The organism is Pseudidiomarina sp., from assembly GCF_048268165.1.
Lineage (GTDB): Bacteria > Pseudomonadota > Gammaproteobacteria > Enterobacterales > Alteromonadaceae > Pseudidiomarina.
This window is the reverse complement of record NZ_JBLWWA010000001.1, coordinates 1,031,961-1,147,303: the sequence shown is the minus strand read 5'-3', so window position 1 is coordinate 1,147,303 and position 115,343 is coordinate 1,031,961. Positions and strand designations below refer to the sequence as shown.

The 115,343-nt window shown below is 48.6% G+C and carries 96 protein-coding genes, 4 tRNA genes and 2 pseudogenes (2 of these 102 cut by a window edge); 68 read left to right on the top strand and 34 right to left on the bottom strand.

All coding sequences use genetic code 11. The features are described from left to right. The 4 genes in view from ACN0UY_RS05480 to ACN0UY_RS05465 are tightly spaced (at most 4 nt apart) and all read left to right on the top strand, a layout consistent with a single transcriptional unit that may run on beyond the window. Window positions 1-182, top strand: partial view of an acetyltransferase gene (locus tag ACN0UY_RS05480; protein WP_417665701.1) — the end only. Its footprint begins 457 nt before the window's first position; the window shows 182 of its 639 coding nt (coding positions 458-639); the start codon falls outside the window, past its left edge; it ends in the stop codon at window positions 180-182. Between the two features lie 4 nt (window positions 183-186). Next, a complete protein-coding gene (locus tag ACN0UY_RS05475) occupies window positions 187-1,239 on the top strand; it encodes a nucleotidyltransferase family protein (RefSeq protein ID WP_417665700.1) in 1,053 nt (350 codons plus the stop codon). After that, window positions 1,240-1,935: a cytidylyltransferase domain-containing protein gene (locus ACN0UY_RS05470; protein ID WP_417665699.1), complete on the top strand. Its 696-nt coding sequence runs from the start codon at window positions 1,240-1,242 to the stop codon at window positions 1,933-1,935. Further along, window positions 1,935-2,996, top strand: coding sequence for a hypothetical protein (locus tag ACN0UY_RS05465; protein ID WP_417665698.1), 1,062 nt, complete (start codon window positions 1,935-1,937; stop codon window positions 2,994-2,996). Before ACN0UY_RS05470 ends, ACN0UY_RS05465 begins: the two co-directional genes overlap by 1 nt. A 94-nt stretch (window positions 2,997-3,090) precedes the next feature. On the opposite strand, the gene ACN0UY_RS05460 is transcribed toward ACN0UY_RS05465, so the two are convergent. From ACN0UY_RS05460 to ACN0UY_RS05435, 6 genes are read right to left on the bottom strand one after another with little or no spacing between them, the layout of a single operon-like run. After that, window positions 3,091-4,800, bottom strand: a complete 1,710-nt coding sequence (locus ACN0UY_RS05460; protein ID WP_417665697.1) for a DUF6044 family protein — start codon at window positions 4,798-4,800, stop codon at window positions 3,091-3,093. 3 nt (window positions 4,801-4,803) lie between these two features. Next, window positions 4,804-5,184, bottom strand: a complete 381-nt coding sequence (locus ACN0UY_RS05455; RefSeq protein WP_417665696.1) for a GtrA family protein — start codon at window positions 5,182-5,184, stop codon at window positions 4,804-4,806. Further along, window positions 5,181-6,119 (bottom strand): aldo/keto reductase, encoded by a 939-nt coding sequence (locus tag ACN0UY_RS05450; protein ID WP_417665695.1) that lies wholly within the window; start codon window positions 6,117-6,119, stop codon window positions 5,181-5,183. The genes ACN0UY_RS05455 and ACN0UY_RS05450 overlap by 4 nt, the downstream gene beginning before the upstream one ends. After that, the gene (locus tag ACN0UY_RS05445; RefSeq protein WP_417665694.1) at window positions 6,109-6,855 is read right to left on the bottom strand and encodes a glycosyltransferase; all 747 of its coding nucleotides are present in this window, start codon (window positions 6,853-6,855) and stop codon (window positions 6,109-6,111) included. The genes ACN0UY_RS05450 and ACN0UY_RS05445 overlap by 11 nt, the downstream gene beginning before the upstream one ends. Window positions 6,856-6,860: 5 nt before the next feature. Further along, window positions 6,861-7,994, bottom strand: coding sequence for an FAD-dependent oxidoreductase (locus tag ACN0UY_RS05440; protein ID WP_417665693.1), 1,134 nt, complete (start codon window positions 7,992-7,994; stop codon window positions 6,861-6,863). Next, on the bottom strand, window positions 7,987-8,997 hold the full coding sequence (locus tag ACN0UY_RS05435; RefSeq protein ID WP_417665692.1) for a glycosyltransferase: 1,011 nt from the start codon (window positions 8,995-8,997) through the stop codon (window positions 7,987-7,989). The genes ACN0UY_RS05440 and ACN0UY_RS05435 overlap by 8 nt, the downstream gene beginning before the upstream one ends. 382 nt (window positions 8,998-9,379) lie before the next feature. On the opposite strand from ACN0UY_RS05435, the gene ACN0UY_RS05430 reads away from it, so the two are divergent. From ACN0UY_RS05430 to ACN0UY_RS05420, 3 genes are all read left to right on the top strand, one after another. Further along, a complete protein-coding gene (locus tag ACN0UY_RS05430) occupies window positions 9,380-10,120 on the top strand; it encodes a hypothetical protein (protein WP_417665691.1) in 741 nt (246 codons plus the stop codon). 178 nt (window positions 10,121-10,298) lie between these two features. Continuing rightward, the gene (locus ACN0UY_RS05425) at window positions 10,299-11,435 is read left to right on the top strand and encodes a helix-turn-helix domain-containing protein (protein ID WP_417665690.1); all 1,137 of its coding nucleotides are present in this window, start codon (window positions 10,299-10,301) and stop codon (window positions 11,433-11,435) included. Between the two features lie 19 nt (window positions 11,436-11,454). Continuing rightward, entirely contained in the window at window positions 11,455-11,961 is a 507-nt protein-coding gene (locus tag ACN0UY_RS05420) for a hypothetical protein (RefSeq protein WP_417665689.1), read from the top strand. Between the two features lie 153 nt (window positions 11,962-12,114). Here the strand turns inward: ACN0UY_RS05420 and cysN are convergent. Continuing rightward, a pseudogene (cysN, locus tag ACN0UY_RS05415) lies at window positions 12,115-13,443 on the bottom strand (sulfate adenylyltransferase subunit CysN); the annotation flags it as partial. A 2-nt stretch (window positions 13,444-13,445) separates the two neighbouring features. Further along, entirely contained in the window at window positions 13,446-14,348 is a 903-nt protein-coding gene (gene cysD, locus ACN0UY_RS05410; protein WP_417665688.1) for a sulfate adenylyltransferase subunit CysD, read from the bottom strand. Between the two features lie 159 nt (window positions 14,349-14,507). On the opposite strand from cysD, the gene ACN0UY_RS05405 reads away from it, so the two are divergent. Both ACN0UY_RS05405 and ACN0UY_RS05400 read left to right on the top strand, forming a co-directional pair. Further along, the gene (locus ACN0UY_RS05405) at window positions 14,508-15,005 is read left to right on the top strand and encodes a hypothetical protein (protein WP_417665687.1); all 498 of its coding nucleotides are present in this window, start codon (window positions 14,508-14,510) and stop codon (window positions 15,003-15,005) included. Continuing rightward, on the top strand, window positions 15,002-16,228 hold the full coding sequence (locus ACN0UY_RS05400) for a hypothetical protein (protein WP_417665686.1): 1,227 nt from the start codon (window positions 15,002-15,004) through the stop codon (window positions 16,226-16,228). Before ACN0UY_RS05405 ends, ACN0UY_RS05400 begins: the two co-directional genes overlap by 4 nt. A gap of 49 nt (window positions 16,229-16,277) precedes the next feature. Here ACN0UY_RS05400 and ACN0UY_RS05395 read toward each other — a convergent pair whose 3' ends face one another. The 6 genes and pseudogenes from ACN0UY_RS05395 to ACN0UY_RS05370 all read right to left on the bottom strand — a co-directional run. Next, window positions 16,278-16,676, bottom strand: a complete 399-nt coding sequence (locus ACN0UY_RS05395) for an SH3 domain-containing protein (protein WP_417665685.1) — start codon at window positions 16,674-16,676, stop codon at window positions 16,278-16,280. Beyond that, window positions 16,673-18,469, bottom strand: a complete 1,797-nt coding sequence (locus ACN0UY_RS05390) for a hypothetical protein (protein ID WP_417665684.1) — start codon at window positions 18,467-18,469, stop codon at window positions 16,673-16,675. The genes ACN0UY_RS05395 and ACN0UY_RS05390 overlap by 4 nt, the downstream gene beginning before the upstream one ends. A gap of 36 nt (window positions 18,470-18,505) precedes the next feature. Next, window positions 18,506-19,279: a 3'(2'),5'-bisphosphate nucleotidase CysQ gene (gene cysQ, locus ACN0UY_RS05385; RefSeq protein WP_417665683.1), complete on the bottom strand. Its 774-nt coding sequence runs from the start codon at window positions 19,277-19,279 to the stop codon at window positions 18,506-18,508. 11 nt (window positions 19,280-19,290) lie between these two features. Next, entirely contained in the window at window positions 19,291-19,914 is a 624-nt protein-coding gene (gene cysC / locus ACN0UY_RS05380) for an adenylyl-sulfate kinase (RefSeq protein WP_417665682.1), read from the bottom strand. Window positions 19,915-19,954: 40 nt separating this feature from the next. Beyond that, the gene (locus ACN0UY_RS05375; protein WP_417665681.1) at window positions 19,955-21,328 is read right to left on the bottom strand and encodes an MBL fold metallo-hydrolase RNA specificity domain-containing protein; all 1,374 of its coding nucleotides are present in this window, start codon (window positions 21,326-21,328) and stop codon (window positions 19,955-19,957) included. Between the two features lie 43 nt (window positions 21,329-21,371). Further along, window positions 21,372-21,440: pseudogene (locus ACN0UY_RS05370) on the bottom strand (hypothetical protein); the annotation flags it as partial. A gap of 81 nt (window positions 21,441-21,521) precedes the next feature. On the opposite strand from ACN0UY_RS05370, the gene ACN0UY_RS05365 reads away from it, so the two are divergent. The 4 genes from ACN0UY_RS05365 (at window position 21,522) to pgsW (ending at window position 27,292) form a co-directional block, all read left to right on the top strand. Continuing rightward, complete coding sequence (locus tag ACN0UY_RS05365) at window positions 21,522-24,218, top strand: EAL domain-containing protein (RefSeq protein WP_417665680.1); 2,697 nt, start codon at window positions 21,522-21,524, stop codon at window positions 24,216-24,218. A 117-nt stretch (window positions 24,219-24,335) separates the two neighbouring features. After that, window positions 24,336-25,541 carry a poly-gamma-glutamate synthase PgsB gene (gene pgsB, locus ACN0UY_RS05360; RefSeq protein WP_417665679.1) on the top strand — a complete coding sequence of 402 codons (1,206 nt, stop codon included), beginning with the start codon at window positions 24,336-24,338 and terminating at the stop codon, window positions 25,539-25,541. Further along, window positions 25,538-26,113, top strand: a complete 576-nt coding sequence (pgsC, locus tag ACN0UY_RS05355) for a poly-gamma-glutamate biosynthesis protein PgsC (RefSeq protein WP_417665678.1) — start codon at window positions 25,538-25,540, stop codon at window positions 26,111-26,113. Before pgsB ends, pgsC begins: the two co-directional genes overlap by 4 nt. Window positions 26,114-26,140: 27 nt before the next feature. Next, entirely contained in the window at window positions 26,141-27,292 is a 1,152-nt protein-coding gene (gene pgsW / locus ACN0UY_RS05350; RefSeq protein ID WP_417665677.1) for a poly-gamma-glutamate system protein, read from the top strand. A 105-nt stretch (window positions 27,293-27,397) separates the two neighbouring features. Here the strand turns inward: pgsW and ACN0UY_RS05345 are convergent, their stop codons facing one another. Then, complete coding sequence (locus ACN0UY_RS05345; RefSeq protein WP_417665676.1) at window positions 27,398-28,579, bottom strand: DcaP family trimeric outer membrane transporter; 1,182 nt, start codon at window positions 28,577-28,579, stop codon at window positions 27,398-27,400. Window positions 28,580-28,918: 339 nt separating this feature from the next. Here ACN0UY_RS05345 and acs point away from each other — a divergent pair, with 339 nt between their 5' ends. From acs to ACN0UY_RS05320, 5 genes are all read left to right on the top strand, one after another. Continuing rightward, window positions 28,919-30,862, top strand: a complete 1,944-nt coding sequence (acs, locus tag ACN0UY_RS05340) for an acetate--CoA ligase (RefSeq protein ID WP_417665675.1) — start codon at window positions 28,919-28,921, stop codon at window positions 30,860-30,862. Between the two features lie 3 nt (window positions 30,863-30,865). After that, window positions 30,866-31,513 carry a response regulator transcription factor gene (locus ACN0UY_RS05335; protein WP_128351253.1) on the top strand — a complete coding sequence of 216 codons (648 nt, stop codon included), beginning with the start codon at window positions 30,866-30,868 and terminating at the stop codon, window positions 31,511-31,513. Window positions 31,514-31,639: 126 nt separating this feature from the next. Next, the gene (locus ACN0UY_RS05330; RefSeq protein ID WP_417665674.1) at window positions 31,640-35,572 is read left to right on the top strand and encodes a S8 family serine peptidase; all 3,933 of its coding nucleotides are present in this window, start codon (window positions 31,640-31,642) and stop codon (window positions 35,570-35,572) included. Window positions 35,573-35,669: 97 nt separating this feature from the next. Next, window positions 35,670-39,665, top strand: a complete 3,996-nt coding sequence (locus ACN0UY_RS05325) for a S8 family serine peptidase (protein WP_417665673.1) — start codon at window positions 35,670-35,672, stop codon at window positions 39,663-39,665. 8 nt (window positions 39,666-39,673) lie between these two features. Beyond that, the gene (locus ACN0UY_RS05320) at window positions 39,674-40,135 is read left to right on the top strand and encodes a hypothetical protein (RefSeq protein WP_417665672.1); all 462 of its coding nucleotides are present in this window, start codon (window positions 39,674-39,676) and stop codon (window positions 40,133-40,135) included. A gap of 3 nt (window positions 40,136-40,138) precedes the next feature. Here ACN0UY_RS05320 and ACN0UY_RS05315 read toward each other — a convergent pair whose 3' ends face one another. Beyond that, window positions 40,139-43,585, bottom strand: a complete 3,447-nt coding sequence (locus ACN0UY_RS05315) for a PAS-domain containing protein (RefSeq protein WP_417665916.1) — start codon at window positions 43,583-43,585, stop codon at window positions 40,139-40,141. A gap of 299 nt (window positions 43,586-43,884) precedes the next feature. On the opposite strand from ACN0UY_RS05315, the gene ACN0UY_RS05310 reads away from it, so the two are divergent. The 10 genes from ACN0UY_RS05310 (at window position 43,885) to ACN0UY_RS05265 (ending at window position 62,570) form a co-directional block, all read left to right on the top strand. After that, on the top strand, window positions 43,885-46,857 hold the full coding sequence (locus ACN0UY_RS05310; RefSeq protein ID WP_417665671.1) for a TonB-dependent receptor: 2,973 nt from the start codon (window positions 43,885-43,887) through the stop codon (window positions 46,855-46,857). Between the two features lie 74 nt (window positions 46,858-46,931). Further along, window positions 46,932-48,386 carry a tetratricopeptide repeat-containing sulfotransferase family protein gene (locus ACN0UY_RS05305; RefSeq protein ID WP_417665670.1) on the top strand — a complete coding sequence of 485 codons (1,455 nt, stop codon included), beginning with the start codon at window positions 46,932-46,934 and terminating at the stop codon, window positions 48,384-48,386. Window positions 48,387-48,464: 78 nt separating this feature from the next. After that, on the top strand, window positions 48,465-48,731 hold the full coding sequence (locus ACN0UY_RS05300; protein ID WP_092856100.1) for a DUF4212 domain-containing protein: 267 nt from the start codon (window positions 48,465-48,467) through the stop codon (window positions 48,729-48,731). An 11-nt stretch (window positions 48,732-48,742) separates the two neighbouring features. Further along, window positions 48,743-50,455 carry a sodium:solute symporter family protein gene (locus ACN0UY_RS05295; RefSeq protein ID WP_417665669.1) on the top strand — a complete coding sequence of 571 codons (1,713 nt, stop codon included), beginning with the start codon at window positions 48,743-48,745 and terminating at the stop codon, window positions 50,453-50,455. Between the two features lie 135 nt (window positions 50,456-50,590). After that, window positions 50,591-52,573: a DUF294 nucleotidyltransferase-like domain-containing protein gene (locus ACN0UY_RS05290; protein WP_417665668.1), complete on the top strand. Its 1,983-nt coding sequence runs from the start codon at window positions 50,591-50,593 to the stop codon at window positions 52,571-52,573. A 3-nt stretch (window positions 52,574-52,576) separates the two neighbouring features. Next, entirely contained in the window at window positions 52,577-53,191 is a 615-nt protein-coding gene (locus ACN0UY_RS05285; RefSeq protein ID WP_417665667.1) for an exonuclease domain-containing protein, read from the top strand. A 213-nt stretch (window positions 53,192-53,404) separates the two neighbouring features. Then, window positions 53,405-56,326, top strand: coding sequence for a TonB-dependent receptor domain-containing protein (locus tag ACN0UY_RS05280; RefSeq protein ID WP_417665666.1), 2,922 nt, complete (start codon window positions 53,405-53,407; stop codon window positions 56,324-56,326). A gap of 259 nt (window positions 56,327-56,585) precedes the next feature. Then, complete coding sequence (locus ACN0UY_RS05275; protein ID WP_417665665.1) at window positions 56,586-59,411, top strand: TonB-dependent receptor domain-containing protein; 2,826 nt, start codon at window positions 56,586-56,588, stop codon at window positions 59,409-59,411. A gap of 94 nt (window positions 59,412-59,505) precedes the next feature. After that, window positions 59,506-61,074 carry a sulfotransferase gene (locus ACN0UY_RS05270; protein ID WP_417665664.1) on the top strand — a complete coding sequence of 523 codons (1,569 nt, stop codon included), beginning with the start codon at window positions 59,506-59,508 and terminating at the stop codon, window positions 61,072-61,074. Between the two features lie 17 nt (window positions 61,075-61,091). Then, on the top strand, window positions 61,092-62,570 hold the full coding sequence (locus ACN0UY_RS05265; RefSeq protein WP_417665663.1) for a sulfotransferase: 1,479 nt from the start codon (window positions 61,092-61,094) through the stop codon (window positions 62,568-62,570). A gap of 8 nt (window positions 62,571-62,578) precedes the next feature. On the opposite strand, the gene ACN0UY_RS05260 is transcribed toward ACN0UY_RS05265, so the two are convergent. From ACN0UY_RS05260 to rpsT, 3 genes are all read right to left on the bottom strand, one after another. Then, on the bottom strand, window positions 62,579-64,192 hold the full coding sequence (locus ACN0UY_RS05260) for a tetratricopeptide repeat protein (RefSeq protein ID WP_417665662.1): 1,614 nt from the start codon (window positions 64,190-64,192) through the stop codon (window positions 62,579-62,581). 91 nt (window positions 64,193-64,283) lie between these two features. After that, window positions 64,284-64,360: transfer RNA gene (locus ACN0UY_RS05255), tRNA-Arg, on the bottom strand. 81 nt (window positions 64,361-64,441) lie between these two features. Further along, a complete protein-coding gene (gene rpsT, locus ACN0UY_RS05250; protein ID WP_128351236.1) occupies window positions 64,442-64,702 on the bottom strand; it encodes a 30S ribosomal protein S20 in 261 nt (86 codons plus the stop codon). A gap of 152 nt (window positions 64,703-64,854) precedes the next feature. Between rpsT and ACN0UY_RS05245 the strand changes: the two genes are divergently transcribed. The 8 genes from ACN0UY_RS05245 to ispH all read left to right on the top strand — a co-directional run bounded on the left by ACN0UY_RS05245 (window position 64,855) and on the right by ispH (window position 74,114). Next, complete coding sequence (locus tag ACN0UY_RS05245; RefSeq protein WP_417665661.1) at window positions 64,855-65,214, top strand: four helix bundle protein; 360 nt, start codon at window positions 64,855-64,857, stop codon at window positions 65,212-65,214. A gap of 50 nt (window positions 65,215-65,264) precedes the next feature. Beyond that, window positions 65,265-66,806: a murein biosynthesis integral membrane protein MurJ gene (gene murJ / locus ACN0UY_RS05240; protein ID WP_417665660.1), complete on the top strand. Its 1,542-nt coding sequence runs from the start codon at window positions 65,265-65,267 to the stop codon at window positions 66,804-66,806. 89 nt (window positions 66,807-66,895) lie between these two features. Next, window positions 66,896-67,948, top strand: coding sequence for an alpha/beta fold hydrolase (locus ACN0UY_RS05235; RefSeq protein ID WP_417665659.1), 1,053 nt, complete (start codon window positions 66,896-66,898; stop codon window positions 67,946-67,948). A gap of 258 nt (window positions 67,949-68,206) precedes the next feature. Further along, window positions 68,207-69,139 (top strand): bifunctional riboflavin kinase/FAD synthetase, encoded by a 933-nt coding sequence (gene ribF, locus ACN0UY_RS05230; RefSeq protein ID WP_417665915.1) that lies wholly within the window; start codon window positions 68,207-68,209, stop codon window positions 69,137-69,139. A gap of 126 nt (window positions 69,140-69,265) precedes the next feature. Further along, window positions 69,266-72,118 carry an isoleucine--tRNA ligase gene (gene ileS / locus ACN0UY_RS05225; protein WP_417665658.1) on the top strand — a complete coding sequence of 951 codons (2,853 nt, stop codon included), beginning with the start codon at window positions 69,266-69,268 and terminating at the stop codon, window positions 72,116-72,118. 7 nt (window positions 72,119-72,125) lie between these two features. After that, on the top strand, window positions 72,126-72,623 hold the full coding sequence (gene lspA / locus ACN0UY_RS05220) for a signal peptidase II (protein WP_417665914.1): 498 nt from the start codon (window positions 72,126-72,128) through the stop codon (window positions 72,621-72,623). Then, window positions 72,620-73,060, top strand: a complete 441-nt coding sequence (gene fkpB, locus ACN0UY_RS05215; protein ID WP_128351229.1) for an FKBP-type peptidyl-prolyl cis-trans isomerase — start codon at window positions 72,620-72,622, stop codon at window positions 73,058-73,060. Before lspA ends, fkpB begins: the two co-directional genes overlap by 4 nt. A gap of 112 nt (window positions 73,061-73,172) precedes the next feature. After that, window positions 73,173-74,114: a 4-hydroxy-3-methylbut-2-enyl diphosphate reductase gene (gene ispH, locus ACN0UY_RS05210; RefSeq protein WP_417665657.1), complete on the top strand. Its 942-nt coding sequence runs from the start codon at window positions 73,173-73,175 to the stop codon at window positions 74,112-74,114. Window positions 74,115-74,119: 5 nt separating this feature from the next. Here ispH and ACN0UY_RS05205 read toward each other — a convergent pair whose 3' ends face one another. Further along, complete coding sequence (locus ACN0UY_RS05205) at window positions 74,120-74,503, bottom strand: type IV pilin protein (protein ID WP_417665656.1); 384 nt, start codon at window positions 74,501-74,503, stop codon at window positions 74,120-74,122. A gap of 68 nt (window positions 74,504-74,571) precedes the next feature. On the opposite strand from ACN0UY_RS05205, the gene ACN0UY_RS05200 reads away from it, so the two are divergent. The 16 genes from ACN0UY_RS05200 to galU all read left to right on the top strand — a co-directional run bounded on the left by ACN0UY_RS05200 (window position 74,572) and on the right by galU (window position 89,068). Further along, on the top strand, window positions 74,572-75,099 hold the full coding sequence (locus tag ACN0UY_RS05200) for a GspH/FimT family protein (RefSeq protein WP_417665655.1): 528 nt from the start codon (window positions 74,572-74,574) through the stop codon (window positions 75,097-75,099). Beyond that, entirely contained in the window at window positions 75,093-75,704 is a 612-nt protein-coding gene (locus ACN0UY_RS05195; RefSeq protein ID WP_417665654.1) for a prepilin-type N-terminal cleavage/methylation domain-containing protein, read from the top strand. Before ACN0UY_RS05200 ends, ACN0UY_RS05195 begins: the two co-directional genes overlap by 7 nt. After that, window positions 75,694-76,791: a hypothetical protein gene (locus tag ACN0UY_RS05190; protein WP_417665653.1), complete on the top strand. Its 1,098-nt coding sequence runs from the start codon at window positions 75,694-75,696 to the stop codon at window positions 76,789-76,791. Before ACN0UY_RS05195 ends, ACN0UY_RS05190 begins: the two co-directional genes overlap by 11 nt. Next, window positions 76,781-78,709 carry a type IV pilus modification PilV family protein gene (locus ACN0UY_RS05185; RefSeq protein ID WP_417665652.1) on the top strand — a complete coding sequence of 643 codons (1,929 nt, stop codon included), beginning with the start codon at window positions 76,781-76,783 and terminating at the stop codon, window positions 78,707-78,709. The genes ACN0UY_RS05190 and ACN0UY_RS05185 overlap by 11 nt, the downstream gene beginning before the upstream one ends. 80 nt (window positions 78,710-78,789) lie before the next feature. Beyond that, complete coding sequence (ccmA, locus tag ACN0UY_RS05180) at window positions 78,790-79,434, top strand: cytochrome c biogenesis heme-transporting ATPase CcmA (protein ID WP_417665651.1); 645 nt, start codon at window positions 78,790-78,792, stop codon at window positions 79,432-79,434. Beyond that, window positions 79,427-80,110 carry a heme exporter protein CcmB gene (gene ccmB, locus ACN0UY_RS05175; protein ID WP_128351221.1) on the top strand — a complete coding sequence of 228 codons (684 nt, stop codon included), beginning with the start codon at window positions 79,427-79,429 and terminating at the stop codon, window positions 80,108-80,110. The genes ccmA and ccmB overlap by 8 nt, the downstream gene beginning before the upstream one ends. Before the next feature lies 1 nt (window position 80,111). Further along, window positions 80,112-80,864, top strand: a complete 753-nt coding sequence (locus ACN0UY_RS05170) for a heme ABC transporter permease (protein ID WP_417665650.1) — start codon at window positions 80,112-80,114, stop codon at window positions 80,862-80,864. Next, window positions 80,854-81,087, top strand: a complete 234-nt coding sequence (ccmD, locus tag ACN0UY_RS05165; RefSeq protein ID WP_417665649.1) for a heme exporter protein CcmD — start codon at window positions 80,854-80,856, stop codon at window positions 81,085-81,087. Before ACN0UY_RS05170 ends, ccmD begins: the two co-directional genes overlap by 11 nt. After that, complete coding sequence (gene ccmE, locus ACN0UY_RS05160) at window positions 81,071-81,592, top strand: cytochrome c maturation protein CcmE (protein ID WP_417665648.1); 522 nt, start codon at window positions 81,071-81,073, stop codon at window positions 81,590-81,592. Before ccmD ends, ccmE begins: the two co-directional genes overlap by 17 nt. Next, complete coding sequence (locus tag ACN0UY_RS05155; RefSeq protein ID WP_417665647.1) at window positions 81,592-83,565, top strand: heme lyase CcmF/NrfE family subunit; 1,974 nt, start codon at window positions 81,592-81,594, stop codon at window positions 83,563-83,565. The genes ccmE and ACN0UY_RS05155 overlap by 1 nt, the downstream gene beginning before the upstream one ends. Next, window positions 83,552-84,127, top strand: coding sequence for a DsbE family thiol:disulfide interchange protein (locus tag ACN0UY_RS05150; protein ID WP_417665646.1), 576 nt, complete (start codon window positions 83,552-83,554; stop codon window positions 84,125-84,127). The genes ACN0UY_RS05155 and ACN0UY_RS05150 overlap by 14 nt, the downstream gene beginning before the upstream one ends. Further along, window positions 84,124-84,603 carry a cytochrome c-type biogenesis protein gene (locus ACN0UY_RS05145; protein ID WP_417665645.1) on the top strand — a complete coding sequence of 160 codons (480 nt, stop codon included), beginning with the start codon at window positions 84,124-84,126 and terminating at the stop codon, window positions 84,601-84,603. The genes ACN0UY_RS05150 and ACN0UY_RS05145 overlap by 4 nt, the downstream gene beginning before the upstream one ends. Further along, window positions 84,600-85,799, top strand: coding sequence for a c-type cytochrome biogenesis protein CcmI (ccmI, locus tag ACN0UY_RS05140; RefSeq protein ID WP_417665644.1), 1,200 nt, complete (start codon window positions 84,600-84,602; stop codon window positions 85,797-85,799). The genes ACN0UY_RS05145 and ccmI overlap by 4 nt, the downstream gene beginning before the upstream one ends. Before the next feature lie 45 nt (window positions 85,800-85,844). Then, window positions 85,845-86,576 (top strand): VacJ family lipoprotein, encoded by a 732-nt coding sequence (locus ACN0UY_RS05135; RefSeq protein ID WP_417665643.1) that lies wholly within the window; start codon window positions 85,845-85,847, stop codon window positions 86,574-86,576. Between the two features lie 96 nt (window positions 86,577-86,672). After that, window positions 86,673-88,169 (top strand): peptide MFS transporter, encoded by a 1,497-nt coding sequence (locus ACN0UY_RS05130; protein WP_417665642.1) that lies wholly within the window; start codon window positions 86,673-86,675, stop codon window positions 88,167-88,169. A gap of 11 nt (window positions 88,170-88,180) precedes the next feature. Then, a complete protein-coding gene (gene galU, locus ACN0UY_RS05125; RefSeq protein WP_417665641.1) occupies window positions 88,181-89,068 on the top strand; it encodes a UTP--glucose-1-phosphate uridylyltransferase GalU in 888 nt (295 codons plus the stop codon). On the opposite strand, the gene cmoB is transcribed toward galU, so the two are convergent. Together cmoB and cmoA are read right to left on the bottom strand one after the other, a co-directional pair. Further along, entirely contained in the window at window positions 89,065-90,045 is a 981-nt protein-coding gene (gene cmoB, locus ACN0UY_RS05120; RefSeq protein ID WP_417665640.1) for a tRNA 5-methoxyuridine(34)/uridine 5-oxyacetic acid(34) synthase CmoB, read from the bottom strand. The genes galU and cmoB overlap by 4 nt on opposite strands. Before the next feature lie 27 nt (window positions 90,046-90,072). Next, window positions 90,073-90,804, bottom strand: coding sequence for a carboxy-S-adenosyl-L-methionine synthase CmoA (cmoA, locus tag ACN0UY_RS05115; RefSeq protein ID WP_417665639.1), 732 nt, complete (start codon window positions 90,802-90,804; stop codon window positions 90,073-90,075). 174 nt (window positions 90,805-90,978) lie between these two features. Between cmoA and aspS the strand changes: the two genes are divergently transcribed. From aspS to nadA, 14 genes are all read left to right on the top strand, one after another. Further along, window positions 90,979-92,745 (top strand): aspartate--tRNA ligase, encoded by a 1,767-nt coding sequence (aspS, locus tag ACN0UY_RS05110; protein WP_417665638.1) that lies wholly within the window; start codon window positions 90,979-90,981, stop codon window positions 92,743-92,745. 25 nt (window positions 92,746-92,770) lie between these two features. Continuing rightward, window positions 92,771-93,298: a crossover junction endodeoxyribonuclease RuvC gene (gene ruvC / locus ACN0UY_RS05105; protein ID WP_128351207.1), complete on the top strand. Its 528-nt coding sequence runs from the start codon at window positions 92,771-92,773 to the stop codon at window positions 93,296-93,298. Continuing rightward, window positions 93,295-93,915: a Holliday junction branch migration protein RuvA gene (gene ruvA, locus ACN0UY_RS05100; protein ID WP_339880451.1), complete on the top strand. Its 621-nt coding sequence runs from the start codon at window positions 93,295-93,297 to the stop codon at window positions 93,913-93,915. Before ruvC ends, ruvA begins: the two co-directional genes overlap by 4 nt. Window positions 93,916-93,996: 81 nt before the next feature. Continuing rightward, on the top strand, window positions 93,997-94,998 hold the full coding sequence (gene ruvB, locus ACN0UY_RS05095; RefSeq protein ID WP_417659730.1) for a Holliday junction branch migration DNA helicase RuvB: 1,002 nt from the start codon (window positions 93,997-93,999) through the stop codon (window positions 94,996-94,998). 482 nt (window positions 94,999-95,480) lie between these two features. After that, the gene (ybgC, locus tag ACN0UY_RS05090) at window positions 95,481-95,903 is read left to right on the top strand and encodes a tol-pal system-associated acyl-CoA thioesterase (protein WP_417665637.1); all 423 of its coding nucleotides are present in this window, start codon (window positions 95,481-95,483) and stop codon (window positions 95,901-95,903) included. Further along, window positions 95,893-96,588: a protein TolQ gene (gene tolQ / locus ACN0UY_RS05085; RefSeq protein WP_417665636.1), complete on the top strand. Its 696-nt coding sequence runs from the start codon at window positions 95,893-95,895 to the stop codon at window positions 96,586-96,588. The genes ybgC and tolQ overlap by 11 nt, the downstream gene beginning before the upstream one ends. Then, on the top strand, window positions 96,585-97,019 hold the full coding sequence (gene tolR, locus ACN0UY_RS05080; RefSeq protein WP_417665635.1) for a protein TolR: 435 nt from the start codon (window positions 96,585-96,587) through the stop codon (window positions 97,017-97,019). Before tolQ ends, tolR begins: the two co-directional genes overlap by 4 nt. Beyond that, window positions 97,019-97,948 (top strand): cell envelope integrity protein TolA, encoded by a 930-nt coding sequence (gene tolA, locus ACN0UY_RS05075; protein WP_417665634.1) that lies wholly within the window; start codon window positions 97,019-97,021, stop codon window positions 97,946-97,948. The genes tolR and tolA overlap by 1 nt, the downstream gene beginning before the upstream one ends. 15 nt (window positions 97,949-97,963) lie before the next feature. Further along, window positions 97,964-99,316, top strand: coding sequence for a Tol-Pal system beta propeller repeat protein TolB (gene tolB, locus ACN0UY_RS05070; RefSeq protein WP_417665913.1), 1,353 nt, complete (start codon window positions 97,964-97,966; stop codon window positions 99,314-99,316). Between the two features lie 56 nt (window positions 99,317-99,372). Beyond that, entirely contained in the window at window positions 99,373-99,912 is a 540-nt protein-coding gene (pal, locus tag ACN0UY_RS05065) for a peptidoglycan-associated lipoprotein Pal (RefSeq protein WP_417665633.1), read from the top strand. 16 nt (window positions 99,913-99,928) lie between these two features. Beyond that, a complete protein-coding gene (ybgF, locus tag ACN0UY_RS05060; protein WP_417665632.1) occupies window positions 99,929-100,660 on the top strand; it encodes a tol-pal system protein YbgF in 732 nt (243 codons plus the stop codon). 139 nt (window positions 100,661-100,799) lie between these two features. Next, a tRNA-Lys gene (locus ACN0UY_RS05055) sits at window positions 100,800-100,875 on the top strand. 31 nt (window positions 100,876-100,906) lie between these two features. Continuing rightward, window positions 100,907-100,982, top strand: a tRNA-Lys gene (locus tag ACN0UY_RS05050). 66 nt (window positions 100,983-101,048) lie between these two features. Continuing rightward, window positions 101,049-102,095, top strand: a complete 1,047-nt coding sequence (gene nadA, locus ACN0UY_RS05045) for a quinolinate synthase NadA (RefSeq protein WP_417665631.1) — start codon at window positions 101,049-101,051, stop codon at window positions 102,093-102,095. 56 nt (window positions 102,096-102,151) lie between these two features. Here nadA and ACN0UY_RS05040 read toward each other — a convergent pair whose 3' ends face one another. The 4 genes from ACN0UY_RS05040 to ACN0UY_RS05025 all read right to left on the bottom strand — a co-directional run bounded on the left by ACN0UY_RS05040 (window position 102,152) and on the right by ACN0UY_RS05025 (window position 105,726). Continuing rightward, window positions 102,152-102,967 carry an SDR family oxidoreductase gene (locus ACN0UY_RS05040; protein ID WP_417665630.1) on the bottom strand — a complete coding sequence of 272 codons (816 nt, stop codon included), beginning with the start codon at window positions 102,965-102,967 and terminating at the stop codon, window positions 102,152-102,154. Continuing rightward, window positions 102,964-103,743, bottom strand: a complete 780-nt coding sequence (locus tag ACN0UY_RS05035) for a ZIP family metal transporter (RefSeq protein ID WP_417665629.1) — start codon at window positions 103,741-103,743, stop codon at window positions 102,964-102,966. The genes ACN0UY_RS05040 and ACN0UY_RS05035 overlap by 4 nt, the downstream gene beginning before the upstream one ends. Before the next feature lie 20 nt (window positions 103,744-103,763). After that, entirely contained in the window at window positions 103,764-105,488 is a 1,725-nt protein-coding gene (gene ggt, locus ACN0UY_RS05030; RefSeq protein WP_417665628.1) for a gamma-glutamyltransferase, read from the bottom strand. Between the two features lie 150 nt (window positions 105,489-105,638). Beyond that, window positions 105,639-105,726: transfer RNA gene (locus ACN0UY_RS05025), tRNA-Ser, on the bottom strand. 280 nt (window positions 105,727-106,006) lie between these two features. Between ACN0UY_RS05025 and ACN0UY_RS05020 the strand changes: the two genes are divergently transcribed. Further along, on the top strand, window positions 106,007-107,878 hold the full coding sequence (locus ACN0UY_RS05020) for a propionyl-CoA synthetase (RefSeq protein WP_417665627.1): 1,872 nt from the start codon (window positions 106,007-106,009) through the stop codon (window positions 107,876-107,878). A gap of 5 nt (window positions 107,879-107,883) precedes the next feature. On the opposite strand, the gene ACN0UY_RS05015 is transcribed toward ACN0UY_RS05020, so the two are convergent. From ACN0UY_RS05015 to ACN0UY_RS04990, 6 genes are all read right to left on the bottom strand, one after another. Further along, a complete protein-coding gene (locus ACN0UY_RS05015) occupies window positions 107,884-108,864 on the bottom strand; it encodes a mechanosensitive ion channel family protein (RefSeq protein WP_417665626.1) in 981 nt (326 codons plus the stop codon). Window positions 108,865-108,870: 6 nt separating this feature from the next. Further along, entirely contained in the window at window positions 108,871-109,344 is a 474-nt protein-coding gene (gene bfr / locus ACN0UY_RS05010; RefSeq protein WP_417665625.1) for a bacterioferritin, read from the bottom strand. 10 nt (window positions 109,345-109,354) lie between these two features. After that, entirely contained in the window at window positions 109,355-109,825 is a 471-nt protein-coding gene (gene bfr / locus ACN0UY_RS05005; protein WP_417665624.1) for a bacterioferritin, read from the bottom strand. 34 nt (window positions 109,826-109,859) lie between these two features. Next, on the bottom strand, window positions 109,860-110,081 hold the full coding sequence (locus ACN0UY_RS05000; RefSeq protein ID WP_417665623.1) for a bacterioferritin-associated ferredoxin: 222 nt from the start codon (window positions 110,079-110,081) through the stop codon (window positions 109,860-109,862). Between the two features lie 210 nt (window positions 110,082-110,291). Beyond that, window positions 110,292-110,738, bottom strand: a complete 447-nt coding sequence (locus ACN0UY_RS04995) for a DUF3429 domain-containing protein (RefSeq protein ID WP_417665622.1) — start codon at window positions 110,736-110,738, stop codon at window positions 110,292-110,294. After that, the gene (locus ACN0UY_RS04990; protein ID WP_417665621.1) at window positions 110,735-111,709 is read right to left on the bottom strand and encodes a calcium/sodium antiporter; all 975 of its coding nucleotides are present in this window, start codon (window positions 111,707-111,709) and stop codon (window positions 110,735-110,737) included. The genes ACN0UY_RS04995 and ACN0UY_RS04990 overlap by 4 nt, the downstream gene beginning before the upstream one ends. A 117-nt stretch (window positions 111,710-111,826) precedes the next feature. On the opposite strand from ACN0UY_RS04990, the gene ACN0UY_RS04985 reads away from it, so the two are divergent. Further along, complete coding sequence (locus ACN0UY_RS04985; RefSeq protein WP_417665620.1) at window positions 111,827-112,792, top strand: CorA family divalent cation transporter; 966 nt, start codon at window positions 111,827-111,829, stop codon at window positions 112,790-112,792. Here the strand turns inward: ACN0UY_RS04985 and ACN0UY_RS04980 are convergent. Further along, window positions 112,769-113,893 carry an ABC transporter ATP-binding protein gene (locus tag ACN0UY_RS04980; protein ID WP_417665619.1) on the bottom strand — a complete coding sequence of 375 codons (1,125 nt, stop codon included), beginning with the start codon at window positions 113,891-113,893 and terminating at the stop codon, window positions 112,769-112,771. The genes ACN0UY_RS04985 and ACN0UY_RS04980 overlap by 24 nt on opposite strands. Further along, window positions 113,874-115,343, bottom strand: partial view of an ABC transporter permease gene (locus ACN0UY_RS04975; RefSeq protein ID WP_417665618.1) — the 3' portion only. 201 nt of this gene lie beyond the right edge of the window; only the last 1,470 of its 1,671 coding nucleotides appear in the window; its start codon lies beyond the right edge, outside the window; its stop codon occupies window positions 113,874-113,876. Before ACN0UY_RS04975 ends, ACN0UY_RS04980 begins: the two co-directional genes overlap by 20 nt.

Genomic DNA, 115,343 nt, shown 5'->3' with positions numbered 1-115,343 from the left:
CAGTCATCTGCGGTGATGCATGCATTGGCAAAAACGTTCATATTGGAGCCGGTGCAACGGTTATCCAGGGTGTTAAGATAGCTGACAGCGCTATAATTGGAGCTGGCTCGGTTGTGACCAAAGACATTCCAGCAGGTGCAGTTCATTATCCAGCAAAATCATTTCTGAAAAAGGGAAGTTAAATTCATGAGTTATGATTGGCGTGATGTAGTTGTTTCCCCAACTGTTACAGTCAAACAAGCGTTGCAGAAATTGGATGAAGCTGCACTTCGGATTGTATTAGTGTGCGATGGAGCCATGCATTTACAGGGTGTAGTTACCGATGGCGATATACGCCGCGCTCTGCTTAAAGGTGTGGGACTGGAAACTGAAGTGCGGCATGTAATGAATAGCTCACCGACAGCTGTCTCTAGCAGTGTTTCTCGCAGCGATGCGATTGCAATAATGCAAAGCAAAAGCATTTTGGCGGTTCCAGTTGTGGATGCCGGGAAATTGGTCGGATTACAAACACTACAAAAGGTTAAAAGTACTCAGCAGTACGATAACCCTGTCTTTATTATGGCAGGGGGCTTTGGCACCCGGCTTCGTCCACTGACCGACAATACGCCAAAGCCTATGTTAAAAGTTGGCGAAAGGCCGATTTTAGAGACTCTTCTGCTTAACTTTATTAAGTCTGGATTTTCTAACTTCTATATTTCAACGCATTATTTGCCAGAAGTAATCAAAGACCACTTTGGGAATGGCAGTAAATGGAACGTCAATATCACCTACGTACATGAAGACAACCCGCTGGGCACTGGTGGGGCGCTCGGTTTGCTCCCGAATAGTACACCAGAGCTTCCGTTGATAATGGTAAATGGCGATGTTTTAACCGCGGTTGATTTTGAACGGGTACTTGATTTCCATGTTGGGAACCAGGCACTGGCAACAATGTGTGTGCGTGAATATGACTATCAAATTCCATACGGTGTGGTAGTTGGCGATGGTGAGCGAATCGTAAGTATGGAAGAGAAACCTATTCAGCGATTCTTCGTGAATGCTGGTATTTACGTTATAAACCCTGAGGTTTTTAAGAACGTTGAAAAAAATAATCGAATTGATATGCCAACCTTGCTGCAAGGTTACATTGATAACGAAGAAGATGTTTTGATGTTTCCAATTCACGAATACTGGCTTGATATCGGGCGCATGGATGATTTTAAACGTGCACAAATTGATATTAAAGGCCTTGGAATATAAATGGCGAACATAGCAATTATTCCGGCGCGCGGCGGCAGTAAACGTCTGCCAGGGAAGAATATTCGGAAGCTTGGCAATAAGCCATTAATTGCTTGGACTATTGAAGCGGCAATTGCAAGTGAATGCTTCGATATGGTTCTTGTGACAACTGACGATCAAGAAATAGCCTCAATTTCTCGGAGTTTTGGTGCATCGGTTCCGTTTTTGAGACCATCTACCTTGTCCGGAGACACTGCCACATCAGACGCCGTAGTTCAGCACGCTGTAGAATGGCTGGAAGAAAATACTAATATACAAATCGAAACCGTAACTTTACTGCAACCTACCTCACCATTTCGAGACGCGGAACATATAAGAGCCTGTTTTAAATTGCTTGAGGATAAGAATGCTGAAGGAATTGTCTCGGTTGTGGCGAGCGACACTAGATGTGAATTATGTAATACACTTCCGGTTGACCATAGCTTGGCTGGTTTTATTGATACTCGTGCCAAGCGCACGCAAGATATGCAACAAATCTATGAACTAAATGGCGCTATTTATTTATTTAGGCGTCCTTTCGTGGGAGCGCTAGGTGAGTTATATGCATCGAAAAGCAAAGCTTATGCATATGTTATGCCATCTGATGACTCCGTTGATATAGATACACCTCGCGATTTTCTTTGGGCTGAGTTTTGTTTGTCGCTGCGGGGACGCTAATGTACGTTAATATTTTTGTTGTTGAATCGCCATTGCAGTTACTCTCAGCTATTGAAGCTACTAATACATTTCAGGAACGTGAAAATAAGCGAACTAAGAATGTCTTAGTTATTCGGTTTGGGGAGCCGTCGCGTACTCAGAATAATGAACAAATGCTTTCGCTAAAGCGGCTATTTGAGTGGGATGAGGTAATTGATTTCTCAGATCCTGATACTTTCTCATTATTAATACATTTATGGCGACGATATAAAATGAAGCATATTAATCATAAATATCGAGGCCATAGAATAAAATTTTTTATGGGTGAGTTTCGATCTGAATGGATGCATTATTTACGCCATTATCTAAAACCGGATAGTACGTTTTTGTTAGATGACGGCGCGATTACAATACAGGTTCAAAAGGAATACATAGCGAAAGGCTACTTCTTTCCTAATTCTCCGTATCAAACAAAACTCAAAAAGATTTTAAAGAAAATAATTTACGCTAGAATATTGAACCCTAGAATATTGATTAGGCCATTAAACCTTTTTACTGTATTTACGTTAAAGCCAATTGGTCGTCAAAAAGTAATCACTCATAAATATAATTTTGTTTCTACACTAGTTAATACTGAAGAAATTAGCATATTGGATGAAGTCTGGTTTTTTGGCTCGAAGTACTCAGAGGCCAAAATTTTAACTGAGGAAACAGAATTAAAGTTTCTGAAACACGTTCAGTCACACTTTTTATCAACGAATAGTAACTATAAATTCAAGTATATTCCGCACCGTGATGAAAGCTGTGAGAAGCTCAGGAAAATACAAACTGATCTTGGTATAAGTGTATTTCCATTGGCAATGCCAGCTGAGTTATACATATTAAACAACAATGTGCGGCCATCGATTTGCGCTGGATATTACACTACCGTATTGCTAAACATGAAAGTACTTCAGCCCACATTATCTGTAGTGTCTTTTCGTTTACCAGCAAAAGACATTAATGTGAAGTTTGAAAATCCAATCTCAAACGTTTACGAATTCATTGGCGAGTCAGGAATTTCTATTACTGACTTAGAATAGAATTCAAAAAGCCAACGAAATATGGGCGAGAATCGATACGGAAGAAGTAAATTTAAATGTTCGAACGACTCACGCCTAGCTTCCATGGAAGGGTTCAAATTTTGTATACAAAAATTTTATAAAAACCCTCGGGTTGTGAATATGCTGCAATATATTTAACGTCTTTACTCTTTGAAGTATCAAATTCATAAAGTGAGAGGATATATCGGACACCAAGTTCACGGGCAGCCTGAGGATCAAATGGGATATCCACGATAATTTCTTTAATATTTTTCGACGGTTTGAAATCGGCTTGTTCAGAAAACAAATAAGCACGACCTCCCCAGTTGTCAAAATATTCGCGGTACTTATTGGAATCCTCGAGGGCCGGGGTGATTATAGTTCGGAACTTATTTTTGTAGGATTTACTATACGAATTGTGATAGCCATCCATGGTATAAAATCCGTTATAACTTAATACACTCGGATGTAAGCCGAACGCGAGTACTCCCTCTTTAGAATAGTTAATTTCACTCTTAATTTCCTCGAATAAACTACTACTGTAAAATTCCCTATAGCTCGGTTGAGAATTACAACTTGTTAAGTATCTGCACTTAATAGTGTTCGCAATATCGTTGCTGTATGTGGGGTAACAAAGTACAACAAAAAGTTGGAGCATGCTTGCCCCAACGATTATTGGTTTATGAATTCGCCGCGACAATATAAGTAATGCAGCAGCAAAAGCTAAGTACCATAGGGTAGGATTTAACCACATAAAGCGTGAGAAATTAAATCCAGCTAGCTGAGGAATAATGTCGCCGACTAGGCTCTTAAAGCTTGAAACACCGTAGAGTCCGTATATTAGAGAATGAATGGTGATTAATGCTAGGCAGATCAGCAATACTTTAGATTCGATCGATAATTTAGCTGAATTAATTCTACTTACTTCGTTTTTAATGAAGTATGAAGAAATTAGGAGTGTTGGAATTATGAGGAATAGATGTATCGACTGAGCATGATATTGCCCTAGCAGGAACGTTTTTAAACTTCCCTTAAAAAAGTCGTAACCCGGCGAAATCATAGTAGCTCTTATAGTTTCCTCGCCTGAGATTAGCATGGTGTGAAAAACACGATAGTCGGTAATCAGATAGCCAAAAATTAAGGCTGCTAAAAAAAGAAAAGATCGTTTGTAGCGTTGGTCACCCTGACTAACAAGGTATAAGGTGTAAATAAATATGATTCCGCATAGAAAAATTCCATACCTTGGAAATTCGGATAGAACTGGATATATAATCGGAGTCAGGATTAAAAATAAGCTATTGCTATTAATTGTTCGCAAATATAGATAGAAAATTAAAGGAACGGATGCTTGCGCAATGAAGAGGTTTTCATAACCTGGAAGCAACGCAAACGACAAAGCAACTATGGGCCCGAATATCTTAAACGAAGAATGAGCTCCGAAGATGTAACGGCCTAATAAGTAAAAAGAAGCAGTCCCGATGACTAGCTTAAGGAAGTAATTTATGTAGTGAGCGGTTAAAGGCTCCCAAAAGAAGTAAATAATATTCGCCAGTTGGAACTCAGAAGGTAGGTAGCCTCTGCTAATACCGCCAAGAAATGGAACAGATACATCATTTGGAGAAAAAAATAAGTTGTTCTGTGCCAAGATGCTCAACCAGACATGAACAGAATCTAGGTTGTCATGTACTTCAATAACCATTGAGTCGGCATGAAATAATGTGAATGCAAGTAAGGAAGAAAAAATTAGTAAAACAAATGACCAACTAAAGATATTGTTATAATGATTGTCTATTTTTAGTTTCATAACTTACCTACTAAACACAAAATATTTATTAAGAAGATAAAATATTAGCGTGTAGCTGGCCATAGCTAATATCTGCGCTATTTCCGGCGCTAATTGACTATATTCTATCATTAGCAGTAGAACAAATTGGTTTAATGCAAAGGATATTAGGAAAGCTACGATGAACTTTGTCACCATACCTTTTTGATAGGTGCTACGAAAAACAAATTGCTTTGAAAGTCCAAAAGCTACGATTAGAGCAGCAATATATCCGAACGCATTGGATATATAGGGCGTTAATTGAAAATAGGTGAATAAAATATAAAAAACGCCATAACCGATCAATGTGTTAAAGGCGCCAACCAATATAAAACGAACGAGCTCGTTCTCAATAACTCTCTTCATGAGAGCCTACTATCTGCGGTTAGAATCGCTTTAAGAGCTGAGTGGTCAAGCAAGTTTTTGCTTTTCTTAAGCGTATCCCAGAAGTCCAACATACTCTTTAATTGCGTTGCATTTTTTGGGCCAATAATAACTCCAGATAAGTGTGAGTTAACGTGCGCAAGGTAAAGAGATATATCATAAAAGTTGTTAGGGCTAGGTTTTATGTCGGCGTGGTGTAGTGCATTATCGAAAGCTTTAATCAACCATTCTGGATGTTCTATTCCGCGAAGGGTCTTTGTATCGCCAGAGGAATCTTGTCTTAAACCACCTAAATGAATCCCATAAGCTATATAATCGGCCTCTTTGATATACTTAGAATAGTTAATACGCGCCTGCGATGTCAGCATGTTCTCTTTTACTTGTATAACCGGTTTGACTGAATTTGTAGAAAAAAATTCAGAATATAGCTCTATATCCTGAATTCCTGAAATGCCAATTCGGCAGTTATTTGAACGTGATATTCTGAACAATGACTCTAATGTCGAAATAATTTCATCCGCATTTTCTATCGATGATCTATTATCCCAATGGATGGATACACATTTAACGCGGTCCCCTAATTTATCCTGAATCTTGCAATAGTCATCTTCAATTTTTTGCGGTGATAAATCACACTCTGGACCCCCTAAATTGTTTAGCGAACCAATTTTCACCAAAACTTCCAGTCCACTAGATGGGTTCATCGATAGCCACTCGGCAAGCCAATTCAGACCAATACCAAAGTCTTCCTTTACGCCATTAATTGGGTAGTTCGTAGCGTGATCGATCAAACATTCACCTCTCTCGACAAATTGGTCAAGAAGTGAAAATACATCGTGTTTGGTTACAGCCCACCCCCACATAGCAGAGCCTAAAAATATGCCTTTATTATCTTGGGATAGACTATTAATCGACATTTTTTTCCTTAAGTCTATTTAGGTTATGCTTAAGTTTTTTCATGGCTTTTAAATATTCTAAACTTAACTTTACAATTTTCACTTTTGAATTTGGATCATCGGTCCACTCAACTGGAACGTCTGCAGCACGATAGTTGAGAGCTTCACCGACGATAAGAATTTCTGTTGCGAAAAACCATCCATCACTCACAGCACCGGCTGAAATCAACGATTCGACAAGGCTTTGCTTAAGGAATTTAAATCCGCACATACCATCACTAAAGGAAACGCCAAATCGTATATCCAATATTTTATTTAAGGATTTACTGGTAATTGTTCTTATTGGCCCTCGACCAATAGCTTTTGACGTTTTTAGTAAGCGGGATCCTGTAACAATATCGGATTTGTCTTTTTTCAAAAGTTCTAAGACCGGCTCTAAATGCTTCAAATCTGTAGCCAAGTCTAAATCCATATAACCTACAATGTCAGCCGAAGAATTCTGCCAAGATGCTTTTAAGGCACGACCAACACCTCGTTCTTCTAGTCTTAGGTATTCAACGCGTTTTAAGTTCGCGGCTAAAGCTATAGCGATTTCTTGAGTTCGATCAGTTGACCCATTATCGACGATGATTAGTTTAGTGTTATCGCGAAGGTTGTTTGATGCGTTCAGAAATGCGTCGATTTTCTCGATTTGAGTTTTCAAAGTTTCTTCTTCATCAAGAACGGGAATTGTGATTTCTATTTTCATTTCATTCATTTAGTTTAGGTCCGTACTTCGTGATCTAGTTTTTCAAATATATCGAATATGTTGTCTATTTTTCCACCGAGAATGGTATAAACTCCCGGAAGATCCTTGTCTTTTTCGAACAGAATAGGGCGGCCATCATCAGTTTCATTTTTTAAAAGTATTGTTTTTATCTCCAAAAGCGACTCAACATACTCGCAATTTTCGAAGTCAGGAATATACCGTGAGATATCTCTTTTCATCCTGTCAAATCGCGATGAAAAGTTATAATTTTCTAGCTTTTCATAAGGGTCAATTAGCCTATCCTCTAACCACGAAAGATGAGGTGTATATCGAACATGTGACATGCTATGCAGATCTTTCGAAGGAAACGGCATTGCTGAGAAAAAGGGGCCATCCATCACTGTAATTCCCAAATTTTCGAAACTTGCAGGTGGTCGAATTAGCGCCATCTCAGTGAGCTCATGTTTGATTGATGACTTTATTCCGTTAAAGTCGCCTTTGATTTGCTGTACGCCACTATAGGTGCAATTAAAAATACGTTTTGTCCGAATTTGTTTTGAACTACTATTTTTTGAACGTGTGGCACATATATAGCTCTGATTAGTATCTCGGGTTATAGAAGTCAGCTGTGTATTTAGTAATACATCTACCCCAAGCCGTTTCAATTCTTTAACTGCAAAATCGCGCAATTTTCTAGCGTCGAAAGCTAGCTCTTCTACTTCAAAGATATCGTCGATAAGTTGAGGGTTAAAGAGTTTCCGTTCCGCGTTTTGAGCTGGGCTTATCGGTGCCCCGATTTCATTACAGAATCGCTCAAATTGCTTTGAGGTGACCTTCGAGTTTCTTTTAGCTATAGCATAGAGTTTTTTGAAATCCGACTTGACCGCAAACCCCCATTTTTGCACAAATTTTGGAAGGTTCACGCGACTTCGATAAGCCGTTGTAAAGCTTCTCGGGTAGTGATAGCCATTATGAACACGAGCTTGATTACAAAACGATGCCCGCTGAAGTAGGTCATTCTCTTTTTCAATTAAAACAACTTTGTGTAAACCGACCACCTCAACCAAGTAAGCTGCGATTGATGAGCCGTAAAAACCACCACCAACTACCACAGCATCAACTGTATCCTCATTCAAAGACTCAATCATTTTTTAGCGACTCTTGGGCACTATTCTGATGTGCTTCATCAATGTTTAGTTTCTCTCTACGGGTGACGCGTGCGCTTGTAAACTCTTGAGCTACATTATAAGCCGGTCCTTCGCTCGACAAACTTGCCATTTGTAGAATGTATTCACCAAGCACAAGAAGTACTAATGAAATCAAGAAGAACATGCCTGACTGCTGCAGAGATAGGCTAACCCAACCCGGCTCAACGTTTGTTTTCGTAAATGACACAAACAACACATAAATCGAATAGAGAAGGTTGGAAATTGCCCCAAATAGAGTTAACGCAGTTACCAGTCTCATTGGAACACGCGTAGTGGAGACTAAAATACGAATACCTTTATCAAAACTATCGCCTAGCTTTTTCTTTTTGTTGATTTGAGATTGATAGTTATATTGGACAGTTGAGCGCTTGAAACCACCTGTTACCGGAAGATGCCGGTACGTTAGGGCTGGCTGTGGATGTTGGAGGATAAAGTTTATTACCTTTTTACTTAAAACTCGGAATTGAGAAATTTCCTTGGTGAGATTAATGCCATTAAACGATTTGAAAAATACATTGAAAAAGCTTTCGCCCAATTTGTAGGCAAAAGTTTGCTTTGGCTTTGATGTATTTTTGCCAAACACGACGTCGGCGCCCGCAGTCGCTTTTTCTAAAAGTAGAGGAAGTTGATGTAAATCATCTTCCTCTAAATCAATGACTGCTACGAAGTCACCTAAGGAATTTTCTATACCAACCCAAGCTGCCGTATCGCGATCAACTGTTTTTGTAAGCGCATAAATCTGTAAATTAGGCAGGCCGTCTTCACTCGTTAACGTCGATAGTTTAAGGACAGACTCGTCCGTTGAAGCATTATCGATAACAATAACCTCAAAATCTTCAACTGTTTCATGAAGATAAGAAACTAATGTTGTAAGCTGTTTTGTAAGTTCATTTTGTTGATCTTTAATTACATAAACAACTGATAAAAAAATAGGCTGAACCACGTCCCTTGACTCCTAATTTGAAATTGCTCCACGCAAGAGCTTACTTTTGGGGAACCGAATAATAAGATAATTAAAACGAAATAATTCCACGATTGCTACCGAAATGTAACAGATTTATAGGTTAAAAACTTCTTTGTTTCAGTTTAACCGGAAGGTAAGCGACAAGCACTTCAAAAAGTCTCTTTAGCAATTAGTTGTGCGTATTTTGTGGTTCAAGACTTAATTATGTGAGGTTTAATCTCCCCCAGAGCAATTGGTGAGATCATCAGCTATCTATAAATCTCGAGACGCAAGCTCTACAGCGTGCTTTTTTATTTTGAGCACGTAAGCGATAATCTCTTTGATAAATGTATTACTACTAACTAACAATAAGGCGCCATCTTTGAAAATATCCCGCAAGCAATCACTCTACATTACTAGCGTGTTAATCGCGCTGGTGCTCGGCTTTGCGTTAGCCGTGTGGCTGTTCCAAACCAAAAGCCAAGTAGACATCACAGCCTTTACGGTGGCGGTACTCTCGGGTGTTATCTCGCTGGTAGCTTTGTTTATCGCACTGCAAACCTATATTTCAATTGATAGCGTGAACAACATCACCAAAATGGAAGGTAATATTCTCGATAACGAGTATTACGTGACCTCTATTCCCGAGTTTATTGAAACCTATCCGCATGCGACCGAGTCGTCGCTGCGTGAAGCTATATTGCGAGAGCTGAAACTCAAGCTGAAGTCGCATTCGCGCACAGCTGTTGATTTTGCCGATACGCTGCAAGCCATGATTGATATTTTAGTGTTGTTCCCAGCTATGGGGCTAAGCAAGAACGCCGAAGCAGCTGCCGCGATTAAGTCGCTTGTTGCGGATATGAAAAATAAAGCCGCTGATTTTCAAGCGATAAGCAAAGGTAATTCCATTCAGATACAACAAGCCGTTCGATTGTTTGAAGCGGTGTGTGAGTATCAAGGTTTAGCCTCAAGCGGCGATGGTGCACTGAACAAACGGGTGTCGCAAACCAACGGTTTGCTGAAGGTGCGGGGCCCGGTACTTCGTAATCCAGTGAGCGCCACGGTTTATCACAACTACTTAGGTTTGTATTACCGCAAGTGTCGGTTCACCCAAGGACTATGAGCAAGCGGTTGCAGAGTTTGTGGCACCGCTGAGCGACAATAACCGGGCGTTTTTGTTGCAGCTGCGCGGGTAGATAGTAACAACTGCACCCAAATCAGAAGGAGCCAATAGGCTCCTTTTTTCGTTTAAGGCGGTTGTTATATAAAAATCTTGCATATTTTATTATGCAAGATAGAATATGGTTAAATTCTACGCAGGCTTGAATCACATGGATAGTCAAACTGAACAACAGCATTTGATAGCGCAGCGTATTAGCTATTTCCGCAACCTGCGCAACATTAACCAACAAGACTTGAGTAATATGATGGCGTTTAATCAGCGTCAAACGTTGTCAGATATTGAGCGCGGTGAACGCCAAGTTCAGGCTGATGAATTGGTTCGTTTTGCTGAATTTTTAGAAATTCCGGCGATGGCACTGCTTGATGCCTATGAACCTGCGTTAGATGTTGAGTTTAGTTGGCGTACGGATAACGAAAGCGCTGCACTCGCTGATTTTGAAAAGCGTGGTAGTAACATCTTGAACTTGCTGATCACTTTACGCCGAAAGTTAAATATTGCACCGGTGGCGATATCATCTTTGCCTCTTGGAGAACGAAATTCCTACGACGATGCACAACTTGCAGCAGAGAAGTTTGTTGAGGAGTATGAACTTGGTGATCGCCCAGGCCCAGTACTTCATAAACTATACGAACAATTAAAAATTGACTGCATTTACCTCGATTTGCCGGATCATATTTCAGGCGCCGCAATGGCATCGGATGAAGCGCTTTTGGCAGTCGTCAATGCTAATCAAGTACGTGGACGTCGTAATTTTGATAAAGCGCATGAGCTTTTTCATTGCCTAACTTGGCGCACAATGAAGCCAAGCCACATCGATCGCGTGCAAGTCAACTTAGGCACAAAGCGCTCCCGTATTGAGCAACTTGCTGACGCATTTGCAGGTGCTTTGTTAATGCCGAAGGTGCCGCTCCTTCGCTCTTTGCCTGAAAGTTTAACTGCATCTGCTTTAATGCAGATTGCCAATGACTTTGAAGTGTCGTTTGATTCTATAGTTTGGCGACTCGTGAGTTTAGACAGAATCAGCAAAACTGAAGCAAAAGTGTTTCTTAAAGTTGAGCGTCCCCCAGGTAATGGTCATGCTGCGAACCTTGTGTCTCACAAATTGCTGAGTGAATCTTATCTCAAAGTGTTGTCGTCAGGAATAACGGCGGGTCTAATTTCCGTTCGGCGAGTGGCTGATATTATTGGGATCTCGATTGATGCTCTGGCGAGTACGTATCGACAGCATGACTTGGCTGTTCCGTTTGATTTGTAGTTGAAGGGAATTCGATGAAATGAACAGGGATGATGTCATTTTAGTTGATACCAATGTCATTATTGAGGCTCATCGGGTCTCAATATTGAATGAAATTCTTGGCAGCTTGAACTTAGCCACAGTTTGCAAATGTATTGAAGAAACTCAGACTGGTGCTCAAAACCGTGATCCTCGCTTCAACATCGATGAGTCATTATTGCGGGCGCGGATGCAAATTTTTTCGCCGACAGATGAAGAGATACTATTAGCTTCGATGCAACGACCCGGATTAGCTGATGTTGATGCAGGAGAACTTCATTTGTTGACTCAGGCTAATCAAATGAATGGTAATGTATGGTTTGTTTCGAGTCCTGACAGGCATCCTATGCGGTTGGCAATAGAGTATGGTTGGCGAGATCGTTTAGTCTCTCTTGAAGCGTTGTATCGTTTAGCTAACGCGAACCGAAGAGTTAGTTTGCGTGAAAATTTTACTGAGGCATGGCATCAACGAGTATGTGCAGAATTTTTGATGCAGGTTAGGCGTTGATATTCAAGAATTTTGAAAATAATACCCGCTCTTCTTTAATTTCCCCATGTTAAACAGTAGTTCTCGGTGGCGCTAACCCATGGATTAATATTGGCGGCGATAGAACCAATATCAACGCAATTGAATATACTGAATCGCACGCATTGTGCGCCCTTAAACCTCTTTCGCGCCCCAATGTGGAAAATGCTTCCGCACGTAGGCGTTGAGGTTTTTCTCGAATTCGCTGACTTCGCCGGGGGCGGCCGTTTGATCAGTCAATGGCTGATGCACCATACCGGCGCCAACGGTGGCGTTGGTGAGTTTGTCGATGAGAATGAAGGCGCCGGTGTTGCGGTTAATACGATACTTGTCGAACACTGCGCGCTCGTGCAGGTTTAAATCCACCAAGCCAATTTCATTCAGTACCAAGGTTTCCGCTTCGTTTTCTTCCAAGCTGTTCACATCAACCCGGTAACGAATTGATTCGACCGAGCCGATGGTCAATTTGGTTCCCATCTTCACGTAGTATTCCCGAAACGGCACAAGGCCGTCCTCATTTAACCACACCATTTTTGCGCGTAGCCGGCTGGACATATGCGGCATGGCGTTCTTATCAACAATCATATCTCCGCGGCTTACATCTATTTCATCGTTCAGCGTCAATGTCACCGCCTGTGGCGCATGGGCTTCTTGCAGATTGCCTTCGAAGGTATAAATGCTTTTGATGGTGGATACTTTGCCAGACGGAAGGGCCCGGATGGTATCGCCAACTTTCACGCTCCCTGAAGCAATAGTACCGCTAAACCCACGGAAGTCTTGGTGGGGGCGGTTCACGTATTGCACGGGGAAGCGGAAGTCACTGTGGTCGGCATCACGGTTGATTTCGAGTGTATCTAAGTATTCCATTAAGGTGCGGCCACGGAACCATGGCGTGTGTTCGCTGCGGTTCACCACATTGTCGCCGTCGAGCGCTGAGATAGGCACGAAGTGGATATCTGGAATATCCAGCTGCCCTGCAAGCTTTAGGTAGTCGTCTTGAATTTCTTTGTAGCGCGCTTGGCTAAAGCCAACTAAGTCCATCTTATTTACGGCGACAATGGCGTGTTTGATACCCAGTAAACTCACAATATAACTGTGGCGTTTGGTTTGGGTTTGTACGCCATAGCGGGCATCGATGAGTATTACGGCTAAATCGCTGGTGCTGGCGCCGGTGGCCATATTGCGGGTGTACTGCTCGTGCCCGGGCGTGTCCGCGATAATAAACTTCCGTTTGTCGGTGCTGAAATACCGGTAGGCCACGTCGATGGTGATGCCTTGCTCGCGTTCCGACTGCAAACCGTCAACGAGCAGTGCTAAATCAACGGTGTTATCGGTTCTTTTAGAGTCTTTGGTAATGGCGGCTAATTGGTCTTCATAGATCATTTTGCTGTCGTGCAGCAGGCGGCCAATAAGGGTGCTCTTGCCATCGTCAACGCTGCCGCAGGTGATAAACCGCAAAAAGTCCATTAGAAGTACCCTTCCATTTTCTTCTTTTCCATGGAGCCGCTGGCATCGTTATCGATCACCCGGCCTTGTCGCTCCGATGTGTTTGTGAGCAGCATTTCTTGGATGATTTCCGGCAAGGTGCTGGCGCTGGATTCGATAGCGCCGGTCAGCGGGTAGCAACCGAGTGTGCGGAAGCGCACGGTTTTGAGTTCTGGTGTTTCACCTGGCTGTAAAGGCATGCGCTCGTCATCGACCATGATGAGGGCTCCGTTACGTCTGACTACGGGGCGCGGCTTGGCGAAGTACAGCTCGGGAATTTCGATATTTTCAAGATAGATGTATTGCCAGATATCCAGTTCTGTCCAGTTGCTTAGCGGAAACACGCGAATGCTTTCTTGCGGGTGTACCTTGCCGTTGTAAATATTCCACAGCTCTGGGCGCTGGTTTTTGGGGTCCCAGCGGTGGTTTTTGTCGCGAAAGCTGTATATGCGCTCTTTTGCGCGCGACTTTTCTTCGTCGCGGCGCGCGCCACCAAAGGCAGCATCAAACTGGTACTTATTGAGCGCTTGTTTCAGTGCTTGGGTTTTCATCACGTCGGTATGCACGGCGCTGCCATGGGTAAATGGGCCAATTCCTTGTTCGATGCCATCTGGGTTGGTGTGTGTGATGAGTTTGAAGCCATGCTTTTCTGCCATGCGGTCACGAAATTCAATCATTTCTTTGAATTTCCAGGTGGTGTCGACGTGCATTAGTGGGAATGGAATTTTACCCGGCGCAAATGCCTTGCGCGCAAGGTGCAAAAGCACAGAGCTGTCTTTGCCGACAGAGTACAGCATGACTGGATTGCGGAGCTCGGCCACCACCTCACGCATAATGTGAATGGCTTCGGCTTCAAGCTGTTGTAAGTGGGTTATTTGGTGCATGAGCCGAGTTTATCTTAAGTGCTGGGTGGTTGGAAGTGGGGTGCAGTCCTAGCTCCGCACCCCGCTGGGGTTCGGTGCTAAAACTGCACCCTTAACATTGCAATATTTCGGTATTAGCGGTATGAAGAAAGTAGCTGCACGTTTTGTGAGGACTCACTTATGCAGGAATTTGCCCGCAAGCTTTGCCCGTTGTGTGGTACTCGCCAGCGCCTTGAACTGAACGCTGGCGTGCAAATCTTTTATTGTCCGCAGTGCCGCGCCAAGCAGTGCTGGGACTCAAACGTACTTACTTCACCTATTATGCTAATGCAAGAAGACGGCAGTACGGTCGTGCCGCCGGTTGAGCCTGCCGCTACTGCGAAGGCTGACCCTGTTGGTGTGCCTGCGCACGAGCAACCCATGAGTCGGCCGAAGAAAATTGCTTGGGCCATTTTCACATTAGTGCTGATGGCTGTGTTACTACCGAAAGAGCTGCTTCCTGAAAATTTGATTCCAAAAAATTTGCTGCCAGATATTAATGTTGCACGATTATTTGGTGGCGCCCCGACACCGGAGGAATACGGCTTTGAACCCTTGCCCGAGTCGCCCTTTACGGCAGCCGATCCGGCAACGGTGACGGTGGAGCAAATGGACCAGATGATGGAGGCATGGCAATGAAACGCTGGTTTTGGGTGTTAATCGTTATTGCGACAAATTATGTCGCATGTTGGTCATTTGTTGTTCACTCGGCGCCCGTGAAAACCAATGCTGAGTTCCGTGAAACTGTGTACGTGACTCGTGATCACTGGCTGCGTGGAATCGATACGGTGCCGGCGCATTTGTATAAAGGCATTCGCATGGGGGGGTATTACAACTTCGAGGGGCGTTTTACGGTGAGCCTCTTGCTCGGGGAGCCGGTAGTGAACTGTGTCACGCGCTTAAATTCAATTCGCGACGGCCAAACGCTACCGAGCGAAGGCTATCCGTTGTATATGGATGACGAAGACGTTGAGGTGTACAACCTGAACTTGGTGGCACAGGTGCGCGATCCGCAGGTGAATTATGGTACTAGAACGGTGTATGGCATTACGTTTTTTGCGGTGTTCTGTGATGCGGGCATTGTTGGGAACGGTCGGCGCGGTGGCTTTAATGTGGCGGGCAGCCCGAATTGGGATAATTTTATTTGCGGCTTGCCGACTTACTACAAAGCACCGTTTCGCGGCGCGGTACAAGCAGATGGTAAAGATAAATGCTTAGCGTTAGGCGGTAAATGGCTTGATGCGACAACGGCCAAAAAGTTAATTACCGACGGTTTGCAGTTTAACGAAGTGAGCATTTATGGCTTTCAGAACAACGTGTCGCGCTATGTCCGTAACTACGAGAAGTACCGCTGGAGTCGGTTGAAGCAGCAGGGCACGGCTAACGCTGGGCAGCAACTGGAGCGGGTCAAAACGCTGGATGAGCGCCTGCGTGATGCTGATCAGCAGCAACTGGACTACAAAGCGGCGTTACATGCCCTGGCTGAACGTTATGTCGATGAACAAAAATACGAGTTGGCGCAATTACGAATTACGCGGGATAGGGAGACAGAGTTGTATGGGCTGCGATTAGGGCAGAGTGAACTGTGGATTGTGGAGCCGAAATATCAAGAGATTCGAGAAATTACTGAGCGTGGTACTGTGGTGGTGTTGACCGGTAAGGATGAATACGTGCGCACGGATAATAAGGTGATTCGTGCGACGCGTTGTGGCCGGGTTAGCGAATACAATGTAACCGACACGGTGCACCGCCGCGAAGTGGTGGAGCTCAGTATTCGCGGCGATGAGCTTTCACGACAGTGGGAGGAATATGTTGCGAATTACAGCGGGTATCCGGGCATTGTGTTGTGTTCTAGTGGATGAGTAAGAAGTGGGGTGCAGTCCTAGCTCCGCACCCCGTCGGGGTTCGGTGCTAAAACTGCACCCGCAACAGATCCTGATGGATGTAGCCTTCACGGTTGTCGCTGAGCTGTACGTGGTACCAGCTTTGAAATGGGTTTTTGCCGATAATTTGCACGGCATCACCCGGGTTTAGCTTGTCGATGATGGCGGTGTCGGTGGAAGCACCGGCGCGCACCAGCACGCGGCTGTTGGCATCCACCACATAGTAGACGTTGGCCGCCTTGAGGTCGTTTTCATTCACCCACGCCACACTGTTAATGCTGGTAAACCAGTGCCATGCGTCGGCCAATGGCAGCTCGGTGAGAAATTCGCCAAGCTTTGAACCCCAGCCCTCAGCAGCCTGTGCAGTTGGTGCGCTGCTGCCTAATGCTATTGCCAGCGCGAGTGCGCAGATTCGTTTGGTTGTCATGAGTCGTCCCCTGCTAAGAAGCTAAGCCCAGCCAACATCATGTCGGTTGCGGCCTCGAATGCCAGTTCATACAGCGCATCCATGTCGGCCTCAATGGCGCCGGTGTATTGTTGCAATGCCGAGCCAGCGTTGCCAGCCAAGGCTTCGTTGATAAGCTCCAACACAATGTCTTCGCCGGTGCCTTTGGCGACTTCTTTGGCGGCGTCGTTAAGCTCATCCATTAAGCGGCGTTTTTGCGCAGCCGATACCTGTTGCGGCTTGCCGCTTGGGCTAAGCGGCGACTGAATGGAGTTTTTCAGGAGCAGGGCGGCTTCTAAGCGGCCGAAGGCATCGCTGCTGATTTTCTTGTCCACGGGCACAGAAACACTGCCTAAGCGGCGTTCCCACAATAAGGTGCCGTACTGATCGGTGGCGACCATTTGTGCGCCTACGGTTGGCTCACCGCTGTAACGGCGGCTAAACGGAATCAGCATGATGCTAAAGTTTAGCCCTGCGGCGCTGCTGTTGGTGCTTTCGTCAAACAACTCGCAGCCTTGGTCGCTGTAGGTTTCTTCGGGGAAGAAACTGGTGACTAAGCGCACCACGTCAGCACGCAGATGTTTGGTGAACGAGCGCCGGTACGCGCCCTCGCGGGTTGGGCTAGCCAGTTGCAAGAACAGCTTCTGATTGAAGTGTTGTGTGGCCAAAAAGGTGGCGCTGCCAACGTTGGCTTCAGGCAAGTGGCTGCGCAAGTAGTTGGCTACAAATTCGCGGTACTGGCCGACAGCCTTGGCGGTTTGTGTGTTGTCGGCCTTGAAGCGCTCGGCCATGGCGGCCATGGATTCGGTTTGGTCGGTAAACGCTTGGTACACCTGCTCGAGCGTTACGGTGTCGGAGATGCTCTTGCGCCAGTAGGCTGCAGCTTCTTCCGCTGAGGCATGCGCATGGGCGGACAGCGACCCGTGGCTGGTTGGGTTGTTAAAGGTGGTGTCGGTGGTGTACCAGCCTTCAGCAAGTGCAACGTTCATCGGCAGGCCGCGCTGCGTGCTGGCGGCGCGCAAATTAAGCAGCTCGCGCAGCATGCGATAAAAGTCACGGTTGGCTGCTAGCGTCCGGTTATGCCCTTGTTGTTGAATTTGGTCTTGGCCGTTGGTGTTAATTAACTGTGCGGCGGTGGCCGCGGCTTTTTCTAACAGTTGCAGGCGGCGATGGTATTTGGCGAATACTTGGCGACGGCCTTCTTCAGCAGCCAGAATTATTTTTTTCGGCTTCAGGCGAAACTGATTGCCGCGTTTTATCACTTTTTCAAACGCCCATACCGTGTTTTCTGCCTCGGCGCGCTTCAGCGCCTCGCGCAGCTCTTTGCGGCGTGTGGCAAAGCTGAAAAAGTTACCGACAGGCGCACGTTTGAGCAGCCAATAGCCAAGGTACACGGCTGGGAATATCCACCACCATAGGTGCAACCAAATGCTGTTGCCAGGCGGCGGTACAAAGGGTAGGGCGACTTGCGCGGCCTGGGCTTGATCCAGCCGGCGAAACACTTTGTTCTCGGGGTCATAAATGCCAACTCTGGCGTGCTTAGCGCTGGTGGGGCCTAGCGGGTTTATCTGCCAACCAAAATAGTGCACGTGTTCGCGGTTGTCGGCGGCGGTGCGCGCGGTGTGTTCTTCCAGTACCACATACGTAGGCGGGCCGAGCACGATGCCCAGCAGCACGGCCAGTACGGTTAGGAACACAAACCGGCGAAACCCTTGGAATTTAAAAAATAAAACCACCGCTACCAGCAGCGTTCCTAATGCAATCCACAGCCACATGCTGCGTTCTCCTTATTCGACAGCTTATTCGCCTGCTCATTCGGCAATAAAGTACGGGTTCAGTAGTGACTCTTTGGTGTTGTAGTGCAGTGGTTCGCCGCTTAGTGTGTTAACCGTGCCGCCTGCAGCAAGCACCACGGCGTGTGCAGCGGCGGTATCCCATTCGCTGGTTGGCCCAAGGCGTGGGTACAAATCGGCGGCGCTTTCGGCAATTAAACATAATTTCAGCGAGCTACCCATGGGCACCATTTCGTATGGCTGGCCGAGATTGTCGAGGTACGCTTGCATGTGGGGCGACTGGTGCGAACGTGAACCAACAATGCGCAGCGTAGATGGGTTGCTTTTTCTGGCACTGATGGTGGTGCCATTTTTCATGGCACCAAGGCCGCGTGCGGCACTGTACATGGTTTTTGTAGCTGGGGCGTACACTACGCCGGCCACCGGTTCATGGTTGTGAATAAGGGCAATATTGACGGTGAATTCGCCGTTGCGTTTGATGAATTCCTTGGTGCCGTCCAGCGGGTCAATCAGCCAATAGGTGTTCCACTGCTGGCGGTCTTGCCAGTCGATTTCAGCAGATTCCTCAGAAAGTTGCGGCAGTTGCGCGAGTTCTATATCAGCAAGCTCTAAAATGCCGGCTTTAATGATGTCATGGGCGGCGAGATCGGCCTGAGTTAGCGGGCTGTCATCGCCTTTGGCTTGCACGGCAATGCGTTGTTCAAAATCAGGTGCGTTGTATATTTGCATGATGGCCGCGCCAGCTTTTTGGGCGATGGCTTCAAGTTGGCTCAATGCATGTTGCGTGATCATGGTAAATCCTTTTACGCGATGTAGTGGTGGGTGCGCAGGTAGTCAATGACCTGCTGCGCGGCCCCTTCAATACTGAGTTCAGTGGTTTTTAAATGAATTTCTGGCGCGGCGGGTTGCTCATACGGCGAGCTGATGCCGGTGAAGTTGGCGATATCGCCCGCACGGGCTTTTTTATAGAGGCCTTTGGGGTCACGCTGCTCGCAGATTTCCAGCGGCGTGTCCACGAACACTTCAACAAACTCACCGTCGTTTAACAACCGGCGCACTTGCTCTCGGTCGCGCGCAAAGGGCGACACGAATGCACTCAGCACAATTAACCCGGCATCAACGAACAGTTTGCTGACTTCACCAATGCGGCGAATGTTTTCTACACGGTCTTCTTCGCTAAAACCAAGCCCGCAGTTGAGCCCCAAACGAATGTTGTCACCGTCCAGCAAATAGGTGTGGTTTTGGTTGCGATTGAGCAACTCATCCACCGCGTTGGCGATGGTTGACTTGCCTGAACCGGAAAGCCCGGTAAACCATAGCACCACGGGCTTTTGATTCTTTTGTGCGGCGCGGCGATCGCGGCCAACTTGATGGTTGTGCCAGACAATGTTTTCGTTGTTAGAATTGGCGTTTTTGTCGGCGCTCATGGTTATACTTCCTTGAAAAATTCCTTTACGACTGCAGGCATCATACAAAGGAAACATCACCAGTAACATACCCGCCGGCTGAAATCTTTGTCGCAAGCGCCTTTTTCGCACTATCTTCGCCATGCACGAGGCGCACGTTATGCACCGGCTTTACCGAGGTTTGTAAAAACTCCAACAGTTCGCGCTGGTCAGCGTGTGCCGAATAGCCACCTAAGGTGTGCACACGGGCCCGAATTTCATAGCGCTGATGGTCAAGCACCACGTAACCGCCACCGGGGGCATGTTCCTGAATGTCGCGGCCGGGCGTATTCGCTGCCTGATAACCGACGAATACAATGTCGGTGCGCTCATCATCCAACAATGCCTTGAGGTAGTTCACGATGCGCCCGCCGGTACACATGCCACTGGCGGCCAGGACAATCGCCGGTTCGCCACTGGAGCGCAGTAACTCGATAATTTGTTCATGCTGTTGGTGGCTTTCTACGACGTGCAGGCGCTCGAAGTTTAATGGGTGGCGATCATCAGCCAGGCGCTGTTTCGCTTCTTCGTCCCACAAGGCTTTCAGGCGTCGGTACTGCTTCGTGTATTGGCTGGCCAGCGGCGAGTCTAAAATGACTGTCATTTTTCGCCAGTCTGGGTCTTGATGCATGATGTCTTCAATTTCATACAACAGCTCTTGGGTGCGACCGATACTAAAAGCAGGAATAAGTACGGTGCCTTTATCAACGAAGGCTTTCTCAATCACACTTTTCAGTCGCTGTTGGCGGGTTTCACGGTCTTCGTGCAACCGGTCGCCATAGGTGCTTTCGAGCACCAAGGTGTCGGCATATTCCAGTGGGGTGGGGTCTTGCAGTAGAGGGGTGTTTTTGCAACCCAAATCACCAGAGAATACTACCCGTTGCGGCAAGCCTTCATTAGCTTTCTTCTGCTCTTGCTCGAATTCAACATACGCCGAACCCATAATATGCCCTGCGTTACGCAAGCGCATGCGCCACCCATGTTCCAACCCAAGCCACTGATCAAGAGGTAGGGTACGGAGCTGGGACTGCACCCCACTTAATACCTTTTCAGGGTAGGGGAAGCGGGTGACCTTCATGGCATCGGCTAGCACCAATGGCAGCAGCTGGGCGGTGGCAGGGGTACAATAAATGGGGCCACGAAAGCCGGCCAACAGCAAGCTGGGTAGTCGACCAACATGATCAATGTGGCAATGGGTGACGACTAGGCCAATCAGGTTATCAATATAAAAGTCGATGTCTTGCACCCGCCGATCAAAGTCGTTGTATTCCACATCGCGCCCTTGAAACTGTCCGCAATCGACCAGCACGGATGCGGTTTCGGTGAGATAAAACTCGTGGCATGAGCCGGTTACGCCCTGATGCGCGCCGTGATGAATAATTTGATTAACGTCCATGTTGGTGACTCTTGATAAAATGAAACTGAATATGTCATAAAATTTAACATGATATTATGATTTGCGCATGTATTTGTGGGAAATATTGGGTGACAAATTCTTTACATTGTGATCAGCCAAAACGATCTAGTCATTCGTAGTGTGTTGTGGTTATATTGAACCCATAACAATTATAAAAAATTGGGGCGAGGGCATGCGCATAATTCAGGTGGATCAACAAGCCAAAGCTGTCGTGAATTTGGTGCTTGGGGCAGCATTATTTATAGCAGCGTTTGTGATCTTGCTGTATCGGTTGTTTGAACCGACCCAGCTGCAAATTTACCATTCGTTAAGTTCTTCTTTATTAATTGCGGCATGCGCCAACGGTATTGCCTTATTAACCTACGATTTAAATAGCCAACGTGAATGGAAGCCCGCCGTGTCGCGGGTGTTCGCGGTACTTGCCATTATTGCCTCAGCCGATGGTTTGGCTGGCAACTTATTCGATAGTTTCGATGCACAAATTCACCCAAGCCTTTACATTGCGAGCGGCATAGCAGGTTTGTGGATGTCGCTGCGCTTACGGGCGCATTGGGCCATTCGGGCACAACGCATTATTGCTGGCGTTGCAGCACTGGGGCTGGCGGTGGTGCTGTTAATGCATTTTGTGCTTGAAACGCCACTGCTGGCACGTCACCCTTCTGGCAGTTTGGTTGCCGGTGCTTTGGTGCTAATTACCCTGATTGCGCTGTGGAACCTTAGTACCGCTAGCGAGCAAGAATTGCCCTGCGTGAGTTTGCTAACCACGACCATTGTTCTGGCGGGTTTGCTGATTTCTACCAGTATCGGCGTGGTGCTGTTTCATAACGAAATGAACGAGTTGCGTGACCGGGGCGAAGAGGCGGCGGTTAACTTGAATATTGCGCGCCGGGCGGCGGGTAACGAGCATGTAAGCACCTTGAAGCGCTTAGCTGAGCGCTGGGAAAACTACCCCGACAGCATTCATAACAGTTTGATGGAATTGGACATGAATGCGTTTTTGCGTGATGTCGACTTCTTAGAAAGTATTATTTTGCGGCGCGGCACCGAACTTATGTGGGAACGTTCACGCGATCGCAACACCTCTTATAAAGAAATGTACCAAAATGATGGCTATGTTCAGCAGCAGTTTGATCCGTTGCGCAAAGAAGAAGTGCAAATGCTGGTTGCATCACGCGCGAACACTGAAGATGGCGCACGGGTTTATATCCATATTCCGATAGATTTTAAAGACGACAATTACGAGAAAGGCTACTGGGGTATTTTGGCGGTCATGAACGTGCCGCAAATGCTGAGCAATCAGACGCTAACGTACCGTTCACCGATTTATACCTACACGGCAATATCCAACGGTATGTTGCTTGATCAGCACGGGCATTGGGTAACCAGCCCAACCTTGGATTACTTGCACAACCATGCGCTGTTTTTGTACGAAAGTTCATTAGAAACCGAGTTCACTACCGGTACGCCAATTTATTCGTACATGTACGACTTGCAAGAAATGCAGGCGCGCGCCAATTTGCAAATTCTGGTTACTTTGGCCGGTATCGCGATTGTGTTGTTCATGGCGCTAACCATTGAGCGGAACCGTGAGTTGGTGGTGCAGGGGCGGCAATTGCGCTTCCAGGCTGAACACGATGCCCTAACCGGGTTGTACAACCGCACCACCATTGAACACATGATTGCCGACCGTTTCCATAAGCAGCGTGACTTAACCGCCATGTTTATTGACCTGGATGGCTTTACGCTGATTAATGACAGTTTAGGCTTGCAAGTAGGTGACCGCTTACTGCAAGTGTTGGCGCAGCGTTTAACGAACATTATTGGCAAGCGCGGCATGTTGGCGCGTTTCGGCGGCGATGAATTCTTAATTGTGATGCAGAAAATGCAGGGCGATGAGGAAGGCTTGGCAGAAATTACCAGCAAAATCTTGAGCGCTGTGGCGCAACCTTACCGCATTATGCACCACAAGATTTACCTGACAGCCAGTATTGGTGTGGCGCATCAAACGGAAGATCAGTATGCGCCGTTGGAGCTTATTCAGCGCGCCGATATGGCCATGCATCAAGCCAAACGCCAAGGCCACAACCACGTACAAATTTATCAGGACAGCATGAGCTTGCAGTTCAAGTCATCGGCGGCGATGCGTTCGAGCTTGCAAGAGGCCATTGAGAAGAACCAATTGACGCTGCATTATCAACCCATTGTGCGCTGTAACGACGGTGCCACCGTTGGCTACGAAGCGTTATTGCGGTGGGAGCGTGAGCCGGGTCGATTTATCTCGCCAACCGAATTTATTCCATTGGCAGAAATGACCGGTCAGATTATTCCGTTAAGCGAGTGGGTATTCCGTCGTGCGTGTGAAGCTGCGGTTACCTTGCAAGAACATGGGCCGTGTAAAGTGGCGGTGAACTTGTCGACGCTGCACTTTAATCGTACTGAGTTCACGCCGTTTTTGGAGCAGACGCTGGAAGAAACTGGCTGTAATCCGGAATGGCTTGAACTTGAGCTTACCGAAAGCATCTTGATGGAAAACACCGACTATGCGGTTGAGGTTTTGCAGAACCTGCGCGATAAGAAAATCAGTATTTCCTTGGATGACTTTGGTACTGGCTTCTCGTCACTGAGCTATTTGAAGCGGTTGCCGGTGGACAAGGTGAAGATTGATCGCAGCTTTATTGCGGGCATTCGTACCCATCGATCAGATCGGGTGTTGATAGGCTCGGTGATTAAGATTGCGCAAAGCTTGAATTTTGCGGTCGTAGCCGAAGGTGTCGAAACGCCGCAGCAAGCTGAGTTTGTCACTGAATTGGGTTGCAACTACATGCAGGGCTTCTATTTCGGTCGACCCATGCCGTTGGACGAACTCTAACCAGTTAGCATTAGCGTCGCACGCCGGCGCTTATGTAAATCCTTTGTTAATGACGATCTTTTGGGCTATTAATTACATACACTTATGCATGTAATTAACAATCCAAAGGTCGCCAAGATGTCATTTCCCTTATTGTTGAGCATTGTGGTGCTGCTGTGGCTGCTGTTGGTGGCTGGTGGCGCCTTCGAAGCTTTACGCCATAAACTGCTGTTGCGTTCCATTCCGGTGCGCGTGCATGTAAACGGCACCCGCGGTAAAACCAGTGTTACCCGTCTTATTGCTGCTGGCCTGCGTGGCGGTGGCAAGCGTGTGTGCGCCAAAACCACCGGCTCTGCCGCGGCAATGACCGACCCCGAAGGCCGTGAGTTTCCTATCTACCGCATCAGCGGTGCCAACATCATTGAACAGATGCGCATGCTCAAACGGATGGCCACGCTAAAGCCTGAAATTGTGGTGGTGGAGTGCATGGCGCTGCAGCCGCACTATCAGAGTTTAAGTGAATTGCGCATGGTGCGCTCTACCGTGGGGGTTATTACCAATGCCCGTGCCGATCACCTGGATGTGATGGGGCCCGGTGAGCGCGATGTGGCATTGGCATTAGCGGGCAGCACACCGGTGCGCGGTGATCTGTTTACCGCTGAGCGCGACTTGCTGGATGTGTTTCAGGAGTCGTGCCAAGACCGCCGCAGCACGCTGCACGGTGTAACTGAAGATGAAGTTACCGCCATTCCCGATACCGTACTCAGCCAATTCAAATACGCCGAACATGCCGAGAACATCGCCTTGGCGTTGAACGTGTGTGAATTCTTAGGTGTTAGCCGCGAAGATGCCTTGCAAGGCATGCTTACTTTGGAGCCGGAAGCTGGTGCAATGCAGGTGCTGCATGTGCGCTACTTTGAACGTGAGTTGGTGTTTGTGAATGCCTTTGCCGCCAACGACCCGGAATCGACCGGGCGTATTTGGGAAACCATGCTGAAAAAGCACGGCGAGGGCCGCCGTTCGATCATGCTGATTAACTGCCGTGCTGATCGCCCGCATCGGTCACAACAAATGGCTGAAGCGGTGGCGCAATGGACTCCCGGCAGCAAAGTTATCCTGATGGGCTCCGGAACCTTTATTTTTGTTCGTGAGGCCATGAAATATGGCCTTGATCCAGACACCTTACTTGTTATGGAAGGCGCCCACATGACCGAAATCACTGAAGTGCTGCTGGAACAGTCGCAGGGTAACGCGCTGATTGTTGGCATGTGCAATATTCATGGCGGAGGCGAAGAAGTCGCTCGCTTTTTCCAAAACCGCGCAATTGAAGAGGAAGACGTATGATAGCGCTTAATATATTGGCCGTAGCTATAGGCATTGGGCTGTTTTTTACGCTGCTACTGACCCAAACCCTGGGGCTAGCAGCTGGTGGCTTGGTTGTACCCGGTTACGTGGCGCTGCAACTGACAGATCCGTTAAGCCTGACGCTGACCTTAGTGGCCGCCTTTGTCACCTATTTGATTGTGAAAATTGTGTCCAGCTTCGTGATTGTATATGGCCGCCGCCAAACCATTATCATGATTTTAACGGGCTACATTATCGCAGGCCTGTTCGACTTGTTTGTCGGTAATTTAGTGAATTGGACCGACTTGCAAATGATAGCCGGCACCGATGATGCGCAAGCCCAAGTGCAGACGCTGGAATCGAGCTTCATGATGTCGGTAATGGAAAGCAGCATTATTGGCTACATTATTCCGGGCTTAATCGCCATCTGGTTTGAACGCCAGGGGGTGCTGCAAACCTTGTGTGGATTAGCGGTTACCGCCGTGTTGGTACGTTTGGCATTGATTGTGATTATGCCAGAGTCACTGCACATGTACGAAGCGAGCCGTGCGTTTGAAATGCCGGGCTGGTAAGTCACGCCAACAGGAGTTGATATTGGTATGAGTAAATTTACAAAGATTTATTGGCGCTCATCGGGCGTGCCGCTATGGGGTCAGGTATTTTTGATTGCGTTGGCGTTGTTAGCCATGGTGCTGGCCGAGAATTTGCGGCAGCGTGACCCGGTGGTGGATGACAACTATGCCACCATGGTGAACGCAGCCAAAATAATGCGCGACGGCATGGATGTGCTGCAACCGATGCGCGCGCAAATGGCGCCGATTAATCCCGAATTTGACCCACAGCGTTCGGGCTTGGTGGGCTTAGAAAATTCAATTATTACCACCAACCAAGGCGGGCGCGAGTCGAAGCAAACAACAGTGAACCCGAACTGGGCCGCGGTGGCTGTGAAATTAATGGCGGACGCCGGGGTCGGCCGTGGCGATTTGGTGGCGGTGACCATTTCTGGTTCATTTCCTGCCATGAACTTAGCGGTGTATTCGGCTTTGGAAGCGCTGGAAGCGGATGCGGTGATTATTGCTTCGGCTTCATCTTCGCAGTGGGGCGCAAACGTGCCGGGCTTCAGTTGGTTGGACATGGAACGCGCCCTGCGTGACGCTGGCGTATTGTCGCTAAAACCGATTTATGCGTCTTTGGGGGGCATTGAAGATCGCGGCATCGGTATTTCAGAAGAGGGCATTGTGTCACTGCGGAATTCCATTGAACGCGCCGACTTGAATATGATTGAGCCTGCGAACTATCAAGAAGCGGTGGCGGACAGGATTGCGATATTCCGGGAATACTCGGCAGATCGTAACTACAAAGCTTTTGTGAACGTGGGTGGTGGCGCAACCATTGTTGGCCCGCCGGGTATTGACGATATGTTCAAGTCGGGGTTGCAAAAAGATGCCCCAGCACGTGCTTTTGCGGTGGATACCGTTATGGGCTATTTCTTACAAGAAGAGATACCTGGCATCCATTTTATTGGCATTAAGAACTTGGCGAATCGTTACGGTTTACCTATTGCGCCGGTTGAACCTGTGCCGGTTGGCAACGGCGGCATTTACTCGTCTACTGTTTATAACCGCTGGCTTGCACTAGCACTTGGCCTCGGCCTGTTCGGCATGACCTGGTTGATTGTGCGCTCAGCACGCATCACCAGTATCTTTAATCGCGCCGGCAATCACGGCAAGATCACCAAACCGATGGTTTGAGGAACTGAAAAGGCGATATTAGCCGTTCGATATTAGATATTCGCAAAACAAAAAGGCACCTCGCGGTGCCTTTCTAATATCTATTGGCTAATATCGTACTTGCAGTTAGAAGCTGTACATCGCCATAAACTGCAGGCGGGTTAAATCGCCGTCTTGGCCAGATTCGTTTTTACGTTGTGCCAGCGACAATTCGCCACCGAAGGTCAGCTTTTTATCGACTGAATGCATCACGTTGAAGCCAACGCGCTGAGTGAATTCAGTGGCTAATGAACCTTCTAAGTTATCGGTATTGTCGGCCCAGCCGCGGCTGTAAACGATGTTAGAACGGGTTTTGTCGCTCCAGTTGTGACGGTAAGCGAAAGTCACACCCATTACGTCCAGCGTTTCAAGGCTGTTGTTTTGGTCAACATACGCGCCATTAAAGGTATTTAAACCTAAATACCGGCCGATACCTGAACCTGCGGTAAACGACGCACGAATATCGTTGCCGTTATCAAAGGCAAACTTACCGCCTAAGGTAACGCCGTAACCGGTTGCGGTTTCGTCACTGCCATCACTGTCAAGGTCATAAGCCAGTTGGCGTACTAAGCCCGCTACGCTGTAGCTTAAGTTGCCGCTTTTGCCTTTATACTTGGCGGTAAAGTCAGGCATGATGCCTTCGCCAGTTGCTGCACGCGATACCGCGCCGCTAACTGGGTCAACCAAGCTTACTGTGGTTTCTGGGTTCTCGATAGAGAAGCTCCACGCGCCGCTGCTGTAACGCACTTGTGGTTGGCGCATAAACACCATACCGTCAGTTGCGCCAACGAAGTCGACCGATTCAGGCAAGATGCTTAAGTCTTGGAAGTTTGACCACGCTTGGCCAATCATCCAGTTTTTGTAAGTCAAATAGGCTTGACGCAAGCGTGGTGAGTACGAGTTGGTGATACGCTCGTCGCCGCTTGGTACCGTCAAGAAGTCGATTTCGATGCGACCGCTAATGTCTTCGCCGTTTTCAAGCTGTTGTTTTACGTCGAAGAAGAAGCGAGACTGGCGTGCATGGAAGTCGGTGACTTGGTCGTCGCCTTGACCGCCAACAGGCGTTAAGCTAGGAATGTAGAACTGACGGCCGATGTTTTTGTCGGTTCCCGAGCCGGCTGAACCATCACCGTAGTCAGAAATCATGGCGTCGAGTTTAACGTAACCGCTGAATGACCATTCTGGCCCCTCTGCGGCATGTGCATTCATGGCTAAGCTGGCAAAAACTGCACTGGCAACTAGCGATTTGGTTAGAGTTTTTTGCAACATTGCTGTGCTCCTGTTTTGTAAGACGTTGTTCGTTATTCGTACGCTTCGCTGTTCGTCCGCTTCGCTGTTCGAATAGCGCGAAGCGCGGACGAACAGAGAGCAAAGCGAACGTACGAATGACGAAGCACGTAGTTTCTAAGCTTTTAACATGACGCGCTAATTATCAATCTAGACTATGGTCTAATGGCTTGATCGCGCGCAATAACTGAAGGTATAGGGATGAAAAACAAGAGCGATATTAGCTATTAGCTATTGGATATTAGCAAAACCCGAAAAACTGCTCTTCTTTCTCTAATATCTAATAGCTAATATCGAACTCGCAGTTCACTAGGAGGTTCTATGCAACATGAAGTTTATAAAGTGCCGGCGGATGCGAAAGCGCGGGCGCATGTTGATAATGACAAGTATTTAGCCATGTATGAGCAGAGCGTGAAAGACCCAGAAGGTTTTTGGCGTGAGCATGGCCAGCGTATCAGCTGGTTTAGCCCGTTTAGCAAGGTGAAGAACACCAGTTTTGCGCCGGGTAAAGTGAGTATTAAATGGTTTGAAGATGGCACCTTGAATGCGTGCTACAACTGCGTTGACCGGCATTTGGCGGAGCGTGGCGATAAAACGGCGATTATATGGGAAGGTGACGACCCGAGCGTTAGCGAAGAGATTAGTTACAAGCAGTTGCATCACGAAGTGTCGCGGTTTGCGAATGGTTTGAAGAAACTCGGTGTGCAAAAAGGTGACCGGGTTGCGATTTATATGCCGATGGTGCCGGAAGCGGCTTACGCGATGTTGGCTTGTGCGCGTATTGGTGCGGTTCATACTGTTATTTTTGGTGGCTTTTCGCCGAATGCAATTGCCGATCGCGTGAATGACTGCGGTGTGAAAGTTATCGTGACTGCTGACGGCGGTCGTCGTGGTGGTAAAACCACGCCACTGAAAGCGAATGTTGATGAAGCTTTGCGTGGCGGACGCTGTCCGTCAGTTGAGCATGTGGTGGTGGCGAAGGTTATTCATGAAGAAACCGAGTGGGATAACGACCGCGATGTGGCGTGGGACCAGTTGGTTAAAGACGTGCAGACTGAGTGTCAACCTGAAGTGATGAACGCGGAAGACCCATTATTTATTTTGTACACCTCAGGGTCTACCGGTAAACCGAAAGGCGTGTTGCATACTACCGGTGGCTACATGGTGTATGCGTCGATGACGCACGAGTTGGTATTTGATTACCACGAAGACGATGTGTACTGGTGTGCCGCCGATGTGGGTTGGATTACCGGGCACAGCTACATTGTGTACGGGCCATTGGCGAACGGCGCAACCACCTTAATTTTTGAAGGGTTGCCAACGTATCCAGGTGTCGGCCGCATTGGTGAAGTGGTGGACAAACACAGTGTGAATATTCTGTACACGGCACCGACAGCCATTCGTGCGTTGATGTCAAAAGGCACGGCGGCGGCAGAAACTTCTACCCGTAAGTCTTTGCGCACGCTGGGTTCTGTTGGCGAGCCAATCAACCCAGAAGCTTGGGAGTGGTATTACAAGGTGATTGGCGAGAGCCGATGCCCAATTGTGGATACCTGGTGGCAGACCGAAACGGGCGGCATCATGATCACGCCATTGCCGGGTGCAACCGACTTGAAACCGGGCTCAGCCACGCGGCCATTCTTTGGTGTGCAGCCAGCCTTGGTGGATGCCGATGGTAATGAGCTTGAAGGTGCCGTTGACGGCAACTTGGTACTGAAAGATTCGTGGCCGGGGCAAATGCGCACGTTGTGGGGCGACCATGAGCGCTTTGAGCAAACCTATTTCTCTGCCTACAAGAACATGTATTTCACTGGCGACGGTGCGCGCCGTGACGAAGACGGTTTCTACTGGATAACTGGCCGTGTGGATGACGTGTTGAACGTTTCTGGTCACCGCTTAGGCACTGCTGAAATTGAATCGGTGTTGGTTGAACATGCGAAGATTTCTGAAGCTGCGGTAGTGGGCTATCCGCATGACGTGAAGGGCCAAGGTATTTATGTGTATGTGTCAGCGATGGCCGGCACCGAAATTACTGACGAGCTGACCAAAGAAGTGCGCGACTGGGTGCGCAAAGAGTTAAGCCCAATTGCCACGCCTGACTTCATTCATTGGACAGCTGACTTGCCGAAAACACGTTCAGGCAAAATCATGCGTCGTATTTTGCGTAAAATAGCTGCCAATGAGTTTGAAAACTTAGGTGATACCTCTACGCTTGCGGATCCGTCTGTGGTAGATTCGTTAATAGAGAACCGCTTGAACAAGTAGAGCATGGCGAAATTTTTAATAGCTGATGATCACCCGTTGTTTCGCGAGGCGCTGCAAGGCGCGCTCGCGAATCATTATCCCGAGCTTGAATTGCGTGAGGCTGGTGATCTTGATGCGACCCTTGCCGCTTTAAATGACGATGACGATCTTGATCTGCTGCTGCTTGACTTGCACATGCCAGGCAGTGGCGATTTATATGGTTTGATTCGTATCCGCGAAGACTTCCCTTTATTACCCGTAGCGATTATTTCTGGCTCAGAAGACCCTGCTGTTGTTGCCAAATGCATTGGTTTTGGTGCCTTGGGTTTTATCCCGAAGTCACTGCCTTCAGCTAAAATTGCGGAAGCCATTGATGTGATTTTACAGGGCGACACCTGGGTGCCTGAAGAAATGCGCGGACGCTTAGACAACTTGACCGATGAAGATCAACAACTTGCCAAGAAAGTGGCAGATTTAACCCCGCAACAATACCGCGTGCTGTATTTGCTGCATGAAGGTTTGCTCAACAAGCAAATTGCCTACCAACTTAATATCACTGAAGCGACCGTCAAAGCACACATTACTGCTATTTTCCGTAAACTTGGCGTATATAGCCGTACGCAAGCAGTACTGCTGGCCGAGCGCCTGCAGTTAGAATCCAACCTAAGTTAGTTACACCCTTGAAACATCCTGTTACAACCTTTAAACAAAATTTGTTTATTTGTTAACAGCTTGTGGTAATTTCTTCTGCTGCGAATAGTTAATGTCGCACACACCTCATGGACAGAAGGAAGAGCAATGACAACAATTATAACAGCTCGATGGTCACGTTTGGCCATTGCCGTTGCTGCTGCATCAAGCGTTTCAGTGGCCGCCGCTCAAGAGTTTACTCGAGTTGACACCAACGCCCCAGTTACTGAACACCGAATCAATAAACAGTTATCGAAGATTCCAACGCGCATTGCAGATGAGCAAAAAGCGTTTACTGATGCAAGACGATATTTGATTGAGTTTGTTGAACCTCCAGTAGCTACCTATAAGGGTGGTATTGCCGGATTTACTGCAACATCAGCTGCAGCCAACGGCATGGAGCGTTTAGACCTGAAAGCTAAACCCGTACAAACTTATGCGGGGTATCTTAACAAACGTCAGGATACTGTATTGCGCGAAGTAACCCGCCGCGTGCCTCAATTAACGGCAAAATCGCATATGACGCTCGCGTTCAATGGGGCTGTGGTTGAGTATGCCGGTGATGATTTGAAAGATAGATTACGTGGCATTCCGGGCATTAAAGCCGTGCACGACGATCACCTCATTTCAGTCAGCATGGATGCATCCAACGATTTAATTGGTAGTTCTGATGTTTGGCAGTTGCTTGGTGGCCAAGATGCCGCCGGTAAAGGTATCAATGTTGCTGTGATTGATACAGGGATAGACTTTGATCATCCAATGTTTGCCGATAATGGGCATGATCGTCCAGACCTTGGTATTACTGATGATTTTTGCGCACTAAATACCGGCGTTTGTAATGACAAATTGGTTGTAGCGAGAGCTTTCACGCCGCCGAGTAACGTTGGCCCAAGCGAGACAGCAACGCCACAAGACGTGGATGGCCATGGTAGTCATGTTGCAGGTACCGCGGTGGGTAACCCGACCAGTATTACGTACGATGGTGTAGCGGTGAATTTCTCAGGGGTTGCGCCGGGCGCGAACTTGATGGTTTATAAAGCGTTATACGTTACAACAGCGGGTACCGGTAGTGGCTCAAGTATTAGCTTAGCCGAAGCCTTAAACGCTGCGGCCGAAGATGGTGCTGACGTTATTAACAATTCTTGGGGTGGCGGTGCAGGTGGCAATCCAGCTACAAGCCCGTACGCCGCCATTATGAAATCACTCGATGAAATGGGTGTAGTAACTGTTACTGCTGTTGGCAACGATGGACGTGCAGGTGCCGAAACTATCGGTTGTCCAGGTTGTGTTGAAGAAACCATTACGGTGGCAAGCACACAAACGGGTCGTACCTTTGGAAGTGCACTCGAAGTGACAGGTTTAGATGTCATAGACGCGCGAGTAGCCGAGGGTGATTTCACCATCAGCGAGGCAATTACGGCGGACTTATTGCCAGCATCTCAAGTTGATGTAGCTAATATTGAAGCCTGTAATGCGTTTGCAGCAGAAGCCTTTACCGGGAAAATTGCATTGGTTAACCGTGGTACATGTGCATTTGAGCAAAAAGCAAATAACGTGCAAGTGGCTGGTGCTATTGGTTTGATTATATATAACAACGTGGCCGGTGCGTTTGGTGTTGATTTAGGTGCAGCCACCTTGCCGACAGTGGCCATACTGCAGGCCGATGGCCAGTTGATTGAAACGGACTGGACGGTAGGCATGCAAGCTACGTTAAACCCTACGGTGGCGACTATTGATCAGGCCGTTGTAGATATCATGTCTGATTTCAGTTCGCGCGGGCCGAACGGCGATGCGAACATGCTGAAACCAGAAATTGCTGCACCAGGGCATGGGATTTTGTCAGCCACACCGGGTCAAAGTTATGCGATTCTAGACGGAACGTCGATGGCGAGCCCGCATGTGGCTGGAGCGGCAGCATTGGTTTTGGCAAATAACCCTGAGCTTACACCTAAACAGGTTAAGTCGGTGATGATGACCTCTGCTGCACTTAGCGTGAAGAAAGAGGATGCGCTAACACCTGCGGACCCATTTGATGTGGGTGCTGGGCGTTTAGATTTACCGGCGGCTATTAATGCGGGCATGACCTTTGACAAGGCTTCATTTGCCAATAGCTGGTGCATGGTTGAATGCAGTTTCGAACGCGTTATTACAAGCTTGAATGATACTGAAACCACCTGGAACGTATCGGTAAGTTTTGACGATCCTAATATTGTGGCGACATTCCCAGAAACAATAACTCTTGATGCCAATGGCTCTGTTGATTTCAACTTTGAAATTCGTACTGAGATGGCCGCAGGAGATTGGCGTTTCGGAACACTGACGTTTACGGATGCAAGTGGCACTTATGTTGACGCGAATTTGCCAATTGCGGTTTACAACGCACAGTCTGAATTGGAAACCGGCGTAGCGGGTGCAGTATCTGCTGGTGAAATTGCAGCCAACAGCGATATGACACTGTCCGTAATTACCCGCATGGGAACACTTACTGGCGATGACGTTGAATTAACAGTACAACTTCCTACTGATGAAAATGTAGTCATAGCAGAGGATTCGTTGGTTTTAACAGAGCTTCGTACAACGACAACTGAGTCAGCATACGACGCTACAACGCGAACAATAACCTGGGCCGGTACGCAAACCAATGCCGATAATGTCAGTTTGGCAAACGCAACCTTTCCTTATGCGGGGTTAGGGTTCGACATGCTTGGTGGTGCTACATATTCACTATGTACTACAGGTTGTGATGAAGCAGGCTGGGAACTTCCTATTGGCGCAATCGGCAGCGGTTGGCTTTATGAAGGCCAAAACGTTGATACGATTGCTTTTACATCGAATGGCGTTATGACTGTTGGTGGCTATCAGGGTACATTCCCCGTTCCTGCACGTTTACCCAGTGAAGACGCACCAAGTGGGGTGATTGCACCATTTTGGAGCGACTTCATGTTTATGGCTGCTGAGGGTGAAATTCGCTACGACATTATTAGTGACGGTATTGATACCTACTTAATAATTGAGTGGTATAACGCTGCGGCATATTTTGATGCTACCTATGGTGATGACACTGGCACGCGTTACACGTTCAATGCGTGGTTTAAGTTGGGTACCGACGAAGTATATTTCAATTACATTGACGTAAACCAAGCAGAAATGCCTTATTGGGGAAGCGTTATTGGTGTTGAAAACCTGATGGGCACCTCAGGTGAAACTTATTTCATGGACGACGGCGCAGGCAACGTTTCAGGCACCTACCCAACAGACTTTGATTCATTATTGACCAAAGTTGGGGCAAGCGATCGCGCTGAATTGCAGGTTGATATGAGTATGAACGTTAGCACCTTTGGTGATGTGTCTGCAGCGACACAGACTGGCGCTCATAGTCAGCCTATAGCGATTGATTTGACGGACAGCATAGGTGATCCGAAACGCGACTTAATAACGTTAATTAATGTTAGTAGTGGCGAGCATTCCTATGACGCCTTTATACCCGTGGTGATAAGACCTGAAGGCGATTTGAGTACCGAAGTTACCGCGCAACCAGCCAATGGCACCGTTGTGGTTGATGGTATGACGGCAACCTATACGCCAACCGCAGGCTGGACTGGAACGGATAGCTTTACCTATCGAGTCACCGATGAAGCTGGCGCAACATCAACTGAGAATAGTGTTGAAGTAACCGTAACGAATACGGCACCGGTTATTTCCATTCGCGCGCCAAGCACTGTTTCTGCTGATACAGTTGTCGTTCTGAATGCTGCGGGTACTTCGGACGCTGAAGGCGATACTTTAACGTATCAATGGCAGTTTATTGGTGGGGCTACGGTATCTCTCAGTAACGCAAACACGGCTGCAGCAAGATTCATTGCACCGCGTGTTGACGAAGACTCCGAAGCGAATTTTTTATTAACGGTGTCCGACGGCAGCACGACCAGTCAGCAGACTGTAAAAGTTGCGATAACCGCGTATAAATCAAGCGGTTCATTCGGTTGGTTATTCACCTTGCTAGCATTACCACTGGTGTGGTTACGTCGCCGCAAGGTGTAAATTAACAGGTTAAAAATTACAATTTTTTAAATTTTGTAATTCAATACAAAACGGCGATAGAATGCTTTATCGCCGTTTTTTTATTAAAGGATGTACCATGACGTATCCAACTATCGCAGCAGCCAGTCGTATTGCGCTTGCTGTAGCTGCGAGTTTTACGCTGATTCCTGCCGCGAACGCCCAACAAATAGCCGGCGAACAAACCAAGCAATCTGATATTCAAGTCACCGTGCATGAACGCACCGTGAAAGCGCCGCAGCGCAAAGTGCATCAAGCCGCTACTGACATGCGTGCCGTGCGCAATAGCAACGTGCAGCGTTATTTAATTCAATTACAAGAACCCAGTGTTGCGACCTACAAGGGCGGCATTGGCGATTATGTTGCCACCTCAGCCAAAGCGACTGGGCAAGAACGCATGAGCATGAAGTCAGCGCCTGTGCGCGACTACGCGAGTTTTGTGGGTAAACGCCAACAACAGGTTATGGCAAGTATTCAAGAACGTGTGCCGGAAGCGGCCCTCAAAGGTCAGTTAAATCTCACCTTGAACGCGATAATTGTTGAATATGCGGGTGATGATTTGCCGCAACGGTTAAAAGGTGTTGCGGGCATTAAGTCGGTGCATGCCGACCGTGAAGTGTATGTACAAACAGACACTTCCAATGCCTTGATTGAAGCGCCTGCGGTATGGCAACAATTGGGCGGTCAAGCCACTGCTGGTGCTGGCGTGAACATTGCGATTATCGATACTGGCATTGACCCGGACCACCCGATGTTTCAAGACGCTGGGCACACGGCGCCTGATGTTGGGGTTACCGATGACTATTGTGCAACCGAGCCAACGTTTTGTAATGACAAGCTGGCGGTGGCGCGTTACTTCGTGCCCGCTGGTGCGAACCTTCACCCTGACGAATTTGTTGATTCGCCGGCTGACCTTGATGGCCACGGCACCCATGTAGCGGGAACGGCTGCGGGCAATCCGCTCAGCACCACCTTTAATGGTGTGGCAGTGAATTTTTCGGGTGTAGCGCCGGGTGCCAATATCTTTGCCTACAAAGCGTTGTGGGTGAATGCCGACGGCACCACCACAGGTTCTTCAATTAGCTTAGCGCAAGCGTTAAATGCGGCGGCAGAAGACGGTGCGGATGTGATTAATAACTCGTGGGGTAGCTTGGATAATGGCTTAGCCCCATATGAAGCCGATATTGTGCGTGCCATTGACGAAATGGGTATTGTGAATATCGCTGCAGCTGGCAATGACGGCCCAGAAGAGAGCTCTATGGGCTGCCCAGCGTGTATTGATGAAATGTTTGCGGTGGCGAACACCCAAACAGGGCGTGAATTTGCCACGTTTATGGAGCACAGCGATTACACCGACGCGTTTTATGTGACCGTAGGTAGCGGCAACTTCACCATTTCCAGCGCAATTAGCGGGCCGTTTTTAACTGCTAAGCAAGAAGCGCCAACCAATGAATTGGCGTGCAGTGCGTTCAGCGCCGGTACGTTTACGGATGCCATTGTTTTGGTGCAGCGCGGTACCTGTACCTTTGAAGAAAAAGCTAATAATTTGCAGGCCGCTGGCGCGAAAGCCATGGTGCTGTACAACAATGAAGCCGGTTTTCTTAGCATGGATTTGGCAGCTGCAACCTTGCCGAGTGTGTCGATTGGTCAAGCCATTGGCAATCAGTTGCAACAAGGCTGGTCACCAGGTGAGCAGGTTACTATTAATGCGCCAGAGAAAATTATTAATGCAGATTTGCGTGATCGGCTTAGCGCCAGCAGTTCGCGAGGTCCGAACCGTGACAGTACGTTGTTGAAGCCGGAAATCGCAGCGCCAGGCAGCAATATTCTTTCGGCGTATCCAGGGCAAAGCATTGCCTTGTTAAGCGGTACCTCTATGGCTAGCCCTCACGTGGCCGGCGCGGCTGCACTGTTACGCGCATTGAACCCAAGCTGGACCCATGATCAAATCAAGTCGGCATTAATGACATCAGCGGAAGTTAACATTCGCCAGGATGACAGTGACGATTTAGCCACACCACACCAAGTTGGCGCAGGGCGTGTTGATGTCGCAGCCGCCGCGGATACCGGCATTACCTTTAGCCGCGCTTCGTTAAATGACAATGCCTGCATCGGTACTTGTACCTTTGAGCGCACGGTCACCAATGTCAGCAACAGCTCACGTACGTGGCAACTGAGCATGAGCTTTGATGATGCCAACATGACAGCAGACTTTCCAAGTTCGCTGACGCTGGCGGCTAACGAAAGCAAAGTGCTCAGCCTAACGGTCAATACTGCGTTTGCGGCTGAAGGTTGGCAATATGGTCGCCTTACGCTATCCGACAGCAGCGGCACCTTTGTTGATGCAAAACTGCCGGTTGCGGTTTACACCTCGCTTTCGGACGACACCAGCATTATTTCAGGCGCTGTGGCTTCGGGTGAAGTTGTTGCGGGTGAACCCATGCAGTTGCAGTTTCGTGGTGCGCTTGGATTTACTGGCAACCCGACTGACTTCAGTGTGGCCTTGCCAACCGATGCCGCATTTGCGGTGGATTACGATGCCATTGATGTGACCCTAACGCGCAGTGACCAGCTCAGTTATAGTGCCAATCAAGACACTGGCATGGTGCTGTGGCAGGGCAATCAAAACGATGTGCCGGACACGGTTGCGGTAACCGACGCGCCGGGCTTTGCTTTTGCAGGCATGAGCTTAGACGATGTGGCCATCAGCAAAGATATTACGATCAGTAGCGTTTGCGCCGAAGGCTGTGATGACTTGGTTGCTGAAATTGAATTAGAAGGTGATGGCGCATTCTGGCAATTTGACGGTGCCGATCGCCGCGTGTTCTCAATGTGGAGCAATGGCTTGGTTGAAATGGGGCCGAGCCGTGCGCTGCTTACCGCAAGCGCAACAACACTGCCTGATGAAGCTGAACCAAATGGTGTGGTTGCGCCTCTGTGGAGCGACCTTGAATTTGTAAACGGCGATGGCGAGATGCGTTACGCGCTGGTTACCGAAGGCGCAGATACTTTCTTAGTGCTGGAATGGTTGCGGGCCCGCAGCTGGGTGGCACCCGGTGAAGTGGATGACGGTTCGCGTTATACCTTCAATGTGTGGTTCCGCCTGAATAGTAACGAAGCATTCTTTAATTACGTGAACGTGAGTGACGGCGGCGGGCCTGTTTATGCAACCGCGGTTGGCTTGGAGAATATGCGTGGTACCGTGGGTGAAACCTATTACTACTCAGACACCGCAACAGGGGTTTACCCAGCCAATGGGCAAGCGCTTGTGGCCAGCTTTACCTACGGTGAACGGGCTTCGGTGGTGTTTGATGTACCAGCAACGGTGCGCGACTTTGGTGCGCTGAGCAACGTGAGCGTGCAAGGCAGCACGGGCCGTGCAACCACCATTGATTTTACTGAACAGACTGAGCAGCTGGGCCGCGATTTTGTGGTGTTGATGCAGATTAGCAGTATCGAAAGCGGTGTGGGCGTGGAATACGATGCCCAGTTGCCAATTTTGGCTGCACCGCAGGGTGCCTTGTCAGGCGCTGTTGTTACTTCACCGAGCAATGGTACTGCTAGCTTTGATGGGTTAACGGCAAGTTATACCCCTGACGATGGTTGGAGTGGTACCGATACATTTACTGTGCAGCTTGTGGATAGCGTGGGTGCAACATCTGCAACAGCTACTGTGACGGTTGAAGTGACTAACGCACCACCAGTTGTTTCGGTGTCATCACCGGGTTCAGTGAATTCGGGTGAGACGGTTCGCTTAGATGCTTCGGCAAGTAGTGATGCCGATGGCGATGACCTGAGCTATCAATGGCGCGTAGTAAGTGGCACTGGTGTGAGGTTATCGGGCGCAACCACGGCTGTTGCAACCTTTACCGCGCCGCAAGTGACCACCAATACTACCGTACAAATTGAAGTGACGGTGAGTGACGGCATTACCACCAGTTCACAGATTGTTTCCGTGAGTGTTACGTCTGCGCCGGAGAAAAGCTCAAGCGGCGCGATGCTGTGGTTTATGTTGATATTGGCGTTGCCATTAATTGGCTTGCGTCGCCGTACATATTTTAATGAAAAACAATGAGGTGTTGTATGGTTAAGGGATTAAGTGCTATTGCTTTGTTGGTGCTGCTTAGCGGTTGTGTTGACGCTGAACGGGTTGAGGAGACACAAGCTGACAATGTTGCAAATAATGGTGCGACCGCAGCTGAACAAGCGATGGAACCGGCAGTAGCGGCAATGCGCAATGCGCGTATTGCGGCGTTGGATAATCAAATTCGCACCATGGTTGGTATTCCACGGGCCGATTCTCTGGACCAGTGCAAGCTGGCCGAAGTTGGCAAACGTGCCTGCGGTGGGCCGGAGTATTATATCGCCTATTCCACGCAGGTAACCGATGAACAGGCCATGCAAAAACTGATCAATGAATACACGCAGTTACGTGTGGAGCACATTCAAGCCACGCAAGAAATGAGTACTTGTGAAGTGATTCCGCGCCCACAATTGACCATTGAAAATGGCATTTGTCGGGCAACGGCTTTGAGTAGAATGTAACGGTTACTGACGCTCTAGATATTTGAGTAAGGATTTAAGCGCGGCGGGCTTAACTGGCTTGGCTAGAAAGTGCAGGTTACGCTCGCGCGCTTGTTTTCGCACATTGTCGTCGCGCATGGCGGTGACTAGCGCTCCTGATAACGTGTCGCCCCAATACTCCCGCAAAGCTGCCGCAAGGCTTAGGCCATCGTGTTCATCATCGCCAAGTTGATAATCGAGTAAGATGCCATCTGGCCGTTCATGGGTGCTGGCGTAGTCTAGCGCGGTGGTGCTACTGGTAAAGGTTTCGACGGTACAGCCCCATTTCTCCAGTAATGCCCGCAGTGCACTTAAGTTTTCCTGATCATCGTCCACGCACACCATGACCAGCCCTTGGTGTAAGTCGGCGGTGCTTGGCTGTTCGGGCTTGTCGTAAACTTGTGCTGGGCTGCCCAGAGGCACTTTTACCGAGAAACAACTGCCCGAGCCTTCTACGGTTTTTAAACGCAATTCACAGTGCAGTTGTTCACTCATGCGTTTGGCCACGCTTAAGCCGAGGCCAACGCCTTCAGCACGCGTATTGGAGCCTCGGTAAAAAGCGTCAAATACCCGGTGACGTTGTTGTGAGGTAATGCCAGGGCCAGTGTCCCACACCGCAATCAGTAAATGTTCACCACGACGGCGCACGCCAAGTAAAACTTTCCCGTTATCACGATTGTATTTAACCGCATTGGACAGGAAGTTTTGAATTATACGCCGTAAATAAGTGGGGTCGGTGTACACCACACTGTCTTGCAATCGAGTTTTCAAGCGAATGCCGCGCTGCTCAGCAAGCACGCTGTATTCGTGAATCAGCGGCTCAATGATGGTGCTTAGGCGCACATGACGGAAATTGGGTTGCAACGCACCTTGGTCCATTTTGGCAATTTGTAGCAGGGTGCTTAGCAAGTGCTCGGTGGAAGCCAAGGCTGTGTCGAGTTTGTGAGTTAGCTGCAAATTATTGGGATTAAGGTTGGTTTCATCCATGGCGGACAAATACAGCCGCGCCGCATTCAACGGTTGCAAAATATCATGACTGGCCAGTGCCAAGAATCGCGTTTTTGAGGCATTGGCTTCTTCGGCTTCTTGCTTAGCCTTTTTCAGTTCAACTTCAACTTTGCGACGGCGTTCTATTTCTTCGGTTAGTTCGTTGTTAATCTCGCGGATTTTCTTTTGGCGCACATTAATGCGTTGTTCCAAATCAATGTTGGATTCTTCCAGCGCTTGCTGGGTTTCCACGTGCTCGGTAATGTCAGTAAACGAGGTTACAAAGCCGCCGTTGGGAAGCGGGTTACCCACCATTTCAATCACTCGGCCATCGCCACGGCGCCGAATAAAGCGGTGAGGTGAGCCCATTTGCATGTGTTTCAGGCGCTTTGCCACCAGCTCGTCAATTTCACCGGGGCCGCATTCGCCGCGTTCGGCGTTGTAACGGATTAATGTGGCGATAGGCTGGCCGGGCTTGACCATGCCTTCGGGATAATTGAACAGATCTAAATAGCGTTTATTCCATGCCACCAAACGTAATTCTGCGTCGACGACTGAAATGCCTTGGGCGAGGTTTTCCAGTGAACTGAACAGTATCGATTGCTGCGTTTGCAGCGCTTGCGTGGTGTCATCAAAAAAGTGCACCACTTCTTCCAGATGCAAGCGGCGGTCGCGTAAGGCGGCTTCAACCAACGAGCGTGCCGTTGCAGCACCCAATACGCCGGTTAGCACGCGCTCTACGTAGTCGATAAATTCCCGTGATGCGACATCTTCTTTGTTGGTGTGGCTGGTATCTTCACCTTGCGATTCGGCAAAATAGTCAATGAGCTGTGCGGTACGCTGTTCGCCGACGAAAGTTTGCAATAGCAGCATCATATCGCCGTTGGTGGCTTGATGATGACGGCCAACGCTGTGTTCTTTTACGGTGGAGCGCGGCTTCACAAATGCCGTGGCCTGAATACGGTCAATGAGGCGCGGTTGCGCTAACAACGAAAAGGCAATATAGAAGGCGGTGTTCACCGCCATGCTGATTACCGTGCCTTGGGTGATGATGCTGGTGTCGCTGCTGTTGTGCGGTAGGTACATGGGCACGGCCACGGCAAATAACCACGCAATTAAACCAGTTCCCAAACCGACATACACGCCGCGGGCATGGCCGCGGCGCCAATACAAGCCACCGAGCACCGCCGGTAACAACTGCAATACCACCGAAAACGCTAACAGACCAATACTGACCAAGCCGGTGCCGGCGGCCCAGAAGTAATAACACAGGTAGCTGAGTAGCAAAATGGTGGCGATAGCCACGCGGCGGATCAGGAGTAGCCGTTTCTGGAAATCAGCCGGGAAGCGCGTTTGGCGTTGCAAAATGACCGGCATGATCACGTCGTTGGTTACCATGGTACTGAGTGTGACTGACGCGATAATGACCATGGCCGTTGCTGCGGAAAAACCGCCGATAAATATAAACACCGCCAGCCAGGTTTGGTCATGCAGCAACGGTAACCTTAACGCGTAGGTGTCGCCATCGAACCCATTGCCGAAAAATAGCCCGCCGCTCAGGGCAATAGGTACAATAGCTATGGCCACTAATACTAAATAGAGCGGGAAGCCCCAACGGGCAGTTTTTAAATGGCTGACATTTACGTTATCCACCACGGTAACGTGAAACTGCCGGGGTAGGCACAAAATAACGCCGGCAGCCATGAAGGTTTGTACGATAAATTCAAATTCTGAAAACGCTGCCCAGCTCCAGGCTTTGTCGGTGGGGTGGGTGACTTGTTGCCACATGCTGGTTGGTGAGGCGTCATTAAATAGTGAGTAGGCAAATATGGCTGCTGCGATCAGAGCGAGTAATTTCACCGCCGATTCAAAGGCAATGGCTAAGATCATGCCGTTGCGGTATTCGGTAACCTCAATATGACGGGTTCCAAATAACATGGCGAATACAGCCATGATGCCTGCCGCAATCAATTCATTAATTGAAAATTGGGTCAGCGCCGAGGTGTTTTCGGTAAGTACGACAAAAGTAAGCCCGACCGCTTTTAATTGTAACGCGATGTAAGGAATTGTTGCCAGCGCAGCAATCAGGGTTACAAACAAAGCTAAGCGTTGGCGTTTACCGTAACGACTGGCAATAAAATCAGCAATGGAGGTGATGTTTTGTTGTTTCGAAACGCTGACGAGCTTTTCCAGCAACGGCAGTGCGAACACAAATAATAAAAACGGGCCAAGCAAGATAGGAATATAAGCCCAGCCGCCGGTGGCGGCGTTGCCAACCGCGCCATAATAGGTCCAACTGGTGCAGTAAATAGCCAATGACATGCTGTAAATTATTGGCTTATAGCTGATTTTATTTGCCAGTGAGTTTTGCTTATCGCCCCAGTGGGCAACGGCAAACAGCAAAGCGATGTAGGCCAGCGAGGCAAGGATAAGAAGCAAGGTCATTGGGTCGATACTGTTCACGTGTGGCTAATAAGGTTAGTTAAACGGAAACTTGCTGGAACCGCAAGAGCGTTATTGGTTATTAACGAATAACGAATAACTATTAACGACTAACGTTATTTTGAAAATATGTTGTATGTTTTTTGGGTTCAGAACTTTTATTCAACGGATAATCTTGTTAAAACAGTACAAGTGTAACAATTGGTTACACTTCGAGATGACAGATGTGGCCTTTTAGCGCACTCGCTCGATCCGCTATACATCTGACAACAAAGAATAACAAATCCATGGAGAATGACAGTATGAAGCGTACTTTTTTCAGAAGTACCATTGCCGCTGCTGCGGTTGCAACTGCTTTAGGCGTTGCAGCTCCGTCAATGGCACAAGACGCGTCTAAGGGTTACTTGCAAGGCCAATCAGTTGACCAGTCTGGTCAAGTGGTTAGTGATGTTTCTGTAACAATTACCAACCTTGAAACGGGCTTGACCCGTAGTGTTGCAACGAATGCGAACGGTAACTTCCGTTTCCCATTGTTGCCACCGGGCGCTTACTCGCTTAAAGCTGAGAAGCCAGGTTACGGCACTGTCGCGGAAGACCGCGTCAACGTTGGTGTTGCTGGTGCAACCACCATTAATCTAACCTTACCAACAACTGAACAGATGGAAACTTTGACCGTTCGCGGTTCAAGCGTTTCGATGATTGACACTACGTCATCAGAATCTCAGCTGGTTGTTACGCAAGACTTCCTTGAGAAGGTTCCAGTCCCGCGTGACATCGCTTCAGTGGCGTTATTGGCGCCAGGTACAACCAAAGGTGATTCATCGTTTGGTAATTTGACCTCTTTTGGTGGTGCTTCGGTTGGTGAAAACGTTTACTACGTGAACGGTTTGAACGTAACTAACTTCCGTAACGGCTTGGGTGGTTCTGAACTACCTTTCGAAATGTATGAGACTTTCGAAGTTAAAACCGGTGGTTATTCTGCGGAATATGGCCGTTCAACTGGTGGTGTTGTTAACGTAACCACGAAATCAGGTTCTAACGAATTTAAAGCTGGCGCAAGCGTATACTGGGAGCCGGATGCACTTGCATCACAAGCACCTGACGTAATTTTAACTGAGCAAGCGCAAATTGATCGTAACGGTAGCCCTTACTACATTGTTAACAGCGAAAATAACAGTGAAGAAGCGAACGTCAACGTTTGGGCAAGTGGTGCTCTGATTGAAGACAAGTTGTTCTTCTTCGGCTTGGTTAATCAGAAAAACCGTACCAGCGATTTCGCGACCGCGTCACAGTACTATGACCGTGAGTCTAGCGACTTGTTGTATGCTGCGAAATTAGATTGGTACATCACACCTGACCATATTCTTGAGTTTACCGGTTGGAACAACTCAAGCGATTTAGACTCAAGCAAGTATATGTACGAAGTTGAGTCGGATACGCGTGGTGATTTGTACGGTGACTACATTCTGGAACGCGGCGGTAAATCATACGCGTTGCAGTATACCGGCATTTTGTCTGATGACTTCACCATGAGTGTGCTTTATGGCGTAAACAAGGCGAGTTACTCGAACGTTAACGCATCAGGTGACACGGTCGCAATTTATGCTGATGGGTACGCTGGCCAATTCACCAACTTTGGTTTGGCAACACCTTCTGAGCAAAACGATAAACGTACTGCTTATCGTATCGACTTTGACTGGTACCTTTCGTTAGACCACACGTTACGTTTCGGTATCGATTATGAAGATATGGAAGCCGACGAGAATACAGCACGTGCTGGCGGTGTGGCATACACCTATTACGGTTGTGATCCTGCTGCTTTACAAGAAGACCGTTTAGCTGGCTGTACTGAAGTTGACGAGAATATTTATCGTAACTCAGGTTCGTTCGAGACGAAATCAAACGCATTCTATATTCAGGATACTTGGACGATTACTCCAGATATCACTGCGCGTATTGGTTTACGTAACGAAACGTTCGAGAACTACAACAAGGCGGGTGAGAAATTCGTTGACGTATCTGATCAGTGGGCGCCACGTGTGGGTGTGAGCTGGGATGTGTTCGGCGATGGTACCACCAAAGCCTTTGCCAACTATGGTCGTTATTTCTTGCCTGTTGCCACGAATACCAACATTCGTTTAGCAGGTGACGAGTACTACGTAGTTAGCACCTATGAAGTTGCGTCAATTAACCCTGATAATACGCCAGTATATGGTGACTTGACGGGTCGCGCAGTATACGCCGACGGTACTTTGAAAGGTACGGCTGAAACGGTTAATGCTGATCTTGACCCAATGTATCAAGACGAGTTTATTCTTGGCTTTGAAACAATGGTTAGCGAAGATTGGTCTGTTGGCGTGAAAACCAGCTATCGTGAACTCGGCAGTTCATTGGAAGACGTTGCAATTGATGCGGGCTTCAATGAGTACTTGATCGATGAGTTTGGTTCTGAATGTACAATGTGTGCGAGTGGTTTCCACTACTACGTGCTCACCAATCCAGGTAACGATGTAACAATTACAACTGACCCTGATGGTGACGCTGGCCCACTTGAGTACGCTCAGTACACGGTTCCAGGTTCTTACCTTGGCTACCCAGAAGCCGTACGTAAGTATGCTTCAGTGGACTTCTCAGTGAAGCGTGCGTTTGATGGCGTATGGATGTTAGATGCAAACTACACGTGGTCTCACAGCTGGGGTAACAACGAAGGTTTCGTTCGTTCAGATAATGGCCAGGATGATGCAGGTTTAACCACCAACTTTGACCAACCTGGATTGGTTGATGGCGCGTACGGTAATCTACCGAATGACCGTCGCCACATGGTCAAAATTCGCGGTGCTTACCAAGTTATCGAGAACTTGACTGTTGGTGCGAACTTCCGTTGGGAGTCTGGTCGTCCAGTGAGTGCATTTGGCTTCCACCCAACTGATACTTATGCATCTCTGTATGGTGCTGAATCGTTTGTTTATAACAACGAAATCACACCACGTGGCAGCTTTGGTCGTACTCCAAACAATTGGAGCCTCGATTTAACAGCCCGCTACGATATGCAGATTCAAGACACTGATGTAACTTTCCGTTTAGACGTATTCAACGTGTTTGATAATGACAAGCACACCGAAGTAAACGAAGTTGCAGAGCGTTTTGCTGGATATGAAGGCGTTGATTATGGTTACGGCATAATTGCACGCGGTCAACCAAATGAGTTTTATGGTTTACCAACTTCATTCCAAGCACCACGTTCAGTGCGCTTGAGTGCAGAAATTAAGTTTTAAGAAGTAACGACAAAGGCCGGGAGCTATTGGGTTTCCGGCCTTTTATTTTGCGGCTCTATAAAGGAATAAAACAAGTGGTTGAAACATACTCGCTTAATGACTTGCTGCTTGCCGTACGTGGAGGATCACGTGCCGAGTCAGTCGCTATTTTGAATCATTTTATTGAAAACGAAGAGCCACTAGAAAGTGATTGGATAAAGTGCGCAGCGCTTGCATTACGTATTGGTGAAATCAATAAAGCTAAACAAGCCGCTGATTTGTATCGTGCCGTGATGCCGAAGACGTTACGCCATCTCATTAATTATTGCGGTGTTTACGCTGAAGCGGGTGACTTAAACCGCGTTTTAAAGCTTGTTGAACCGCAGATTAAGAAAGATATTAAAGACCCGAATTTATTTCATCTGGCAGGAACTGTTGCCGCACAATTGGGGCATTTGGATCGTGCTAAAAATTATTTGATGCATGCACTGAAGTTAGCGCCACAGTCTGGCATTACGTGGTTTACCTTAAGTAGCATTACTGACTTTAAAAAATATCCGGCGTTGCTTGATAAGCTTGAGCAAGCATTCGCAACAATACCGGCGGCAGACGAAAAGAACCTGCAACAGTTTCATTACAGCTTAGGCAAAGCCTATGCTGATGTAGGGCGTTTTGAAGATTCCTACAACGCCTACACGCAAGGCGCGGCGATTATGCAACGTGCCAGCCGTTATTCCATTGAAAACGATCAAGCTTTTATAGCCGACCTAATAGCCAACCATAGCGCTCAGGCGCTCGCACAGCTGCCACAAGCGCAGACTGGCTATAATCGGGCCGTAGCCCTGCTAGGGCTGCCACGTAGCGGCACAACGCTGTTAGGGCAGATGCTGGCGAAGCATTCAAAAGTAAAAGGTGCGGCAGAGACCAACGCGATTGGCCATGCCAGCATGCATTTGCGCAACGAAAATTTCTCTGACTTTCCTGGGTTTATTGCACAGCACGGCGACGCGCAGGGCGCTATTGACCATATTGCCGATGTGTATGCCCAGGTGCTGAACCAGCAGTTCAGCGGAAACAATCTGGTGGTGGATAAAACCATTCAGTTAAGCCGCCATTTTGGAATTTGGGCGCAGGCATTTCCGCAGGGGCGGGCCGTGTATATTAAGCGCGCGCCAGCTGATGTGGCGTGGTCGTGCTTTAAAAGCAACTTCCGCAGCCGTGCCGATTGGAGTTGGGATGCGCGTGATATTGCGGCCTACATGCAGCACGAAGAGCAACTGATGAACCATTGGTTGGCGGTAATGGGCGATCGAATTCTGACGGTTAGCTATGAAGACTTGTGCCATGAGCCTGAGCGCGTGTTGCGTGACGTGTGCGCACACATAGGGTTAGCGTATGAGCCACAAATGCTACATTTTTATAAGGACAATGGGCCGGTGTTTACCTCAAGTGTGGGGCAGGTGCATGAGCCTATTCATCAAAAACGCATTGGCTTGGCGGCAAATTACCCCGAGTTTTTAGCGGCGTACGACCAATGTCGTATTTCCTAGATAGCTATATCCCGACTAGATTGCATAAGTGAATAAATCACTAAAAACAAAACAACAACAGAACAATCTGGAGGGCGTATGGCTTTCAAAAGCGAAGAACTCGCAAAAGCCTATTGGCGCGATAATATCAGCCTAGTACTTAAGTTGCTGGCTGTGTGGTTTATCGTTTCATATGGTTTCGGCATTATCCTGGTGGACTGGCTTAATCAGTTTACTTTCTTCGGCTTTAAGTTGGGCTTTTGGTTTGCTCAGCAAGGCTCGATCATCACTTTTGTTATTCTAATTTTCGTGTATGTGAAACGCATGGCGGCCTTAGATAACAAATACGAAGTTCACGAAGAGTAAGGGGCCGAAACATGGATATTCAAACTCTCACGTTTATTATCGTCGGTGCCACCTTCGCGCTTTATATCGCGATTGCTATTTGGTCGCGTGCCGGCTCAACTTCTGATTTCTATGTTGCCAGCGGCGGTGTGCATCCGGTTATGAACGGTATGGCCACTGCAGCAGACTGGATGTCAGCGGCTTCCTTTATTTCGATGGCAGGTATCATTGCTTTCGCCGGTTATGACGGCAGTGTGTACTTGATGGGTTGGACCGGTGGTTATGTTCTCTTAGCCCTGTGTTTGGCGCCATACCTGCGTAAGTTCGGTAAGTTTACCGTGCCAGATTTCATTGGTGACCGTTACTACTCGCAAACCGCACGTACTATCGCTGTTATTTGTGCCATCTTGATCTCCTTTACCTACATTGCAGGCCAAATGCGTGGTGTGGGCGTGGTATTCTCGCGCTTCTTAGAAGTTGATATTGCTACCGGCGTATTTATCGGTGCAGTTATCGTATTCTTCTACACCGTATTGGGCGGCATGAAAGGTATCACCTACACCCAGGTTGCACAGTACTGCGTATTGGCATTTGCTTACTTAGTGCCAGCAATCTTTATTTCTTTCCAAATGACCGGCCACTTCCTGCCACAAACAGGGTTTGGTGCAACCATTGCGGAAGGGGTAGCTGGTGAGGGCACCTATTTGCTCGATAGGCTAGATGGCTTGTCGGCGGAATTAGGGCTAGCCGCTTACACCGAGGGCATGCGTTCGAAAATTGACGTATTCGCAATTACCTGTGCATTGATGGTGGGTACTGCAGGTTTACCACACGTTATTGTTCGCTTCTTCACCGTACCGAAAGTAAGTGACGCACGTTTGTCTGCAGGTTGGGCATTGGTGTTTATTTCTGTGGTTTACTTAACTGCACCATCAATTGCTGGTTTCGCAAAAGTTAACCTGATCAACACGGTAAACGGTCCTGATCTACAAGGCGTTGAGTATGAAGCTGCGCCAGACTGGATTAAGAACTGGGAAAAAACCGGTTTGATTGCTTGGGAAGATAAAAACGACGACGGCAAAATGTTCTATTCAGGTGATGAGCGCAACGAAATGACAGTTGACCGCGACATCATGGTTTTAGCGAACCCGGAAATTGCGAGCTTACCCGCTTGGGTTGTTGCTCTGGTTGCTGCTGGTGGTGTTGCCGCTGCGCTGTCAACTTCGGCAGGCCTGCTGTTGGTTATCTCAACATCGGTTTCGCATGACTTACTGAAACGAACCTTAACCCCGAATATTACTGATAAGCAGGAGCTAATGTGGGCCCGTGTGGCCGCCGCAGTAGCTATTGCACTGTCCACGTGGTTTGGTATTAATCCGCCCGGCTTCGTGGCGCAGGTGGTCGCCTTCGCGTTCGGCTTAGCCGCAGCGAGCTTCTTCCCTGCGATTATTCTGGGTATTTTCCACAAACGTATGAATAGCACAGGTGCTATTGCCGGTATGCTTGTGGGTATTGTGTTCACCTTGGCGTATATTATTTACTTCAAGTTTGTGAACCCAGCCGGAAATATTCCAGAAAATTGGTTATTCGGTATCTCGCCAGAAGGCATTGGTACTGTGGGTATGGTGTTGAACTTCGTTGTTTCTTATGGTGTTCATAAGATGACAGGCGATGCGCCGCAAGATACTCAGGACTTAGTTGAGTCAATACGTTACCCGCGCGGTGCGGGTGGTGCGACGCACTAAGATAAAAAAGCCCGGCGTTCGCCGGGCTTTTTCGTTGTTCGTTATTCGTTAGTCGTTATTCGTTAAGAGCTTTGATATTTTTGCTTTTTCGAGTAACGATTAACGAATAACCAGTAACGAGTTTAAGGTTTCAAAATGCAGCCGGAATTTACTGACGTACAACGCTTTTTACTCGACTGCCCACCATTTGATGAGCTTGATAGTGAGCAACGTCAGTGGGTGGCGCAGCAAATTAAAGCCGCCTATGTAAATGAGCACAATGTGGATGCGCTGTTCAAGCAGCACAGCCCGGCACTTTATATTGTGCGCTCAGGCGGTTTTGATTTGCTGGCGCCGGACCAACACGTGATTGAACGGCTGGAGTCCCATGATTTATTTGGGTACCCGTCGTTGTTGAGCGGTCGGCCGGTGGTGAACAAATTGAAGGTAATTGAAGACGGTATTATCTATATTGTCAGCGCGGGTGCTTTTGATAAATTACGGCAAAACTCACGTGCCTTTGAGCAATATTTTATTCGCGCGCATGGCCAGCGTTTGTTGGGTGAAGTAACGCGCCCTTATTCGGCGGGAAGTGCGGCGGGAAGTTCGGCGGGAAGTACGGCAGCTAATGGCGATGGGTCGCGGTCTGCTGAGAGTGTGCGCGCAGGAGCTTCCGCTTCGGATAAAACTCCTGGTTTTGATGCGCTTGAGCTAACCATTGGGGAAGTGGTTTCGCGTAAGCCTGTCACCTTACCCATGTCGGCTACGATTCGCGAAGCCGCGCAACTGATGCGTGACCATAAAGTTTCCTCGGTAATGATTTTGGGTGCGGAGCTGGGACTGCACCCCACCTCTCCAAATCAAAAGCTTTTCGGCATTCTCACCGACCGCGACCTGCGTAACCGTGTAATTGCCGCTGGCTTAAGTTATGACATTCAAGTGAATGCGGCGATGACGCAAGCACCTGCCACAGTGTATGGCCGACAAACGCTGATGGATGCGCTCACCTTGATGACGCAACACAATATTCATCACTTACCCGTGCTTGATGATAACGACCAACCGATTGGCATGATTACCAATACCGACTTAATGCGGCAGCAACGCAGCGAGCCGGTGATGTTGATTAGCGCGATTAATAAAGTGACAACCCGTGAGCAACTGATTGAGGAAGCTCAGCAAATACCCGCGTATATGCAGACCTTTGCTGCGCGGGTGCATGACACCACCATGGTGGGGCGTTTATTGGCCTCACTCACCGATAGTATGACGCGGCAACTGATTCGTTTGTACGAACAAGAACACGGTGTTGCGCCCGGTACGTATTGTTGGATAGCTTTCGGCTCGCAAGGGCGTGAAGACCAAGTACTTAGCTCGGATCAAGATAATGGCTTACTGCTTGGTAACGGGCTTAACGAGCAACAGCTGGAATGGTTTAAGGGGCTGGGTGAGTACGTGTGTTCTGGGCTGAACGAGTGCGGTATTCCGTTATGCCCGGGGGATATTATGGCGTCCAATGCCGACTGTCGCCGTACGTTGGACGGTTGGCTTGATCGGTTCCACACCTGGACCGAAAGCCCAACCCCCAAAGCGCTGATGTACTGCCAAATATTTTTTGATTCGCGCATGGTGCATGGCAATAAACGGTTGTATCAGCGCTACCGCGAAGAAGTGGCAAAACTCGGGGAAAAAGATTTCTTTTTAGGTAACTTGGCACGCTTGCAGGTGAGTGTGCAGGTGCCACTTGGGTTATTTAATCGGTTTCGTGGTACTGAATCAGGCAAAGATAGCGACTTGATCAACATTAAGCGCTACGGCATTGCCTTGATTAACGACATTGTGCGTATTTATTCGTTACACGCGGGTTTAACTGTGCCGCAAACGCTACAACGATTGGAACAGCTACGTGGAAGTAATTTGTTGAATCGTAAAGACAATCAGTCGTTGGCGGAAGCTTGGCAGTTTTTGACGCAGTTGCGACTACAGCATCAGTTGGAAATATGGGGAACCGATAAGCCGAAAAACGCACTGGACCCTGATGAATTAAGCACCTTAACCCGACGCCAACTCAAAACTGCCTTCCGCATTATTAAGGAATGTCAGCAGGGCGTGGGATTAAAATTTGGCCGCGTGGGTTAATCCATGTTTGGCTATTTAAAGCGCTGGTGGTTAAAAAGTATACAACTACGTAAATCATGGACGCATCACACCTATATTGCTCTTGATATTGAAACCAGTGGACTGGACCCAAATACCGATCAATTGCTGGCTGTAGCTTGGGTTGAGATTACCCCGCCGGTGATTGACTATAAAACCGGTCGCTACTACCTGATAAAGCATGATCAGACCGACTTAAAGCAATCGCCAGTCGTGCATGGTTTGGTCAGCAAAGACTTTCTTGAAACCACCGAACCACGCGTGATGTTAGAACAGCTTGCAGAAGTTTTACGCGGCAAGGTTTTGGTGTGTCATCACATTCAACTCGATTGGAGTTTTTTAAAGCATGCTGCCCGCCAGCATGGCATCAAACTGGAGCCGCTTGCTTTATTCGACACGTTAGCGTTTGAAGCCAAGCGCCTAAAACGTCAGCAACATCATATTGAACGTGGTTCACTAACACTCTCAGCCTGCCGCACTCGTTATGGGCTGCCAGAGTACAATTCACATCATGCGTTTAGTGACGCTGTCGGCTGTGGTGAATTGATGCTGGCGCAAGGCTATAAATTCGCCGGTAGCTCAAAATCTCGCCTGTTGTGATCCTTTTAGCCAACCTTCTCGTTAGAAACGCGACGACTGACGTAATTTTAATGTTAAAAAGGCATTGAAAATAGTTTCATCGTGTAGTTAACTACTTCGGATTCTATACAAGTCAGTTGTAACTGCAGTAGAACACTCAGAACTCGGTTTGAAAGCAAACTCGAATAACCAGGCTTCAAGCCGAGATAAATATAATGAATCGGGGAGTAAGACATGGCTAAAAAATCATTTTTAGCGAATTCAATTCAAGCTGCGTTAGTAGCTGGATTCAGCTCTGCGTTGTTAGTTGGTGCGCCAGTGTATGCGCAAGACCAATCTGACAATCAAGAAGTTGATCGCGAAGAAGTTGAGAAAATCCAGGTAACGGGTTCTCGTATCGGTCGTATCGGTGAAAGTTCACCGACGCCAATCACTGTTATTGACGGTGAAGCGTTAGTTGAAACTGGTGCGATGAACATCGGTGAAGTGTTGAGCCGCTTGCCAGCATTGGCAACGACGTTCACGCTCGCTAACTCAGGCCGTTTCATCGGTACTGCAGGTATCAGCACTCTGAACTTACGTAACATGGGTGTTGACCGTACCTTGGTATTGGTTGACGGTAAGCGTCACGTATCAAGCTCGCCAGGTTCTGGTGCTGTTGATACCAACACCATTCCAAGTGCGTGGATTGAGCGCGTTGAAATTATCACTGGTGGTGCATCAGCGGTATACGGTGCTGACGCTGTAACGGGTGTAATCAACTTTGTATTGAAGAAAAACGTTGAAGGTTTGAACGCAACTGCTACTCGCGGTTATGCCGAAAATCACGATTATAACAACGAAAAATACACTTTATCTTATGGTACTGATTTCAACGGCGGCCGCGGTAACATCGCTTTCTCTGTTGAGTATAACAGCCAAGATTCGTTAAACGCGTTGGATAACCCTTGGACAGCAACATCGTTTGCAAACTTCCGTTATGAAGACTTATATGGTCCACGTACCGCGGAACAGCAAGATGATCCAGCATTCCCTGATCAAATCTTGTTACCAAACGCAGGTTACTACGCAATTTCTAATCCAGGTACTACTTGGAACCCGTTCACAGGCGGCATCATGGGCACGTTCAACCCAGATGGCAGCTATCGTGACGTTTATACTGGCGACGTAGTTAGCGGCTTGTTCTGTCAAGACTGTGACTTTATCAACTTGCGTCAGTACAGCGAAATTCAACCGAAATTCTCGCGTACTAACTACAACGTAAAGGGTAACTACGAAATCAACAACGATATGTCTGTTTATTTCGATGCCAAATACGTAAATAGCAAAGGTCAAAACATCGGTCAGCCATTCTTCCGTTTCTACGCTACTGGCGCAGCGGGCGCAGGCTACCCTTATTTGATGAAGCGTGACAACGCATTCTTACCTGAAGGTTTAGCGCAAGAAATGGATGATTTAGGCATTCCATTTGTTGGTGTTAACCGTATGTACAACGACGTAGGTCGTCGTATTGAAGAAAACACGCGTGAAACAACACGTTTCGTAGTGGGTTCTGAAGGTAACTTGAACCAAGACTGGACTTATGACGTGTCATTGGTTTGGGGTAAATCTGAAATTGAGCGTGTTAACGGCGCGAACGTGATCTTCCAAAACATGGAATGGGCACTGGACGCGGTTGACGATGGTACAGGTAACATCGTATGTCGTAGCGCTGAAGCGCAGGCTGACGGTTGTGTGCCTATCAACATCTTTGGCGACGGCATGCCAAGCCAAGAAGCTCAAGATTACGTAACCACTACGTCAATCGGTACTTCTGAAATTGAACAAACTGTATTCAACGCAGCATTTACCAATTCATTCTTGTATGAATTGCCAGCTGGCTTCGTTGGTTTTGCAGGTGGTGTTGAATACCGTGAAGAGAAATCTGTCACTGTAGAAGACCCGTTTGCAAAAACTGGCGCAACCTTCTTCAACGCGTTGGGTGAAACTGACGGTAAATACGATGTTTCTGAAGTGTTCGGCGAAGTTACCGTGCCTTTATTAAGCGACGTAGCATTCGTTGACATGTTGACGTTTGACACCGCTGTACGTTTTGCTGATTACTCAACTATCGGCAACGCAACCAGCTGGAAAGTTGGCTTCGACTGGACCATGAATGACCAGTTCCGTACGCGTGTTACTTATGCTGAAGCAATTCGTGCACCAAACATCGACGAATTATTCTCTGGCCAAAGCCAGTCGTTCGCGGCTGTTGATGACCCATGTCGTACCAGCAACCTTGCTGATTTGAGTGGCGAAGCACGTACCCGTCGTGAGCAAAACTGTGCCGCACTTGGTGTGCCAGCAGATTTCGACTCTGACTACGATGCAGCAACACTTGAAACCTTAGTCGGTGGTAACCCTGACCTGAACGAAGAGTCAGCAGAAACCTTCACTGTAGGTTTTGTGTACACGCCAACTTGGTTCGAAGGCTTCTCAGCAACTGTTGACTACTGGGAAATCGACATCGACGATACCATCAGTGGCATCGGCTTCCAGACTGTTCTGAACCGTTGTGTTGACGCAGCAAGCGTTGATAACCAGTTCTGTGACCTTGTTGACCGTGACCCAGCAACAGGTGAAATCACCTTGATGCGTGGTTTTGCGTTGAACATCGCGCGCAGCTTGAACTCTGGTGTTGACTTCGAATTCGCTTATGCAACTCCATTGTTTGATGGCGAGTTCACCACCAACTTAATCGGTACTTACTTGCTTGAAGCGAAAGATTATCCGTTCGCTGATGAGCCAGAAAACTACACTGATTACGCGGGTATCACTGGTGACCAAGATCTGCAAATGCAGTTACGCTTCGGCTACCGCGTTGGCGCATGGTCATTCGGTACCAACACCCGTTACTTGAACGGTGTTGAACTGTACACTGCTGATTCATTAGAGCGTAACCCTAACCCAAGCAATGAATTGCGCTGGGGTAGCTACGCAGTAACTGATGTAAACGCAGGTTACAAATTCGACAACGGTTTCGGTGTAAGCCTTGGTGTTGATAACTTCTTTAACCGTCGTCCACCAGGCCTAGCAAACACTGCTACTGGCGCGGGTTCAGCGGTTTATGACAACATCGGTCGCTTCGCTTATTTACGTGGTACTTACACGTTCTAAGCTGTTAGCTTAATCCGTAGAAAGTGAAAACCCGCCTCTGCAAAGAGGCGGGTTTTTTTATTTATATTTACGATCAATTGGTTTAATTGCACTTCTGGGCTTGTGAAACGGCTTTGTTTTAATTAATATCGGGTGATGTCGGGTGTTTTTTATGCATGCGAATGCGTTAAAACGCACGATTTATAAGACGCACGCGGGCGTTCACGTGCCGACTTTAAACCTAGTAAATCACGTATAAGTGATCCAGGGAGAACACAGTATGTATACTAATAATAAATTAGCTAAGTCTATCCGCTTGGCTCTTATGTTCGGTGGCGCTTCACTTGCGTTGTCAGGCACTGCGGCAGCGCAGGACCAGTCTGGCGAAGAGCAAGCTGAAGAAGCTCAAGAACGTATTACCGTAACAGGTTCACGTATCAAACGTACTGACTATGAATCATCTAGCCCAGTACAAATCACTTCTTCTGAAGAAATCAAAAACTCTGGTTTTACCCGTATCGAAGATTTGATGAACAGTCTTCCACAGGTAGAAGCAGCGCAAACATCTTACATCGCTAACGGTGCATCTGGTGTAGCAACACTTGACCTTCGCGGTATCGGTACTAACCGTACCTTGGTACTTATGAATGGTCGTCGTCTGCAATCAGGCGGTATCTATTCGCAAGCAGCTGACGTTAACCAAATTCCATCAGCTTTGGTTGAGCGCGTAGAAGTGCTTACCGGTGGTGGTTCTGCTACTTACGGTGCTGACGCCGTATCTGGTGTTGTCAACTTCGTAATGAAAGATGACTTCGAAGGCTTAGAAGTTAACGTAGGTGCCTCTGGTTACCAGCACAGCAACGGTAACGACTACATGCAAGGCCTGATGGATGAGCGTAACTTCGGCTATCCTACTGGTGGTAGCGGTATCGATGGTAAGTCATACAACATCGACGTAACCATGGGTAGCAGCTTCGCTGGCGGTAAAGGTCACGCAACTGCTTACGCTACATGGCGTCAAATCAATGAGCTTCGTCAAGAATCACGTGATTATTCATCATGTGCTCTGAACGCAGCTGGTACTGCTTGTGGTGGTTCATCTACTGCGCCATTACCAAACACATTCTTCGCTCCAGTTGTTGACGGTGAATACGATCTTGACCAAGAAGTTTGGTGGTCATTGAATGGTGACGGCAGCTTCTCTCCGTATGATGGCAGCAACGTTTATAACTACGCGCCAGTTAACCACTTCATGCGTCCAGATACTCGTTACACTATGGGTGCGTTCGTAAACTATGAAGTAAACGACTCATTCCGTCCGTATATGGAACTGAGCTACATGCATGACCGTACTGTTGCTCAGATCGCTGAGTCAGGTACTTTCTACGCATTCCGTCAAGACATCGACATCAATAGTGCACTATTCAGTGACGCACAACGTGCGCAATTCCGTAGCGAATTCGGTCCAGACGTTGAAACTATTGGCGCCTACATTGGTAAGCGTAACGTTGAAGGCGGCCCACGCATGAACAACCTGGAACACAGCGCGTTCCGTATGGTAGTTGGTGCTGAAGGTTACTTGAATTCAAACTGGTCATATGATGCGTCATTCCAGTTCGGTTCAACTTCTTCAAACACTGCGTATGTTAACGACTTCTACGTTAAGTATGTACAAGATGCGTTAGAAAACGCTGAATACGACGTATTCACTCCAGGTGGTGTAACTGCTGAATCTGCTGATGCACTAGGTGGCGTTGCAATCATGACTGGTATCACCTCACAGCGTATTGTTAACGCATACGTAACCGGTGAATTGGGCGCAAGCTTACCATCTTCTGATTTGCCAATGGCTGCAGTATTTGGTGTTGAAAACCGTGAAGTAGATTTCGAGCGTACTGCTGATACTATCTACCAAGAAGGCGCGTTGGCTGGCCAAGGCGGCCCAACTAACAGCTTGGCTGGTGGTTACAACGTTAAAGAATTGTTTGGTGAGTTGAGCGTACCAATTGCTGAAGGCCGTGACGGCATTGATAGCATGACCTTAGATTTAGGTGTACGTTTCTCTGACTACAGCACTTCTGGTAACGAAACGACTTATAAAGCAGCTTTAGATTACAACATCACTGCTGACTGGAAAGTTCGTGCAAGCTACAACCGTGCAGTACGTGCTCCAAACGTTGGTGAATTGTTCGCTGCAACCTCTATCGGTTTGTGGGGTGGTACTGATCCATGTGCGGGCGATACTCCTGAGTTCACTGCAGCGCAGTGTGCTAACACAGGCGTAACTGCTGCGCAATACGGTAATGTTGATGCAAACCCTGCATCACAGTACAACGGTTTGTTCGGTGGTAACACTGAATTGCAACCAGAAGTAGCTGATACCTTAACATTCGGTGTTGTTGCGAACCCACTTGACAACTTGAACTTCACAGTTGACTACTGGATGATCGAAATCGACGAAGTTATCGGTACATTGGGCGCTTCAAACACACTTCGTTTGTGTGGTGAAACTGGCGACGCAGTTTACTGTAACAACGTAAACCGTGCTCCATCAGGCAGCTTGTGGCGTGGTAACGATGGATTCGTTCGTGCAACTAACATCAACGTTGGTTCTGAAGAATATAGCGGCGTTGACTTAAACGCTAACTATACTCTGGAAGACGTTCTTGGCGGTACTATTACTGCGCGTATGAATGGTTCATTGTATCTTGAGAAGTATGCAGATAGCGTAGGTCAAGACTGTGCGGGCTTAATCAGTTCAAACTGTTTCCCACAGCCAGACTGGCGTCACTCTTTAACCATGACTTACACTCCGGATGATATCTGGACTGCACAGTTGAAATGGCGTTACTTCGGTGGTGTTGACTATGAAGGATCTACTGACCAGTTATTACTTGGTAAAGGTATTGGTTCACAAAGCTACTTAGACGTAGTAGGTACTTTTGACGTGAACGAAAATACTTCAGTACTTCTTGGTATTAACAACATCCTAGACAAAGAGCCACCATTGGTTGGCGGTTCACTGTCTACTAACGCAAACACTATTGCTGGTTTCTACGACACATTGGGTCGTTACATCCACGCAAGCGTAACTTTCCGCTTCTAATAGCGAAAGAATTAGCGTTTAATAAAACGGCGACTATTAGTCGCCGTTTTTTATTTCCGCTTCAGTAAAACAACAGCATTCCAGGATAAGTAACATGAGTGAGCAGTCATCGGTAACCGATATTCAAACCATTACAAAATACGTATCCACATTAGTGAAAGACGGACAGCACCAAGCGGCACGCGACTACATTGACGATGCGGTTGGCAAAGCACCAGATTCGGCTGCATTACTTCATTTGGCTGCGCAGGTATGTAACCGGCAAGGCGACCTGCAGGGCGCGTTGGCCTATCTAAACCGCGCTATTAAAGCAATGCCAGAACAAATCGTATTCCACATTGACCGGTTGTACGTGCTTGATCGCTTGAATGAGCGTAAACAGCTGGCCACTGCGCTAGAAGCTGCAACCAAGCTCGCGCAAGACAATAAACAATACCAACAACAGCTCGCGCGTTTTTATACGCAGCTGGACCAGCCTGCGAAGGCCTTGGCGATTATTGAAGGCCTGCTTAAACAGCATTTAGACGACGTTATATTGGCCTTTGATGAAGGGCTGAACCGATGGTTCTTGGGTGATTCCAAGGCCGCTGAGAAAATAATTAAGAAAGTTTGTGATAACGAGCAAGCGCCGAGCATGGCACATTACGTGCTTGCACTGCTGCGTAAACAAACCAAAACGCGTAACCATATTGATGCGTTAAAAGAACGGGCGCGCGCTGACCAAGTGGCCGATACGCCGTTATGGTTCGCCTTGGCAAAAGAGTATGACGATCTTGGTGAGCATGAGCTGGCATTTGATGCCGCAACCAAGGGCAATGCACTGCAGAAAAAAATCACGCCATATAACGAAGCGCCGGAGCTTGATGCGTTGCAACAACTCACTCAAGTTGCTAAAACGTGGAACGCGCAAGGGCGCGGCAACAAGAAGACTGCGGTAACCCCGGTATTTGTAGTGAGTATGCCAAATAGCGGTGCAACCTTGATTGAGCGCTATTTAGCGGCGCACCCGAAGGTAAAATCATTGGGTGAGTTCGCTGATTTCCCGTTACTACTTAATGAAGCCATAGCGAGCTACTTAGCAGAACACAGCGTGGCGACACGCGAGCAAGCGCTACAAAATTTGAACTACACCGACCTTGGCAAAGCTTATTTAGCTAAAGTTTTAGAAGTTGCCGATGGCCACGAGTTTGTTGTTGATAAACTGCCATTTAATTTCTTGTACAGCGGCTTAATTAAAAAGGCGTTGCCGACTGCGAAAATCATTCACGTGCAACGTGATGCATTGGACACCTGTTGGTCAATCTATCGCACGCTGTTCAGCGATCGTTATGCTTACGCGTATGATCAAGCCGAACTGGGCCGTTATCATGGGCAGTACCAAGCGTTAATGAATGCCTGGCAGGCAACACTGGGTGATGAAATGCTGAGCGTCGATTATGAAGCCATGGTCAGTGACAGTGCTGCAACCCAACAAAAATTGCTTAAGTTTTGTGGCTTAACCGCTGACCCTGCGCAAGATGACTACGTAAGCATTGCTACCAGCGTTACTACAGCGCGCGGCGAGCCTATGAATCAGAAGGTGTATGCTAAAGCTAAAGGCCGTGCTAGCGCCTATTCTAAGCACTTGGTGCCGTTAGTTGACGCCATGGCTGAGCTTAAATAGCTGTTGGGGTTAAAGCAGTGACACCGCAGGGCATAAAGACACAACTGGAACGCCTTTGTCAGCAGTTGGTTGAGCAGCCGAATAACCTTGGCCTGCTTGACCAAGCTGCGGCTTTGGCAAGCCAACTGAAGATGCCGGAACAAGCTGCAGAGCTTTACCGTACCTATGTACACCACCATCAGCAGCATGCTGGTGCGCAGTTCAACTGCGGCTATTATTTGCGTGTTGCGGGGCGTTATGCAGAGGCGATTGACCACTATCAGCAGGCCCTCGCCTTGGGTATCAGCCACCCGGAAGAAGTACACACCAACATTGGTGTTATTTATAACGAAGGTTTGTTGGATAACCACCAAGCACAGCAAGCTTTTTTGCAGGCGCTAAAAATTGCGCCGAACTATGTGCCTGCTTTGTATAACCTCGCAAACAGTTATGAGCAAGATGGCGACAAACAGCAAGCCGCGCACTATTTCAATGAAGTGATAAAACGCCAACCTGATTATGCCATGGCCTATGTGCGGCTGGCAGATGTACAGAAAGCAGAATCTAACGATGATGCATTGATTCGTCAGTTGCAAAATTTTTTGGAAAGCGGCAAGCAGCCCCTCAATGAGCGCATTGATATTGCGTTTGCGTTAGGCAAGCTGCACGACGATTGCGGCAGCTACGACTTAGCCTGGCAATTCTATCAGCAGGCCAATACGTGGAATGCGACCACCATGCCAGCATGGGACGTCGCAGAACAAGAGGCTTTGCTTCGAACCATTACAGAGCATTATGCGGCTTCAGTTACGGCGGCAGGTGGAGCGAGCCAACCCAAACCGTTGTTTATTTGCGGCATGTTTCGCTCAGGCTCTACTTTGTTGGAGCAAATGTTGGGCGCTCATGATGCGATAACCAACGGCGGCGAATTGGAGTTTTTCCCCCGCCTTTGGCAGCAAGTGAAACGCGAAGGCATAGGTGCCTTTAGCCAGCGTACGACCGTACAAGACTATGCGGCGATAGGGCAGGACTACCTTGAATTCGTGCAGCAACGCTTCGGCCAAGACGGTTGGGTGACAGACAAACGCCCTGACAATATTTGGTTGTTGGGTCTTATAAAACAGGCGTTACCTGATGCGAAGTTTTTAGTCACCCGTCGGCAGCTTATGGACAATTGTTTGTCGGTGTATTTCACCCGTTTGGGTGCGTCAATGAATTACGCCAATAGTATTGAGCACATTCAAGCGTTCTTAGCACTCGAGCAGCAGTTGCTCGCGCACTGGCAACAGGTGTTTGGCGATGACTTGCAGGTGGTGGACTATGATGCCTTGGTGGCGGCCCCCGAAACCGAGTTAGGCCGCGTGTTCAAGTGGCTGAAACTACCTTGGCAAGAACAATGCTTGGCGTTTCACCAACGCACTAACGCCGTACGCACGGCCAGTGTTTGGCAAGTGCGACAACCTCTTTATAAGTCGTCGTCCGGTCGCTGGCGAAACTACCAAAAATTTCTAAAGTAAGTAAGCACTTACCATGCTGGCGAGATATCGCAAGGTGCTGTCATACGAATGCCATCACCTTGGAATGGCACCGTGCCGTGAAAGAAGTAGCTCGGGAAGAAGACGCAATAACCCACCTTCGGACAAACCGCATGCACCTTCGGTTTCACATTTGGTAACGGCATGCCCGGATCACCAAATTGAATCCAACCGGCCTTATTCGCGTCATCAGGTTGCACCTGCGGCGGCAACTGAATATAGGTACAGCATGATATCCAACCTTCCGGGTGCACATGATTGGAGTGGAAGCCCTTCTCGGCTAAGCGTACCGACCACGCCCCAGTAAACCGTGTACCTTGGCTTTTACGTTGCAGAAATGGATGGCTCGAACTGTTGGGTAGGCCGCTAACATACTGTGCTGCCGCTGCCTCAATCATGGCTTCAAATTCGGCAATGATAGGAAGCTTTTGGGCAAACAAGTTGCCGACCGTTTGCGTGCCGTGACGCACACTTTGATCCAGTGGCTGTTGCTGGGTTTTGTGTAAGCCTTTTAGCGCTTGTGCCAGCTCAGCCATGAATTGTTCTGTGTTGGCATATGCCTGGGGCGCTTGCAGTGGAATGATTTTGACGAATTGGTCGTAATTATTTAACGCATCGGCTTCTGCACGCCCTAACGCATGCAAGCAAAGTGCTTTATAGGCCAAGGCTTCCTGGCTGTGCGGGTGAAATTTTTCTACCGCTTTTAAATTTTGTAGGGCAGTTTCGTATTCACCCAAGCGCATCATGGTGGTGGCGTAATCAATTCGATGGCGCAATACATCAGGCTGCAGTTTAAGCGCCTGCTCGTATGCAGCCACTGCGTCGTCGAGTCGCTCTAAGCGCATGAACGCCGAGCCTTTTAAGTGATGAAACTCGGCCCCATCGGGCAGATCTTTGAGTGTTTCTTCGCAGGATTCCAGGCATGCCTGCGGCTGGTTCGACATTAGCAAATGTGCCGCTAAGCTATAGCGTAATTCACGTGACTGGGGTAATCTTTCGAGCGCTTTGGTAATCGAGGTCAGAAATTTTTCCTGCGGGCCATGTTCCCAATACAATTTATTCAGGGCAATATGCGCGTCAATGTAATCCGGAATCTGGCTGACAAGATTCTGCAATATCGCTTCCGTTTGCTCGTATTGGGCCAGGTCGTAATGAATGCAGGCTAAGTAGTAATCCACTATTGGCAAAGGCTTGGCAAGCTTAAGCCGTGCCTTTTCAATAGCCTCTAGTGCCCCGTCTGTTAAACCCATCGTGCGATACAGCTGAGCCTGCAATAAGTAGGGTTCAAATTGTTCCGGCTGTTGTTCACGCAGTGTGTCGCATTCAGCTTGCGCGCCCGCAAAGTTGCCCTGCTGGATATAAAGCGAAATTAAACTTTTGCGCGAAGGCGCATGGCTGGAATTATGTCTAAGTGCGGTTTGTAAGTAGTCAGCCGCAGCTTTAGGTTGATGTTGATTCTGTAAACACAGCGCTAGAATATGCAGTACATCAGGGTGCTTTGCGTTAAACCGCAATAGATGACGGAACTGTTGTTCCGCTGAGCTAAACTGCCCGGCCCGAAACGAAGCAACAGCTTGCTGGAATAACTTCTGGATATCAGCCATAACGATACTTTTTTATTATTATTGTCTGGTTTTTGTACCAGAGTGCGATGAACTAATCAAGTATTGCGATGAACTGCGGGATTGTGTGGTTTGGCGTCCCCGGCAGGAGTCGAACCTGCGACCTGCCCCTTAGGAGGGGGCTGCTCTATCCAGCTGAGCTACGGGGACCTTTCGGTGATTACAAGTTTTATATCATAGGCACAAAAAAACCAGCCGCAGCTGGTTTTTTCAATCAAACGCGGCTGTGTATTACAGCGCGTTGATTTTTGCGTTCAAACGGCTCTTATGACGAGCAGCTTTGTTTTTACCGATAAGACCTTTTGTTGCGTAACGATCCATAATCGGTTGAAGGCCAGTAAATGCCTGCTGAGCAGCCGCTTTATCGCCTGCTTCAATTGCAGCAGTTACTTTCTTCAACAAGGTACGCATCATTGAGCGACGGCTCGCGTTGTGGCGACGGTTTTTTTCCGCTTGAACCGCACGCTTTTTAGCAGACTTAATGTTAGCCAAGGTGAACTCCTAAAATTCGTTATCTAAATGCAATGGTTTATTAGGGCGGGGAATATGCCTGTTTTTGCCCTTAAAGTCAAGTCCGATATTAGCTATTAGCCATTAGATATTAGAAAAACCAGGCTAAGATTATGCGTGACATGGAGGTGGTTATGTTTAAAGATTTGAAAGTTTACCAATCAGCAATGGACTTGTGTGTATCAATCTATAAGATAACAGACAGTTACCCAAATCATGAGCTATTTGGCCTAGTGAGTCAAATGCGCAGAGCTGTTGTTTCGATTCCGAGCAATTTAGCTGAAGGGGCTGGTAGAGGTTCATATAGAGACCAATTGCGATTTTATTATATTGCTCGTGGTTCCTTAGCTGAACTCGAAACTCAGTTAGAAATAAGTTTTCGCTTAGGTTATGTCCAGGGTAGGTTGCATAAAGAAACTCGTTTTGTGTATCGGTTGCTCAATGGTTTAATAAGTGCAACCAAGAAAATGATAGTTGTAGATTCAAATAACTAGGTTTTACTAATATCTAATGGCTAATATCTAATATCGCGCTCGGGGCTCTCTTGTCAAAATCACTTGCAAAATCCGGCATTATCGTAAGCTTCATGACGCTGATCTCGCGCGTTATGGGGTTGGTGCGTGATGTGGTCATTGCTAATTTGATGGGGGCAGGGGCTGCGGCGGATGTGTTCTTTTTCGCCAATAAAATTCCGAATTTCTTGCGCCGCTTGTTTGCTGAAGGCGCTTTTGCGCAGGCTTTTGTGCCGGTGCTAACCGAGTACAAGCAGGGGCAGAGTATTGAGGCGCAGCGGCTGCTGATAGCGCGTGTGGCGGGTACGCTGGGCACCTTAGTGACAATCGTCACCTTAATTGGTGTGATTGCTTCGCCGGTGGTGGCGGCGATGTTTGGTACGGGCTGGTTTCTGGATTGGTATCACGATGGGCCGCAAGGGCATAAGTTTGTGCTGGCCTCTGATTTACTGCGCATTACCTTTCCTTACTTGTGGTTTATTACCTTTACGGCGTTAGCCGGCGCGATTTTAAATACCATCGGTAAGTTTGCGGTGGCTGCGTTTACCCCAGTATTTTTGAATATTGCCATTATTGTTTTTGCAATTTGGGTGGCGCCGCAATTGGAACAGCCTGAATATGCACTCGCATGGGGTGTGTTTGTGGGTGGTGCGGTTCAGTTTTTGTTCCAGATTCCTTTTTTAAAGCGCGCGGGGCTGTTGGTTTGGCCACGGTGGGGGTGGCGTGATCCTGGCGTGACGAAGATTCGCACCCTGATGATTCCCGCGCTGTTTGGGGTGTCGGTGAGCCAAATTAACCTGCTCTTTGATACTTTTATTGCTTCGTTTTTAATGAGCGGTTCGATTAGCTGGCTGTATTACTCTGATCGGCTGTTGGAGTTTCCACTTGGGCTATTTGGCATTGCCATTGCGACGGTTATTTTACCCGCCCTGAGTTCGCGCCATGTGGATAAGTCACCGGATGAATTCAGTAAAACACTGGACTGGGGCATTCGTACTGTTGTGCTGCTGGGTTTACCGGCTATGTGCGGTTTGATTGTGCTGGCGGAACCTATGCTCATGGTGCTGTTTATGCGTGGTGAGTTCACCCCTGAAGATGCGCGCTTAGCTTCGTATAGTTTATTCGCGTACGGTTCTGGCTTATTGAGTTTTATGTTAGTGAAAGTGCTGGCAACGGGCTTTTATTCACGCCAAGACACCAAGCGCCCAGTGAAGTACGGCATTATTGCCATGGTTACCAACATGGTGTTTAACGTAATTTTCGCGATTCCATATGGTTACGTTGGCCTCGCGATTGCGACCTCGCTTTCTGCTGCGGTTAATGCAGGCTTGTTGGGGTACAATCTTTGGCGCGACGGCGTACTCAAACGTTACCCCGGAACTTTAACTTATCTCACAAAAGTAGCGCTTGCTGTGGCGACGATGGTCGCGGTCGTGCTGTATCTGGTGCCGTCACGTTCGTGGTGGCTAACTGCGGAATTCATTGATCGGGTGTGGCAGTTGGCGATGTTAATTGGCGCAGGCGCAGGGACGTATTTGCTCTCCCTCTTTTTCCTTCGCGTGAAGATCCGCTAATCGTTATTGGTTATTCGTTATTGGTTATTGAAAAAAGACCAGAGCAATAATAATTGCTGAGGCCCAGAATTGAGTGAGAGGGAACTGACATGAGGCAGGTCATAAACATAGTCATGGCATTTACGTTGGTGCTTGCGCTGTTTGGTTGCCAGCAACCGAATCGTCATCGTGACGCATCGGCAGAACAACCGGAACTGCCAGAGCATTCGCGTTTAGTCGAAACTTCCGCAGGGCAATTTCATGTTCGCGCGATGGGGCGTGACAACTCCGGGCCTGCAGTTGTTTTGTTAGCAGGCCCTAATCACAATTATCACAGTGACAGCGCTTGGTTTGCTGCGTTGCAACCGCTATTAGCAGAGCAGTATCGCGTGTACAGTATTGATCGCCTTGGCAATGCTTTTAGTAGCAACAGTGATGATTTGTCCTACCGTCGTTTTGCCGACGATTTGGCACAAGTGCTGCAGCAACTCAACGAACCTCAATTGGCCGTAGTCGCTTTTGCTAGCGCGAGTATTAGTGCGCGTTGGTTCTATGAGCTCCATGGCGAGCAATTTGATATTGACGCCATGTTGTATATTGACCCGGATATTCCATTAGCACACTCATTGAGCTTGTATCAGGGGTATCCGGCTGACTGGTATCGAGACAATTTAGCGACGCTACTACCGCATTTAGCTGCTGGTAATTGGTCAGAGCGAACCAAAGACAAACTCGATGCGGAATATCAACAGATCAAGCAGTGGGCTAGTGAATATGGTATCGCAATCGACTGGAATTACTTGGAGCAAATAATGCAGCAACGCATGCTGATTTCGCACCAGCAAGCCAGAGCTCGTGAAATTGCCGCATACATTTCTGATTTAGAAAGCTACGCGACTCTGCCCATGATAACCGCTATACCAGTAAGTGTGATTGACAGTGATTTTGAGCAAAAAGACATTGCTGCTGCGGCTGATGATGATGCTGATGCTGAACTATTGACGGCGTTGCAAAAATGGCAGCAGGAAGGAAGTGCTTGGAGTGCCGAGCAAGCTTCAGTATCGAACGGCCAGTATATTCCCCTAAGCGGCAGTGATCACATGGTTCCGCTGCAACAACCGCAAGTTATCCAACAGGCATTAGAGTGGCTACTTAGCCAGTAGCTCTGTCGCTCTTGTTACTTCGAATAACCAATAACGAATAACGAAGATGGTAAATCACAGTGCCGCGTTATTTATCGATACCACGATCAAGTGACTGTGCTTCTGTTTATCCGAACTCGGCAAAACCTGCGAGATCAGTTGTTGAATCTGGTATTAATGACACCTTAGTGTCTGGTTAGCTTTTGGCTAGCCTGTTATAATCGCCGCTTTGTTAATCACTCGACTCACGACACGTAACGACAGGTTTGCTAAGCATTGATGCAACTGATTCGCGGAATTCATAATATTCGCCCCAAGCACCGTGGGTGTGTACTGACTATCGGTAACTTTGATGGCGTGCATTTAGGCCATCAAGCGGTACTTGCGCAGGTGAAAACGCAAGCTTTGGCGCGTGGCGTTCCGGCAACGGTGATGACCTTTGAGCCGCAGCCACAAGAACTGTTTCAGCCAGAAAGAGCACCCGCGCGTTTAACCAACTTTCGCGAAAAGCATATGGCGCTTCGGGCGCAAGGCATTGACCGACACGTAGTGATTGAGTTTAATCGTAAGTTCGCCAACTTGCCGGCACGGGAATTTATTGAAAAAGTGCTGGTTGAACAGCTTGGTGTGCAGTTTTTGGTGGTTGGCGATGATTTTCGCTTTGGCCACGGCCGCGAAGGTGACTTCGCAATGTTGCAGCGAGCTGGAGCTGAGCTAGGCTTTGAAGTGGTTGATACGCACAGTTACCGGCAGCAACAACAGCGGGTTAGCAGTACCGCCATTCGGCAAGCTTTAACTGCTGGGGACTTTACCCAAGCGGCGGCAATGTTGGGTCGGCCCTATGCATTTGAAGGCAGGGTAGTGCATGGCGAGAAAAAAGGCCGTACTATTGGCTTTCCAACCGCAAATATCCAGTTAAAGCGCTTGCATTCACCCCTACAAGGCGTGTTTGCTGTAACAGTCGAAACTGCGGACGGAAATAAGCATGCTGGCGTGGCAAATGTTGGCCGTAGGCCCACGTTGAACGGCGAGCGGATGCAACTGGAAGTGCATATTTTTGATTATACTGGTGACTTGTATGGTCGGCAGTTGAAGGTAATACCAACGCAGTTTATTCGCGGTGAACAGAAGTTCGCCGATTTCGCGCAGCTGAAACAACAAATCGAAGCCGACGCTGAAAAGGCAAAGGCGATATTAGCTATTGGATATTAGAGCTGATGTATCGGGTATTTATGTTTTGTCTAATATCAAATATCCAATAGCTAATATCCTATTCGCATTCAAACATTGAAATAAGTCATGGGGCAAGTAACTCCCCCGAAAAAGGAACCAACAAAAATGACCGACTACAAACACACGCTGAATCTGCCGGAAACTGAGTTTCCGATGCGCGGTAATCTTGCGCAGCGTGAGCCGCAGATGTTGAAACAGTGGTACGCGGATGACGTGTACGGCTTGATTCGCGAAGCGAAGGCGGGTAAGCCGGTGTTTATTTTGCATGACGGCCCTCCGTATGCGAACGGTGATATTCACATTGGTCACGCGGTTAATAAAATTCTAAAAGATATGATTGTGAAGGCGAAAACCCTGGGTGGGTTTGATGCACCGTATGTTCCAGGCTGGGATTGCCACGGGCTTCCGATTGAATTGCAAGTTGAGAAAAAGCACGGCAAACCGGGCAAAAAGCTCACCGTTGCTGAGTTTCGTCAGAAGTGCCGCGAGTATGCGTTGACGCAAGTTGACGGCCAGCGTGAAGACTTTAAACGTTTAGGCGTGTTTGGTGATTGGGATAACCCTTACCTGACCATGAATCCGCAGCAGGAAGCTGATAGTATTCGCGCGCTTGGCAAAATCATTGCCAACGGGCACATGCAGCAAGGCTTTAAGCCAGTGCATTGGTGTACCGATTGTGGTTCGGCTTTGGCTGAAGCTGAAGTTGAGTATCAAGATAAACGTTCGCCAGCCATTGATGTTGGTTTTACTGCAGTAAACGAAGCTGAGTTGGTGGCCAAGTTTGATCATCCGCATGACCATGCCGGTGAAGGTGAGGTGATGGTGGTGGTTTGGACCACGACACCATGGACTATTCCTGCGAACCGCGCTATTTCACTGCATCCGAGCTTGGACTATACCTTGGTACAGGTAGAAGCTACCGATGAGAAGCCTGCGCACCGTTTGATCGTTGCCGACGAATTGGTGACCTCATCAATGGAACGTTGGGGTATCTCGGACTATCACAAGTTAGGTTTCGCGAAAGGTGAAGCGCTGGAAAACTTGAAAGTGAATCATCCGTTGTTTGCGGACATTCAAGTGCCACTCATCTTGGGCGAACACGTTACCACCGAGTCGGGCACGGGTTGTGTGCATACCGCTCCAGGGCATGGTGTGGATGACTTTATTGTGGGGCAGCGTTACGGCATTGAAGTTTATAACCCTGTTGGCGACAACGGTGTGTATAAAGACGACACGCCGATGTTTGCTGGCCAGCATGTGATGAAGGCCAACCCAAACATTGTTGATGCGTTGCAAGAAGCAGGGCGTTTGGTGCATCACGAAGCATACAATCACTCGTATCCGCATTGCTGGCGCCATAAAACGCCAATTATTTTCCGTGCAACGCCGCAGTGGTTTATCAGCATGGATAAAAAGCATTTACGTGCCACCGCGCTGGAACAAATTAAGCAAGTGCGCTGGGTACCTGAGTGGGGCCAAAGCCGCATTGAAAGCATGGTTGATGGGCGCCCAGACTGGTGTATTTCGCGTCAGCGCACTTGGGGTAATCCAATTGCTGTATTTGTGCGCCGTGATAACGATGAGTTGCACCCACGCACGCTGGAACTCATGGAAGAAGTAGCCAAACGCGTTGAAAAGGGTGGTGTCCAGGCTTGGTTCGATTTAGAGCCTGAAGAGCTGTTAGGCGATGAAGCGAAAGATTATCGCAAGGTAACCGACACCTTAGATGTGTGGTTCGACTCGGGTGTGACCCATGAAGCCGTATTGAACAAAACGCCGGGTCTGCGATGGCCTGCGGATTTGTATCTTGAAGGGTCAGATCAGCACCGTGGTTGGTTCCAATCTTCATTGCTAACCGGTGTTGCGATGTATCAGCAAGCGCCTTATAAGCAAGTGCTTACGCATGGCTTCACCGTGGACGGACAAGGCCGGAAAATGTCGAAGTCTATCGGCAACGTTATTGCTCCGCTGGAAGTTATGAACAAACTTGGCGGTGATATTCTGCGCTTATGGGTTGCGGCGACCGACTACTCCGGTGAAATGACCGTTTCTGATGAAATTTTAAAACGTGCGGCCGACAGCTATCGTCGTATTCGTAATACATCGCGCTTCTTATTAGCGAATATTAACGAATTTGAGCCGAGCAAACACGCTGTAGCGCCTGCCGATATGGTGGCAATCGATAAATGGATTGTGGCGCGCGCGGTGAGCTTGCAACAAGAAATTTTATCGGCGTTGGATGACTATCAGTTCCACGTAGTGGTGCAAAAACTCATGCACTTCTGCTCAATTGAATTGGGTAGTTTTTATCTTGACGTGATCAAAGATCGCCAATACACCGCTAAGCAAGACAGTGTTGCGCGTCGCTCGTGTCAGACTGCCTTATACCATATCGCTGAAATGTTAGTGCGCTGGTTAGCGCCAATCTGTAGCTTTACGGCCCAAGAAATTTGGGACGCATTGCCCAAACAGTTGTCTGACGGTGGAACACGCACCAAATATGTGTTCACGGAAAGCTGGTACTTAGACGCCGAGCACATCAGTGTGAGCCCAGCCGATAACGAGCTGTGGCAAACTATTTTAGAAGTGCGCGATGAAGTAAACCGTACCTTGGAACAAGCCCGTCGTGACGATGCGATTGGCGGTTCATTGCAGGCAGAAGTAACTGTTTATGCGGTTGATGATATCGCCGCGCAATTGAAGAGCTTGGGCGAAGAACTGCGGTTTGCCTTTATTACCTCCGCTGTGTCAGTAGAAACCGTCACCGAAGCCCCCGTGGGCGCGGTTGCGACTGAGCTCAAAGGTGTTTGGGTGAAAGTGGCTAAGTCGGACCATGCCAAATGTGACCGTTGTTGGCATCACCGTGCCGAAGTTGGCACCATTGCTGAGCATCCAACCTTGTGTTCACGCTGCGTGACCAATGTGGATGGGGCCGGAGAGGAGCGTCGCTTTGCCTAAATCAACTGTGGAATTGAAGAAGCGTGTGAGTGGGCTACGATTTTTGTGGCTGACTTTCATTCTTATTGTGCTGGATCAATTTACCAAGCAATGGGTAATTCGCGTATTCGATTTATACGAAAGCATTGAGGTAATGCCGTATTTAAATCTGACCTATGTGCGTAACATGGGCGCCGCGTTCAGCTTCTTGAGCGATCAAGGTGGCTGGCAGCGTTGGTTATTTACATTTTTCGCGATTGCCATCAGTGTGGTTCTACTCATCTGGTTACGTCGCAACCCGGTGAGCTTGTGGCGTCAGAATACAGCATTTGCGTTGATTCTTGCGGGTGCCATCGGAAACGTTATTGATCGTATTATGTACGGTTATGTGATTGATTTTCTTGATGTGTATGTAAATGATTGGCACTGGCCGGCATTTAATGTGGCCGATATGGCAATTACTATCGGTGCGGTATTAATGTTACTAGAGGCGTTTTTTGAACAACGCCAGGAGCCTCAAGCATGATCAGTCGTCTCCCGATCGAACACGGTCGCGAAGTGGTTTTGCATTTTACGATAAAACTTACCGATGATTCCGTTGCAGACAGCACCAAAATGTCTGGTAAACCGGCGAAATTTCGGATGGGCGATGGCTCATTAACAGAGAATTTTGAAGCCTGTTTGGTTGGTTTAAAAGCAGGCGATGACCGCGAGTTTGAGCTGGCGCCGGAAGATGCGTTTGGCATGCCGAACAAAGACAACTACTATCAGGTAGACACCACAAAGTTTGGCCAGGAGCGGCCTGCGGTAGGGCAAATATTTACCTTTCCGCAACCTGATGGCACGGAGTTGCCAGGCATTGTGCGGGCTATCAATGATCAGTTTGTGACCATTGATTTCAATCATCCGCTAGCGGGGCAGCGGGTGCGCTTCGCGGTTGAAATTATTGAGGTAAACCCTTAGGAAAACGAAAACGATATTAGCTATTGGATATTAGATATTAGCTCGAAAATATCGGCTTTTTCCAATATCTAATATCTAATATCCAATAGCTAATATCGCACTTGGAGTTTTTATGAATATTGTGTTGGCGAATCCGCGTGGTTTTTGTGCCGGTGTTGACCGGGCGATTACCATTGTCGAGCGCGCGTTAGAGATATTTGAACCGCCTATTTATGTGCGTCATGAAGTTGTGCATAACAAATATGTGGTGGACTCATTACGTGACCGCGGTGCGGTATTTGTGGATGAGCTGCACGAAGTGCCGGATGACAGTATTGTTATTTTCTCAGCACATGGTGTTTCGCAGGCAGTTCGTCAAGAAGCCAAAGACCGCGGCTTGCGTGTATTTGATGCAACCTGTCCGTTGGTGACCAAAGTGCATATGGAAGTGACCCGAGCCAGTCGCAAAGGCCATGAATGCGTATTGATTGGTCATGCGGGGCATCCGGAAGTAGAAGGCACCATGGGACAATACAATAATCCGCAGGGTGGCATTTATTTGGTTGAATCAACCGAAGACGTGGCCAAGCTGATGGTTAAAGACCCAACGCAATTGCATTACATGAGCCAAACTACGTTATCGGTTGATGATACAGCTGATGTGATTGATGCCTTGCGGGAAAAATTCCCAGAGGTGCAGGGGCCACGCAAAGATGATATTTGCTACGCCACTCAAAATCGTCAAGACGCCGTGCGTGAGTTAGCTGCCGAGGTTGATTTGCTATTGGTAGTTGGCGCACGCAATAGCTCCAACTCCAATCGTTTGCGCGAGCTTGCTGAAAAAATGGGCACCCCAGCTTATTTAATTGATGATGCAACCTGCATTGATAAAGCGTGGTTAGACGGTAAAGCGAATGTAGGTGTTACTGCAGGCGCTTCCGCACCTGAGGTGCTGGTGCGTGATGTGGTGAAACAACTGCAAGCGTGGGGTGGCACAACAGCGCAAGAGCGCAGTGGCCGTGAAGAAAATATTACTTTCTCCATCCCTCCAGAACTGCGCGTCGTCGAACTTTAACCACCTTACTGCCAGCAGGTGGCTGGGGTTTTTTGATCGTTTTGATTAATGCTCATTGTTGCGCAATCGGTGTCCGAAGTTTGGGCTCCGGTTGCTGTAGCCGTTAACGTATATGTTTCTGCGCCTATATTGGTAACGCTGAAAGTGTAAAACTCACTTGACGATGTAAAGCCCAAATCAGCTATAGAAGCATAGCTGGCATTACGTAATCTGTACTCTTCCTGGGCCATCTGTAATTTCATCAATTCGCCCATGGCGTCTGCCCTGCGGCCCTGTTTCACGTAGTTCGTGAAGTTCGGGTAGGCGATTGCTGCAATGATGCCTATAATTGCTACCACAATCATTAATTCGATGAGTGTCATGCCAGATAACTTTTTTTCAACTTGCATTTATTCCACCTGTTTATACTATGATTAATGCATCTGCTCATTAGTACGATAATTTTGGAACAAACGCAATGCGTCAGGGATTTACTTTACTCGAGCTTATCATCACCTTATTAATTCTCAGTATCGTGCTGGGATGGGGGGTGCCTGCGACTATTGATTTAGCGCGAACCATGCGCTTGCAAGGCGCTGCCCAAGACACCTATGCGTTGCTGCAGTATGCCCGTTCGGATGCACTGAGTAGCGGCGAGAATCGTTTTGTGGTGTGGGATGACGCCAGTGGTCAGTGGTGTGCGGCAGTAGCTGACAACGCGGACTGTGACTGTTTAACCGAAGACTGCGCTATTGATGGCGTATTGCGCCAAATCAACGGTGACGAGTACACCGGTGTAACTTTTGCATCGGCAGCATTTTCGGCAGGCGACTATACACGGTTTGACGCCATGCGAGGTTTAGCTGAAGGCAATGCCGGCACAGTGAGCTACCAATTAAAAAGTAATAATAATGTTGTTGAGCAAGAAGTTCGAGTGGTCGTGAGTCAACTCGGACGTTTACGCTATTGCCAGGTTGGCGGCGTGGGGAGTTATCCAGCATGTTAAAGCAGCGTGGCTTGTCGTTAGTTGAACTGATGATCACGATTACCTTGGGCTTGATTTTGATGGCGGCGCTAACATCTGTGTTCTCGGCCACCTTGGGCACCAACTCGCGCAGCTTAAAGCTGAGTCAATTGCAGGAAGAGTCAACTGCCGTTATGGATTTGCTGGTCGGGGACTTGCGTCGGGCTGGCTATCGCGGCGACGCCCACTTGTTAGTGGTTGACCCGGATAATGCTGTGACAGGCTTTAACAATTCGATTGTGGTGTCGCAACACCCGAGTGAAGTTGCCGCCAGTTGCTTATTGTTTGATTACGATGCTAACAACAGCAGCACGCACAATGGCGACCCTGAACGGTTTGGTTATCGTTTGCGTGAAGGGCAGGTACAGCGTCGCCAAGCTGGAGCTGCATGCGGTGATGCCGGTTGGGAAGGCTTAACCAGCCCAGATCTCATTCAAGTCGACGTTTTAGAATTTGTTTTAACCGAGCGTATGCTCGATGCAGTGAACGAACAGGTTGTCGAGGTCTTAATGGTGGTGTCTTTGCCAAGCGATGATCAAATATCACGTGAACTTGCAACAGAGGTGGTGCTTCGAAATGCATTCTAAACAAACAGGCTTCGCCACCATCACACTGACCGTGTTGTTATTGTCGATTATTATTTTAGTCACGCTTTATACCGCGCGATTCAAAGTGCAAGAACAGCGCATTATGCGCAATCACGCCAGCATGCAAGAGGCAACCATGGTTGCAGATGCTGCCATCGAACAGGTGATCATGGAAGTTGATGGTGACCGCTCAGACTTGAACCGAACTATTGCGGGCACTATTGGCGGGGCACAATATTCAGCCACGCTAGCCAGCACCTTGTTTGAAGAAACCATTCGTGGCGACGTGGAAATTGTCGATGTTGTATTAACCGCAAACTCGGCAGACACTCGCGCTACACGTACCGTACGCCAGCAAATTGCTGTGTTACCCATGATTCGCTCAGCCCCTGACACGCCAGTGGCGATTAAAGGCAGTATGAACGTTTCAGGTAACTTTGAGGTGGTGGCCAACCCCAATGGCGGTGGCGATGGCGTGCCTTTATCCATTTGGACCGAAGGTGATGTTGATATTAATGGCAGTGGCACCACCTGTGGGCAACAAGAGTACACCGAAGGCAACTGTTCATCGCAGCCATTTAGTGAGCGCGGCGAGCACGGTGTCGATATTCTCGATAATGACCCGAATTTTCCTGACGATTTGCTGGAATATTTATTTGGTGTGTCGGAACCGAAGTGGCAGGACTTACGTGACTCAGCTACCGCAATCGTTAATGGCTGTGACAGTATTGGTCCGGCTTCAACCGGCTTAATTTGGGTGATTGGTAACTGCGCCCCCAGTGTTGATATTGGCTCTACTGAGAATCCAGTTGCGTTAGTGATTCAAGACGGCAGTCTCACTATTAACGGCAGCACGGTGGTAAACGGCCTAGTGTTTGCCTTTCGCACGCCAGGTAATGTTACCGACTATGATTTAAAGCTTAACGGCGGCGCAACTATTAACGGCGCGGTGATGGCGAATTTCGACCCTGATTTATCCAATGGTACGCTGCTAGTTCGCTACCATGAAGAAGTGTTAACCAATTTGGTTAACAATGATGCATTTAAGCGAGTGACTCGAGTGGGAGGTAGCTGGCGTGATTTCTAATCAAGCATATGCACCGCGTAAGCGTGGCTTTACCTTTGTGGAAGTGCTAGTAGCACTGGTAATTATCGCCGTAGGCGTAACCGGCTTAGTAAGTTTGCAACGTACCTTTATGCAAAGCTCGGCGCGGGCGACAGAGCATTCCGCAGCTTTGGAAATTGCGCAACAACGGCTCGAAGAACTGCGATTCCAACTATTTGAAGACATCGCATCGGGTACCGATAGCGTGTTACGCGATGATAAAACCTATGCTGTAAGCTGGGCTGTCGCACCGCAATACTTTGATGGTGTGTGGCGCACGACGGGCGATCCAGACTTACCAAGTCCACTGCCACCTTCACCCGATGCCAAAATGGTGTCGATAGAAGTGGCTTGGCAAATGCGCGGTGGCGAGAATCAAATTCTAACCTTAGAAGGCTGGTTGGGGCGTATTGCCATGCGCGATGGCGGCCTGGCTGTGACGACACCACCGCCACGTAATGAACCCAGTGTTACGTATAACCCAGGTGCAGCACCTGAAGTTATCGCGGTCAAGCTTACCGAAGACGACACCGCATTGAGTTATCAGGTGAAAGAGACAACGCGACCAACACCAACGGTAATGCGAAGTGGCGACCGATTAACCGTGCGCTTTGACACGGTAACCTATGATGAAGCCACGCAAACGCAGCGCGTGGAAGACTTTATTACACTGAACTGCTCATGCATGTTTACCGGCTTTGAGTCGAGCTCGATTACCCCACACCGGTTGATCTTAAAAGACGACCGCTTGGTGCTTGATCCGAATGGCGGGCAACAAACGACTAAAATGACCGGAGTATTAAACCCGGCTGTAACTGGTCAGCCGCAGCTGTGCGATGAATGCTGTCGGAACCACCATGACAATTCCACCATGGTTAGCACAGGTAATATTTTCAAACACGACACGCAACGCAAGCAAAATGGGAATCATCGTCACTTTTATCGCGACGCTAATGGGCTTTTAGTTGAAGCGAACCAAGGTGCGAATAATGTGTACGAAGAGTCGTGTCGGATGCGCCGTATTGATGGCTGGTACGCGATGTACCCCGACTGGCAGTTCCATGCGGTAACGGTAACGTCTGCAGATTATCTGATTAATCCAGATGGCGCCGCGGTGTACACCAGTTATGTGCGTGATGTGGTTAAGTCACTGGTAATGGATTCCGCTTTACCCGCAGCCCCAAGTGGTCGAGATGTAACCGTTACACCAGGTTCGTACCAAATGATAGGCCGTGGCATTTATTTAGACGACATGTCGACCGACCATCTGCAAACAGTGCGTACCGCCATTTTGAATAACGAAGCCGACTGGATTTCGAAAGTACCTTTTTATGAGGTCAACCTGACGTTGCTGGGGCTTTGGGAAACGTCGAATCAACCCGTGGCTGATGTCACCAATGAGCCGATACAAACCATTGTCGACCCAGAGCTAAATTACTACGGAACCTACAGTCGTGGCCGGGTTAGCGCACGTGATGCTGGTGTGTCGACGATTACTATGGATGCCAGTCTGGGTAACGCCAGTGTGCTTGGTAGCTTGCCCGTGCACCCGCTTGAAGATAGTCAATTAAGTAGCAATGTGAACGTAACGGTCGATGCATCAGCGGGTGTCACGCCGCTGTATTCTATAACCGGTGAGATTTACTGTCTGCAATTTAACGGTCAGCCGTGTAAAAACACCCACTATCGTGATGTGAGCGTAAGCGGTGTGGGAATTACCTGTAGTTTCTCGAAGCAGGGTAATGCGGATACCGGTTCGTACGCATGTAACGGTATTCCTGCAGGCACTTCAACAACGGTTAATTTCGCCAAAGCAGGTTTCACCTTTACGCCTTCGTCGGTTACGGTCATTGGATTAAGCACGAACGAAGTGCATAACGTACGAATGGACGAAAATTGATACGTGAGGCTTATATGGCCTCACAAACCTGTGGTACTATCGGGTCACTTTTGTTGACCCGATAGGTTGCCTAACTTCCAATGTCTGTTGTTATTGAAACGAAACAACTCACGTCGGTTCGTGCGGGACGCACGCTCTTCTCATCGCTTTCGCTGCAACTTTGCGCCGGGGAAATTCTTCACGTTGAAGGCCCCAACGGTGCCGGTAAGTCAACACTACTACGCATTATCGCTGGCCTTTTGAGTCCGCAAGAAGGGCAGGTACTGCTGTTTGGCCAGCCTCAATATGAAGACCCTGAGCTGTGGCAACGTAACACCCTATTCATTGGGCACAAGCCTGCCGTCAAAGCTGAACTCACCGCTTTAGAGAATTTACATTATCAAAGTCAATTTGATGGTGCTGAACACGTTGATGCGTGGCATTTGTTAGAAACCGTTGGTCTGCTGGGGCTCGAGGATCTTCCGGCCCAACAACTTTCTGCGGGACAACAGCGCCGAATTGCGCTTGCGCGACTCTGGTACAGCACGGCACCTTTATGGATTCTTGACGAACCTTTTACCGCACTTGATAGCCGTGGTATCGAATTGTTGCACGAGCGCTTTGAGCATCATATTGACCAGGGAGGCGCGCTATTGCTTACCTCGCATCAGCCATTAACGTGGTCTGGGGAACGATTACAAAAAATACGCATCGAACCCCATGACGAGGCGCTTAGCTATGAATAACGCAAGCACTTGGCGCATATTAAAAACACTGATGCGACGTGACTTAGCCGTGGCACTGCGACGGCGCAGTGATGTTATTAATCCACTGTTATTTGTTTTAATCGTGGTCACTCTATTTCCGCTGGCTGTGGGGCCAGGGCCTGATATTTTAGGGCGCATCGCCACAGGGGTGATTTGGGTGGCGGCGTTGTTGTCTGCGTTGCTGGGTTCTGAACGTTTGTTTCGGGATGATTTTCTTGACGGCAGCCTCGAGCAAATGGTGTTGCTGCCGGCGCCACTGCCAGCGCTTGCGCTGGGTAAAATTGTGGTGCATTGGTTGCTCAGTGGCCTGCCGCTGGTGATCCTAGCGCCGCTTTGCGCATTATTATTAAAACTGCCGTTTGAAGCTTGGGGCACGTTAATGCTCACTCTCTTAGTGGGTACCCCCATGTTGAGTGCAATGACTGCCGTCGGCGCTGCGCTCACGGTGAGTTTAGGGCGCGGCGGCGCGCTGTTAAGTTTATTGTTGTTGCCGTTGTTTATCCCTTTGTTGATATTTGCGGCTGCGGCAGTTGAGAGTACGCTAGTGGGTACATCTGCATACGGGCAAGTGGTATTATTGGCAGGGTTAATGTTACTGACGCTAACGTTAGCGCCTTTGGCGGTGGCTGCAGCAATACGAGTGAGCGTGAATTAATATGTGGAAATGGTTACATCCATACGCCAAAGGCGAAGCAACGTTTCGATTATTAGGGGCTTGGCTACCGTGGTTGAGCGGTTTGGCACTCATCTTGGTTTCCGTGGGTCTGGTTTGGGGGCTGTTTTATGCGCCACCGGACTACCAGCAAGGTGACAGTTACCGAATTATCTTTATTCATGTACCGGCCGCCATGTTCTCGATGGGCGCCTACACCGGCATGGCCATTGCAGCGCTGATCGCACTGGTTTGGCAAATTCGCACGGCGGAATGGGCTATTGCTGCAATCGCCCCCGTTGGCGCGGTGCTAACCTTTGTCGCGTTGTTTACCGGCGCTGTATGGGGCAAACCCATGTGGGGTACTTGGTGGGAATGGGACGCGCGGCTTACGTCTGAATTGATTTTGTTGTTTCTTTATATCGGTGTGCTGGCATTGTATTACGCATTTAATGATGCGCGCACTGGGGCCAAAGCGGCGGCTATTCTGTCGCTGGTTGGCGTGGTGAATGTACCGATTATTCATTTTTCAGTGTATTGGTGGAACTCGTTGCACCAAGGCGCCACCATTACCAAGTTTTCAAAACCTTCGATGCCACCGGAAATGTTGATTCCGCTGTTGATAAGCATCGCTGGCTTTTTGTTCCTAACGGCTGCGCTTGTTACGCAGCGTTTACGTAATGAAATATTAAAGCAAGAGTTGCACCGCCCATGGGCTATGCAGCAACTGGGTGTGGAGGCCAACAATGGCGTTTAATAGTTGGCAAGAAGTGATTTGGATGGATGGCTACGGCTTTTATGTGTGGCTATCGTTCGGCGTATCGATTTTAGCTGTCGGCTTGTTGGTGGTGCACGGGTTGCTCACTCGAAAAACGCTGGCACGTATGGCCGTTCAAGAACAGCAGCGGCAACAGCGGTTGGCGCGTCGTAAACAGCAAGAGCGTAGTAGGAGTAAGAGTACTAATGATTCCACGTCGTAAAAAACGCCTCGCATGGGTACTGTCGTTAATTATTGGCGTAGCCGCAGCGATAAGTTTGATTCTGTACGCGTTAACGCAAAATATTGATTTGTTCTACACCCCATCAGAAATGGTTGATGGTAAAGGGCCAGATAAAGTACGCCCTGAAATTGGTCAGCGTTTACGGGTTGGCGGTATGGTGGTTGAAGGGTCGGTTAAGCGCGACCCACAAACGTTGGAAGTGAGTTTCCAAGTCACTGATACCGGTCCGGAAGTTACCGTGTTGTATACCGGGATTTTACCGGACTTATTCCGCGAAGGTCAGGGCATTGTGGCGCAAGGTGTGCTGATTGAACCTCGCGTGTTAAAAGCTACCGAAGTACTGGCGAAGCATGACGAAGAATACATGCCGCCGGAATTGGCTGAGGCCATGAAGGGTATCAAGCACGTGAATCCAAACCAACCGGATTATACCGGTTCTGATAACGACTCGAACGACAAAAAAAATGAGTCGGGGAATTACTAATGATTGCTGAATTTGGACAATTGACGCTGGCGGTTGCGCTGGCGTTTTCCGTATTGTTAGCGATTTATCCATTGTGGGGTGCGTGGCGCGGACACAGTGGCGCAATGTTGTTGGCGCGGCCGCTGGCCTATGGTCAGTTTGTGTTCACTGCGCTTTCTTATGCGGCGCTAACCTACGGCTTTATCGTTAACGACTTCAGTATTTCCTATGTTGCCCACAACTCGAACACGGCGTTGCCATTGGCGTATCGTATCACTGCGGTATGGGGTTCGCACGAAGGTTCGTTTTTGCTGTGGATGCTTATGCAGGCCGGCTGGATAGCAGCCGTTGCGATGTTTTCACGCCGTATGCCACTAACGATGATGGCCCGCGTACTCGCGATATTAGGCTTGATAAGTATTGGCTTCTATTTATTCATGATGAGCGTGTCGAATCCATTCGACCGCGCGCTGCCACTTATTCCCGTTGATGGCCGCGATTTAAACCCGCTGCTGCAAGACCCCGGCATGATTGTTCATCCTCCCTTGCTATACATGGGGTACGTCGGTTTCTCGGTTGCCTTTGCGTTCGCGATAGCCGCATTAATCAGTGGCAAGTTGGACGCGTCGTGGGCACGTTGGTCGCGCCCTTGGGCAACCGCTGCATGGTGTTTTCTCACGGTAGGCATTGCGCTGGGTAGCTGGTGGGCATACTACGAACTTGGCTGGGGCGGCTGGTGGTTCTGGGATCCAGTGGAAAACGCAAGCTTTATGCCTTGGTTGGTGGGTACTGCATTAATTCACTCATTGGCGGTTACTGAAAAGCGCGGGGCCTTTAAATCGTGGACGGTACTGCTGGCCATTTCCGCATTTAGCTTAAGTTTGCTGGGCACCTTCCTGGTACGTTCTGGCGTGATTGTGTCGGTGCATGCGTTTGCGACTGACCCAGCCCGTGGCTTGTTTATTCTTGGTTTGCTTGCCGTTGTTATTGGCGGTTCGTTATTGCTGTTTGCGCTGCGCGCAGGTGCAGTAAACAGCCATACCAAATATGAAGCGGTGTCACGTGAAGTGATGTTACTCGGTAACAACATTTTATTGATGGCTGCCACTTTGGTGGTCCTGCTCGGTACTTTGTTGCCATTGGTGCATAAAGAGCTTGGTTTAGGCTCGATTTCAATTGGTGAACCCTTCTTCAATAGCATGTTTACCTGGTTGATTGTGCCCTTTGTATTCCTGATGGGGCTTGGTCCGTTATTCCGCTGGCGTCGACAAGAGCTTAAGGCCATTCGCAGCGATTTGATATTGGCCTTTGTATTGGCGCTTGGTTTAGGCCTGGCATTACCATACCTGCTGGCTGATCAAGTGGTTGCTATTACCGTACTTGGCTTGGTCATGGCGTTATGGATTGTGTTAACGCTACTGACTGAGTTGAAACAACGGATTCAACAACGTGGTCAGGGTTTGGCGAGCTTAACCAAATTGGGCCGCAGCCACTGGGGCATGGTGCTGGGGCACTTAGGCTTCGCGGTGGCGTTAGTGGGTATTGCTGCGGTAAGCCAATACGAAGTGGAGCGCGATGTTAGGTTAGCACCGGGCGAGTCGGTGCAGATTGAACAGTATCGTTTTCAATTCGATTACTTAAGCCAACAGCAAGGGCCGAATTACATTGCCGATCATGCCGAATTTTCAGTGTATAAAAACGACCGTAAAATAGCCGACTTGGTTACTGAGAAGCGTTTTTATACTGTGCAACGTATGAGCATGACGGAAGTAGGCCTGGACTCAGGCTTCTTACGTGACCTGTATGTCGCGTTAGGTGAACCGTTGCAAGATGCAGACAGCCCTGATGCCTGGGCTGTACGAATTTACATTAAGCCATTCGTGCGCTGGATTTGGTTAGGTGCAATTATTATGGCGCTTGGTGGCGCACTGGCGATGAGTGATAAACGTTACCGTTCACAACGCAAACAACGAGGTAGTTATGGCACAGCGTAGTCGATTGCGTTGGGTAGTGTTAGCGCTGCCCCTGTTAGCCTTCTTGTGGTTAACCATATTTCTTTTACGTGGCTTATTTTCGGACCCTACCGAACTAAGCTCTGCGCTGGTGGGTAAGCCGGTGCCGCAGTTTGAACTGCCCGATATTTATGATACCCAAAAAATTCATACGGAGAGTGTGCTGCAAGGTCGGCCGATGTTGATGAATGTTTGGGCTACCTGGTGCCCGACGTGCCGTGCTGAGCATGAATATTTAAACAAATTGGCAGCGCAGGATGTGTACATTGTTGGGTTAAATTACAAAGATGACTCACGCGCAAAAGCAGTCAATTGGCTCAATACGCTTGGTGACCCTTACCAAGTAAATTTGTTTGACGAGCGTGGCATGGTGGCGATTGATTTCGGTGTATACGGTGCCCCGGAAACCTTTTTAATTAACGCCGCCGGCGAAGTTGTGTATCGCCATGTTGGTGATGTAAACGAACGGGTTTGGAACAATGTACTGGGGCCGCAATATGAGCGTTTAATGGCGGACTACACTGCAGCAGGAGGTACACCATGATGCGTTCATTGTGGCTAGCTGCGGTGTTGGCATGCTTCAGTGTTATCAGTGTGGCGTACGCGGTTAATCTGGAAACCTATAAGTTTGACGACCCGCAAAAAGAAGCGCTTTTTCGTGAGTTGATTGACGAAATACGCTGCCCGAAATGTCAAAACCAAACCATCGGCGATTCCGATGCCGCGTTGGCAAAAGACTTGCGCGACAGGGCCTATTTGATGGTTCAGCAGGGTGCGAGCAAGCAAGACGTGGTGGACTATATGGTCGCGCGCTACGGTGATTTCGCTTATTATCGCCCGCCAATGAGGCTAAGCACGCTGGTGCTGTGGATTGGGCCCTTGCTGGTAATTGTTATCGGTACTGGCGTAATTTTTGTGCGCGTTCGTGCGCGCAATAACGCTGAAGTGGAAATGAGCGAGCAAGAACAACAACAGCTTGATGCGTTACGCGCTGGGAAACAACAGGACAAGTCGTCATGATGGTACATATCGCTTTAATTATCGCTGTGGCATTGGCTGGTGGGCTATTTTTCCTGCTCATCGGTCGGCGGCAGCGTGATCAGCAGCGCACGCGACTTGATGTAAACCGCGAGTTGTACGAACAACGTAAGCTTGAACTGGTGCAAGAGCGTGAAGATGGTCTGCTGAACGAAAATGCATTTAAGCGCGCTAACTCTGAACTGGATAAGCGCTTTGTTACCGAAAACTCAGAACTAGAGCAGGTACACGATCAGCAAGTAGGGCGTCATATATGGTTGCCAGCAGTGGTTATCGTAGTGCTTACTGTGGTGCTGTATAGTTTGTTTGGTAGCTGGAGCCTGCAACGTGAGGCTGACAGAGCGTTGGAGCAATTGCCGGAGCTGGGTAAAAAAGTTTTAACCAACAGTGATGCGCAAACCACCCGCGAAGAGCTGGAAACTTTTGCTCTGGGCCTGCGTCAGCGTTTAGCGAAAGAGCCTGATGATGCGGTCGCATGGTTGGTTTATGCGCGCTCCATGAGTGCTTTGGGACAGTTGGAACAGTCGATAGAAGCCTATAAAAAATCATTAAGTATGGAACCTGATCGCGTCGGTACTTTATTGAGTTACGCGCAATTATTATTGCAAACCGGCGATGAAAGTTTCATGCCCGAAGCAGCACGTAATCTGCAGCGCGTACTGGAACAAGAGCCCAGCAACGAAGAGGCGCTATCATTACTTGGTTTTGTAGCGTTTCAGCGTGGCGATTGGGAACAAGCAATTACTGCGTGGGAATTGTTGTTGCAACAAATTCCAAAAGCCGATGAACGCTATCAGCCAGTCGCAGCGGCGGTTGCTGATGCCAAGCAGCGCTTATCAGCAACTGAGCAGCAGCTCACGGTGACAGTGACGGTTTCAACTGTGGTACGTGAGCAAATTCCTGCGGGGGCGACATTGTTTGTGTACGTGCGCGCACCGGAAGGGCCTGGCATGCCAGCAGCGGTGATTCGTCAACCCGTAGGGGAGTTCCCGGTAACCGTGACCTTATCGGATGCCAATGCCATGTTGCCTGACTATCGCATGAGTCAGTTGAACCAATGGCAGGTGATGGCACGTATATCTGCTGATGAAAGAATTGATGCGGCACCAGGCGATTTTGATGCCGAACCAGTGATTATTGAACCGTCTACCACGCAGGTAGAACTAAAAATTCAATAACGACTAACCATTAACGAATAACGATTGACGGACATCGGAGTAGTCATGAAACGAATGTTAGCTATCGCTGCAGTTGCCATCTTGGCAAGCGGTTGCGCCACCACACCGGAAGAAGATACTTGGGCGGATCAGCGCGATCCTTTCGAAAGCATCAACCGTGACGTGTGGGACTTTAATGAAGAGTTGGACGATGCTGTACTCCGCCCTACGGCGAAAGCATACAGCAAGGTGCCGCAACCGATTCGGACAGGTTTGCTTAACGCCGTTGAGAACCTCGACGAAGTGTCATCGATTGTTAACAATGCGCTGCAGGGCAAAGCCGTTGATGCTGGCGTCAGCTTTTGGCGCTTCACCATCAATAGCAGTATTGGCATTTTGGGGCTGTTCGATGTGGCAACTGAAATAGGTATCAACCGACGCCAAGAAGGTTTTGGCGAGGTGTTGGCGTACTATGGCGTTGGTGATGGCCCATATTTGATGTTGCCAGCTATGGGACCAACCGTACCCGTCGACCGTGGTGGCGATGTGGTTGATGGCATGTACTTTCCGCTCGATAACCTAAATGGACCGACAAGCGTTGCGCGCTGGGTGATTAAAGGCTTGGAAGCACGCATTCAGGTGATGGATTTAGAACCCATGCTGGAAGATTCGCTGGATCCCTATTCGTTTGTTAAAGAGTCCTATTTCCAGCGCTGGCAAGATAAAGTTTACGACGGCAATCCGCCAGCCCCACCCGAAGAAGAACAGCTGGATGAAGATTTTTACGACCAGTTTTAACCCCAGAAGCCTTGCGCCGCGCAAGGCTTCTGCGTTATAAAAGCCAGTCACTTTTATAACTTCCATAACTATAACTAAATTATTTGAGGAATATTTATGAGCCAGGCGCCTTCTAAGTCAGAACTTTGGGGTCACCCAAAGGGCCTGTATGTGCTTTTTACCGCCGAAATGTGGGAACGCTTTTCGTACTACGGTATGCGTGCACTATTAGTTTTAACCCTCGTTGCAGCGACTGAAGCCGCAAACCCGGGTTTTGGTATGACCGACGCAGAAGCGTTGTCGCTTTACGGTATGTACACGGGCTTGGTTTATTTTACACCGCTTATTGGTGGTTGGTTGGCAGATAATTTCTTGGGCCAACGAAAGTCAATTCTGCTTGGTGGTCTATTAATGGCCGCAGCACAATTTACCTTGTTCGCTGCAACACCGCATAGCATTGAGTTGTTTTACGTTGGTTTAGGTATTCTGATTGCCGGTAATGGTCTATTTAAGCCGAATATATCCACCATCGTGGGCGACCTTTATAGCCAAGGTGATGCGCGTCGCGACAGTGCGTTTTCAATTTTTTACATGGGAATTAACCTCGGTGCCTTTATTGCCCCACTGATTACCTCAACGCTGGGCGAAAGTGCCGATTACGGTTGGCGCTGGGGCTATTTCGCCGCCGGTGTTGGTATGACCCTAGCTGTGATCACGCAAGGCTTGTTCTTCCAGAAATACCTCGGTGATGTAGGTAAAATACCGGGCGCTAAACGTGACCGCGATGCCGCTGGTGGCGTGAAAAAGCCACTGACCAAAATTGAGCACGACCGTTTACGCGTTATCTTGTTCTTGTTCGTATTTGTTACCGTATTCTGGCTCGCCTTCGAGCAAGCCGGTGGCTTAATGAACATTTATGCCGATCGTTTCACCGATCGAATGATAGGCGCTACCGAAGTGCCGGCGGGTTACTTCCAGTCACTAAACCCATTATTTATTCTTTTGTTTGCACCGCTATTCTCGTTTTTGTGGATGTGGCTGCACAAAAAAGACAAGAGCCCAGACGCGCCAATTAAAGTATTTACCGGCTTAATTCTTACCTCAATTGGTTTCGTGTTTTTGATACTCGGCTTGTTCGAAATTCAGGTAACCGGTAAAGCCAATATGATGTGGCTGGTACTTGCGTACATGTTCCATACCTTGGGTGAACTCTGTATCTCACCAGTTGGCTTGTCATTAATGACCAAGCTAGCTCCATTACGCCTCGCGTCACTGGTTATGGGTATTTGGTTCTTAATGCCTGCCATTGCGAGCTACTTAGCCGGCATGGTTGGCGCATTTAGCGAAGAAGCAGACAAGTATTCGTTCTCGATTAATTTAGCTCAATCGATTGGCCTTGAAGCACAATATTCGGGATTACTCGTTGTGTTCGGCGGTGTCGCCGTAGGGCTGTTGTTCTTTGCTGTAGTGTTGTGGTTGATTTCTGGCATGTTGGTTAATTGGATGCACGGTGCTGAACGCGCCGCACCAACCACCGCAGTTGAAGGCGTTGAGCAAGAACTTGAAGCTGTTGCCGAGCATGAAGGCTTAGGCGACAAAGCAAAAAATCAATAGGACTGTAAAGCATGGTGAAGAAAGTTGTTATTCCGGTGGCAGGTCTAGGGACTCGGATGCTGCCAGCAACCAAAGCAATTCCAAAAGAAATGCTGCCGTTGGTTGACCGGCCGTTAATTCAGTACATTGTTGAAGAATGCGCCGCTGCGGGGCTTACCGATATTATCTTGGTGACGCACTCGAGCAAAGCGGCCATTGAAAACCATTTTGACTCGAATTACGAGTTGGAAGATATGCTGGAGAAGCGCGCGAAAGAGCAACTTTTGGCTGAAGTGCGGGCAATTTGCCCGCCTAACGTCACCATTATGGCTGTGCGCCAAGACGAAGCAAAAGGCCTAGGCCATGCGGTGCTTTGCGCGCGGCCATTGATTGATGATCAGCCGTTCGCTGTGGTGTTACCTGATGTGCTCGTGGATGCAGCAAGTTGCGACTTAGCCCGCGACAACATGGCGGAAATGGTCGCCAACTTCAATGCCTCGGGCGCAGCCCAGGTCATGGTTGAAAAAGTACCCCATTCGTTAACCAACCAATACGGTATCGCTGATATCGATGGGGTGCAATTGCAGCCAGGCGCGCAGGCACCAATAAAGCGCTTAGTTGAGAAGCCACCAGTGGCTGAAGCCCCATCAGATTTAGCTGTGGTTGGCCGTTATGTGTTTCCGGCAGCGTTGTGGGCTTTGTTGGAGCGCACACCGGTTGGTGCTGGCAACGAAATCCAATTAACCGATGCCATGGCCATGCTGCTCGAGCAGCAACCGGTCAATGCGTATTACATGAAAGGTCGCAGTCACGACTGTGGTAACAAGCTTGGCTACGCACAAGCTTTTGTCGAGCACGCAATGCGCCACCCGGCAATTGCTGACGAATTCAAGGCATGGCTCTTAACGAACAACGACTAACGATTCGCTATAATCACTGCGCGGCGAGGGGCTGGGAAGCCTTCAATCGTTCGTGTGGGGTCTTTTGGATCTAAAAAGTCTGCTAACGACTGGCCTTGCATCCATTCGGTGGCGCGTTGTTCTTCCAGCGTGGTGACGGACTCGTCGACCACGCGGGCATTTTTAAAGCCGCAGCGCTCCATCCAATGCAGCAGCGCGGCGGTGCTTGGAATAAACCACACGTTGCGCATTTTTGCGTAGGTTTCGCCTGGTACTAACACGGTATGCTCGTCGCCTTCTACCACGAGGGTTTCTAAGACCAACTCGCCGCCGGGCTTCAATTGAGCGCGCAATTGCGTGAGAAAATCGATGGGAGAGCGGCGGTGATACAGCACGCCCATACTGAACACGGTGTCAAACGCGCGCAGCTCGGGTAAGTCTTCAACGCCTAACGGAAACCAATGCGCACGTTCAGCTAGTTCTTTCGGCATAAAGTGCCGTATGGCCATAAACTGGGCCATAAACAGCTGACCGGGGTCAACGCCCCAAACTTGTTCTGCGCCACTTTCAAGCATGCGCCACAGGTGATAGCCGCTGCCACAGCCAACATCGAGCACTTGCCGGCCGCTTAAGTCACCATTGTTGCTCAAATGTGGGGCGACGCGTTGCCATTTAAAATCTGAACGCCACTCTGTATCAATGTGCACGCCGTGCAAGTTAAATGGACCTTTGCGCCAGGGTGTGAGCTGCATCATGAGGCCACGTATGCGGTTTTGTTGCCCTTCGGAGATGTCGTCACTGGTCACGGTCACGGTGTCGGCTAGGCTGACGTGCTGTGCTGCTAGTTCAGGCAACTGCTCGACACAACGTAGCCATTTCGGCAATTCACCGTGCTGTTGTTCTTTTTGCCATGTTTCGAGTTGCGCGGGCAACGTCGTTAGCCAGTGTTGCAGAGGTGACTCTGCGACAGCAATAAGGTCTTTGGCAAAAAGGTTCATGGTTTCTCCGGTTGTTTTGTCGGCCAGTTATTTGACGGCGAGCATGGCGGCGAAATTGTAGCATTGGAACCACACTTGAGTGTGTTTAAAGCCAATGTCGCGCAGGCGTTCATGGTGTTGCTCGAGTGTATCAACACGCATCACGTTCTCGATGGCTGCGCGTTTCTGTGCAATTTCCAGTTCGCTATAGCCGTTGGCGCGTTTGAATTCATGGTGGATGTCTACGAGTAGATCATTCATTTGGGTGTCGCTGCTGCGGAACTTCTCGCTTAATAGCAACACGCCGCCGGGTTTTAAGCCGTCATAAATTTTCTTTAATAGGTTGTAGCGTTGCTCGGGCGGCACAAACTGCAGGGTGAAGTTCATTGTGATAACCGAAGCATCACGGATGTCTGACTGTTGAATGTCTTCGCAGCGGATACTTACGGGAATGTCGCTGCGGTAGCCTTGCAAGTGCAGCTTACAGCGTTCAACCATGGCTGCTGAATTATCAATGCCTATGACGGTAACGCCACTGAAGTGTTGGCTATTTTGACGCATTGCCAAGGTGGCAGCGCCCAACGAGCAGCCTAGGTCATAAAGGTTTGAGTCAGGTTGGACGAAGCGTTTGGTTAGCTGACCGATGCCTTGCAGAATGCTTTGGTAGCCGGGCACAGAGCGGTTGATCATGTCGGGGAATACTTCCACGACAGTTTGATCAAAGACAAAGTCGCTAACTTGTGGCAGTGGCTCGGCGAAGATTGAATCTTTTTTTATCATAGATAGGTTGAATCTTTGGCTGACGGTCAGGTGGGACATTTTAGCCTAAGGTGAGCTTAAACTAAATTTTTTCTCGTTGAGGCGCTTCATTCGGGCTTCAGCTACTGACAATCAGCGCCAGTCCGTTATAATGTGCTGCTTTGTAATTTCTTAATTTGTGTTAGGGACAATCCCATGCGTAGCCATTATTGTGGACAGCTTGATAGCAGCCTTGTAGACCAGTCAGTCACTCTTTGTGGTTGGGTGAATAAACGCCGTGATTTGGGCGGTTTGATTTTCATTGATATGCGCGACCGCACTGGTTTGGTGCAGGTGGTGTTTGACCCCGATCAGCAAGCGTTATTTGAAACAGCGAACAAATTGCGTCAAGAATTCTGCATTCGATTAACCGGTACTGTACGTGCGCGGCCTGAAAGTCAGGTGAATAAGAGCATGGCGACGGGTGCGGTTGAATTGATGGCGACCGAATTAGAGATTATTAGTCGTTCAGAGCCTCTGCCAATTGACTTCAATCAGCAAGTGAGTGAAGAGCAGCGGTTACGTTTCCGTTATTTGGACTTACGCCGTCCAAACATGAATCACAATATTCAGTTTCGCGCAAAAGTAACCAGCGCGGTGCGTCGCTTTCTTGATGACAGCGGCTTCTTGGATATTGAAACGCCAATGCTGACGCGCGCAACGCCGGAAGGTGCTCGCGACTACTTGGTGCCAAGTCGAACACACAAAGGTAAATTTTTTGCATTGCCGCAGTCACCGCAGTTGTTCAAGCAGTTGCTAATGATGTCGGGCTTTGACCGTTACTATCAAATTGTTAAATGTTTCCGCGATGAAGATTTGCGTGCAGACCGCCAGCCTGAGTTTACGCAGATTGATATTGAAACCTCGTTCATGAGTTCTGATCAAGTTATGGCTGTAACGGAGCAAATGGTTCGTGAGTTGTTTGCTGCGATGTTAGACGTTGATTTAGGTGACTTCCCGCGCATGACTTGGCACGAAGCGATGCGTCGTTTCGGCAGTGACAAGCCGGATTTGCGGAACCCACTTGAACTAGTTGATGTTGCGGACTTATTAAAAGACGTTGAGTTTAAGGTTTTTGCAGGGCCTGCAAATGATCCGAAAGGGCGCGTAGCGGCCTTGAAGGTGCCGGGTAAAGCGGAAGCTATTTCACGTAAAAACATTGATGAATACACTAACTTTGTCGGTATTTATGGCGCCAAGGGTTTGGCGTGGATGAAGGTTAACGACGTTGCGGCTGGCCGTGAAGGCATTCAGTCGCCGGTACTGAAATTTATTCCTGACGACGCCTTGAATGCTATTTTAGAACGCACGCACGTAGCCAACGGCGATATCATTTTCTTTGGTGCCGATAAGGCAACAACGGTGGCTGAAGCGATGGGCGCGCTGCGCTTGAAAGTGGGTCACGACTTTGACTTGGTCAGTGACGAATGGCGGCCATTGTGGGTGGTTGATTTCCCCATGTTTGAAGAGCATGAAGGCCGTTTGCATGCCATTCACCATCCATTTACTGCACCGGTTGGTGTTACGCCAGAACAGCTTAAAGCGAACCCAGAAGAGGCGCTTTCAAACGCTTATGACATGGTGTTAAACGGCGTTGAAGTGGGTGGCGGCTCGGTGCGTATTCACAATAACGAGATGCAGCAAGCTGCGTTTGAGATATTGGGCATTGGCAAAGAAGAAGCTCAGGAAAAATTCGGCTTCTTGCTCGAGGCACTTAAGTACGGCACACCGCCGCATGCAGGGCTAGCTTTTGGTTTAGACCGCTTGGTGATGCTGATGGTTGGTGCCAGCTCGATTCGTGAAGTGATTGCGTTCCCGAAAACGACCACTGCGGCGTGTGTGATGACTGATGCGCCCGGGGTAGCTAATCCTGAAGCATTGGCAGAACTTAATGTTGCTGTTACGGTTAAGGACAACGACTAATAACTAATTCAGCTAGGAGCGAATCATGACCATCATACTGGGAATTGACCCAGGTTCACGCCTAACCGGCTATGGTGTGATTCGCCAATCTGGCAATCAAATCACGTATTTAGGTAGCGGCTGCATCAATGTGATGCGTAGCTTAAAAGGTGAAGCTGAACCAACACTTGCCGATAAGCTCAAGGTCATCCATGATGGTATTGCTGAGCTTATCGCGCAATTCCAACCGAATGAATTTGCGATAGAACAAGTATTTATGGCGCGTAATCCTGACTCAGCGTTAAAGTTGGGGCAGGCGCGTGGCGCTGCCATTGTCGCCGCCGCAAGCGCTGGTTTACCTGTTGCTGAATATGCCGCGCGTTTGGTCAAACAGGCTGTGGTGGGCACCGGAGCAGCGGATAAGACGCAAGTGCAACACATGGTTATGGCCATGTTGAAGTTGCAGCATAAGCCGCAGGCCGATGCTGCGGATGCGTTAGCGGTGGCGTTGTGCCATGCGCATACGCGAACCCAACTTATTGCTCGAAAAACAACATCAAGGGGACGTGCGTGATCGGACTACTGACGGGCACTTTGATTGCCAAACAACCACCTGAAATTCTTATCGATGTGCAAGGTGTCGGCTACGAAGTACAGATGCCGATGACCTGCCTGTATGAGCTACCTGACATTGGCGAGCAGGTGAAAGTGATCACGCATTTTGTGGTACGTGAAGATGCACAGTTGTTGTACGGATTTAATACCTTTGCGGAACGTACCTTATTTCGCCAATTGATTAAGGCGCAAGGTGTTGGGCCGAAACTGGCGCTGACGATAATGTCTGGCATGACCGCGCATCAGTTTGTGCACGCGGTTACCCACGATGACGTGACAAGTTTAGTTAAATTGCCAGGGGTAGGTCGCAAAACGGCCGAGCGTTTGGTGGTTGAGATGCGCGATCGGTTGAAGAACTGGGGTACGGTGACACCGGCCACCGATGCTGCGCCAATCGACTTTGGCGATATGAATCCAACCGTGAGTGCGGGCTCGCCGCGTGATGATGCTTTGAGTGCGCTATTAGCCCTTGGCTATAAGCCTGCGCAAGCAGATAAAGCGGTGGCGGCAGCGGCCAAAGCGGAACCCGATGCTGCCAGCGAAGTACTTATTCGCTTCGCCTTGAAGAACATGTAATAAAGATGAAAGTCGTTATTGGTTATTCGTTATTGGTTATTCGAACAACGAATAACGGATAACGCTTTTAAAGGTGTCAAAATGATTGAACCAGACCGCATTAACCAACCGCAGGCTACAGTCGATGACGAAGTTATCGATCGCGCGATTCGGCCGAAGCATCTTGCCGACTACACCGGCCAGAAGCATGTGGTTGAGCAGATGGAAATCTTTATTCAAGCGGCTCGGCAGCGCGAAGAAGCGCTTGATCATCTATTGATTTTTGGCCCGCCAGGGCTAGGTAAAACTACGTTAGCAAACATTGTCGCGAATGAGTTGAACGTAAATATCCGGCAAACTTCAGGCCCTGTGCTGGAAAAGGCAGGTGATCTTGCGGCATTGTTAACCAATCTTGAAGAACATGATGTGTTGTTCATTGATGAAATTCATCGGTTAAGTCCGGTGGTTGAAGAGATTCTCTATCCAGCGATGGAAGACTATCAGTTGGATATCATGATTGGTGAAGGCCCAGCGGCGCGTTCGATTAAACTGGAATTGCCACCGTTCACGTTGATTGGTGCAACGACGCGAGCTGGTGCATTAACGTCACCGCTGCGCGATCGTTTCGGTATTGTGCAGCGCCTTGAGTTCTATAACGTTGAAGAACTGACAACGATTATTCGCCGCTCGGCGAAGTATTTGAATTTAAACCTAGAGCCTGCAGGTGCTTTGGAAATTGCGCGGCGGTCACGCGGTACACCGCGGATTGCCAATCGGTTATTACGCCGTGTACGTGATTTCGCTGAAGTAAAAAACAATGGCCACATCGATGAAGTTACGGCGTCGGCAGCGCTGCTGATGGTGGATGTTGACGAAGCGGGCTTTGATTACATGGATCGCAAGCTGCTGTTGGCAATTATCGAGAAGTTTATGGGCGGGCCGGTTGGTTTAGATAATCTGGCAGCCGCTATCGGTGAAGAAAAAGATACCATTGAAGATGTATTGGAGCCGTATTTGATTCAGCAAGGTTTCTTGCAGCGTACGCCGCGCGGTCGAATTGCAACACCGCATGCATATGCTCACTTCGGCTTGGGGAAGGACTAGAGCCGTTATTCGTTATTCGTTATTGGTTATTCGTGAGTTTTGCTCGCTGTTCAGTTCGGAGTCAGATTTGCTCACTTTTTTGTGTGCTAGTTTTGGTGTTTTGTTTTTTCGAATAACCAATAACTAATAACTAATAACTAATAACTAATAACTAACATCGCCTTTGAATTTATACAAAAAAAAGCCCGCTCAAGGAGCGGGCAAAATACAGAACAACAAGGAAGTTAAATCCAGGGAACAATAACAGGAAGAAGTGACAACCGGTCTCTTCGTATCTGGTATATGCAGCGCATTATACGGAGGACAGACCAGCTTTCAAACGAGAAAAATTGTATTTCACATTACTTTTACTAATGGGTTGGTGTTAAAGCTGGTTAAAAAGTGTTCTCACTAAAATTGGTCTGACCAAGTTTAGCCCCGAATATTAAGGGTTTTGTAAAAATTGGTCAGATCGTTAAGATGAAAAAATATCTGGTGTAAAATTGAACAAGTTAACATTTGAATGGCCGATACGGGTCTATTACGAAGACACAGATGCTGGCGGTATCGTTTATTATGCCAACTATCTCAAATTCCTTGAGCGAGCACGTACAGAATGGCTACGCTCCTTAGGGATTGAACAAAATACTTGGCTTGAACACCGTATTGGTTTTGTTGTGCGTCAAGTGCAAATGGATTTGGTTGCGCCAGCTCGGTTTAATGATGAACTGACGGTGACTGTTGTGGTCGAACGCCTCGGGAAGGCTTCGGTATTGTTTTCGCAGCAGGTAATGCATAGCGATGGACGAATTTTTTGTGAGGCGCAGATTAAAGCAGCCTGTGTGAATTTAGGGCAATCGGGTGAAGCTATAAGAGCAGTGCCTATGCCAATGGAGATTTTTGAGGTGTTGAAACGTGCAAACTGAATTATCGATAACCGCGCTTATTTTAGAGGCTAGCATTGTTGTTCAGCTGGTGATGTTATTACTGCTGGGCTTTTCAGTGGTGGGTTGGATGATGATTTTTCAACGCGCAAAAATTTTAAAAACTGCGTCACAAAGTGCTTTGCAGTTTGAAGACCGATTTTGGTCTGGCGTTGATTTAGCGCGCTTGTTCCAAGAGGTTTCAGCACGTGCCCAGAATGCTTCAGGCATGGAAAAGCTGTTTCACGCGGGCTTTAAGGAGTTTGCACGGTTGCGCAACAATCAAGGTCTGGATCAACAGCAAGTGCTGGACGCGTCCTACCGCGCCATGCGCGTGGTGCATTCGCGCGAACTGGACCGCTTAGAAAACAATTTGTCATTTCTGGCCACCATCGGCTCGATAAGCCCTTATGTGGGTTTGTTCGGTACGGTGTGGGGCATTATGAACGCATTTATTGGTTTGGGTGCTGTGCAACAAGCAACCTTAGCCATGGTGGCGCCAGGTATTGCAGAGGCTTTGATTGCGACCGCAATGGGCCTATTTGCTGCGATTCCTGCTGTTATCGCTTACAACCGTTTTACGTATCGGGTAGAAAAAGTTGATAACCAATACGTGAACTTTATGGATGAGCTAATGGCCATTTTGCAGCGCCAAGGTTCACAAGTTAAAGCGAGCAAGCCGGCATGATGACGGTGACGCGCAGACGCCGTAAACAGGTGTCGGAGATTAATGTGGTACCCTACATAGACGTTATGTTGGTGCTGCTCATCATTTTCATGGTTACCGCACCGCTGATCACGCAGGGGGTGAAGGTTGATTTACCGAAGGCCTCAGCGGAGCCGCTTGATCCTGAAAGTAAACCACCCATTGTGGTTTCAGTTGATAAAGACGGTAACTATTTCTTAAGTACCGCCAATGACCCGAATGACGCGATTGACGTGGTTGATTTGGCTGTGGCAGTACAAGCTGAGTTGCAAGTAAGCCCTGGACGACCGGTGGTGGTGAAGGGGGACGGTGCGGTACAATACAACCAAGTGGTTCAATTGATGGTATTGTTGCAACGTGCAGGCGTACCTCAAGTTGGTTTAATGACGGATAATTCGGTAGGTGAGCAGTAGTGGCAAAGAAAGGTTGGTCGTGGCCAAGTGAGTGGACAGTTCCGCTGGCACTTTCTGTGTTGGTGCATGTTGTCATCGTCGGATTGATGATATTTGGTATGAATTTTAAAATGCCATTTGATAAGACGCCGCTCCAGGTTGAATTATCGACGCCGGATGAACCGCAACCTGATAACCGAGAAATAGTGCAAGCCGTTACAGTGGATCAAGCAGCTGTTGAGCAGCGGGTTAATGAAATTCGCGAGCGTGAACGCCAGCAAGATTTGGCCGAAAAACGCCGCCAGGAAGAATTAGAACGGCGGGCTATTGAAGCGCGCAAAGCCCGTGAAGCTGAACAACAACGGTTACGTGAATTACAGCAGCAACAAGAAGCTGAACGGCGCAAGTTAGAACAAGAAAAAGCGGCGGCCCAAAAGCAACGCGAAGAAGCGGAGCAAGCCGCAGCTGCAGCAGCTGAACGCCGTAAACGTGAAGAAGCAGCAGCGGCTAAAGCCGAAGCAGAGCGCAAGCGCAAAGAAGAAGAGGCGCGTAAGGCTGAAGCTGAACGGAAAAAACGTGAGCAGGAAGCACGCGAGCGTGCTGAGCGCGAACGTCAGTTACAAGAAGAGCTAGAACGTGAAGCGCAGGAACGTGCGTCGGCGCGCCGGCAGCAAGTGCAGAGCGAAGTCGATCGCTACTCAGCGCTGATTCGAAATACCGTGAAACGCAACTGGATTGTTGATGACTCAATGCGCGGTAAAGAATGCCGATTAAACATCACCTTGGCACGGAGTGGTTTTGTAACTTCTGTCAGCGAAGGTGAAGGGGACCGTGCGGTTTGTGAGTCTGCACGCCGCGCAATTTTAAAAGTAGGTACGTTACCTATGTCGCAAGACCCCGATGTTTATGAACAAATGAAAGACATTACTTTTCCTTTTATAGCGGAATAAATAAAGAAGCTTATGATGAAGAAACTGCTAATTTGTGTTGTAGCCGCTGCGGGCATGCTGATTGCGAGCCAGCAAGCGCGAGCGTCGCTCGAGATTGTTATCACCGGCGGCATTGATTCCGCCCGGCCGATTGCTGTCGTACCATTCCAATGGAAAGGCACTGGCCCAAGACCCGACGGATTAACCGACGTGGTGGCGGCTGACTTAATGCGCAGCGGGAAATTTAACCCAATTCCAATTACAGCGATGCCGCAACAACCGACCAGCTCAGCGGAAATAGACTACACTGAATGGGCAAGTTTAGGCGTAGAAGCCGTTTTGGTGGGCACTATCGAACCGCACTCAATGGACCGGTATACGGTGTCTTTTGAAATTGTTGATATCTTGCGCGGGCAAATTACCAGTGGCACTCAGGTACTGCGCAATGGCCAGTTAGTGACATCTGAAGATCATATTCTGGATGCGCGCTCTAGCGTTATATCAGGTGACCAGTTTCGCCAGTACTCGCACCGTATTTCAGATATTTTTTACGAAACCTTAACCGGACAACGCGGTGCGTTTATGACACGTATAGCGTATGTTACTGTTAATCATAACTTAGATAAGCCGTATGAATTGGTTGTTGCGGACTATGACGGCTACAATGAACGTGTACTGTTGCGTAGCCCCGAGCCGCTGATGTCACCGTCATGGTCGCCAGATGGCAATAAGTTGGCTTATGTCAGTTTTGAGAATAAAAAACCAGAGATTTTCATTCAAGACATCTATACTCGTAGTAGAGAACGGATAACGAATTTCCCTGGCATTAACAGTAGCCCAGTGTTTTCGCCTGATGGCAAAAGCATGGCAATGGTTCTTTCGAAAGATGGCAACCCTGAGTTGTACGTGATGGATTTGGCAAGTAAGCGACTACGTCGTATTACCAATCATCACGCCATTGATACGGAACCAAGTTGGTCGCCAGATAGTAACTCGCTGATTTTTACGTCAGAAAGGGGTGGAAGACCGCAACTTTATAGCGTAAATTTAAGTGCAGGCCAAGTTCGCCGATTAACCTTTGAAGGGGAGCAGAACTTGGGGGGAACGTATTCGCCAGATGGCAAGCAAGTGATTATGGTAAACCGCACGCAGGGGAACTATCACATTGCGCGCCAAGATTATCCAAACGGTGCCATGCAAGTGTTAACGCAAACCGCTTTGGATGAGTCGCCAAGTCTGGCTCCAAATGGCAGTATGGTGATTTATAGCACCACCCATAATAATCAGCAGGTGTTAGCGCTGGTTTCGGTAGATGGGCGGTTCAAAGCACGTCTACCGGCGCGCGAAGGTGAAGTGAAGTCACCGTCGTGGTCACCATTTTTACGTTAGAAAATGTGTTTAACATTGAAAGATTAATCACTTACATGAAAGAAAGGAACGCGGATATGAACGCAAATAAAGCCTTAAAAAGTCTGTTCATTGCAGTACCTATGCTGACTCTAGCAGCATGTAGCTCTAACCAAGGTGCTGAAGAAGCTGTTGATCAGCAAACGAATCAACAACAGGAACAACAACAAGACCAATCAGGTGTTGATGTTGGCGCAGTAGAGCGTCAGAAAACCCCTGAAGAAATTCGTGCTGAAAAAGTTGCTGAATTACGTCAAGAAAACATGATTTTCTTTGCATTTGACGATTCACGTATCTCTTCTGAGTACGCACAAGTACTTGCTGCACACGCGGATTTCTTAGTTGAGAATCCAAATGTAACTGTGACTGTTGAAGGTCACTGTGACGAGCGTGGCACGCCAGAGTACAACATTGCATTGGGTGAGCGTCGTGCGAAAGCTGTTGCTCAGTACTTGCAAAACTTGGGCGTAAGTTCAAGCCAAGTTACAACCGTTTCTTACGGTGAAGAAAAGCCGTTAATTAACGCTTCAAACAACGACGCCTACGCGAAAAACCGCCGCGGTGTTCTCGTTTACTAAGTAACTGGTTGAGCCAATGCAAAAAGTAATCTTAGTATTGGCCTTTCTGATTCCCGGTGTCCTGCATGCGCAGGCACCGGTTTCTAAGTTAGGCAGTGGTTCTCTCGAAGAACGTTTAAATCAACTTGAACGTGTCATGGATGCCCGTAATTCGGCACAAATGGCGCTTCTTGATCAAATGTCGCAAATGCAAGATGAGGTTGCTGATCTTCGTGGTAAAACCGAAGAGCACGCTTATCAAATCGAGCAAATTCTTCAGCGTCAGCGCGAAATCTACCAAGAAATTGACCGCCGTTTAGCTGCGCAGCCACAACCGCAGTCGCCAAAGGTTGAATCGACACCCGTTTCGACGACTAGCGCCTATTCATCCGATGTTTCTGAAAATGACGCTTACGAGCAAGCGATTCAGTTGGTTCTGCGTGACAAACGCTACGATGCCGCTGTGCCTGCCTTTGAGTCATTTATCAAGAATTATCCGGACTCAACCTATGTGCCAAATGCACATTATTGGTTAGGACAATTGCTATTTGCTGAGAGCAAATATGACCAAGCGAAGGTTCACTTCTCGACCGTCGTTACCGATTTTCCTGATAGTAACAAGCGCGGTGATTGTATTCTGAAGCTCGGCATAATCGCTCAGCAACAAAATCAAACTGAACAGGCGCGTAAGTTATATAATCAGGTCATCACCGAATATGCGGATTCGACAGAAGCCGGTTTGGCTCGCAAACGTTTGTCGAATTTGTAAATATCCTGTAGAAAAATCGGCGAAACGTTCGCAAATTGAGCAAACGCACCCGATTCCTTCAATTTACAGTTGCAACGAGCGGCTTTTTAAGTAAACTATGCCGCCGTTGCCACTGATAAGTGCGCGGCAAGATAGTGATGGGTTGTTAGCTCAGTTGGTAGAGCAGTTGACTTTTAATCAATTGGTCGCAGGTTCGAATCCTGCACAACCCACCAATCACTCTCACCTTCTTCAAAATTATAGCGTGGGTTGTTAGCTCAGTTGGTAGAGCAGTTGACTTTTAATCAATTGGTCGCAGGTTCGAATCCTGCACAACCCACCACTATTTTCCCCCTGCAAGATTTTGATTTATACTACCGCAACTTTTTCTATGCACTGAAGTGGTACCATGAGCATTACGGCAGAAATTCAAGCACGGGTGATTGATAGTTTGGACTATCCGTTCCCGCCAAAACCAAAAGTTTTAACTGACGCGCAAAAGGCAGAATACATCGCCCGCATTAAGCAATTATTGCAGGAAAAAAATGCGGTGTTGGTTGCTCATTATTATACTGATCCTGAAATTCAGGCGTTAGCTGAGGAAACCGGCGGTTGTGTTGCTGACTCACTCGAAATGGCGCGTTTTGGCGCGCAGCATAAAGCAGAAACATTAATTGTTGCTGGCGTTAAGTTTATGGGCGAAACCGCCAAAATATTAACTCCCAACAAGCGCGTATTAATGCCCACTTTAGAGGCGACCTGCTCACTTGATCTGGGTTGCCCAATTGAAGAGTTTTCCAAGTTTTGTGACGAGCACCCTGATCGCACGGTGGTGGTGTACGCCAACACCTCGGCAGCTGTGAAAGCGCGTGCCGATTGGGTGGTTACGTCAAGCATTGCGTTGGAAGTGGTTGATCACCTAGATGCCAACGGTGAGAAGATTTTGTGGGGCCCGGACAAACACTTAGGTGCGTACATTCAGAAGCAAACCGGTGCCGACATGATTATGTGGCAGGGCGCCTGTATTGTGCATGATGAATTTAAGATGAAGGCGCTTGAAGACCTCAAACGCGTTTATCCGGAAGCTGCTATTTTGGTGCATCCAGAGTCGCCACAGGCGGTGGTTGAATTGGCGGATGCGGTGGGGTCTACGTCGCAACTGATTAAAGCTAGCCAAGAATTGCCGAATGAAACCTTTATAGTGGCAACGGACCGCGGCATTTTTTACAAAATGCAGCAACTGTCACCGAACAAGCACTTCATTGAAGCACCAACAGCTGGTAACGGCGCAACCTGTCGCAGTTGTGCGCATTGCCCTTGGATGGCAATGAACGGTCTTGTAGCTATCGCTGAGGCACTTGAGAGCGGTGGTGCAGGCCATGAGGTTCATGTGGATGCTGCGCTTGCTGAGCGCGCGTTGAAGCCCCTGAACCGAATGCTGCAATTCAAAGGCTAAAACGCGTTATTCGTTATTCGATTAACCAATAACGAATAACGATTAACCAATAACGATTAAAGCGTTGGATGCTTTAGAACGTAACCGGTCGCGCGCATCAGTTTGTTGCTTAAACGCTTGCTGCCGCGCGGGCCGACCTTGTCGGTGCGCTTTAGATTGTCGATGGAAACGCCAAGGCGTGTGGCCATGCGTTGATATGCGTCGGCTTGCAACAGCGGCTCATCATCGGTAACCAGATAAACTGGCGCATTGTGTTCAGGGTTTTCCAATAGATACGCAATAAATCCCGCAATATCGTCGCTATGAATGCGATTCGTCCAAGCTGGCGTAATTACGGCAGAGCCATCGCGCAATTGTTGCTGAAGCCGTTCACGGCCTGGACCATAAATGCCCGAACAGCGCAAAATACTAACCGTTGCCGGACTGCCTTGAATCACTTGTTCGGCTTGTAACAGCATTTCACCGCTGTCACTGTCAGGTTTGGTGGGGCTGGTTTCGTCAACCCATTCGCCATTACGATGGCCATATACACCAGTACTTGAGATATAAAGCACCCGTGGTGGATTTGCCTGCTGATGCAGGAGGTGTTGCAGGTGCCGACAGGGCACCACGTAACCTTGGTGATAACCTTCGCGACTGTAGTCCGATGGTGTCAGCGTAACCACAATCGCATCGAACTCATGCGCTAATAAGGCGCTCAACTCACGTTCGTTGTTGGCATCCGCCGCAACAACCTCAACGCCGTTAATGGTTGGTTTACGATCTGGATGTCGGCATGCACCAACTACCTGCCAGCCTGCTGCCACCATAAGTGGCGCGGCACGCTGCGCGATGTCTCCATAACCTAAGAATAGTACTTTAGCCTGACTCATACCGCTCCTAACCAAACATCGAGAAATAACATAACCACCAAACCAACCATCAGACCTGCTGTAGCACGGCTATGATGGCCGTGGCGATGGGTTTCTGGAATAATCTCATGGCTGATCACAAATAACATGGCCCCGGCGGCAAAAACTAAGCCCCAAGGTAATAATAATTCGGAAATATTGACGAAAATTCCGCCAAACAAACCTCCAACCGGTTCGATTAAACCAGTCAAGGAGGCTACGGCAAACGCCAGCAGTCGGGAATAGCCTACGGCGACCAAGCCAACAGCTACTGCGAGCCCTTCGGGTAAGTTCTGCAAGCCGATACCCAAAGCTAACGAGAATGCGGTTTCTTGTTGACCACTGCCATAGGCAACGCCAACGGCTAAGCCTTCGGGAAAATTATGAATGGCGATGGCGAATATGAACAGCCACACGCCAGCAACTTTGTCAGTGTTGGGCCCTTCGGTACCGCTAATAAAATGGCGGTGAGGAAGTAACCGATCGAGCAAGAAAATAGCGACAGCGCCGAGTAAAATGCCGGCTACAGCTATGGCTGCCGGTAAGGGGCCTGCGCCATATATTTCGGTAGAAATATCGATTGAAGGAATGATCAGAGAGAAAAACGATGCGGCTAGCATGACGCCAGCCGCAAAACCTAACAAGGTGTCGTTAAAGCGTTCGGAAGGCTTTTTACCGACTAAGATAGGAAGCGCGCCTACAGCCGTGAGTCCACCGGTTACTGTACTGGCTATCAATGCCGTAAGCACTAAATCCATTGTGTTAGTTCCTTATACGATTAATACCCTGCAGCATGGCCGTCTTTGCGGCTCTCTGATGCACCGTAATATACGCCTTCTTCATGGTTGCGCCAAATGGCTTGGTAGCCACCGTATGGGCCAACAGCTTCCTGTAATGTATGGCCCATTTTAATCAATTCACGCCGAGTATGGTCAGAGAAACCATTTTCAAGGCTTATTGCACCGCCGTCGCTCATGATCTCGCCAGTCGGTTGGCTTGAGCCCGTATGCAGGATTCGTGGTGCATCACCAGCTTCTTGCAGGTTCATACCAAAATCAATCATGTTGATAAGAATTTGCGCATGCATTTGCGGCTGCGTGGCTCCGCCCATAACGCCATAACTCATCAATGGCTTGCCGTCTTTGGTTACAAACGCTGGAATAATGGTATGGAACGGACGTTTGCCTGGCTCATAAACATTTCGGTGATTCTTGTCTAACGCAAACAGTTCACCACGGTCTTGTATAACAAAGCCGAGGCCGGTTGGCGTTACGCCTGAGCCCATACCGCGGTAGTTGCTTTGAATCAACGACACCATGTTGCCTTCGGCATCCGCGGTAGTAAGGTAGATGGTATCACCTTCGGTTGGCGGGTTACCCGGCTCGTAAGCCTTGCCGGCGCGTTCCATATTAATGAGTTTTGCGCGTTGCTTGGCATAGCTTTTATCCAACAAGCCTTCAACTGGCACATCGTTGAAATCTGGATCGGAGTAATATTTGGCGCGATCTTCAAACGCTAATTTCTTCGCTTCGACAAATAAATGCACGTACTCAGGGCTATCGAAGCCCATGCTTGCAAGGTCGTAGTTTTCCAGAATATTCAAAATCTGCTGGGCAGCAATACCTTGAGTGTTCGGTGGTAATTCCCATAAATCGTAACCGCGATAGTTGGTTGAAACCGGATTCACCCACTCTGAGCTGTGGTTGGCTAAGTCGTCGTAGCTGAGAAAGCCACCGTGTTCTTGAACAAATGCACCGATAGTTTTAGCAATTTCGCCTTTGTAAAAGGCATCACGACCGCCTTCAGCAATTTTGCGTAGCGTGTTGGCCAGGTCAGGGTTTTTAAACATTTTACCCTTTTGCGGCGGCACGCCATCTTTCAGAAACACATCCGCAAAGCCCGGCTCGTTTTTCAACACTTGCGCATTGCGTTCAAAATAGTACGCAATAACCTCAGTGACTGGAAAGCCTTGCTCAGCATATTCAATGGCTGGAGCGAGTATTTGACTCATGGGCAGCTTGCCGAATTTTTCGTGCAATTCAAACCAACCGTCTACTGCACCCGGCACAGACAGTGGCAATACACCGCGCGGCGGGATTGACTCGTAACCATTTTCAATAAAGTAATCGAGTGTCAGTGATTGCGGCGAGCGGCCCGAAGCATTCAAGCCATGCAGACGTTTACCGTCGGCATCCCAAACGATGGCAAATAAGTCACCGCCGATACCGTTACCGGTTGGTTCAACCAACCCCAATAGAGCATTGGCTGCAATCGCTGCGTCAATGGCATTACCGCCAGCTTGCATGATGTCTAAGGCAACTTGCGTTGCCAGCGGCTGACTGGTCGCTGCCATCGCGTTTGGTGCCATTGCCTCTGAACGCGTTGCAAAATGATGCCCGGTTAGCCGGTCTGCGGCTGAACTGGAAAATGACGCAAAACCGCAGGCAAGCGCGAGTGCGCAGCTTGCAATGGCGGCTTTCGAACCTGTAACAAGGTGATTCATGGTGTTCACTCCATAGTGTGTACGTGCAAACCACTATATGAAGTGCTGCCACAATGAGCAATGTTTATAACCGCACTAAAGGGGCGAACCGTCGCGAAGCACCAAACTGAAGGCACAAAAAAACCGCCACATGGGCGGTTATTTTGTATCTGGCGGAGAGAGAGGGATTCGAACCCTCGATACGTTGCCGTATACACACTTTCCAGGCGTGCTCCTTCAGCCACTCGGACACCTCTCCTGAAGTGGCGGGTATGATAGGGAAAAGCCCTGAGTAAATCAACATCGTTGTTCGTTATTCGTTAATGGTTATTCGTTAATCGATCGCTTCGCTTGTCGTTGTTCGTGCGCTGCGCTGTTCGTCCGCTACGCTATTCGATAAATCATTTCGAACAGTGAGCGGAGCGAACGCACGAATAACGAATAACGAATAACGCCCTTCGCCTTCATACCTAAGTCGTATGGGAAAAATCCCGTAACACGCTACATTAGTGCAAGTAGCAGTAAACAAGGAATTTACTATGAGTTACCCACGGGAATATGAGTCTTCATTACAACGCACCGAAGCATTCTGGCTAAAACAAGCAGGGCAGCTGCATTGGTTTAAGGAACCGACCAAAGCTAGTGCTATAAAGCCAAGTGGAATGGCGGACTGGTTCGCTGATGGCGAGCTAAATATTTCATTCATGGCGCTTGATTATCACGTTGATAATGGCCGTGGTGAGCAGGTTGCGTTGATTTATGATTCCCCGGTAACCGGTCAAAAACAAACTTACACTTACCGCCAGTTGCGCGATGAAGTTGCCTTGTTTGCAGGCTTGCTGAAAAAGCAGCATGTTAAAAAGGGCGACCGGGTTGTTATTTACATGCCCATGATACCGCAGGCGGCCATCGCGATGCTGGCCTGTGCGCGTTTAGGAGCCATTCATTCAGTGGTATTCGGCGGTTTTGCGCCGCACGAGTTGGCCGTACGCATTGATGATGCCAAACCTAAATTGGTGGTTACCGCGTCGTGTGGGGTTGAAGTGAATCGGGTGATTGCCTACAAGCCGCTGGTGGATAAGGCGGTAGACGAAGCGAACCATAAGCCAGCCAATGTAATTGTATTTCAGCGCGAGCAATGTAAAGCCGATTTAAGTCGCACTGGCGATATTGACTGGCAGCAAGGCTTAAAGGGGGTAACCCCGTCAGAGTGCGCTGTGGTGAACAGTACCGACCCTTTGTATGTGCTGTATACATCGGGAACCACCGGTAAGCCGAAAGGCGTGGTGCGCGATACAGGTGGCTATGCGGTGGCACTCAATTATTCCATGCAGACGGTTTATGCCATAGCGCCGGGGCAAGTAATGTTTACTGCCTCAGACGTAGGGTGGGTGGTTGGGCATTCGTACATTGTTTACGGACCACTCCTGGCCGGCGCGACCACTATTATGTACGAAGGTAAGCCCGTGCGCACACCCGATGCGGGCGCTTTTTGGCGCGTGTGCGCTGACTATAAAGTGAATGTGCTGTTTTCAGCGCCAACGGCATTTCGCGCCGTGAAAAAAGAAGATCCCGAAGGCAAGTTGCTTGAGAATTACGATTTAACTGCGCTGGAACGTATTTACATGGCGGGGGAGCGGTTGGACCCGGCAACCTATGATTGGACCACCGAGATTACCGGTAAGCCCGTGTATGATCACTGGTGGCAAACTGAATCCGGTTGGCCTATTTGTGCTAACCCAGTTGGTATTGCGGAACATCCGATTAAGCCGGGTTCTGCGACCTTACCGCTGCCAGGTTATGACGTGCGTATATTAGATTACAAAGGGCAGGAAGTCGCACCCAATGAACAGGGTGCGGTGGCAATTAAGTTGCCGTTACCGCCGGGCTGTTTAACTACCATCTGGAACAACAACGACCGCTTTATTAGCGGTTACATGACTGAATTCCCGGGCTATTACAGCACCGGTGACGGTGGTTATAAAGATGATGACGACTATGTGTTTATCATGGGCCGTACAGATGATGTCATCAATGTGGCGGGGCATCGATTATCGACGGGCGAAATGGAAGAAGTGTTAGCACAAGACGCTGCTGTTGCTGAATGCGCGGTTATTGGTGTGCAAGACGCGCTAAAAGGGCAAGTGCCTGTGGGCTTAGTGATAACCAAAGATGGTGTGGCGATCAGTGATACCGAGTTGGCAGCGCGCTTAGTGCAACGGGTGCGCGACGAGATTGGTGCCGTGGCCTGCTTGAAGAAAATTTTGGTGGTGCCACGGTTACCGAAAACACGTTCGGGCAAAATTTTGCGCAGAGTATTGCGGCAAATCGCTGATGGTGAGGAAGTGGTGGTGCCATCAACCATTGATGACCCCACCTGCATTGACGAGATTCGCGAACGCTTAAGCTAACTAAACTAAAGTTCCTCGGCAGCATCATTCTCAGGACGTTTGCTTTTAGTTGATTTGGTGCTGCGCTTTTTCTCTTTGGCTTCCAAAGTGCCCATTTTCAACTGAGCATCCTCTGCCCAAGAGCGAATGTGCAAATCGCGTTGAGGGAATGGAATTTCAATGTCATATTCTTCGAGCGATGTATGAATCTCCCACATAAACGCGGCTTTAACCGCGCTGGGGCGGTTCACCGCTTCAGGCTGCAACCAGACAACTAACTCAAAATTTAATGAACTGTCGCCGAACTCGGTTAGCCACACTTGTGGTGGTCGGTGACTACCATCATCGAGCGTATGAGGCACGCGCGATGCTGCTTCTAACACAGCCTTGCGCACTAACTCTTTGTCGGTGCCGTACGCGACGCCAAACTCAACTTTTAAACGACGAATGGTGTCGCGCATGGTCCAGTTGGTGACGCGACCATTTACAAACTCCGAGTTCGGTACCACGATATCGATGTTGTCATTGGTGGTAATAATGGTGCTGCGAATATTTATTTCTTGCACTTCGCCGGTAACACCCGATTCCAGTTCAACAAAGTCACCCACTTTTAAGGTTTTTTCGAACAGCAACATGATGCCAGCTGTGAAGTTGCTGATAAGGTTTTGCAAACCAAAACCCACACCAATACCCAGCGCACTGGCAAAGATAGCGAACTTGGTCAGATCAATACCGATGGACGATACGGCAATCAATGCACCGACCAACATCACCACGTAATGAGTGATTCGGGTTAGCGCATACACCGAGGATTGGGCCAGCGACTTCCGATAGGACGCGAAGCGGCGCAAGCCATTTTGTAGCACGCGCGAGATGATGTAAGTGACGATAAGAATAATTAAGACACGGAAAAACGACCCGTACGTAATTGCGGTTTCGCCAACCTTGAATAGCTCGGTATTGAGCCAGCTAAAAAGCTGGCGCACTTCTGCCAAAAATACGTCCATCTGTGGTTATCTCACTTGTGCCTGTAAATACAGTTGTAACCCCAATTTATCAATCAATTCTAATTGCTGGCGTAGCCAATAAGCATGATCTTCTTCGGTATCTTTTAAAATGCCAACTAACATATCGCGACTCACAAAGTCGCCGGCTTCTTCACAAAAGTTAATCACTTCACGCAAGGTTTTCGCATTGTTGTATTCAAGCTGCAAGTCATTAGCCAGCATGGTTGGCACATCGTGAGCGATGGTGTGTTGTTCGCGGCCATTCATATTCGGCTGGCCACCTAAAAATAAAATGCGGCGTATCAGCAAATCCGCATGACCGCGCTCGTCGTCCACCTCATGATTAATGCGTTCATAGAGTTTTTCGAAGCCCATGTCTTCGTATTCGCGAGAATGTGCCGTGTACTGGTCAATCGAAGTGAGTTCGAACGCCAATAGTCGATTTAATTGTTCAATAATGGCCTGATGATCAAGACTCATAGCTGCTCCTTTATGCGTCTAACTTGGTTTGCAAGTAATTAGCAATGCCAATTTTCTCAACCAGATCCAGTTGGGTTTCAAGCCAATCCAGTTGTTCTTCTTGTTGTTCGAGAATTTCCGTCAACTCATCACGGCTGACATAGTCTTGAGCGCTTTCGCAAATTTTGATTGCCTTGCGAATTTCAACCACATCATCAAGCTGCACTTTGTGGTCTAGCTGAAGCATTTCGTGTGGGTCTTCGCCAATATAGAGTTTGCCGAGATCTTGCAAATTGGGCAGGCCACCAAGGAATAAAATGCGCTCAATGATGTCATCGGCGTGTTTCATTTCATAAATTGAGGCTTTATAGATGGTGCTATTGAGCTCACCAAAGCCCCAATTTTTGTACATGCGGGCGTGAAGGAAATATTGATTAATGGCTGTGAGCTTGCGGGTAAGTATGCGATTTAGCTCTTGCAGAACTTTGCTGTCACCTTTCATGGGTACTACTCCTTGCTGTTATTTTTTTAACAGCTTAAGCGTAGCACACCTCGATTGGCAATAAAGTATCAGATTTGAGTCGGGCATTGCGCTCGGCAACTGCGTCTTTGACGACACTTTTCGCACATTGTGTGCAGCAACCGCATTGCGTACCCACACCATATTGCTGGCGTAGCTCGCGCATGCTGCTGAGACCGTCATCGACGGCGCGGCGAATCGTTTTATCCGTGACGCCTTTACAAAGACAAACGTACATAGATAGCTCCGTATAGTTACTGAGCTAATGATAACGCAAACAAGAACGATTCGCAATAGCGAAAGAAAAGAGCGTTATTCGTTACTCGTGCGCTTTGCTGTTCGTCCGCTGCGCTATTCGGAAAATCATTACGAACAGTGCGCAGCATGTACTAACAGTGAGCGGAGCGAACGCACGAGCAGCGAAGCGCACGAATAACGGTTTTTGTACTTAAATGCTTATGATGATTAGGATGACGTGCAGCGCTACAACGGTGAACGTGAGGCGGCTACGCAGCTCCAGATACCAGCTGTGCGCTGTGAGCTTTCTGCGTTCGTAGTTGAGCCAAAACAGGTGAAGTAGTGCCAGAATGCTCAAGAAGGCGAGGGCGTAGTCGCAACATAATGGCAGGGCAGCAATGAATAAAATGCCGAAGCCAGCAACTGAGGGCAGCATGCTCCATTGTAGTGCGCGACGCTGGTCGTTGTCGGTATCAGCCATGCACAAGCCCCAGTGAATTCCACCAAGGAAGCTAAAAATGATTGCGCTGTAGATTATAAATAAACGTATGGCGAGCTCGCTGTTGAGATCGAGCAGCGCCACCAGCGTCAGCGCAATAAACGGGATTAGGCCTGCAAAGCCAAGCCGCTGCGCCGTATACTGCGAGATTAAATTCATACGTTAAATCCTGTTTGCAGCAAGTACACCGTGTAACCAATGTAACAGGCTATAAATATTCCACCATGAATGCGGTTGATTCGATTCGGGCGGTTATTTGGGCGAAACGCAAAAATTAACAACAAGAACGTAAGCACCGTCATCACCAACCAATCGCGTTGCAACACCAAGGGTTCAAGTGAAATTGGCGTTATCGCACCGGCGATACCTACCACCGCTAAGGTGTTAAACATGTTCGAGCCGATGACATTACCCAGAGCTAAGTCATGTTCGTTTTTGCGCACGGCAGCAATGGCCGATGCCAATTCAGGCAAAGACGTGCCAATAGCGACCACAGTTAAACCGATAATCAAGTCACTTACGCCAAGTGCAGTGGCGATATCAACTGCGCCCCAAACTAATATACGTGAACTTATGATAAGTAAGATCAAGCCAACCACAAGCCAAGTGACCGCGCGACCGATTGGCATGGCTGACGCTTTAATCTCTTGATCGTACTCAGTGCTAAGCACATCGGTGCTGCCGGTCATACCTTGGTAAATGCTCCAACCCAGGTAACTGGCAAATATTGCAAGCAATATCCAAGCCTCAAGCTCAGTAATGACGCCGTCCATAAGTGGCCAAGCGGATAATAATGTGATGGCAATAAGCATCGGTGCTTCGCGTTTTAATACTTGGCTGGCGACTGAAATAGGGGCCAGCACCGCGGTAATACCAAGAATTAAGGCTATATTGGTGATGTTGGAGCCGTACGCGTTCCCGAGCGCTAGTCCAGGGTTTCCTTGCGAAGAAGCGAGTGCCGATACCACCATTTCAGGTGCAGACGTACCAAACCCAATAATCACCATGCCGATAAGCAGCGCTGGCATGCCTAAGTGATTCGCGGTAGCGGCTGCCCCTTCAACAAAACGGTCTGCGCTCCAGACTAACAACGCGAGGCCAAAAACAATCGCAGCAATGGCAAGCAACATAATATTCCTTGGTATTTTTTTGAAGTTGGTCAATATTTTAACGCGAATTGATAGTACTTGTGAATGCACCTTGTGAACGTCTAGACTGATTATATTCGAATGAAGAGGAATTTAGGCATGACGGACAAGCAGTTAGCACGCCCCGAATTTATGATCGACAGCTGGGATTTCAGCAGTCATCCTGCACAACCGATTCACGATGCGTTTCATACGCGCCAAAATAGTTGGTTTCATTTTCAACGCAATATTTCCGGATTATCTGCGTGGCTGGAACAGTCAGGTATTCCCGACCCTGTTATTGATGCGGTTTTGGAAGAGGACACACGCCCGCGGTTTGATCGAATCAATGACGGTTTTTTATTGATATTAAGGGGCGTGAATAAAGCTGACGGTGATAAGCCGGAAGACATGATAAGTCTGCGTATTTTGTATTTTAAAGGCAATCTATATAGCTTCCGTCGCCGTCCTGTTACAGCGGTGCGACTGATTCAAGGCTTGCTTGAAACGCAACAGGGCCCGCAGTCTTTACCGGACTTTATTTTGCAGCTGGTTGATGAAATGACCAACAACATTGAGTTGCTGCAAGACAACATTGAAGCGGAAATGGAACGTCTTGAAGACGATGAGCGCGGCACCACCAGTGACCGTCAGCGCGCGCTGACCAATTTGCACCGGCGCTTGTTACGGTTAACGCGTTTTGTACGCCCCCAGTTAACGGCATTAGACAAGCTCGCTGCAGACGGGCCGAAATGGTTTGATGCGGAGTGGGCGCAGTGGTTGCTGAACGAGCGTGATAACACCCATCGTGAACTTGAAAACATGGAAATGTTGCTGGAACAGGTGTGGATGCTACGTGAACATCTACATCAAGATTTAGCTGAGAAAATGAACCGCAATACCTATTGGTTATCGATGGTTGCAGGGGTGTTCTTACCAATCAGTTTTTTAACTGGGTTATTTGGCATTAATATTGGTGGCATGCCGGGTGTTGATGACAGTAACGCTTTTTGGATATTTAGCGGCGCGTTGTTTATTATCGCGGTTATCGAGTTTCTACTGTTACGCCGACTGCGATTTTGGTAAAACGCTCGGTAACGGCTGCACTGTAGGTGCTTGTTCATGAAAACCTGGTAGTTCGCAGTGATCTGCTGCGAATACGACCAGATGGTCAAATTCTGCCCGCAGGCCAATATCGGCACCAACGTCAAGCACTTCATGCGACGGGCTCAAAGTGAGTAATTCGATGCCACTGCTTAGTTGCACGGTGTACAGGTTGTGCGCACCGCGAAAGCCACGCGCTTTTATTTTGCCGCGCAAACGTGAGTCGGGGTCTGGCACGATGTCATCAGGGCGCACTAGAAAGCTTACCGGCGTGCCACCGGCTACTTGCATTAGGCTTGGGTGTTCAAGCATACCTAATGGCGATGCCAGCGAGCCCTGGGTGTTGACGGTGCCTTGTAATAACACACCGTGACCAATGAAGTCGGCCACCAATTGATGGCGCGGTTGGTGGTACAGTTGATACGGCGTGTCCCACTGCAATAATTCGCCCTGATACATCACACCGGCTTTGTCGGCCATAGCAAAGGCTTCTTGCTGGTCATGCGTAACCAACAATGCAGTGATGCCCTCATTTTTTAAGAGCTCGCGAACTTCCACGGCCAAGCGTTCACGCAGTTCCGCGTCCAGGCTTGAGAATGGCTCGTCGAGTAGGAGTAATCCGGGCTTTGGCGCCAGGGCTCTGGCCAGTGCTATACGTTGTTGTTGACCGCCCGACAATTCATGCGGAAACCGTTTGTGATACCCCGGAAGGCCAATGCGGTCAAGCAATTCGTCAACGCGCTTACGGCGTTCGATTGAGCTGGCCTTGCGCATGCCAAAGCTAATGTTATCGGCCACGTTCAGATGCGGAAATAAGGCAAAGTCTTGGAACACCATACCGACACCGCGCTGCTCAGGCGGTATAGTCTTATTGCTGTCTGAAACGGTATTGTTGTCAATGCTGATGCTGCCAACCTGCAAGCTTTGAAAGCCAGCTATTGCGCGTAAAAGTGTGGTTTTACCACAGCCGCTGGGCCCCAGAAGGCAGCCAATTTCGCCTTGCTCAAGTTGTAAGCTGACGCCGCGAACAATGTGTGAGGCGCCAAAGCTAATATGAATTTTATCAAGCTGTAACCGGGACAAACTCTTGCTCCTTCAGCGCAGATTGTTGCGACTTTAACATAGCGCGCGACAATAAAATAACTGGAATTAAGCCAACTAAAACCATCATCAAAGCCGGCGGGCCAGCATCGGGCAGCCGCTCGTCGCCAGCCATTTCGTATGCGCGAACGGCTAACGTATTGAAATCAAAAGGTCGCAGCACTAGCGTGGCAGGCAGCTCTTTTAGCACATCGACACCCACTAAAATGAGTGCAGTGAGAACGCTGGGGCGCAGCAGTGGCAAATGTATTTTACGCAGTACTTGCAGCGGCGAGTAGCCTTGAATACGCGCGGCTTCATCCATGCTCGGACGAATTTCACCTAAGCCAGCATTAATGGTTTGCAGTGACACACTTAAAAAGCGAACGCTGTAGGCAAATAGCAGTGCGAACAAGGTGCCTGAAAGTAGTAGGCCTGGATTGTAGTCAAACCAGGCTTTACTGAGCGCGATAATGCCGTGATCCAATGTGGTTAAAAACACCATTAAGCCAACCGCGATAACAAGCCCTGGAATAGCATAACCTAACCCGGCAAAGGCAACGCTAGTGCGAACAATTCGGGTGGGTAATTGGCGCCGGCCATAAGCCAGCCACAAGGCCATAATGACTACCAAGACAGCAGCGAGAACGGCGAGCCCGAAACTGTTGAAAGTGAGCTGCCAAAAGGCGCTATCGGCCCATACTTCGCGCCGTTCAAGCGACCAACTGGCCAGTTGCAGTGCCGGCAGCAGGAAGCCAAATACCAACGGCAACCAGCAAGCAATGCTCGCGGCTATGCCTTTCCAGCCTTTTAGTTGAAAAGGTGGGGCCGGGCGATTACTTCGCTGGTCATAGCGCGCTTGGCTACGCGACCAACGCTCGATAAAAATTAATAGAATTACAGCAACCAGTAACATGCCAGCGAGTTGCAATGCGCCCTGTAAATCGCCTAACCCGTACCACGTACGAAAAATGCCGGTGGTAAAGGTGGTGACACCGAAATATTGCACCGTTCCATAATCGGCGAGGGTTTCCATTAATGCCAGCGTGGTGCCAGTTACGATGGCAGGGCGGGCCAGGGGTAACGCCAGCCGTAAAAAGCATTGCCACGGATTAAGGCCTAAACTGCGACCTGCTTCTAAGGTGGTCGCCGATTGCTGGATGAACGTAGCGCGTGTGATTAAGTAAACATAAGGAAATAACACCAAACTCAATACAAGTATGGCGCCGCTTAAGCTGCGGACTTGTGGAAACCAATAGTCGCCGTAACCCCAACCAAACCAGTCACGCAGTGTGCTTTGCACGGGGCCGGCGAAGTCGAGCATACCGGTGTAGGTGTAGGCGGTGATGTAAGCTGGCATGGCTAGCGGTAACAGCAGCGCCCAACTCAAAAAACGCTGCCCGGGAAAGCGACATGCGGTAGTCAGCCAAGCGGTACTCACGCCAATGCTGAT

What these genes read in the sequence shown, in the direction of transcription:
- ACN0UY_RS05475 (WP_417665700.1), top strand. Translation starts at nt 187, where the DNA reads ATGAGTTATGATTGGCGTGATGTAGTTGTTTCCCCAACTGTTACAGTC.
- ACN0UY_RS05470 (WP_417665699.1), top strand. Translation starts at nt 1,240, where the DNA reads ATGGCGAACATAGCAATTATTCCGGCGCGCGGCGGCAGTAAACGTCTG.
- ACN0UY_RS05465 (WP_417665698.1), top strand. Translation starts at nt 1,935, where the DNA reads ATGTACGTTAATATTTTTGTTGTTGAATCGCCATTGCAGTTACTCTCA.
- ACN0UY_RS05460 (WP_417665697.1), bottom strand. Translation starts at nt 4,800, where the DNA reads ATGAAACTAAAAATAGACAATCATTATAACAATATCTTTAGTTGGTCA.
- ACN0UY_RS05455 (WP_417665696.1), bottom strand. Translation starts at nt 5,184, where the DNA reads ATGAAGAGAGTTATTGAGAACGAGCTCGTTCGTTTTATATTGGTTGGC.
- ACN0UY_RS05450 (WP_417665695.1), bottom strand. Translation starts at nt 6,119, where the DNA reads ATGTCGATTAATAGTCTATCCCAAGATAATAAAGGCATATTTTTAGGC.
- ACN0UY_RS05445 (WP_417665694.1), bottom strand. Translation starts at nt 6,855, where the DNA reads ATGAATGAAATGAAAATAGAAATCACAATTCCCGTTCTTGATGAAGAA.
- ACN0UY_RS05440 (WP_417665693.1), bottom strand. Translation starts at nt 7,994, where the DNA reads ATGATTGAGTCTTTGAATGAGGATACAGTTGATGCTGTGGTAGTTGGT.
- ACN0UY_RS05425 (WP_417665690.1), top strand. Translation starts at nt 10,299, where the DNA reads ATGGTTAAATTCTACGCAGGCTTGAATCACATGGATAGTCAAACTGAA.
- ACN0UY_RS05420 (WP_417665689.1), top strand. Translation starts at nt 11,455, where the DNA reads ATGAACAGGGATGATGTCATTTTAGTTGATACCAATGTCATTATTGAG.
- cysD (WP_417665688.1), bottom strand. Translation starts at nt 14,348, where the DNA reads ATGCACCAAATAACCCACTTACAACAGCTTGAAGCCGAAGCCATTCAC.
- ACN0UY_RS05405 (WP_417665687.1), top strand. Translation starts at nt 14,508, where the DNA reads ATGCAGGAATTTGCCCGCAAGCTTTGCCCGTTGTGTGGTACTCGCCAG.
- ACN0UY_RS05400 (WP_417665686.1), top strand. Translation starts at nt 15,002, where the DNA reads ATGAAACGCTGGTTTTGGGTGTTAATCGTTATTGCGACAAATTATGTC.
- ACN0UY_RS05395 (WP_417665685.1), bottom strand. Translation starts at nt 16,676, where the DNA reads ATGACAACCAAACGAATCTGCGCACTCGCGCTGGCAATAGCATTAGGC.
- ACN0UY_RS05390 (WP_417665684.1), bottom strand. Translation starts at nt 18,469, where the DNA reads ATGTGGCTGTGGATTGCATTAGGAACGCTGCTGGTAGCGGTGGTTTTA.
- cysQ (WP_417665683.1), bottom strand. Translation starts at nt 19,279, where the DNA reads ATGATCACGCAACATGCATTGAGCCAACTTGAAGCCATCGCCCAAAAA.
- cysC (WP_417665682.1), bottom strand. Translation starts at nt 19,914, where the DNA reads ATGAGCGCCGACAAAAACGCCAATTCTAACAACGAAAACATTGTCTGG.
- ACN0UY_RS05375 (WP_417665681.1), bottom strand. Translation starts at nt 21,328, where the DNA reads ATGGACGTTAATCAAATTATTCATCACGGCGCGCATCAGGGCGTAACC.
- ACN0UY_RS05365 (WP_417665680.1), top strand. Translation starts at nt 21,522, where the DNA reads ATGCGCATAATTCAGGTGGATCAACAAGCCAAAGCTGTCGTGAATTTG.
- pgsB (WP_417665679.1), top strand. Translation starts at nt 24,336, where the DNA reads ATGTCATTTCCCTTATTGTTGAGCATTGTGGTGCTGCTGTGGCTGCTG.
- pgsC (WP_417665678.1), top strand. Translation starts at nt 25,538, where the DNA reads ATGATAGCGCTTAATATATTGGCCGTAGCTATAGGCATTGGGCTGTTT.
- pgsW (WP_417665677.1), top strand. Translation starts at nt 26,141, where the DNA reads ATGAGTAAATTTACAAAGATTTATTGGCGCTCATCGGGCGTGCCGCTA.
- ACN0UY_RS05345 (WP_417665676.1), bottom strand. Translation starts at nt 28,579, where the DNA reads ATGTTGCAAAAAACTCTAACCAAATCGCTAGTTGCCAGTGCAGTTTTT.
- acs (WP_417665675.1), top strand. Translation starts at nt 28,919, where the DNA reads ATGCAACATGAAGTTTATAAAGTGCCGGCGGATGCGAAAGCGCGGGCG.
- ACN0UY_RS05335 (WP_128351253.1), top strand. Translation starts at nt 30,866, where the DNA reads ATGGCGAAATTTTTAATAGCTGATGATCACCCGTTGTTTCGCGAGGCG.
- ACN0UY_RS05330 (WP_417665674.1), top strand. Translation starts at nt 31,640, where the DNA reads ATGACAACAATTATAACAGCTCGATGGTCACGTTTGGCCATTGCCGTT.
- ACN0UY_RS05325 (WP_417665673.1), top strand. Translation starts at nt 35,670, where the DNA reads ATGACGTATCCAACTATCGCAGCAGCCAGTCGTATTGCGCTTGCTGTA.
- ACN0UY_RS05320 (WP_417665672.1), top strand. Translation starts at nt 39,674, where the DNA reads ATGGTTAAGGGATTAAGTGCTATTGCTTTGTTGGTGCTGCTTAGCGGT.
- ACN0UY_RS05315 (WP_417665916.1), bottom strand. Translation starts at nt 43,585, where the DNA reads ATGACCTTGCTTCTTATCCTTGCCTCGCTGGCCTACATCGCTTTGCTG.
- ACN0UY_RS05310 (WP_417665671.1), top strand. Translation starts at nt 43,885, where the DNA reads ATGAAGCGTACTTTTTTCAGAAGTACCATTGCCGCTGCTGCGGTTGCA.
- ACN0UY_RS05300 (WP_092856100.1), top strand. Translation starts at nt 48,465, where the DNA reads ATGGCTTTCAAAAGCGAAGAACTCGCAAAAGCCTATTGGCGCGATAAT.
- ACN0UY_RS05295 (WP_417665669.1), top strand. Translation starts at nt 48,743, where the DNA reads ATGGATATTCAAACTCTCACGTTTATTATCGTCGGTGCCACCTTCGCG.
- ACN0UY_RS05290 (WP_417665668.1), top strand. Translation starts at nt 50,591, where the DNA reads ATGCAGCCGGAATTTACTGACGTACAACGCTTTTTACTCGACTGCCCA.
- ACN0UY_RS05285 (WP_417665667.1), top strand. Translation starts at nt 52,577, where the DNA reads ATGTTTGGCTATTTAAAGCGCTGGTGGTTAAAAAGTATACAACTACGT.
- ACN0UY_RS05280 (WP_417665666.1), top strand. Translation starts at nt 53,405, where the DNA reads ATGGCTAAAAAATCATTTTTAGCGAATTCAATTCAAGCTGCGTTAGTA.
- ACN0UY_RS05275 (WP_417665665.1), top strand. Translation starts at nt 56,586, where the DNA reads ATGTATACTAATAATAAATTAGCTAAGTCTATCCGCTTGGCTCTTATG.
- ACN0UY_RS05270 (WP_417665664.1), top strand. Translation starts at nt 59,506, where the DNA reads ATGAGTGAGCAGTCATCGGTAACCGATATTCAAACCATTACAAAATAC.
- ACN0UY_RS05260 (WP_417665662.1), bottom strand. Translation starts at nt 64,192, where the DNA reads ATGGCTGATATCCAGAAGTTATTCCAGCAAGCTGTTGCTTCGTTTCGG.
- ACN0UY_RS05245 (WP_417665661.1), top strand. Translation starts at nt 64,855, where the DNA reads ATGTTTAAAGATTTGAAAGTTTACCAATCAGCAATGGACTTGTGTGTA.
- ACN0UY_RS05235 (WP_417665659.1), top strand. Translation starts at nt 66,896, where the DNA reads ATGAGGCAGGTCATAAACATAGTCATGGCATTTACGTTGGTGCTTGCG.
- ribF (WP_417665915.1), top strand. Translation starts at nt 68,207, where the DNA reads ATGCAACTGATTCGCGGAATTCATAATATTCGCCCCAAGCACCGTGGG.
- ileS (WP_417665658.1), top strand. Translation starts at nt 69,266, where the DNA reads ATGACCGACTACAAACACACGCTGAATCTGCCGGAAACTGAGTTTCCG.
- fkpB (WP_128351229.1), top strand. Translation starts at nt 72,620, where the DNA reads ATGATCAGTCGTCTCCCGATCGAACACGGTCGCGAAGTGGTTTTGCAT.
- ispH (WP_417665657.1), top strand. Translation starts at nt 73,173, where the DNA reads ATGAATATTGTGTTGGCGAATCCGCGTGGTTTTTGTGCCGGTGTTGAC.
- ACN0UY_RS05205 (WP_417665656.1), bottom strand. Translation starts at nt 74,503, where the DNA reads ATGCAAGTTGAAAAAAAGTTATCTGGCATGACACTCATCGAATTAATG.
- ACN0UY_RS05200 (WP_417665655.1), top strand. Translation starts at nt 74,572, where the DNA reads ATGCGTCAGGGATTTACTTTACTCGAGCTTATCATCACCTTATTAATT.
- ACN0UY_RS05195 (WP_417665654.1), top strand. Translation starts at nt 75,093, where the DNA reads ATGTTAAAGCAGCGTGGCTTGTCGTTAGTTGAACTGATGATCACGATT.
- ACN0UY_RS05190 (WP_417665653.1), top strand. Translation starts at nt 75,694, where the DNA reads ATGCATTCTAAACAAACAGGCTTCGCCACCATCACACTGACCGTGTTG.
- ccmA (WP_417665651.1), top strand. Translation starts at nt 78,790, where the DNA reads ATGTCTGTTGTTATTGAAACGAAACAACTCACGTCGGTTCGTGCGGGA.
- ccmB (WP_128351221.1), top strand. Translation starts at nt 79,427, where the DNA reads ATGAATAACGCAAGCACTTGGCGCATATTAAAAACACTGATGCGACGT.
- ACN0UY_RS05170 (WP_417665650.1), top strand. Translation starts at nt 80,112, where the DNA reads ATGTGGAAATGGTTACATCCATACGCCAAAGGCGAAGCAACGTTTCGA.
- ccmD (WP_417665649.1), top strand. Translation starts at nt 80,854, where the DNA reads ATGGCGTTTAATAGTTGGCAAGAAGTGATTTGGATGGATGGCTACGGC.
- ccmE (WP_417665648.1), top strand. Translation starts at nt 81,071, where the DNA reads ATGATTCCACGTCGTAAAAAACGCCTCGCATGGGTACTGTCGTTAATT.
- ACN0UY_RS05155 (WP_417665647.1), top strand. Translation starts at nt 81,592, where the DNA reads ATGATTGCTGAATTTGGACAATTGACGCTGGCGGTTGCGCTGGCGTTT.
- ACN0UY_RS05150 (WP_417665646.1), top strand. Translation starts at nt 83,552, where the DNA reads ATGGCACAGCGTAGTCGATTGCGTTGGGTAGTGTTAGCGCTGCCCCTG.
- ACN0UY_RS05145 (WP_417665645.1), top strand. Translation starts at nt 84,124, where the DNA reads ATGATGCGTTCATTGTGGCTAGCTGCGGTGTTGGCATGCTTCAGTGTT.
- ccmI (WP_417665644.1), top strand. Translation starts at nt 84,600, where the DNA reads ATGATGGTACATATCGCTTTAATTATCGCTGTGGCATTGGCTGGTGGG.
- ACN0UY_RS05135 (WP_417665643.1), top strand. Translation starts at nt 85,845, where the DNA reads ATGAAACGAATGTTAGCTATCGCTGCAGTTGCCATCTTGGCAAGCGGT.
- ACN0UY_RS05130 (WP_417665642.1), top strand. Translation starts at nt 86,673, where the DNA reads ATGAGCCAGGCGCCTTCTAAGTCAGAACTTTGGGGTCACCCAAAGGGC.
- galU (WP_417665641.1), top strand. Translation starts at nt 88,181, where the DNA reads ATGGTGAAGAAAGTTGTTATTCCGGTGGCAGGTCTAGGGACTCGGATG.
- cmoB (WP_417665640.1), bottom strand. Translation starts at nt 90,045, where the DNA reads ATGAACCTTTTTGCCAAAGACCTTATTGCTGTCGCAGAGTCACCTCTG.
- cmoA (WP_417665639.1), bottom strand. Translation starts at nt 90,804, where the DNA reads ATGATAAAAAAAGATTCAATCTTCGCCGAGCCACTGCCACAAGTTAGC.
- aspS (WP_417665638.1), top strand. Translation starts at nt 90,979, where the DNA reads ATGCGTAGCCATTATTGTGGACAGCTTGATAGCAGCCTTGTAGACCAG.
- ruvC (WP_128351207.1), top strand. Translation starts at nt 92,771, where the DNA reads ATGACCATCATACTGGGAATTGACCCAGGTTCACGCCTAACCGGCTAT.
- ruvB (WP_417659730.1), top strand. Translation starts at nt 93,997, where the DNA reads ATGATTGAACCAGACCGCATTAACCAACCGCAGGCTACAGTCGATGAC.
- tolR (WP_417665635.1), top strand. Translation starts at nt 96,585, where the DNA reads ATGATGACGGTGACGCGCAGACGCCGTAAACAGGTGTCGGAGATTAAT.
- tolB (WP_417665913.1), top strand. Translation starts at nt 97,964, where the DNA reads ATGAAGAAACTGCTAATTTGTGTTGTAGCCGCTGCGGGCATGCTGATT.
- pal (WP_417665633.1), top strand. Translation starts at nt 99,373, where the DNA reads ATGAACGCAAATAAAGCCTTAAAAAGTCTGTTCATTGCAGTACCTATG.
- ybgF (WP_417665632.1), top strand. Translation starts at nt 99,929, where the DNA reads ATGCAAAAAGTAATCTTAGTATTGGCCTTTCTGATTCCCGGTGTCCTG.
- nadA (WP_417665631.1), top strand. Translation starts at nt 101,049, where the DNA reads ATGAGCATTACGGCAGAAATTCAAGCACGGGTGATTGATAGTTTGGAC.
- ACN0UY_RS05040 (WP_417665630.1), bottom strand. Translation starts at nt 102,967, where the DNA reads ATGAGTCAGGCTAAAGTACTATTCTTAGGTTATGGAGACATCGCGCAG.
- ACN0UY_RS05035 (WP_417665629.1), bottom strand. Translation starts at nt 103,743, where the DNA reads ATGGATTTAGTGCTTACGGCATTGATAGCCAGTACAGTAACCGGTGGA.
- ggt (WP_417665628.1), bottom strand. Translation starts at nt 105,488, where the DNA reads ATGAATCACCTTGTTACAGGTTCGAAAGCCGCCATTGCAAGCTGCGCA.
- ACN0UY_RS05020 (WP_417665627.1), top strand. Translation starts at nt 106,007, where the DNA reads ATGAGTTACCCACGGGAATATGAGTCTTCATTACAACGCACCGAAGCA.
- ACN0UY_RS05015 (WP_417665626.1), bottom strand. Translation starts at nt 108,864, where the DNA reads ATGGACGTATTTTTGGCAGAAGTGCGCCAGCTTTTTAGCTGGCTCAAT.
- bfr (WP_417665625.1), bottom strand. Translation starts at nt 109,344, where the DNA reads ATGAGTCTTGATCATCAGGCCATTATTGAACAATTAAATCGACTATTG.
- bfr (WP_417665624.1), bottom strand. Translation starts at nt 109,825, where the DNA reads ATGAAAGGTGACAGCAAAGTTCTGCAAGAGCTAAATCGCATACTTACC.
- ACN0UY_RS05000 (WP_417665623.1), bottom strand. Translation starts at nt 110,081, where the DNA reads ATGTACGTTTGTCTTTGTAAAGGCGTCACGGATAAAACGATTCGCCGC.
- ACN0UY_RS04995 (WP_417665622.1), bottom strand. Translation starts at nt 110,738, where the DNA reads ATGAATTTAATCTCGCAGTATACGGCGCAGCGGCTTGGCTTTGCAGGC.
- ACN0UY_RS04990 (WP_417665621.1), bottom strand. Translation starts at nt 111,709, where the DNA reads ATGTTGCTTGCCATTGCTGCGATTGTTTTTGGCCTCGCGTTGTTAGTC.
- ACN0UY_RS04985 (WP_417665620.1), top strand. Translation starts at nt 111,827, where the DNA reads ATGACGGACAAGCAGTTAGCACGCCCCGAATTTATGATCGACAGCTGG.